General features: G+C 73.8%; 93 protein-coding genes and 2 pseudogenes (1 of these 95 running past the window's edge). 54 read left to right on the forward strand and 41 right to left on the reverse strand.

What is annotated here, in order from left to right; all coding sequences use genetic code 11:
- Positions 1-266: 266 nt before the first annotated feature.
- The 7 genes from ACFXGI_RS06950 (at position 267) to ACFXGI_RS06980 (ending at position 8881) form a co-directional block, all read left to right on the forward strand.
- Positions 267-1700, forward strand: a complete 1434-nt coding sequence (locus tag ACFXGI_RS06950) for a glycoside hydrolase family 16 protein (protein ID WP_384704275.1) — start codon at positions 267-269, stop codon at positions 1698-1700.
- Positions 1701-1728: 28 nt separating this feature from the next.
- Positions 1729-2943 carry a glycoside hydrolase family 64 protein gene (locus ACFXGI_RS06955; protein ID WP_384704277.1) on the forward strand — a complete coding sequence of 405 codons (1215 nt, stop codon included), beginning with the start codon at positions 1729-1731 and terminating at the stop codon, positions 2941-2943.
- Between the two features lie 115 nt (positions 2944-3058).
- A complete protein-coding gene (locus tag ACFXGI_RS06960; protein WP_384704533.1) occupies positions 3059-4102 on the forward strand; it encodes a LacI family DNA-binding transcriptional regulator in 1044 nt (347 codons plus the stop codon).
- A gap of 217 nt (positions 4103-4319) precedes the next feature.
- Positions 4320-5624, forward strand: coding sequence for an extracellular solute-binding protein (locus ACFXGI_RS06965; RefSeq protein ID WP_384704279.1), 1305 nt, complete (start codon positions 4320-4322; stop codon positions 5622-5624).
- Positions 5611-6588: a carbohydrate ABC transporter permease gene (locus ACFXGI_RS06970; protein ID WP_384704281.1), complete on the forward strand. Its 978-nt coding sequence runs from the start codon at positions 5611-5613 to the stop codon at positions 6586-6588. Before ACFXGI_RS06965 ends, ACFXGI_RS06970 begins: the two co-directional genes overlap by 14 nt.
- Complete coding sequence (locus tag ACFXGI_RS06975; protein ID WP_384704283.1) at positions 6585-7418, forward strand: carbohydrate ABC transporter permease; 834 nt, start codon at positions 6585-6587, stop codon at positions 7416-7418. The genes ACFXGI_RS06970 and ACFXGI_RS06975 overlap by 4 nt, the downstream gene beginning before the upstream one ends.
- 44 nt (positions 7419-7462) lie before the next feature.
- A complete protein-coding gene (locus tag ACFXGI_RS06980; RefSeq protein ID WP_384704285.1) occupies positions 7463-8881 on the forward strand; it encodes a GH1 family beta-glucosidase in 1419 nt (472 codons plus the stop codon).
- Here the strand turns inward: ACFXGI_RS06980 and ACFXGI_RS06985 are convergent.
- The 4 genes from ACFXGI_RS06985 to ACFXGI_RS07000 form a co-directional block, all read right to left on the reverse strand.
- Positions 8853-9485 (reverse strand): HutD family protein, encoded by a 633-nt coding sequence (locus ACFXGI_RS06985; protein WP_384704287.1) that lies wholly within the window; start codon positions 9483-9485, stop codon positions 8853-8855. The genes ACFXGI_RS06980 and ACFXGI_RS06985 overlap by 29 nt on opposite strands.
- 88 nt (positions 9486-9573) lie before the next feature.
- The gene (locus tag ACFXGI_RS06990) at positions 9574-11322 is read right to left on the reverse strand and encodes a glycosyl hydrolase family 18 protein (RefSeq protein ID WP_384704289.1); all 1749 of its coding nucleotides are present in this window, start codon (positions 11320-11322) and stop codon (positions 9574-9576) included.
- A 109-nt stretch (positions 11323-11431) separates the two neighbouring features.
- A complete protein-coding gene (locus tag ACFXGI_RS06995) occupies positions 11432-12172 on the reverse strand; it encodes a hypothetical protein (protein ID WP_384704291.1) in 741 nt (246 codons plus the stop codon).
- Between the two features lie 156 nt (positions 12173-12328).
- A complete protein-coding gene (locus ACFXGI_RS07000) occupies positions 12329-13060 on the reverse strand; it encodes an NADPH-dependent F420 reductase (RefSeq protein ID WP_384704292.1) in 732 nt (243 codons plus the stop codon).
- Positions 13061-13440: 380 nt separating this feature from the next.
- Between ACFXGI_RS07000 and ACFXGI_RS07005 the strand changes: the two genes are divergently transcribed.
- The 10 genes from ACFXGI_RS07005 to ACFXGI_RS07050 all read left to right on the forward strand — a co-directional run bounded on the left by ACFXGI_RS07005 (position 13441) and on the right by ACFXGI_RS07050 (position 29988).
- Positions 13441-15384: a BTAD domain-containing putative transcriptional regulator gene (locus tag ACFXGI_RS07005; protein WP_384704294.1), complete on the forward strand. Its 1944-nt coding sequence runs from the start codon at positions 13441-13443 to the stop codon at positions 15382-15384.
- 73 nt (positions 15385-15457) lie between these two features.
- The gene (locus tag ACFXGI_RS07010) at positions 15458-17674 is read left to right on the forward strand and encodes a TOMM precursor leader peptide-binding protein (RefSeq protein ID WP_384704296.1); all 2217 of its coding nucleotides are present in this window, start codon (positions 15458-15460) and stop codon (positions 17672-17674) included.
- Positions 17664-19610 (forward strand): TOMM precursor leader peptide-binding protein, encoded by a 1947-nt coding sequence (locus ACFXGI_RS07015; protein WP_384704298.1) that lies wholly within the window; start codon positions 17664-17666, stop codon positions 19608-19610. Before ACFXGI_RS07010 ends, ACFXGI_RS07015 begins: the two co-directional genes overlap by 11 nt.
- Before the next feature lie 91 nt (positions 19611-19701).
- Positions 19702-21306 carry a SagB family peptide dehydrogenase gene (locus ACFXGI_RS07020; protein WP_384704299.1) on the forward strand — a complete coding sequence of 535 codons (1605 nt, stop codon included), beginning with the start codon at positions 19702-19704 and terminating at the stop codon, positions 21304-21306.
- A gap of 61 nt (positions 21307-21367) precedes the next feature.
- A complete protein-coding gene (locus ACFXGI_RS07025) occupies positions 21368-24106 on the forward strand; it encodes a lantibiotic dehydratase (RefSeq protein WP_384704301.1) in 2739 nt (912 codons plus the stop codon).
- A complete protein-coding gene (locus ACFXGI_RS07030; protein WP_384704303.1) occupies positions 24094-25167 on the forward strand; it encodes a lantibiotic dehydratase C-terminal domain-containing protein in 1074 nt (357 codons plus the stop codon). The genes ACFXGI_RS07025 and ACFXGI_RS07030 overlap by 13 nt, the downstream gene beginning before the upstream one ends.
- Before the next feature lie 14 nt (positions 25168-25181).
- Positions 25182-26291 (forward strand): peptidase M50, encoded by a 1110-nt coding sequence (locus ACFXGI_RS07035; RefSeq protein WP_384704535.1) that lies wholly within the window; start codon positions 25182-25184, stop codon positions 26289-26291.
- A gap of 39 nt (positions 26292-26330) precedes the next feature.
- The gene (locus tag ACFXGI_RS07040) at positions 26331-27296 is read left to right on the forward strand and encodes an ABC transporter ATP-binding protein (protein WP_384704305.1); all 966 of its coding nucleotides are present in this window, start codon (positions 26331-26333) and stop codon (positions 27294-27296) included.
- Positions 27293-28048, forward strand: coding sequence for an ABC transporter permease (locus ACFXGI_RS07045; protein ID WP_384704306.1), 756 nt, complete (start codon positions 27293-27295; stop codon positions 28046-28048). Before ACFXGI_RS07040 ends, ACFXGI_RS07045 begins: the two co-directional genes overlap by 4 nt.
- Positions 28045-29988: a TOMM precursor leader peptide-binding protein gene (locus tag ACFXGI_RS07050; RefSeq protein WP_384704308.1), complete on the forward strand. Its 1944-nt coding sequence runs from the start codon at positions 28045-28047 to the stop codon at positions 29986-29988. The genes ACFXGI_RS07045 and ACFXGI_RS07050 overlap by 4 nt, the downstream gene beginning before the upstream one ends.
- Positions 29989-30076: 88 nt before the next feature.
- Here the strand turns inward: ACFXGI_RS07050 and ACFXGI_RS07055 are convergent, their stop codons facing one another.
- A complete protein-coding gene (locus tag ACFXGI_RS07055; protein ID WP_007268044.1) occupies positions 30077-30250 on the reverse strand; it encodes a thiazolylpeptide-type bacteriocin in 174 nt (57 codons plus the stop codon).
- Between the two features lie 154 nt (positions 30251-30404).
- Here ACFXGI_RS07055 and ACFXGI_RS07060 point away from each other — a divergent pair, with 154 nt between their 5' ends.
- On the forward strand, positions 30405-31637 hold the full coding sequence (locus tag ACFXGI_RS07060; protein WP_384704310.1) for an amidohydrolase: 1233 nt from the start codon (positions 30405-30407) through the stop codon (positions 31635-31637).
- Positions 31638-31759: 122 nt separating this feature from the next.
- The gene (locus ACFXGI_RS07065; RefSeq protein ID WP_384704312.1) at positions 31760-32260 is read left to right on the forward strand and encodes a hypothetical protein; all 501 of its coding nucleotides are present in this window, start codon (positions 31760-31762) and stop codon (positions 32258-32260) included.
- Between the two features lie 67 nt (positions 32261-32327).
- On the opposite strand, the gene ACFXGI_RS07070 is transcribed toward ACFXGI_RS07065, so the two are convergent.
- A complete protein-coding gene (locus ACFXGI_RS07070) occupies positions 32328-33689 on the reverse strand; it encodes an FAD-dependent oxidoreductase (protein ID WP_384704314.1) in 1362 nt (453 codons plus the stop codon).
- 174 nt (positions 33690-33863) lie between these two features.
- Between ACFXGI_RS07070 and ACFXGI_RS07075 the strand changes: the two genes are divergently transcribed.
- Entirely contained in the window at positions 33864-34913 is a 1050-nt protein-coding gene (locus tag ACFXGI_RS07075; RefSeq protein WP_384704316.1) for a PHP domain-containing protein, read from the forward strand.
- 35 nt (positions 34914-34948) lie between these two features.
- Here the strand turns inward: ACFXGI_RS07075 and ACFXGI_RS07080 are convergent, their stop codons facing one another.
- The gene (locus ACFXGI_RS07080) at positions 34949-35863 is read right to left on the reverse strand and encodes a UbiA family prenyltransferase (RefSeq protein ID WP_384704318.1); all 915 of its coding nucleotides are present in this window, start codon (positions 35861-35863) and stop codon (positions 34949-34951) included.
- Between the two features lie 76 nt (positions 35864-35939).
- Here ACFXGI_RS07080 and ACFXGI_RS07085 point away from each other — a divergent pair, with 76 nt between their 5' ends.
- Genes ACFXGI_RS07085 through ACFXGI_RS07095 form a run of 3 tightly spaced genes read left to right on the forward strand, consistent with a single transcriptional unit; the run spans position 35940 to position 38603 of the window.
- Positions 35940-37001: a type III polyketide synthase gene (locus ACFXGI_RS07085; RefSeq protein WP_384704320.1), complete on the forward strand. Its 1062-nt coding sequence runs from the start codon at positions 35940-35942 to the stop codon at positions 36999-37001.
- Between the two features lie 28 nt (positions 37002-37029).
- Positions 37030-37581 (forward strand): isoprenylcysteine carboxyl methyltransferase family protein, encoded by a 552-nt coding sequence (locus ACFXGI_RS07090; protein ID WP_384704322.1) that lies wholly within the window; start codon positions 37030-37032, stop codon positions 37579-37581.
- On the forward strand, positions 37578-38603 hold the full coding sequence (locus ACFXGI_RS07095; RefSeq protein ID WP_384704324.1) for an NAD(P)/FAD-dependent oxidoreductase: 1026 nt from the start codon (positions 37578-37580) through the stop codon (positions 38601-38603). The genes ACFXGI_RS07090 and ACFXGI_RS07095 overlap by 4 nt, the downstream gene beginning before the upstream one ends.
- Positions 38604-38691: 88 nt before the next feature.
- Here the strand turns inward: ACFXGI_RS07095 and ACFXGI_RS07100 are convergent, their stop codons facing one another.
- On the reverse strand, positions 38692-39720 hold the full coding sequence (locus tag ACFXGI_RS07100) for a hypothetical protein (RefSeq protein WP_384704326.1): 1029 nt from the start codon (positions 39718-39720) through the stop codon (positions 38692-38694).
- A gap of 236 nt (positions 39721-39956) precedes the next feature.
- Here ACFXGI_RS07100 and ACFXGI_RS07105 point away from each other — a divergent pair, with 236 nt between their 5' ends.
- The 3 genes from ACFXGI_RS07105 (at position 39957) to ACFXGI_RS07115 (ending at position 42410) form a co-directional block, all read left to right on the forward strand.
- Positions 39957-40145 carry a DUF6381 family protein gene (locus ACFXGI_RS07105; protein ID WP_384704537.1) on the forward strand — a complete coding sequence of 63 codons (189 nt, stop codon included), beginning with the start codon at positions 39957-39959 and terminating at the stop codon, positions 40143-40145.
- Positions 40146-40236: 91 nt separating this feature from the next.
- A complete protein-coding gene (locus ACFXGI_RS07110) occupies positions 40237-40746 on the forward strand; it encodes a DinB family protein (RefSeq protein ID WP_384704328.1) in 510 nt (169 codons plus the stop codon).
- Between the two features lie 65 nt (positions 40747-40811).
- Complete coding sequence (locus ACFXGI_RS07115) at positions 40812-42410, forward strand: carboxylesterase/lipase family protein (protein ID WP_384704330.1); 1599 nt, start codon at positions 40812-40814, stop codon at positions 42408-42410.
- 7 nt (positions 42411-42417) lie between these two features.
- Here the strand turns inward: ACFXGI_RS07115 and ACFXGI_RS07120 are convergent, their stop codons facing one another.
- Positions 42418-43098 carry a hypothetical protein gene (locus ACFXGI_RS07120; RefSeq protein WP_384704332.1) on the reverse strand — a complete coding sequence of 227 codons (681 nt, stop codon included), beginning with the start codon at positions 43096-43098 and terminating at the stop codon, positions 42418-42420.
- Between the two features lie 102 nt (positions 43099-43200).
- Positions 43201-43875: a hypothetical protein gene (locus ACFXGI_RS07125; protein WP_384704334.1), complete on the reverse strand. Its 675-nt coding sequence runs from the start codon at positions 43873-43875 to the stop codon at positions 43201-43203.
- Positions 43876-44028: 153 nt separating this feature from the next.
- Here ACFXGI_RS07125 and ACFXGI_RS07130 point away from each other — a divergent pair, with 153 nt between their 5' ends.
- Both ACFXGI_RS07130 and ACFXGI_RS07135 read left to right on the forward strand, forming a co-directional pair.
- Positions 44029-44559: a hypothetical protein gene (locus tag ACFXGI_RS07130; RefSeq protein ID WP_384704336.1), complete on the forward strand. Its 531-nt coding sequence runs from the start codon at positions 44029-44031 to the stop codon at positions 44557-44559.
- Positions 44556-44945 (forward strand): hypothetical protein, encoded by a 390-nt coding sequence (locus tag ACFXGI_RS07135; RefSeq protein WP_384704338.1) that lies wholly within the window; start codon positions 44556-44558, stop codon positions 44943-44945. The genes ACFXGI_RS07130 and ACFXGI_RS07135 overlap by 4 nt, the downstream gene beginning before the upstream one ends.
- A 52-nt stretch (positions 44946-44997) precedes the next feature.
- Here the strand turns inward: ACFXGI_RS07135 and ACFXGI_RS07140 are convergent, their stop codons facing one another.
- The 5 genes from ACFXGI_RS07140 to ACFXGI_RS07160 form a co-directional block, all read right to left on the reverse strand.
- Positions 44998-46959, reverse strand: a complete 1962-nt coding sequence (locus tag ACFXGI_RS07140) for a hypothetical protein (RefSeq protein ID WP_384704339.1) — start codon at positions 46957-46959, stop codon at positions 44998-45000.
- Between the two features lie 68 nt (positions 46960-47027).
- On the reverse strand, positions 47028-50801 hold the full coding sequence (locus ACFXGI_RS07145; protein ID WP_384704341.1) for a DUF5682 family protein: 3774 nt from the start codon (positions 50799-50801) through the stop codon (positions 47028-47030).
- The gene (locus ACFXGI_RS07150) at positions 50798-51961 is read right to left on the reverse strand and encodes an AAA family ATPase (RefSeq protein ID WP_384704343.1); all 1164 of its coding nucleotides are present in this window, start codon (positions 51959-51961) and stop codon (positions 50798-50800) included. Before ACFXGI_RS07150 ends, ACFXGI_RS07145 begins: the two co-directional genes overlap by 4 nt.
- A 102-nt stretch (positions 51962-52063) precedes the next feature.
- Positions 52064-57022 (reverse strand): DNA-binding protein, encoded by a 4959-nt coding sequence (locus ACFXGI_RS07155; RefSeq protein ID WP_384704345.1) that lies wholly within the window; start codon positions 57020-57022, stop codon positions 52064-52066.
- On the reverse strand, positions 57019-57888 hold the full coding sequence (locus ACFXGI_RS07160; protein WP_384704346.1) for a DUF4132 domain-containing protein: 870 nt from the start codon (positions 57886-57888) through the stop codon (positions 57019-57021). Before ACFXGI_RS07160 ends, ACFXGI_RS07155 begins: the two co-directional genes overlap by 4 nt.
- A gap of 273 nt (positions 57889-58161) precedes the next feature.
- Here ACFXGI_RS07160 and ACFXGI_RS07165 point away from each other — a divergent pair, with 273 nt between their 5' ends.
- Genes ACFXGI_RS07165 through ACFXGI_RS07175 form a run of 3 tightly spaced genes read left to right on the forward strand, consistent with a single transcriptional unit; the run spans position 58162 to position 59889 of the window.
- Positions 58162-58887 carry an HNH endonuclease family protein gene (locus ACFXGI_RS07165; protein ID WP_384704348.1) on the forward strand — a complete coding sequence of 242 codons (726 nt, stop codon included), beginning with the start codon at positions 58162-58164 and terminating at the stop codon, positions 58885-58887.
- Positions 58884-59198, forward strand: coding sequence for a hypothetical protein (locus ACFXGI_RS07170; RefSeq protein WP_384704350.1), 315 nt, complete (start codon positions 58884-58886; stop codon positions 59196-59198). Before ACFXGI_RS07165 ends, ACFXGI_RS07170 begins: the two co-directional genes overlap by 4 nt.
- A gap of 43 nt (positions 59199-59241) precedes the next feature.
- Positions 59242-59889, forward strand: coding sequence for a hypothetical protein (locus ACFXGI_RS07175; RefSeq protein ID WP_384704352.1), 648 nt, complete (start codon positions 59242-59244; stop codon positions 59887-59889).
- Positions 59890-59974: 85 nt separating this feature from the next.
- On the opposite strand, the gene ACFXGI_RS07180 is transcribed toward ACFXGI_RS07175, so the two are convergent.
- The 4 genes from ACFXGI_RS07180 to ACFXGI_RS07195 all read right to left on the reverse strand — a co-directional run bounded on the left by ACFXGI_RS07180 (position 59975) and on the right by ACFXGI_RS07195 (position 63712).
- Positions 59975-60508: a GNAT family N-acetyltransferase gene (locus ACFXGI_RS07180; RefSeq protein WP_030864110.1), complete on the reverse strand. Its 534-nt coding sequence runs from the start codon at positions 60506-60508 to the stop codon at positions 59975-59977.
- Positions 60509-60597: 89 nt separating this feature from the next.
- Complete coding sequence (locus ACFXGI_RS07185; protein WP_384704354.1) at positions 60598-61779, reverse strand: alpha/beta hydrolase family protein; 1182 nt, start codon at positions 61777-61779, stop codon at positions 60598-60600.
- A gap of 98 nt (positions 61780-61877) precedes the next feature.
- On the reverse strand, positions 61878-62870 hold the full coding sequence (locus ACFXGI_RS07190) for an isopenicillin N synthase family dioxygenase (protein ID WP_384704356.1): 993 nt from the start codon (positions 62868-62870) through the stop codon (positions 61878-61880).
- Positions 62819-63712, reverse strand: a complete 894-nt coding sequence (locus tag ACFXGI_RS07195; RefSeq protein ID WP_384704358.1) for a WD40 repeat domain-containing protein — start codon at positions 63710-63712, stop codon at positions 62819-62821. The genes ACFXGI_RS07190 and ACFXGI_RS07195 overlap by 52 nt, the downstream gene beginning before the upstream one ends.
- Before the next feature lie 74 nt (positions 63713-63786).
- Between ACFXGI_RS07195 and ACFXGI_RS07200 the strand changes: the two genes are divergently transcribed.
- Positions 63787-63918 carry a hypothetical protein gene (locus tag ACFXGI_RS07200; RefSeq protein ID WP_384704360.1) on the forward strand — a complete coding sequence of 44 codons (132 nt, stop codon included), beginning with the start codon at positions 63787-63789 and terminating at the stop codon, positions 63916-63918.
- A gap of 8 nt (positions 63919-63926) precedes the next feature.
- Here the strand turns inward: ACFXGI_RS07200 and ACFXGI_RS07205 are convergent, their stop codons facing one another.
- Complete coding sequence (locus tag ACFXGI_RS07205) at positions 63927-65000, reverse strand: GNAT family N-acetyltransferase (RefSeq protein ID WP_384704362.1); 1074 nt, start codon at positions 64998-65000, stop codon at positions 63927-63929.
- A gap of 67 nt (positions 65001-65067) precedes the next feature.
- A complete protein-coding gene (locus ACFXGI_RS07210) occupies positions 65068-65304 on the reverse strand; it encodes a hypothetical protein (protein WP_384704364.1) in 237 nt (78 codons plus the stop codon).
- A 186-nt stretch (positions 65305-65490) separates the two neighbouring features.
- On the opposite strand from ACFXGI_RS07210, the gene ACFXGI_RS07215 reads away from it, so the two are divergent.
- Together ACFXGI_RS07215 and ACFXGI_RS07220 are read left to right on the forward strand one after the other, a co-directional pair.
- On the forward strand, positions 65491-66066 hold the full coding sequence (locus ACFXGI_RS07215; protein ID WP_384704366.1) for an HPP family protein: 576 nt from the start codon (positions 65491-65493) through the stop codon (positions 66064-66066).
- 96 nt (positions 66067-66162) lie between these two features.
- The gene (locus tag ACFXGI_RS07220; RefSeq protein WP_384704368.1) at positions 66163-67314 is read left to right on the forward strand and encodes a serine hydrolase domain-containing protein; all 1152 of its coding nucleotides are present in this window, start codon (positions 66163-66165) and stop codon (positions 67312-67314) included.
- 11 nt (positions 67315-67325) lie between these two features.
- On the opposite strand, the gene ACFXGI_RS07225 is transcribed toward ACFXGI_RS07220, so the two are convergent.
- Positions 67326-68681 carry a M64 family metallopeptidase gene (locus ACFXGI_RS07225; RefSeq protein ID WP_384704370.1) on the reverse strand — a complete coding sequence of 452 codons (1356 nt, stop codon included), beginning with the start codon at positions 68679-68681 and terminating at the stop codon, positions 67326-67328.
- A gap of 153 nt (positions 68682-68834) precedes the next feature.
- On the opposite strand from ACFXGI_RS07225, the gene ACFXGI_RS07230 reads away from it, so the two are divergent.
- Positions 68835-70169: a tetratricopeptide repeat protein gene (locus ACFXGI_RS07230; protein ID WP_384704539.1), complete on the forward strand. Its 1335-nt coding sequence runs from the start codon at positions 68835-68837 to the stop codon at positions 70167-70169.
- A 20-nt stretch (positions 70170-70189) separates the two neighbouring features.
- Here the strand turns inward: ACFXGI_RS07230 and ACFXGI_RS07235 are convergent, their stop codons facing one another.
- A complete protein-coding gene (locus ACFXGI_RS07235; protein ID WP_384704372.1) occupies positions 70190-71725 on the reverse strand; it encodes an MFS transporter in 1536 nt (511 codons plus the stop codon).
- A 119-nt stretch (positions 71726-71844) separates the two neighbouring features.
- Positions 71845-72087: a DUF6158 family protein gene (locus ACFXGI_RS07240; protein WP_384704374.1), complete on the reverse strand. Its 243-nt coding sequence runs from the start codon at positions 72085-72087 to the stop codon at positions 71845-71847.
- Between the two features lie 119 nt (positions 72088-72206).
- Between ACFXGI_RS07240 and ACFXGI_RS07245 the strand changes: the two genes are divergently transcribed.
- The 3 genes and pseudogenes from ACFXGI_RS07245 to ACFXGI_RS07255 form a co-directional block, all read left to right on the forward strand.
- Positions 72207-73325, forward strand: coding sequence for a M20 family metallopeptidase (locus tag ACFXGI_RS07245; protein WP_384704376.1), 1119 nt, complete (start codon positions 72207-72209; stop codon positions 73323-73325).
- A 120-nt stretch (positions 73326-73445) separates the two neighbouring features.
- Positions 73446-74069 carry a TetR/AcrR family transcriptional regulator gene (locus ACFXGI_RS07250; protein ID WP_384704378.1) on the forward strand — a complete coding sequence of 208 codons (624 nt, stop codon included), beginning with the start codon at positions 73446-73448 and terminating at the stop codon, positions 74067-74069.
- A pseudogene (locus ACFXGI_RS07255) lies at positions 74066-75433 on the forward strand (MFS transporter); the annotation flags it as partial. The gene ACFXGI_RS07250 and the pseudogene ACFXGI_RS07255, both read left to right, overlap by 4 nt.
- On the opposite strand, the gene ACFXGI_RS07260 reads toward ACFXGI_RS07255, so the two are convergent.
- Positions 75395-76303: a LysR family transcriptional regulator gene (locus tag ACFXGI_RS07260; RefSeq protein WP_384704380.1), complete on the reverse strand. Its 909-nt coding sequence runs from the start codon at positions 76301-76303 to the stop codon at positions 75395-75397. The pseudogene ACFXGI_RS07255 and the gene ACFXGI_RS07260 overlap by 39 nt on opposite strands.
- A 209-nt stretch (positions 76304-76512) precedes the next feature.
- Between ACFXGI_RS07260 and ACFXGI_RS07265 the strand changes: the two genes are divergently transcribed.
- Entirely contained in the window at positions 76513-77130 is a 618-nt protein-coding gene (locus ACFXGI_RS07265; protein ID WP_384704382.1) for a DUF6817 domain-containing protein, read from the forward strand.
- Positions 77131-77142: 12 nt separating this feature from the next.
- On the opposite strand, the gene ACFXGI_RS07270 is transcribed toward ACFXGI_RS07265, so the two are convergent.
- A complete protein-coding gene (locus tag ACFXGI_RS07270; protein WP_384704384.1) occupies positions 77143-80385 on the reverse strand; it encodes a TIM-barrel domain-containing protein in 3243 nt (1080 codons plus the stop codon).
- Positions 80386-80645: 260 nt separating this feature from the next.
- Between ACFXGI_RS07270 and ACFXGI_RS07275 the strand changes: the two genes are divergently transcribed.
- The 3 genes from ACFXGI_RS07275 to ACFXGI_RS07285 all read left to right on the forward strand — a co-directional run bounded on the left by ACFXGI_RS07275 (position 80646) and on the right by ACFXGI_RS07285 (position 82077).
- Entirely contained in the window at positions 80646-81188 is a 543-nt protein-coding gene (locus ACFXGI_RS07275) for an RICIN domain-containing protein (RefSeq protein WP_384704541.1), read from the forward strand.
- Between the two features lie 304 nt (positions 81189-81492).
- Positions 81493-81657, forward strand: a complete 165-nt coding sequence (locus ACFXGI_RS07280; protein ID WP_384704386.1) for a hypothetical protein — start codon at positions 81493-81495, stop codon at positions 81655-81657.
- 57 nt (positions 81658-81714) lie between these two features.
- Complete coding sequence (locus ACFXGI_RS07285; protein ID WP_384704388.1) at positions 81715-82077, forward strand: hypothetical protein; 363 nt, start codon at positions 81715-81717, stop codon at positions 82075-82077.
- A 14-nt stretch (positions 82078-82091) separates the two neighbouring features.
- Here the strand turns inward: ACFXGI_RS07285 and ACFXGI_RS07290 are convergent, their stop codons facing one another.
- The 8 genes and pseudogenes from ACFXGI_RS07290 to ACFXGI_RS07325 form a co-directional block, all read right to left on the reverse strand.
- Positions 82092-82403, reverse strand: a complete 312-nt coding sequence (locus tag ACFXGI_RS07290) for a hypothetical protein (RefSeq protein ID WP_384704389.1) — start codon at positions 82401-82403, stop codon at positions 82092-82094.
- 193 nt (positions 82404-82596) lie between these two features.
- The gene (locus tag ACFXGI_RS07295) at positions 82597-82773 is read right to left on the reverse strand and encodes a hypothetical protein (protein WP_384704391.1); all 177 of its coding nucleotides are present in this window, start codon (positions 82771-82773) and stop codon (positions 82597-82599) included.
- 1429 nt (positions 82774-84202) lie between these two features.
- Positions 84203-86062, reverse strand: a pseudogene (locus ACFXGI_RS07300) (N-6 DNA methylase); the annotation flags it as partial.
- Positions 86063-86327: 265 nt separating this feature from the next.
- Positions 86328-86561 (reverse strand): hypothetical protein, encoded by a 234-nt coding sequence (locus ACFXGI_RS07305; protein ID WP_384704393.1) that lies wholly within the window; start codon positions 86559-86561, stop codon positions 86328-86330.
- A 58-nt stretch (positions 86562-86619) separates the two neighbouring features.
- The gene (locus tag ACFXGI_RS07310; RefSeq protein ID WP_384704395.1) at positions 86620-86877 is read right to left on the reverse strand and encodes a hypothetical protein; all 258 of its coding nucleotides are present in this window, start codon (positions 86875-86877) and stop codon (positions 86620-86622) included.
- 236 nt (positions 86878-87113) lie between these two features.
- Complete coding sequence (locus ACFXGI_RS07315; RefSeq protein ID WP_384704397.1) at positions 87114-88904, reverse strand: ABC transporter permease/substrate binding protein; 1791 nt, start codon at positions 88902-88904, stop codon at positions 87114-87116.
- A complete protein-coding gene (locus ACFXGI_RS07320; RefSeq protein WP_384704399.1) occupies positions 88904-89965 on the reverse strand; it encodes a glycine betaine/L-proline ABC transporter ATP-binding protein in 1062 nt (353 codons plus the stop codon). The genes ACFXGI_RS07315 and ACFXGI_RS07320 overlap by 1 nt, the downstream gene beginning before the upstream one ends.
- A gap of 198 nt (positions 89966-90163) precedes the next feature.
- A complete protein-coding gene (locus ACFXGI_RS07325; protein WP_384704401.1) occupies positions 90164-91099 on the reverse strand; it encodes a SigB/SigF/SigG family RNA polymerase sigma factor in 936 nt (311 codons plus the stop codon).
- Positions 91100-91442: 343 nt separating this feature from the next.
- On the opposite strand from ACFXGI_RS07325, the gene ACFXGI_RS07330 reads away from it, so the two are divergent.
- Positions 91443-92984, forward strand: a complete 1542-nt coding sequence (locus ACFXGI_RS07330; protein ID WP_384704543.1) for a S8 family serine peptidase — start codon at positions 91443-91445, stop codon at positions 92982-92984.
- 77 nt (positions 92985-93061) lie between these two features.
- On the opposite strand, the gene ACFXGI_RS07335 is transcribed toward ACFXGI_RS07330, so the two are convergent.
- Positions 93062-94627 (reverse strand): IucA/IucC family protein, encoded by a 1566-nt coding sequence (locus ACFXGI_RS07335; protein ID WP_384704403.1) that lies wholly within the window; start codon positions 94625-94627, stop codon positions 93062-93064.
- A gap of 132 nt (positions 94628-94759) precedes the next feature.
- Here ACFXGI_RS07335 and ACFXGI_RS07340 point away from each other — a divergent pair, with 132 nt between their 5' ends.
- Positions 94760-96316: an IucA/IucC family protein gene (locus ACFXGI_RS07340; RefSeq protein ID WP_384704405.1), complete on the forward strand. Its 1557-nt coding sequence runs from the start codon at positions 94760-94762 to the stop codon at positions 96314-96316.
- A gap of 11 nt (positions 96317-96327) precedes the next feature.
- Positions 96328-96984, forward strand: coding sequence for a class I SAM-dependent DNA methyltransferase (locus ACFXGI_RS07345; RefSeq protein WP_384704407.1), 657 nt, complete (start codon positions 96328-96330; stop codon positions 96982-96984).
- A 7-nt stretch (positions 96985-96991) separates the two neighbouring features.
- Here ACFXGI_RS07345 and ACFXGI_RS07350 read toward each other — a convergent pair whose 3' ends face one another.
- The gene (locus ACFXGI_RS07350) at positions 96992-98146 is read right to left on the reverse strand and encodes a hypothetical protein (protein WP_384704409.1); all 1155 of its coding nucleotides are present in this window, start codon (positions 98144-98146) and stop codon (positions 96992-96994) included.
- A 119-nt stretch (positions 98147-98265) separates the two neighbouring features.
- Positions 98266-98583: a hypothetical protein gene (locus tag ACFXGI_RS07355; protein ID WP_384704410.1), complete on the reverse strand. Its 318-nt coding sequence runs from the start codon at positions 98581-98583 to the stop codon at positions 98266-98268.
- 193 nt (positions 98584-98776) lie between these two features.
- Here ACFXGI_RS07355 and ACFXGI_RS07360 point away from each other — a divergent pair, with 193 nt between their 5' ends.
- The 3 genes from ACFXGI_RS07360 (at position 98777) to ACFXGI_RS07370 (ending at position 102061) form a co-directional block, all read left to right on the forward strand.
- Positions 98777-99385: a hypothetical protein gene (locus ACFXGI_RS07360; protein ID WP_384704412.1), complete on the forward strand. Its 609-nt coding sequence runs from the start codon at positions 98777-98779 to the stop codon at positions 99383-99385.
- A 226-nt stretch (positions 99386-99611) separates the two neighbouring features.
- On the forward strand, positions 99612-101129 hold the full coding sequence (locus tag ACFXGI_RS07365) for an FAD-binding oxidoreductase (protein WP_384704414.1): 1518 nt from the start codon (positions 99612-99614) through the stop codon (positions 101127-101129).
- Positions 101130-101140: 11 nt separating this feature from the next.
- Positions 101141-102061, forward strand: coding sequence for a serine protease (locus ACFXGI_RS07370; RefSeq protein WP_384704416.1), 921 nt, complete (start codon positions 101141-101143; stop codon positions 102059-102061).
- Here ACFXGI_RS07370 and ACFXGI_RS07375 read toward each other — a convergent pair.
- Both ACFXGI_RS07375 and ACFXGI_RS07380 read right to left on the reverse strand, forming a co-directional pair.
- Complete coding sequence (locus ACFXGI_RS07375) at positions 102015-102410, reverse strand: hypothetical protein (protein WP_384704418.1); 396 nt, start codon at positions 102408-102410, stop codon at positions 102015-102017. The genes ACFXGI_RS07370 and ACFXGI_RS07375 overlap by 47 nt on opposite strands.
- 179 nt (positions 102411-102589) lie before the next feature.
- The gene (locus ACFXGI_RS07380) at positions 102590-103537 is read right to left on the reverse strand and encodes an AEC family transporter (protein WP_384704420.1); all 948 of its coding nucleotides are present in this window, start codon (positions 103535-103537) and stop codon (positions 102590-102592) included.
- 84 nt (positions 103538-103621) lie between these two features.
- Between ACFXGI_RS07380 and ACFXGI_RS07385 the strand changes: the two genes are divergently transcribed.
- From ACFXGI_RS07385 to ACFXGI_RS07400, 4 genes are all read left to right on the forward strand, one after another.
- Entirely contained in the window at positions 103622-104968 is a 1347-nt protein-coding gene (locus tag ACFXGI_RS07385) for a sensor histidine kinase (protein WP_384704422.1), read from the forward strand.
- Positions 104965-105663 carry a response regulator gene (locus ACFXGI_RS07390; protein WP_384704424.1) on the forward strand — a complete coding sequence of 233 codons (699 nt, stop codon included), beginning with the start codon at positions 104965-104967 and terminating at the stop codon, positions 105661-105663. Before ACFXGI_RS07385 ends, ACFXGI_RS07390 begins: the two co-directional genes overlap by 4 nt.
- A gap of 134 nt (positions 105664-105797) precedes the next feature.
- Positions 105798-106841, forward strand: a complete 1044-nt coding sequence (locus ACFXGI_RS07395; protein WP_384704426.1) for an alpha/beta hydrolase — start codon at positions 105798-105800, stop codon at positions 106839-106841.
- The gene (locus ACFXGI_RS07400; protein ID WP_384704428.1) at positions 106838-108049 is read left to right on the forward strand and encodes an acyltransferase; all 1212 of its coding nucleotides are present in this window, start codon (positions 106838-106840) and stop codon (positions 108047-108049) included. Before ACFXGI_RS07395 ends, ACFXGI_RS07400 begins: the two co-directional genes overlap by 4 nt.
- A gap of 91 nt (positions 108050-108140) precedes the next feature.
- Here ACFXGI_RS07400 and ACFXGI_RS07405 read toward each other — a convergent pair whose 3' ends face one another.
- Positions 108141-108563: a DUF350 domain-containing protein gene (locus tag ACFXGI_RS07405; protein WP_384704430.1), complete on the reverse strand. Its 423-nt coding sequence runs from the start codon at positions 108561-108563 to the stop codon at positions 108141-108143.
- Positions 108564-108691: 128 nt separating this feature from the next.
- Between ACFXGI_RS07405 and ACFXGI_RS07410 the strand changes: the two genes are divergently transcribed.
- A complete protein-coding gene (locus ACFXGI_RS07410) occupies positions 108692-110548 on the forward strand; it encodes a GNAT family N-acetyltransferase (protein ID WP_384704432.1) in 1857 nt (618 codons plus the stop codon).
- On the opposite strand, the gene ACFXGI_RS07415 is transcribed toward ACFXGI_RS07410, so the two are convergent.
- Entirely contained in the window at positions 110485-112566 is a 2082-nt protein-coding gene (locus ACFXGI_RS07415) for an AMP-binding protein (RefSeq protein WP_384704434.1), read from the reverse strand. The two genes, ACFXGI_RS07410 and ACFXGI_RS07415, sit on opposite strands and share 64 nt — an antisense overlap.
- A gap of 128 nt (positions 112567-112694) precedes the next feature.
- Between ACFXGI_RS07415 and ACFXGI_RS07420 the strand changes: the two genes are divergently transcribed.
- Positions 112695-112855 carry the start of an ABC transporter ATP-binding protein gene (locus ACFXGI_RS07420; RefSeq protein WP_384704436.1) on the forward strand. Its footprint extends 1762 nt past the window's final position, so 161 of the gene's 1923 nt are visible here — the first part of the coding sequence; its start codon is at positions 112695-112697; its stop codon lies beyond the right edge, outside the window.

The raw sequence follows: 112855 nt of genomic DNA on the forward strand, positions 1-112855 counted from the left end.
CGGCTTAATGCAAATTGCTATAGGCGGGCCCCCGGGGGGGGCGGGGGGGGGCCCCCCCCCCGTCCGGGGGGCTACCCCCCCCCCCGGGGGGGGGGCCGCGCGCCGGCGCCCCCCGCCCGTTCAGACGATGAACTCTCTCCGCCCGTATACCCGTTGACGGCTCCAAGTCTTGACGCCGGTGAGTGCCGGGAGCACAGTGGCCAGCGGCGCCGCTTGAGAGCGCTCTCAATCAGTGCGCCGCCTCCCCCCGAAGAGAGGGCACACCCATGCGTCTTCCCACCGGCAGAAAACGGCCGCCCTTCCGGCGCGCCGTCATCGCAGCGTTCGGCACGATGGCCGTGGCCGCCGCGGCCGCCGCCGTGGTCACCCTGCCCGCCAACGCCGTCGCTCCCCCGCCCCCGGCGGGCTGGTCCCAGGTGTTCCTGGACGATTTCAACGGGGCCGCCGGCTCCGGCGTGAACACCGCCGACTGGCAGTACACCACCGGCACCGGCTACCCGGGCGGCCCCGCCAACTTCGGTACGGGCGAGGTCGAGACGATGACCGCGAGCACCGCGAACGTCGCACTCGACGGCGCCGGGAACCTGCGGATCACCCCGCGCCGGGACGCCGCCGGCAACTGGACCTCCGGCCGCGTCGAGACCCGCCGCTCCGACTTCCGGCCCCCGGCGGGCGGCAAGCTGCGCACCGAGGCGCGGATCCAGATGCCGAACGTCACCGGCGCGGCGGCGAAGGGCTACTGGCCGGCGTTTTGGATGCTCGGCGCCCCCTACCGCGGGAACTGGTGGAACTGGCCCGGCATCGGCGAGATCGACATCATGGAGAACGTCCAGGGCATCAACAACGAGTGGGCCACGGTGCACTGCGGTACGAGCCCGGGCGGCCCCTGCAACGAGACCTCCGGCATCGGCGGCCAGCGCGTCTGCACCGGCACCACCTGCCAGGCCGGCTTCCACACGTACGCGGTGGAGTGGGACCGGTCCACGGCCGTCGAAGAGATGCGCTTCTACCTCGACGGGGTCGGCTTCCACACCGTCCGCGCGAACCAGGTGGACGCCGCCACCTGGACCAACGCCACCAACCACGGCTACTTCATCATCCTGAACGTCGCCATGGGCGGCGGCTTCCCGGACGCCTTCGGCGGCGGACCCGACGCGGGCACCCAGCCCGGCTACCCGATGGTCGTCGACTACGTGTCCGTGCTCAGCTCGACGGGCGGCACGACCCCGCCGACCACGCCCCCGACCACACCGCCGACGACCCCGCCCACCACCCCGCCGTCCGGCAACCGCGACGCGTACCGCGCCATCGAGGCCGAGTCGTACGACGGCCAGGCCGGGCTGGGGACGGAGACCACCACGGACAGCGGCGGCGGCCGGAACCTGAGCGCGATCGCGGGCGGCGACTGGGCCCTGTACAAGGGGGTGAACTTCGGCTCGGCCCCGGCGACGCAGTTCTACGGGCGGGTCGCGAGCGGGGCGGCCGGCGGGATCAGCGGACTGGTCGAGGTACGGCTGGACAGCCGTACGAACCCGCCGATCGGCAGTTTCTCCGTCGCCGACACCGGCGGCTGGCAGAGCTGGCGGACCGTCCCGGCGAACATCGGCGCCGTCACCGGCACGCACGACGTCTACCTGACCTTCACCAGCGGACAGGGCGCCGACTACGTCAACGTCAACTGGTTCGACTTCGGCCATTGACCGGATCGAGCGGACCGAGGAGACGCTCATGAACACACGCCGACCGCTCCCCCTGCCGGTGCTGGCCGCACTCATCGCCCTGCTGGGGTTCGTCCTGCCGGCCCCGGCCCGCGCCGCGGCGCACCACGCGCAGGCCGGGACCGGGAGCTTCCCGATCACCTTCCAGAACAACACCCGCGGCGCGTACGCCGATGCGCGGATCTTCGTCACCGTGCTGGGCCAGGTGACTCCGGGCCAGTGGTCGTACATGAGGCCCGACGGCTCCATGGCCCACATCAACCACCTCGACGCCACCGCGCCCGGGCACCTCACCAAGAAGGGCGTCGACTACCCCAACATGTCCTTCACGCTGGCCCAGGCCGGTGGGACGGTGCCCTCGCCGGCATCGATCCGCGGGGGCCGGATCTACGTCTCCCTCGGCTCGCCCCTCTTCCTCCCGGTCTCCCCCGACGACCAGGGCTGGGGCAGCCCGGACCTGCGCAATCCCGATGACCCGAACCGCGACGTGTACTACGACTGGTACGAGTACACGTACGTGCAGGGCCAGGTCGCGTTCGGCGGGAACACCACCCAGGTCGACCAGTTCGGCTTCCCGATGACCTCGCGGCTGCGCCAGACCTCCAGCGGCTACGACACCACCCGGGGGATCACCCGGACCCGCGCCGAGGTCATGCAGCAGTACGCGTCCTCCGTCGGGGCGGCCTTCAAGCCGCTGCAGAACGGCTACCGCATCGTCGCCCCGCGCTCCTCGAACCTGTTCCTCGCGGGCGGGCCGCAGCAGAACCACCTCACCGCCGCCATCGATCAGGCCTGGTCCCACTACGCCGCCCGTCCGTTCACCCTGACCCGGCTCGGCGAGACCTTCTCGGGACGGGTCTCGGGCTCCACGCTGACCTTCACCAAGAACGGCGTGGGCCCCTTCACCCTCCACAAGCCCACCTCGCCCGACGTCATGGCCTGCGCGGGAGCGCTGGCCTCCGGCAACGACACCGAGAAGCAGCTCGGAGCGGAGTTCTGCGCCGCGTTCAACAGGGGCGTCGCCCTCGACACCACCGCCTGGTACACCCCGACCGCGTACTACGGCGGGGCGGCGAAGAACGACTACGCGGGCTTCTTCCACACCGTCGGCCTGGACAAGCGGGCCTACGGCTTCCCCTACGACGACGTGGGCGACCAGTCCTCGGTCCAGATCCTCGGCAACGCCGAGCCGCCGACCGGGCTGACCCTCGGCATCGGCTGGTGACCGCCGCCCGTTCGCCGGGAGCGCTCTCAGGCTCCCGGCGGTACGGGTTACCCTGCTGTCCGCCGCGCCGACGGCCCCCGGACCCGCAGGAGGAGCGCCCGTGCCCGAACAGCCCGTGCCCGAACAGCTTCCAGGTCACCGCCCCACGCTGGAGGCCGTGGCGGAGCGCGCCGGGGTGTCCCGGGCGACCGCGTCCCGTGTGGTCAACGGCGGCGACGGCGTCCGCGCGCATCTGGTGGAAAAGGTCCGCGAGGCCGTGCAGGAGCTCGGGTACGTGCCGAATCCGGCGGCCCGCACGCTGGTCACGCGGCGCACCGGGGCCGTCGCCGTGATCATCGCGGAGCCGGAGATCCGGATCTTCTCGGACCCCTTCTTCTCCCGCCAGCTCCGCGGCATCAGCAAGGAACTCACCGCGCACGACACGCAGTTGGTGCTGCTGCTGGTGGAGGACCGGGGGGACTACGACCGTATCGAGCGCTACCTGGCCGGCGGCCACGTCGACGGGGCGCTCGCCTTCTCGCTGCACACCGACGACCCGCTGCCCGCGATCACCCGCCGCGTCGGCATGCCCACGGTGTACGGCGGCCGGCCGGGCTGGGCCCCGGTGTCCGGGGGGCACGGCGGGGTCGCGTACGTGGACGCGGACAACCGCGGAGGAGCCCGCGAGGCCGTACGGCACCTGCTGGACCGGGGCCGGCGGCGGATCGCGCACATCGCCGGTCCGCTGGACCAGACCTCGGCGGTGGACCGGCTCGACGGGTACCGGGACGTCCTGCTCGACGCCGATCCCGCGCTGATCGCGGAAGGGGACTTCACGGCGGCGGGCGGGGCCGAGGCGATGGCCGGGCTGCTGGAGCGCTGCCCGGACCTCGACGCGGTGTTCGCCGCGAACGACCTGATGGCGACGGGCGCCCTGCGGGTGCTGCGGGAGCGCGGGCTGGCCGTCCCCGGGGACGTGGCACTGGTCGGCTTCGACGATGCCGAGCTGGTGGCGGAGACGGCCGATCCGCCGCTGACGACCGTTCGCCAGGACATCGAGGGCATGGGGCGCCTGATGGCGCAGCTGCTGCTGCGCACCCTCGACAAGGCCCAGGGCGACCGGGCCGTGCCCGCCTCCGTGGTCACCCCGACGGCGCTGGTCCGGCGCGAATCCACCTGATGCGGCCGGGAGGCCGGAGGGAAGCGCCCGACCGGCAGGAGCGGCCTGAACTCGTCGCACCGCACGGGTGATTGTGGACGAATGGCTCCGTTGTGGCTACGACTCTTGACGGGGCCCGGGCTGTGGGTGCACGCTCCAGTCGCGTTCTGAGAGCGCTCTCAGAGCTGGCGCACTCCCACCCCCGCACCCTGCCCGTCCAGGCCAAGGAGGCCGCCCCATGTCGATCCCCCGAACCGTCGGAAGAACCGCGGTCCGCCTCGGCGCCGTCGCGCTCACCGGAGTGCTCCTGGCCGCCTGCGGATCCGGTTCGGGCGGCGGCTCCTCCGACGCCGCAGGCGGCGACATCACACTCACCGTCGACCTGTTCGGCGCCTTCGGCTACCAGGAGTCCGGGCTCTACGCCGAGTACGAGCGGCTCCACCCCGGCATCAAGATCAAGCAGACCGACACCGAGGACGAGCAGGACTACTGGAAGTCCCTCCAGACCCGCCTCGCGGGCGGCGGCGGCCTGGCCGACGTCCAGGGCATCGAGGTCGGCCGCATCGCCTCGGTGACCCAGCAGCAGGCCGGCAAGTTCGTGGACCTGAACCAGTACGGGGCCGGCGCCCTCAAGGAGGAGTTCGCCCCCGCCAAGTGGTCCGCCGCGACGACCAAGGACGGAAAGGTGATGGGCCTCGGCACCGATGTCGGACCCGAGGCCATGTGCTACCGCAGCGACCTGTTCCAGGCCGCCGGACTGCCCACCGACCGCACCGAACTGGCCAACCGGTGGGCGACGTGGGACGGTTACCTCGAACTCGGCCGCCAGTACAAGGCGAAGGCGCCCGCGGGCAGCGCCTGGCTCGACAGCGTGGGCAGCCTGAACGCGATCATGGTCGGGCAGGCGAAGGAGCGCTACTACGACTCCTCGGGCGCCCTGGTCTACGAGAACAGCCCCGCCGTGAAGGCCGCCTGGGACGCCTCGGTCAAGGCCGCGGGCGAGGGGCTCAGCGCCAAACTGGACCAATGGTCGCCGCCGTGGAACCAGGCGTTCTCCTCGGGATCCTTCGCCACCCTGCCCTGCCCCGCCTGGATGCGCGGATACATCAAGGGCCAGGCCGGGGACGCCGCCAAGGGCATGTGGGACGTCGCGAAGCTGCCCGGCGGCGCGGGCAACTGGGGCGGATCGTACCTGGCGGTCCCGACCGCGGCCGCCCACAAGAAGGAGGCGTACGAGCTGATCAAGTGGCTCACCGCGCCCGAGCAGCAGACCAAGGTCTTCCGCGGGCAGGGCAACTTCCCGTCCGCCACGAAGTCGATCGGCCGGATAGCCGATGCCAAGGACCCGTACTTCTCGGACGCGCCGATCGGGCAGATCTTCGGTGACGCGGCCGGGCAGGCCCCCGTCCAGGTGCTCGGCCTGCACGACAAGGACATCGCCGACCAGATCAACAACGCGCTCAGCGAGGTCGAGCGCAAGGGCACCGCGCCCGAGACGGCCTGGTCGAACGCGAAGAAGGCCGTCAAGAATGCCCTCGGCTGAGCCGCTGTCCCCGCAGGCGCCGCCGGTGCCCGCGACCGCCCCGAAGTCGCCGGAGCCACCGCCCCGGCGGCGCGGGCGGCCCGCCTCCCTGTCCCCGTACGCCTTCCTCGTCCCCTTCTTCACCCTGTTCGCCGCGTTCGGGATCTTCCCGCTGCTCTACACGGCGTACGTCTCCCTCTACCGCGCCGAACTCCAGACCCCGGGCGAGCTGGAGTGGCGCGGGCTCGGCAACTACACGGCGCTGTTCACCGATCCGTTCTTCTGGACGGCGCTGCGCAACACCTTCACCATCGGCGTGCTGTCCACCGTGCCCCAGCTGCTGATGGCCCTGGGCCTCGCCCACGTCCTCAACTACCGGCTGCGCGCCCGTACGTTCTTCCGCACCGCGCTGCTGCTGCCGTACGCCACCTCGGTCGCCGCCGCCTCGCTGATCTTCGCGCAGCTCTTCGGGCACGATTTCGGGCTGATCAACCGACTGTTGGACCTGGCGGGCATCCACCCGGTCGACTGGCAGAACGGTACGGCGGCCTCCCAGATCGCCGTCTCCACCATCGTCGTCTGGCGCTGGACCGGCTACAACGCGCTGATCTACCTGGCCGGCATGCAGACGATCCCGGCCGAGCTGTACGAGGCGGCCGAGGTCGACGGCGCCTCGCGCCTGCGGCAGTTCCTCCACGTGACCCTGCCCGGGCTGCGCCCCACGATCGTCTTCACCTCGATCGTCTCGACGATCGGCGCGACCCAGCTGTTCGGCGAACCGCTCCTGTTCGAGGGATCGGTGTCCGGCGGCATCTCGCACCAGTACCAGACCCTCGGGCTCTACATGTACGAGCAGGGCTGGGGCTTCTTCCACCTGGGCCGGGCGGCGGCCATCGCCTGGGTGATGTTCCTGCTGATCGTGGTGCTGGTCGGGGCCAACGCCTGGGCCGCGCGCCGCCGTTCCCGTAAGGAGGCCGGCCGATGAGCGCACACGTCTCCGCCCGGCGTGGCGGCAGACTCACGTACGCCGTCCTGATCTGCGCGGTGCTGGTCTCGGCCTTCCCGCTGTACTGGACCCTCGTCGCCGCGAGCCGCTCCAATGCCGAACTGGCCCGCCCCCTGCCGGCCTTGCTGCCCGGTCCGCGCCTCCTGGACAACCTCCGCTCGGTCCTGGACGAGGCGGCAATCGGCAAGGCGCTGCTCAACTCGCTCATCGTCTCGGGGGCGATCACCGTCGGCACGGTGCTGTGCTCCACGCTCGCCGGCTTCGCCTTCGCCAAACTCCGTTTCCGCGGCCGCGGGGCGCTGCTCGGCGCCGTCGTCGCCTCGATGATGATCCCGCCGCAGCTCGGGGTGATCCCGCTCTTCATGCTGATCGTCGAACTGCACTGGGTGAACCAGTTGCAGGCCGTCATCCTGCCCGGACTCGTCTCGGCCTTCGGGGTGTTCTTCATGCGGCAGTTCCTGGTGCAGTCGCTGCCCGACGAGCTGATCGAGGCGGCCCGGGTGGACGGAGCCTCGCACGCCCGGATCTTCTGGTCGATCGTGGTGCCGATCGCCCGCCCGGCCATGGCCGTCCTGGGCCTGCTGACCTTCATGACCGCCTGGAACGACTTCTTCTGGCCGGTCGTCGCGCTGTCCTCGCAGGAGCCGACTGTCCAGGTCGCGCTGCGCCAGCTGGGCGGCGGCTACGTCCACGACCAATCCGTGATCATGGCGGGCACCCTGCTCGGCACCCTGCCCGTGCTGCTGGTCTTCGGACTGCTCGGCCGCCAGATCGTCGGCGGCATCATGCAGGGCGCGGTGAAGGGCTGACGCAGCAGCCCCCGGCCCTCCCCTCATCTCTTTGGAGCCTTTCCATGACCACGCTCGACGCGTCCGCCTTCACGAGGACGGGGCTCGCCTTCCCGGCCGGTTTCCGCTGGGGCACGGCCACCGCCGCCTACCAGATCGAGGGCGCGGCCGCCCTGCACGGCCGGGCGCCCTCCATCTGGGACACCTTCAGCCACACCCCCGGCAAGGTCCTCAACGGCGACACCGGGGACACCGCAGCCGACCACTACCACCGCATGGCCGAGGACGTGGCCCTGCTCCGAGGCCTCGGCGTGAGCGACTACCGCTTCTCGGTGGCCTGGCCGCGGGTGCAGCCCACCGGCCGGGGGCCCGCCGACCGGCGCGGCCTGGACTTCTACGGCAGGCTCGTCGACGCACTGCTGGAGGCGGGGATCCGGCCGGTGGCCACGCTCTACCACTGGGACCTGCCGCAGGAGCTCGAGGACCTCGGCGGCTGGCCCGTACGGGAGACCGCCGAGCGGTTCGCCGAGTACGCGGGGCTCGTGGCCGCGGAGCTCGGCGACCGGGTCGCCAGCTGGACCACCTTCAACGAGCCCTGGTGCTCGGCCTTCCTCGGCTACTCCTCCGGCGTGCACGCCCCGGGGCGCACCGAGCCGGAGGCCGCGCTGCGGGCCGCGCACCACTTCAACCTGGCCCACGGCCTGGGCACGGCGGCCCTGCGCGCGGTCCTCCCCGCGCCGGCCGAGGTCTCCCTGACCCTGAACCTGCACGCGCTGCGGCCGCTGACGCGCTCGGACGCCGATCTGGACGCGGTGCGCCGGATCGACGCGGTGGGCAACAGGATCTTCCTCGATCCGGTGTTCCACGGGCGCCTGCCGGAGGACCTGGTCCGGGACACCGCCGGTGTGACGGACTGGTCCTTCGTCCGGGACGGCGATCTGGAGGCGGCCGCCCGGCCGATCGACTGGCTGGGCGTCAACTACTACTCCCCGACGGTGGTCGCGGCCGCCGAGCCCGGACCGGGCGTCGCGCCCGCCGGGCCCTCGCCGTGGGTGGGCGCCGAGGAGCACGTACGCTTCCTGCCGGCTCCGGGGCCGCGGACGGCCATGGACTGGCCCGTGGACGCGGGCGGTCTGCACGAGCTGCTGGTCCGGCTGCGCGACGAACTCCCGGGCGTGCCGCTGCTGATCACGGAGAACGGCGCGGCGTACGGGGACTACGCCGACCCGGAGGGCGATGTGCACGATCCGGACCGGATCGGCTATCTGCGCGGTCATCTGGCCTCGGTGCACCGGGCGATCGAGGACGGGGCGGACGTGCGCGGGTACTTCGTGTGGTCGCTGCTGGACAACTTCGAGTGGGCGTACGGCTACAGCAAGCGGTTCGGCCTCGTCCACGTGGACTTCGCGACCCAGCGGCGCACCCCGAAGGACAGCGCCCGCTGGTACGCCGACGTCATCGCGCGGGGCGGACTGCCAGCCTGACCACCGCAGCGTGACCCCGGGTGCGCAGGCCGAAGGTGTTGCCGCCGGTGATCCGGACCGCGTCGTACGGGCCGAGGGCGACGGGCCCGCCCCCGGGTCCGGCTCCGGCTCCGGGTCCGGCTCCGGGTCCGGCTCCGGGTCCGAGTTCCGCCGGCCCCTGCAGGGCCACGACCAGCAGGGTCTCCCCCGGCTCGGCGCGGAGCGCGAGGGCGCCCCGTACGACCGCGGTCCGCGCCCGCACCCGGTCCCGGCGGTACATCACGTTGAAGTTCACGACGGGCCCGTCGAGGAGCCTGCAGTCGGTGGGGACGTCGCCGGGGAAGTCCTGCGGTGCGCAGCGCTCGTCGACGAGGCGGCGGGCGCCGGCCACCGTGAGGTCCATGCCCGCACCCTCGGCCATGGTCAGCGTGCGGTCGACCCCGGGAAAGGCCGAGAACGGTCCGTCGGCGGCCACCTCCGCGAGGCTGATCCGCCACCCGAAATCGGCCATCGCGGCGCCCTCGGGCCAGGCGGCGATCTCGCGGGTCACCCCGCCGCCGTTCTTCCAGGCGACCGCTTCGCGGTCTCCCGCGCGCAGGATCCGGACCTCGTTGCCGCCGGCCATGGCGCTGTTCCTTCCGTCGGGTACGCACCGCCCGGCGCGGGGCGGTGCGTACCCGGGCGGCCTTGGCCGAGCCTATCGGCCCCGGGACCTACGCGAGCGAGAGGTCGTCCCCGTAGACCGCGCCCTGTCCGTACCAGCCGTGCAGGTAGACGGTGACCGTGCCGGAGGCGCCGGTCGTGAAGGGAACCGTCAGCTTCGACCAGCCGGTCGAGCTGGTCCACGCGCTGGCGCTCGCGCCGCCGCGGACGCCCAGGTAGGCGTAGCCGCCCTGGACCCACCCGGCGAGCGTGTACTTCGTGTTCGGGGCGAGGGCCAGGGTCTGGGCACACTCCCCGGTCCGGGAGGAGCTGGGTGCGGCCTTCAGGGCGTAGGAGCCCCCGTGCGCGGGGGTGCCCACGACCGCGCCGCCGCTCTCGCAGGTCCACGGGGCGAGCGCACCGCTTTCGAAACCGCCGTTGACCAGGGCACCGCTCCCGCCGCCCGGGCCGGAGACCGTGAGGGTGAAGGCGGCGGTGTGCGTGAGGCCACCCGAGGTGCCGGTGACGGTGATCGGGTACGTGCCCGGCGCGGCCGAGGAGGAGGCGGCGACCGTGAGCCGGGCCGAGCCCCCCGCCGTGACCGAGGCCGGGTCGAGGGATGCCGTCACTCCGGCGGGTGCCCCGGAGGCCGTCAGCGCGACGGTGTGCGCGGCGCCCGAGACGACCGCCGTGTTCACCGTGGCGGAGGTGGAGCCGCCGGGCGCCACGGAGGCCGAACCGGGCGCGACGGCGAGCGAGAAGTCGTCGGCGACGGGACCGCCGCCGCCCGTGAACGGCGCGAAGGTGTGGCTGAAGTACCAGGGGTCCTGGACGATGCCCGAGCAGGAGTCGGAGCCGCCGGTGCCGGGGCAGCCGCCGTTGTCGCGCTGGAGCGCCCAGAAGGACAGGGTGTTGATGCCCTTCTCCACCGCCCAGTCGCGGACGGCGGTGGCATCGGCGGTGGTGAAGGTCTCGGCGGGGCCGTAGTCGTCGATGCCCGGCATCTCGGTGACGCCGATCATGCCCCAGAGCTGGGCGGGGGTCTTGGCCGGGTACAGGGCGGCGAGCTGGTCGTGCAGACCGTCGGCGGCGGTCCGGGTGTCGGCCGCCATGTGGTGGGTGGCACCGTCGTAGTAGTCGAAGGTCATCAGGTTCACGACGTCCACCTGCGCGCCCGCCGTCCTGGCGCTCCTGAGGACGGCGAGTCCGCTGTTCGCGAGGCCGCTCGTGGTGGTGGGCAGGGTGTACGAGACCTGCAGCGGGCGGCCGTTCGCCGCGGCCCAGTCCTGGACCTTCTTGATCGCCTGGTTGCGCCGGTCGATACCCGCCTTGTCGGTCAGCGAGTTGTCCTCGATGTCCATGTCGAGCCGGGAGACCTCGTAGGTGGTGATCACCTTCTCGTACGCGGCGGCGATCGCGTCCACGCTGGTGCAGCTGTCGGCGATCTCGGTGCCGCCGTTGTCGGCCGCGTAGCCGCCGAAGGAGGGGATCACGTCGCCGCCGCGCGAGCGGATGGCGGCGAAGTCGGGGCCGAAGACGGAGGCGGAGACGGGCTGTCCCGTGTCGCCGTTCCAGTACGGGGTGCAGGAGCCCCTGGCCTCGGTCTGTACGAAGGCCATGGTCAGGTACTTGGCACCGGACTTCTGGGCGAGGTCGGCGGGGCTGTCGCCGTTGTACGCCTCGAAGTACGGGGCGAAGACGTGCGCGGGCAGCGGGGTCGCGGCGTGGGCGGCGCCGCCGGCCCCGAGGACGAGGCCGGCGGAGGCGAGGACCGTGGTCAGGGCCGCGGACAGGGCATGGAGGGGCCTTGGACGTCTCATCGATGCTCCCGGTGGGGCGCGAGCGAACGGGCGGACGCCTCATGATTGGTCTGGACCAGGCGTGGGTCAAGGGTCCGGACCTCTTCGGCTGCCGCGGCGGGAACGGGAGTTACACGAGGCGCCGGGTGGTGAGGGGCACCGAGACGTGTCCGGGGTGTTCGAAGTCGGCGGAGGTGCCCTCGGCGGCGTCCGCGTCGATGGCGTACACCACGAGCGGGCTGCTGCCGGTGGGACCCGTGGCGGTGGCGCGCAGCCGGTAGCGCTCGGTGCGGACGGCGTCGGGGGCGAGGGCGGCGCCGCCCGCGTAGAGGTGGGACGGCTTGGCGTCGGTGGCGATGCGCAGGTCCACGGCGCGCCAGGCGCCGGTGGCGGGGTCGCGGTGTTCCAGGACGAAGGGGGCGGCGGGTCCGGGGAGGTCGCCGGGCTCGCCGGTCAGCGGTTCCATCTGGAAGGCGACGAGCAGGTGCCGGTAGGCCTGGGCGTTGCCGTTGCGGACGGTGACCGTGAACTCCTGGGCGGGGCCGCCGCGGACCAGGTGCAGTGCGCCGCCGGGGGCGGCCGCGGTGAGCGACAGCCGGGTCGCGGGGGCCGGGGGCACCGCCGGCGCCTTCGCGGGCGCGGCCGGGGACGCGGCGACGGGGGTGGCGGTCGGGGTCGGCGTGGGCGCCGGCGCCGGCGTGGCCGGGCTGGCCGACGCGGTCGCCCCCGGGGATTCGGAGCCGGAGGGCGAGGGGCTCGACGACCGGGCGGGGGCGGCCGGGTGGTCCGGGTGGCCGGAGCAGGCCGTCAGGACGGCCGGGAGCGCCGCCAGTACCGCCGAGGCGATCAGGAGACGGGGTCTGACGTGCATGGTGGGCCCTCCAACGGCTCCGCGAGGGCAGGACCGTAGCAAGCCCGGCCCGCCGGGACGCAGGGGCGGCGGATGACACTTCGGTATCGGTTGGCCGCAGGGGGGCCCGGGGCGGGCGCGGGAGCCCCGTTATTCTCCCGCGCCCGCGCGGGACCGTCAGCCCTTGAAGGCCGCCTGGCGGACCGGAGACGCCTCGGCGAGGGCCTTCACGACCGCGTCGGTGCCCGCCCGGAGCCCGTACACAGGGGTGCCCGGCTGCTGGCGCCAGGAGTCGTCGATGCCGCCCGCGTCGACGGTGTCGAAGCCGAGCTCGTCGATGAGCTCCCGTACGGTCCGCTTCGCCTCGGCGTCGTCGCCGGCCACCGGGAGGGCGACCCGGTCCGGCGCCCCGGCCGGACGGTGCAGGGCCAGGATGTCCTCGGCGTACGTCCCGTTGAAGGCCTTGACCACCGGGTGCCCGAGGCGGCGCTGGCTCCAGCCGCTTTCGGTCAGCCCCTCGTCCTCGATCCCGGCGATGCGGCCGTCGCGCTGCTGCGGGTAGTAGTTCCCGGTCTCGATGAGGACGAAGTCCTTCGCCGCTGCGTCGAAGAGGCCTGCGGGCAGGTTCGCCACGTTCTTCAGGGGGACGGTGACCACGACGACCTCGGCGCCCCGCGCCGCCTCCGCGACGGTGACGGGCGTGGCACCGGTCTCCTTCGCGAGGTCGGCCAGGGTCTCGGGGCCGCGGGAGTTCGCCACGGACACCTCGTGTCCGAGGGCGGTGAGGCGGCGGGTGAGGTTGCCGCCGATGTTGCCTGCGCCGATGATGCCGATCTTCATGAGCTCTCCAGTGCGTGCAGGGTGGTCGGGTGCTGCGTGGAGTCCGAACCACCAGGCGCCGCCGCGCATTCCGCCTCCGGCCCTCCGGTCCCGCGGTTCCCCCGTACGAGTGGCCGGTTCCCGTCCGTACGAAATCGGCCAGGGAACTCCGGCGGCGCATGACTGGAAATCGACTTCGATAGCCGCGTGACGAGATCTGCACGGGGAATTCGTTTACACCTGAACATCCTCGCCAACCGGTGGTAACTTCACGGGACTCCAGAGTGACGGGAAGAAAGAGAATCGCGGTGCGGTCGAAAACAAGCCGTACACCACTCGACTTTCACAAGATCCCTTATGTAGTGTTTCATTCATTCGCCGCCCCACCGGGGGGCGGAGAGCAGGCACGGCCGACCACCGCCCCTGTCCTGCTCGTTCGCGAAATGTGTGACCCGACACGAGGGACCAGTATGCGGTTCCAGCTTTTGGGGCCGCTGAGTATTGCCCACGGCCCGGAAACCGTAGTTCTCAAGCCATCCAAGCCGACCAGCCTTCTCGCCGCTCTTCTTCTGCATCCCGGGGTCGTCGTTTCGACCACCTATCTCGTGAGCGCGGTGTGGGACGAGGAACCGCCGGCCACCGCGCGAGCCGCGTTGCAGACGTGCGTCCTGAGGCTTCGGAGGTTATTCACGAAGTACGGCATATCCACGACCACCATCGAGGCCGTGCCCGGCGGATACCGGATGCACAACGACACCGAGACCCTCGACCTCGTCCTCTTCCGCTCCCTGACCTCGCAGGCACCGGCCGCCGGCGGGCCGGGCGAGGAGCTGTACCGCCTGCGCGAGGCACTCTCGCTGTGGCACGGGCCGCCGCTCGCCAACGTGGCCTCGCGGATGCTCCGGCGCGACGCGGTGCCCTCGCTCGAACAGGAGCGGCTGCGCGTGCTGGAGCGGGTCTGCGATCTCGAACTCGCCGCCGGGAACTGCCATCAGGTGCTGGTCGACCTGTACGAGAGCGCCCGCCGGCATCCGGTGCGCGAACGCTTCACCGAGCAGCTCATCGAAGCCCTCTACCGCACGGGGCGACAGGCGGAGGCCCTCGCCGAGTACCGCACGGTACGGGACCGGCTGCGCGACGAGCTCGGCGTCGACCCGGGGGCCGGGCTGCGCCGTCTGGAACTGGCGATCCTGCGCGCCGAGGAGATCGGCGGGCCGGAAGCGGCGGCATCGGGTACGGCGCCGCGGTCCGCGGCCGGGCACGGAACCGGTCCTGGAACCCGGCCTGGGAGCGGGGCCGCGGCAGGCCCTGTCACGGCACCGGCCCCGGGGCCCGCGGTGCAGCCTCCCACCCGGCCCGAGCTGCCGCGCGCGGCCGCCGTCCCCGGGGCGCCGCCCGTCCCGTCGGCGCGGGAGGCCGGGCCCGCGGCGGACAGCGGCTGGCGCGGGGTGCCCGTGAAGGGCCGCCCCGGGAGACCGGGCCTGGCTCCCGTACCCGGGTTCGCCGGGCGGGAGGCCGACCGCCGGGCCATCGCCGCCCGGCTGACCTCCGCCGACGGGCCCCGGCTGGTCGTCGTCTCGGGGGCGCCCGGCATCGGCAAGTCGGCGCTGGCCCACCAGTGCGCGTACGAGGTCCGCGGCGAGTTCCCCGGCGGGGTCTTCACCCTCGCGCTGACCCGGCCCGACGGCAGCCCCCTCGCCCTGGACGAGGCCAGGGAACTGCTGCCCGGGCCCGGCGACGCCGAGGACGGCCGCCGGCTCCTGGTCCTCGACGACGCGGCCGGCGCCGGGCAGGTGCTGCCGCTGCTGCCCGCGCCCGAGGACGCCGCCGTACTGGTCACCAGCAGACGGGGGCTCGCCGCGGTCGTCGCCACGCACGGAGGCGCCGTCCACCGGCTGGACGTCCTCGGGCCGGACGAGGCGTACGCACTGCTCGCCGGGCTCGTCGGCGCCGACCGGATCGCGGACGAGGCGCAGGCGGCCGCGGAACTCGCCGACGTCTGCGGGCACTTCCCGCTCGCCCTGCGCATCGCGGCCGGCCGGCTGCTGACCCGGCCCGGCCTGTCCGTGGCCGACTGCACCGCCTGGCTCGCGGAGGAGCCATCCGCCCGGCTCGCCCTCGCCGAGGATCCGCGGCTCTCCGTACCGGAGGTGTTCGGGCAGGCCGTCGGGGCCCTCTCGCCCGAACTGCGCGAGGTCTTCCTCCGGCTGGGCACGCTCGGTCCGCGGGCCCCCCTCGCGGACGCCGGGTCCGAGACCGAGCTCGAACAGCTCGTGGAGGCCGGGATGCTGGAGGACGGGCCACCGGGCAAGCCGCCGTACCGCCTCCATTCCTTCCTCCTCGTCTACGCGCGTTGGCTGGCCCGCGGGCCCCTCCCGGCGCCCACGGCCCCCACCGCCCCCGCCACTCGCTGACCTCGCCACCCTCCTCCTCCCCGCGCCTCCCTCCGTCGTCCCCCTCCACCCACACCGCACCCAGGGGTGTCCCATGTCCCAAGCCAGCTATGAGACCGTCGCCGCCTCCCGGCCCCGGATACGCCGGGACGTGCTCTTCACCGAGACGCCCGACGGTGTGCTGTTCCACAACTCCGACGGCGGGTTCCGCCTCACCGCCCGCACGGCGTACCGGTTCGCCGCGCTGATCGTCCCGCACCTCACCGGGGAGCACTCCGTCGCGGAGATCTGCCAGGGCCTCGGCGACGCCCGGCGCGCGATGGTCGGCGAACTCGTCAAGACGCTGTACGAACGGGACTTCGCCCGCTCCGTCCCCGCCCCGCGGACCCCGGCCGGTCCGACGCCCGCCCCGGACGTGGCGCGGAGGTTCGCGCCGCAGATCGCGTACGTGGACCACTACGCCGACGAGGCCGAGGACCGGTTCCTGCGCTTCCGCGGCACCCGGGTCGCCGTCCTCGGCGAGGACCCCGTGGCCCGCTGGTGCGCCCTGAGCCTGGTCCGCAACGGCTGCGCGGTCGTCGGCGTCCTGCCCGGCGCGGAGCTCGGCCTCGTCGAGGCGGACGCGCAGGAGGCGCGGGCGGACGGCTGCCCGGTGGAGATACGGACCCTGGACGCGGGCGGGGAGCCCTTCGGGTGGGCGGAGCTGGACGGATTCGACTTCGTCGTGGTCACCGGGGGCCACGAGGCTCCCGCGCGGCTGCTCCCGCTGCTGCGCGCCGGGATACCGGAGGGCCGCAGCCTGCTTCCGGTCTGGTCGTACGGCTCCGACGCCGTCGTCGGCCCCCTGATGACCGCCGACTCCGAGGGCTGCTGGGCCTGCGCGGCGCTGCGGCTGGGCTCCGCCCGCCCCGGCTCCGGAGCCGCCGACCTGTGGAGTGCGCTGGCCCTGCCGGGAAGCGGGCCCGTGTCCTGCGATCCCGTGCCGGGCCGTCCGCTGGCCGCGATGCTCGGCAATCTGCTCGGGTACGAAGTCTTCCGCGCGGCCACCGGAGCGCTGCCCGCGGAGACCTCCGGGCGGCTGGTCGTCCAGGACACGGAGTCGCTGGACGTCACCGCCGAACCGCTGTTCCCGCACCCGCGCTGCCCGTTCTGCGCCGGGGGCGGCACGGTGGACGAGCGGGGGGCCGCGCAGCCGGTGGAACTGACCGCGGCGGGCGCCTCGGGCGCACCCGAGCTCCCCACCCTCGACACCGCCCGCGAAGCGGACGCACTGGTCGAGGAGTTGAACCGGCGCTCCGCCATCGTCCGCCCGTACGCCGGGGTGTTCACCCGCTTCGCGGACGAGGCGCTCACCCAGATCCCGCTCAAGCTGGGCGTGGTCGAGCTGGGCATCGGCCACACCGGTCCGCGCACCGTCGCCGCCTTCGACATCCACCACGTCGCGGGCGCCCGGATGCGTGCGCTGGACGCGGCGGCACTCGTGTACGCCGAGCACGTCGTCCCGGCGCGCGGGCTCCTGACCGGCTCCCGCGCGAAGGCCCCGGCTCTCGCCGTCGCCTCGGGGCTGCCGGGCGGGGCCACCGTCCACCAGCGGGCCGTCTCCCTGCTGACGAAAGAGCCCGTCCTCGTCCCGGCCGGAGCCGTCCGCCCCTTCGGACCCCACAACGCCGAGCGGCTCTTCGAGCGGACCCGGGCGGGGGCCGGTGCGGGTCCCGCGCCTGCCGACGCCGCCGCCGCGGGGCTGCTCTCGGCCCTCGCGTACGACGCGCTGCAGCGCACCGTACGGGGCACCCCGGCGACCCGCGTGCCGCTGCCGGACCCGGACGGGCCGGACGCCGAACTCGGCTTCCTCGTACGGTCGGCGGACCGGCTGGAACTGCCGCTGGAGCTGCTCGACCTCGGTGAGGGCGCCCGCAGCGGCGTGACCGTACTGCTCGCCCGGTCCGCGGAGCGCTGGGCGGTCGGCAGCGGGCCGGACCGGCGTACGGCGGCGGTGGCCGCGCTGAGCGAACTCCTGGGCGCGGCCCAGTACGAGGGCGACGGGGCGGGCGGCGGCCGGCCGGCCGACACCGGCGATCCGCTGCTGCGTGACCTGGATCCCCGGGCCCTGGCCGTCTCCGGCCAGGGCGAGGGCGGCGGGGCATACGGGGCGGAAGGCGCGGTCGGCTGGCCGGAGGTGCTGGAGCGGCTCGGCTCCGCCGGGCGCGATGCGTACCTGGTCCCGACGGGCGCGCCCGAGCTGGCGTCCGCGGGCGTCCACACCGTACGGGTGCTGCTCACCGCGGTCCGGGAGCCCGGCGATGACGCGTAGCGGCCCCGCCGCGGTCCGCGCCGATCCCGCGGTGCGGGACGTGCTCGGGGCCGGAGCGGCCCAGCGGTTCACGGCGCTGCTGGAGCGGGCCCTGGACGCGCTCGGCGGGCCGCCGGTGGACCTGTCGGTGCTCGGGGCGGGCAACGCCTTCGCCGCGTCCGCGCGCTCCGGTGCCGCGGGCGCCGCCTTGCCCGTACGGCTGTACGGCCGGCAGGCCGTGGTCGGCCCGGTGCCGGGCGGCGGGCCGGGGTGTGCCCGGTGCCTGGAACGGCGCTGGCAGGCCGTACGGTCCGTCACGCTGCGCGATGCCCTGGAGCTGGGCGGGGGCACCCGGCCCGCGGGCGAGTGGCCGCACGCCCACTCCTTCGCCGCCGACGCCCTCGCGGCGCTGGTCGCGGGGGTCGCGGACGCCGCGGCCCCGCGGGGGCCGTTCCCCGAGGTGCGCTCCCTGGACCTCGCCACCGGCTCCGTCCGGCGGTACCCGCTCGTGCCCGACCCCGAGTGCCCGGTGTGCGCGGCGCCCGCCGCCGACGAGCCGCGCACGCCGGAGCCGCTGCCGCCCGCGCCGAAGTACCGTCCCGGGGCCTTCCGCACCCGCCCCGTGGAGTCGTACGCCCTCGACGTGGCGGCCTTCGCCAATCCGCTGTGCGGGGCGCTGGGGCCCTCCCTCGTGCAGGACATCTCCTCCACCTCCACCTCGGCGACCATCGGCTGCTTCTCGCTGCGCTCGGGCCCCTATCTGCGCGAGACCTTCTGGGGCGGCCATACCGACTCCTTCGACCGCAGCGCCCGCGTCGGGGTCCTGGAGGGGCTGGAGCGGTACGCGGGGATGCGCGCCCGGGCCCGGACGACGGGCGTCCGGGGCTCGCTCCGGCAGTTCGGGGCCGAAGCCGTGGACCCGCGCGACGTCGGTCTGTACAGCGACCGGTTCTACGCGGACAACCCGCGCGTGCGGCCCTTCGACCCGGACCGGGAGATCCCGTGGGTCTGGGGCTGGTCGATGCGCGACCGGGCGCCGCGCCTGGTCCCCGAGGTGCTGACGTACTACCACTCGCCGGGTCTGGAGAACCGTTTCGTACAGGAGAGCTCCAACGGCTGTGCCACCGGCGGCAGTCTGGCCGAGGCGGTCTATTTCGGGCTGATGGAGGTCATCGAGCGGGACGCGTTCCTGCTCGCCTGGTACGGGCGCGAGCCCCTGCCCGAGATCGACCCGGCGACCAGCGGCCGCACCTCGACCCGCGTGATGGTGGACCGGCTGGCCCTGTACGGGTACCGCGCACGGTTCTTCGACACCCGGATCACCTTCCCCGTCCCGGTGGTGACCGCCGTCGCCGAGCGGTTCGACGGCGGGACCGGCCGGATGTGCTTCGGAGCCGGCGCCGGGCTGGACCCGGAGTCGGCCCTGGACTCGGCGCTGTGCGAGATCGCGACGGACGCCGTGAACCTGCCGGGGCGCACCGAGCGGGACGAGGCCCGGCTGCGCGCGATGGCCGCCGACTTCGACCTGGTCACCGCGCTCCACGACCACCCGCTGGTGTACGGGGTCCCGGAGATGGGCCGGCACGCGGACTTCCTGCTGCGCGGTCCGGCCACGGAGCCGTTGCGGCCGGTCTCGGCGCTGCGCCCGCCCGAGGAACGGTGGAACGGCGCCGGCGCCTCGGACGACGTGCGCGAGGACCTGGCGCGGTGTGTCGAGGCGGTGACCGCCGAGGGCTTCGACGTGGTGGTGGTCGACCAGACCCTGCCCGAGCAGCGGGTCCTGGGGCTGCACACGGTGAGCGTGATGGTGCCCGGGCTGCTGCCAATCGACTTCGGCTGGTCGCGGCAGAGGGCGCTCGGCATGCCCCGGCTGCGGACCGCCCTGCGCGCGGCGGGGCGGCGCGAACGCGATCTGGAGCCCGCCGAGTTCAATCCGGCGCCGCATCCCTTCCCCTGACCGGCCGCCACCGCATCCGGACGACCGTCCGCCAGGCCGTTCGCCCGTCAGTCAGCCAGCCAGTCCGTCCGTCCCGACCGTAGGAGGACCCGTGGGCTACGCCCATGACTACGCCACCGCCATCATGCACCGCGGCCGGGTGCCGATGGAGCCCGTCGACTTCGTGCCCGACTGGGCCGACCGCCCGCGCAAGGCGAAGTTCCATCCGGGCGCGGAGACCCTGCCGCTGCCCGAGCCGGTGCACGAGCCCTCGACCGGACCCGCCGACGGGTTCGGCCTGGCGCTGCTCTCCGGGATGCTGCAGGACTCGTACGGGCTGACCGGCCGGCGGCTCGGCATCCAGGCCAATACGGATCTGGCGGCGCTGCCGCACTACACCCAGGCCAACTGGTCCCGCGGGACCGCCTCCGGGGGCGGGCTCTACCCGGTCGCCGTCCACTGGGTGGCCGGTCCGGGCGGACCTCTCACACCGGGTGTCTACCACTACGCGCCGCACCGGCACGGGATGCGGCGGCTGCTGACCGGTGATGTCACGGGTGACATCCGGGAGGCACTGGGGCCCGACGCCCCGGCGCAGGCCTCGGGCACCGGCCAGTACCTGATCCTCAGCGTCAAGTACTGGCAGAACTCCTTCAAGTACAACAGCTTCTCCTTCCACGCCGTGAGCATGGACGTGGGCACCGTGCTCCAGACCTGGCGGCTGTGGGCCAGGGAGCACGGGCTGCGGATCGCGCCCGTGCTCTGGTTCGACGAGGAGCGGATCGCCCGCCTGCTCGGCGTGGACCACCGGGAGGAGGGGGTCTTCGCCGTGGTGCCGCTGGAGTGGGCGGGCGGCCGTACGGCCGAGGACGGGGGCCCCGCGGTCGGCCGTCCCGGATCCTCCGGCTCCGCAAGCTCCCCCGCCCCCGTCCCCGCCGCCGTTCGCCACCGCGACCGCGAACGATCCCGCCGCGTCCTCGCCTTCGAGGCCCTGCACCGCATCCACGAGGCCACCCTCGGCCGCGCCGCCGAACGCCCGGCACCCGGTGCGCTCGACCGCGCCGCCGCGCCGCCGCCGCGCGGTACGGACCCGCTGCCGCTGCCCGCGCCCGCCACCGCCCCGATCGGCGTCCACGCGGCGCTGCGGGCCCGGCGCAGCAGCTTCGGCCGCTTCGACGCGAGTCACGCGCTCGCGCCGGAGCGGCTGGCCGCCGTACTGGCAGACTGCGCCGCGACGGCCGTCGGCAGCGAGGCCGAACGGCCCGAGGGCCCGGGGCTGACCTCGCTGTACGTCTTCGTCAACCACGTCGAGGGCCTCGCCCCCGGCGCGTACGCCCACGATCCGGCGGCCCGCAGCCTGCGCCTGGTGGTCCCGGGCCCGCCCGGCCCCTTCCTCCAGCGCAGCTACTTCCTCTCCAACTACAACCTGGAGCAGGCGGCTGCCGTGATCGTGCCGACCGTGCGGACCACCGCGGTGCTCGACGCGGTGGGCGAGCGCGGCTACCGGCTCGTGGGCGCCGCCGCCGGGGCCGTCGCCCAGACTTTCTACACCAGCGCCGCGGCCCACGGGCTCGGCGCGGGCGTGGCCCTCGGCTTCGACACCGTCAGCCACATGGAGGAGCTGGGGCTGACCGGCACCGACGAGGCACCGCTGCTGATCATGCTGCTCGGCCACGAGCGGCCGCGGCCCGCCGACTTCCGCCATGAGATCGCCTGAAGCCCGCCCCCGCACCGGACCCGACCGCGACCCCACCGACGACAGAACCAGGACGATCAGGATGAACAGCACCACCGAATGGCAGGCGGGCGACCGCTTCATGCTGCGCGTGGCCGGCCTGCCCCTGACCGCGGTCGACGCGCTGCGCTGCCCGGACACCAGCCGCTGGGCAGCCGAGGTGCTGTCGGCCGAGGAATCGCTGCGCGCCGACGCGGAGCAGCTGAGCGAGGCGCTGCACAAGGCGGTCGGCGCGACCGACCCCGGCCCCGCCGGCGAGGGCGCGGCCCGGCGCCGCGCCCTGCTGCGGCTGCGCCGCCAGATCCACAACGGCAGGCTGCCCGCCGACCCCGACGCGGCCGTCCGGGAGGTCTCCGACGTCGACGGCGTCGCGGCCGGCCACCTCTCCGCGTGGGTGCTGCGGCGGCGCCGGCTGGACGCCCTGCTGACCGAGGGGGCCGGGCTGCTCGGCGGCGACCTCGGGCGGGGCCGTGCCGCGCTGCGCGAACTGCTCGGGGACGACCGGCTGCGCAGGGGCCTGCTGCTGGCCTCGCCGGTGCTCGAAGCGCAGCTCGACGCGTACGCGCAGGCCACCGGCGCGCCCGGCGGCCGGGCCCGCAAGGTGGAACGCTCGGCGCTCTCGTACGTCTACCGCACGGCCTGCAAGACGAGCCCGTTCAGCACCTTCACCGCGGTGGCCACGGGCCGGTTCACCCCCGGCGCGGCGCCCGGCGACGGCATCCGCACCGCGGACACCTGGACCAGCCATGTCCGTCTGAACGTCGTGGTGCTGGCCCGGATCGCCGAGCTGATCCTCGCCGACCCGGTCCGGCGGCGGGACCTGCCGCTGCGCCCGGCCCCCGGCTGGGGGCGGGAGGACGACCGGATCCGCTACGTACGGCGCTCGGTCACGGCGGGCGACGACGCGGCGGCCGTCACCTTCGACGCCGTCAAGGACCGGCTGTTCTTCCTGCGCCGCAGCGGCACCCTCGACCGGCTGCTCGCCCTGTTCGCGGAGCGCCCGGAGCTGCGCCACCGGGAGCTGGCCGACTGGCTGGCCGCCGAACACGGCGCCACGCCGGCCGACTGCGAGGCCTACATCGGCGCGCTGCTCCAGCTGGGCATGGTGCGGGCGCCCTGCCTGGACACCGGGGTCCACGACGGGGATCCGCTGCGCGCGTTCCAGCGCTCGCTGTCCGCCCTGGAGCGGCCGTGGGCGGACGCCCTCGCCGGACTGCTCGACGCGCCCGCCGCCGTGCTGGAGAGGTATCCGGCGGCGGGGGCCGGTGAGCGGGCGGAGCTGCTGCACGGGCTGCGCTCGGGCCTGCGGCGGGTGCAGCGCGAACTCGGCTGCCCGGACGCCGCGTTGCCGCAGACCCTGCTGTACGAGGACGTGAGCGCGGGCCGGGAGCTGGCCTGCCCGGAGCCTGCCTGGGCGGTGGCGGACGCCGGCGGCGGGGCGCTGCGCGCCGTCGAGCGGATCCTGCCGGCCTTCGACCTCACACTGGCCCAGCGGATCACCTTCGAGGGGTTCTTCACCGCCCGCTACGGCTCCGGGGGCCGCTGCGAGGACCTGCTGGGCCTGGTCCACGACTTCCACGAGGACTTCTTCGACCAGTACCTGTCGTTCACGGCCCGCCGTACGCCCTTCGACGCGCGCGGGGAGTACGTGCCCGAGGAGAACTGGCTCTCCCTGCCGGGCATCCGGGCCCTGGACGCGGCGCGGCGCGCCTTCGTCGGCCGGATGCGGGCGGCCTGGTCCGCGTACGGGGAGCATGGGGCGGGCGAACTGCGGCTCGACGAGGCGGACATCGAGGAGGTCGCGGGCGAACTGGAGGCGGCACTGCCCGGGTTCGCACCGCGCTGCCACCACCTCCAGCAGGCCCGCGATCAGGCCACCGGGGAGCGGCTGACCGTGCTGAACCGCTCGTACGGCGGGCTGTCCTTCCCCTTCAGCCGCTTCACCCACGTGTACGGGGAGGCCGGGCGCGGCCCGGAGCTGGCCGAGGGGTTGCGGGCGACCGCCGCCGAAGTCACCCCGGAGGGTGCGGTGTTCGCGGAGGTCACAGGCGGCCCGGTGACCACCAACCTCAACCTGCACGGCCGGCTGACCGACTACGAGATCGTCTGCCCGGGTGAGAGCGGCACCCTGCCGGAGGACCGCCGGCTGCACCTCGACGACCTGTACGCCGAGCACGTGCCGGACACCGGCCGGGTGGTGCTGCGCTCGCACCGGCTCGGCCTCGAGGTGATCCCGGTCTACCTCGGCTATCTCGTACCGCTGGCCCTGCCCGCGATCCCGCGGACGCTCCTGCTGCTCTCCCCCTCCTCGATGTCCCCGCTGGACGTGTGGGCCGGGGTGCCGGAGGGGGACGCGCAGGGCGGGGTGCGCACCCGGCCGCGCGTCGTGCTCGGGGACCTCGTGCTGAGCCGGCGCAGCTGGACCACCACGGCCGGTGAACTTCCGGTGCAGGGTGCCCAGGAGGCCGGGCACTTCCTGGACTGGCAGCGCTGGCGGCGGGCGCACGGGCTGCCGGAGCGGGTGTTCGCGACCGTTTCCGCCGGGCCTTCCGCGCTGGGGGCCAAACCGCAGTACGTGGACTTCTCCAGCCTGCTCTCGCTCGCGGCGTTCGAGCCGCTGCTGCGCGATCCGGGCCACAGGGTGGTCTTCCGCGAGATGCTCCCGGACCCCGGCGGCCTGCACACGTACTCCGGGCACGGCGCCCACGTCGCCGAACTCGCCGTCGAGACCTTCACCACCCTCATCCGACGCCCGGAAGGCGGACCCCGATGTCAGAACTGACCGAGGCGCGCGGCGCCGGCGAGCGCGGTGCGTGGCAGGCCGTGCACATCTTCTACGCCGCCAACCCGACGCCCCTGCTGGTGCAGTGCGTGCGCCCGCTGGTCGCCGGCCTGTCGCGCGACGGGCTGCTCGCCGGGCACTTCTTCATCAACTACTGGCTGGAGGGCCCGCACGTACGGCTGCGCCTGCGCCCCGCGACGCCCGGGGCCGAGCCCGAGGTGCGCCGCCGCACGGAGGAGGCCGTCGCGGCCTTCCTCAAGGCCCGGCCCGCTCTCTACGAGGTCGACTCCGGCTTCCTCAACGAGTTCTACAACACCCTCTTCGACATCGAGTCCCCCGAGGGCGACCGGGCCGCGTTCATGGGCCCCGACGGCCGGATGAACCTTCGGCCCAACAACAGCCACGCGTACGAGCCGTACGAGCCCGAGTACGGAAAGTACGGCGGCCCGGCCGGAGTCGAGCTCGCCGAATGGCATTTCGCGCACTCCAGCGACCTCGTCATGGACGCGCTGAGCGGGATGAACCTGCACCTGCGGACCGTGCTGCTGGGCACGTCGGCGCAGCTGATGATGGTGATGGCGGGGGTGTTCCTGCCCGACCGGGAGGAGCTCGGCGGCTACCTCGACCGCTACTACGAGTTCTGGCACCGGGCGTTCCCCGGCACCGGGTTCATCGGCTCGGCCGAGTACGACCGTACGTACGGGCAGACCGGGCCCGGGATCGCGCGCCGCTTCGCCGCCGTCCGCGAGGCGCTCGCCGAAGGGGAGACGGGCCGGCTCCCCGGCTTCCTGGCCGGGTGGGCGGAGCACTGCCGCGAGCTGCGCGGGCGGGCCGAGGAGCTCGCGAAGGCCGGGGAGCTGGTCTTCCGCTCCTGGGACGGCACCCGCGACGAGCGGGTGAGCGACCCGGCGGCGGCCCTGCCGCTGCTGCTCTCCCCGTACATGCACATGACCAACAACCGGCTGCACGTCACCATCCGGGACGAGGCCTATCTCGCACACCTGCTGGGCCGGGTGCTGCGCGAGGGCGCCGACGGCCCGGCCGGGGCGGTCAGGGCGTGAGCACCGCCGCCGGAATGCCGGAGCACCGGCCGGCGCTGCGCCCGGGCATCCTGCTGTCCCCGCCGCTGCTGAACGGGCCGGCCGTGGTCCACCTGGTCAAGGACCCGGTGTCCGGGGCCTCGTTCGAGATCGGCCCGAAGGAGTTCTTCCTCGTCTCCCGCCTCGACGGGACCCGTACGCTCGCGGAGATCGGCGTGGCGTACGGGGAGGCCTTCGGGCGCCGGCTCGGCGAACGGAACTGGCAGCAGCTGCTGGCCCTGCTCGGAACCCGGCGGCTGCTCGCGGGCGGTCCGCCGCCCGCCGCGCCGGAGGCCGCCGGCCCACCGCGGACCGGGAACCTGCTGCGGGGCACCCTGCGGCTGGTCGCGGACGCCGACGCGACCACGGCCCGGCTGCACCGGTTCCTGCGGCCCGCCCTGCACCCGGCGGTACTGGGCCTGCTGCTCCTCGGCTGCCTGGCGATGGAGGGGGTGCTCGCCGCCTCGGCCGGTGGGCTCCTGCGCGATCTGTGGTGGCTGGCCTCGCACCCGGTGCCGCTGCTGGCCGTGGCCACCCTGCTGTGGCTCAGTACGGTGCTGCACGAGTTCGCGCACGGGATCGCCGCCCGCCACGTCGGCGGGACCGTGGGCGAGATCGGGCTGCGCTGGCGGCTGCCCGTCGCCATCATGTACTGCACCGTCGACAACTACCGCTATCTGCGCCGCCGCCGGGACCAGCTGGCCGTCGCCGCGGCCGGGGCCTTCGCCAACCTGCTCTTCCTGCTGCCGTTCTTCGGCTGGTGGACGGCGCTGGCCCCCGGTGACGCCACCGGCAGGGTGCTCGGCGCGCTGCTGCTGCTCGGCAGCGCCCAGGCCCTCGTCAACCTCGTCCCGCTGCCGCCGCTGGACGGCTACACGATGCTCGGCCACGCGCTGCGCGTGACCCGGCTGGCGCCCGCCGGATCCGCGTACGTGCGGCTGCGGCTGCGCGACCGGGCCGCGGCGGCCGGCTATCCGGCGCGGGCCCGCCGGATCTACCTCGGCTACGCCATCGGCTCGACCGTCCTCGTCCTGCTGGCGGCCTGCGCCCTGACGGCCGCCGCCTGGTACGCGATCGCCGCCGCCTCCTCCGTTTCTCCTTCCTGATCCCCGCATCCGCGACAACACCGAGGGAATGCACCGCCCATGACGACCGACAGCACCCAGCCCTCCGACTCCTCGGCCATCGCCGTCCGCGACGTACGCAAACGCTACGGCGACCGCCAGGCCGTGGACGGGGTCTCCCTCGACGTCCGGCGCGGCGAGTTCTTCGGACTGCTCGGCCCCAACGGCGCGGGCAAGACCACCCTCATCGAGATCATGGAAGGACTGCGGCAGGCCGATTCCGGCACGGTCCGGGTCCTGGACCACAGCCCCTGGCCGCGCAACACCGCGCTGCTGCCCCGGATGGGCGTGCAGACCCAGGCCTCGGCCTTCTTCGTACGGCAGAGCGCGCGCGAGCACCTGGCCACCGTCGCCGGGCTGTACAGCGCCGGACCGCAGGCCGTGGACCACACCCTGGAGACCGTGGGGCTGACCGGGCAGCGCGACGTACTGGTCGAGAACCTCTCGGGCGGGCAGCGCCAGCGCCTGGCCATCGCCTCGGCGCTGGTCCACGGCCCGGAGCTGATCTTCCTGGACGAGCCGACGGCCGCCCTCGATCCGCAGGCCCGCCGCGATCTGTGGGAGGTGCTGCGCGTCCTCAAGAGCGAGGGCCGCACGATCGTCTACACCACCCACCACCTCGACGAGGCCGAGGCCCTCTGCGACCGGGTGGCCATACTCGTCGACGGCAAGGTGGCCGCCCTGGACTCCCCGCACCGGCTGGTCACCGCCGCCGGAGCCCCCTCCCGGCTCCTGCTGCCCGTCGGCAGGATCGAGCTGGAGCGGGCCCGGGCCCTGCCCGGGGTGGACCGGGCGAGCCTGCAGGGCGGCTCGCTGGTCCTGGAGACCGCCGCGCCCGGCAAGGTGCTCCAGGCCGTCGACGCGCTGACCGGACTCGACGGGGTGCTGACCCGTACGGCCACGCTGGAGGACGTCTACCTCGAACTCACCGGCCACGCCCACCCCGAACACCCCGCGCACCCCCACACCACGGAGTCCCAGGCATGAGCGCGTACACGGCCCTGACCGCCGCCGGCTACCGGGCACAGGTCCGGGACAAGGCCACCCTCTTCTTCACCTTCGCCTTCCCCCTGCTCTTCCTCGTCGTGTTCGGCCTGATCTTCAGCGGGCAGGACGTGGAACAGAGCGGCCGCCCGTACATCTCGTACATCGCGCCGGGCGTGATGTCGTGGGGCGTCGCCAACGCCGCTGTGTTCGGGATCGCGTTCACGCTGATGCAGTGGCGGCGCGACGACCTGCTCCGGCTGATCCGGCTCACCCCGACCCCGCTGACGACCGTCCTGGCCTCGCGGTACGTGCTGGCGCTCGTCGTCGGCGTCGTCCAGGCCGCGGTGTTCGTCGCGGTCGCGATGCTGCCCGGCTTCGGGCTGGAGCTGGACGGGCGCTGGCCGCTGGTGCTGCCCGCGCTGGTCCTCGGCATCACCGCGTTCATGGCGATCGGCGTGATCGTCGGGACGTACGCCAACACCCCCGAGGCGGTCGCCGCGATCGCCAACTGCATGATGGTGCCGATGGCGTTCCTGTCCGGCTCCTTCCTGCCGCTGGACATGATGCCTTCCTGGCTCCGGTCGGTCTCCCGGGTGCTGCCGCTGCGCTACCTCAACGACGCGGCGACGGGCGCGCTCACCGGCTCAGGCTCGCTCGGGGCGATCGGCGTCGGCTGTGCGGCCCTGGCCGGCTTCGCCCTGCTGTTCGGCGCGATCGGACTCAAGACCTTCCGCTGGAGCAACCGGACATGACCGACACGACGGCGACCCTCCCGGCCTCCCCGCTGGAGGCCACCCGGCGCGCACTCGCCGCGGCACTGGCCGGGCTCGGCGCCGGCGTGGTCACCCTGGGCGTCCACGACGCCCTCGGGCCGCGCACCGCCGACCCGTTCGCGCAGGTGCGCCCGGCGGCCACCGTCCACCTCAGCGGCCGGGCCGTGCTGATCGGCCCCTGGGGCGGGGACGGCTCCGCCCCGGCCTGCGGCCAGTGCCTGGCGATGCGCTGGCAGCGGCTGCGCAGCCGCAGCGAGCGCGACGCCCTGGAGACCGGCAGCGGGCCGCCCACCCCGGTGGCCGCGCGGTGGCCACTGCTCACCCCCGCCCTGCGGGACGCCGCCTACGCGCTCCACCAGGCGGTGTTCGGCGGGTACGTGCGCGCCCCCGGACCGGCGGCGGCCGACCGGGCCCTGCCCCAGGTCACCCGGCTGGACCTGGAGACCCTCCAGGTCCGCACGTACCCCCTGGCCGCCGACCCGCTCTGCCCCGACTGCGGGCCGCGCGGAGCCGACGGCCCGGCTCCCTTCACCCCCGTCCGCCGGCCCAAGCCCGCCCCGGGAGCGCGGCGGCTGTGCGCGGCCGACTCGTACCCGATGCCGTACGCGGCGCTGGCCAACCCGGTGAGCGGGGTCCTCGGCGGGGGCACCTGGACCGACATCACCTCGCCCACGACCGCGCCCGTCGCCGGCAGTGTCTTCATGCGCGGCTACGCGGGCCTGACCGACGTCACCTGGAGCGGTCAGGCCAACCGCTACACCGCCAGCCGCGACCTGGCGTTCCTCGAAGGGCTGGAGCGGTACGCCGGCACCCACCGCCGCACCGGGAGCCGGCTGCTCACCGCCTCCTACACCGAGTTGGGCGACCGGGCGCTGAACCCGGCGGAGTGCGGGTTCTACGCTCCGCGGACCTACCGCGAGGATCCGCTGGTCTCGCCCTTCGACCCGGAGCGGCCGATCCCGTGGGTGTACGGGCATTCGCTGCGCAACGACCGGCCGGTGCTGGTCCCGGCACGGCTGGTGCACTACAGCGCGGGGCTGGCCGCCGACAACTTCGTCTTCGAGTGCTCCAACGGCTGCGCGATCGGCAGCTGTACGGAGGAGGCGCTGCTGGGCGCGCTGCTGGAACTGATCGAGCGGGACGCCTTCCTGCTGGCCTGGTACGCCGGACTGCCGCTGACCGAGATCGACCTGGCCTCGGTACCCGGGCGGGCGGTCCGGACGATGGCCGACCGGGCCGCTCTCCAGGGGTACGAGGTGCACGCGTTCGACAACCGGATCGACCTGGCGGTGCCCGTGGTCACCGGGCTCGCGATACGCCGGGACGGCGGCCCGGGCCTGTTCGCCTTCGGCGCGGGCGCGGCGCTCGATCCGGCGGCCGCCGTGGAGGCCGCGCTCTCCGAAGTCCTCACCTACATCCCGCACCTGCCCCGGCAGGTCGCGGAGCGCCGGGGTGAACTGGAGGCGATGGTAGGCGACTTCGGCCTGGTGCGGCACCTCAAGGACCACGCCCAGCTGTACGGGCTGCCCGCGATGGCCCCGTACGTACGGCCGTACACGGAGCCGGCGGGCATCCGGCCGCTGGACGCGCTGTACCGGTCGTGGCTGCACCCGCCGGACGGCTCGGGCGGGCGGCCGGCCACCGGGGATCTCCGCGATGATCTGCTGTGCTGTGTGTGTGAGTTGACGGACGCCGGGCACGATGTGATCGTCGTCGACCAGACCACTCCCGAGCAGCTGCGGATCGGGCTGCGCACGGTGTGCGCGGTGGTGCCCGGGCTGCTGCCGATCGACTTCGGCTGGTCGCGGCAGCGGGCTCCGTACCTGCCGCGGCTGCGGACGGCGCCGCGCCGGGCGGGGCTGCGGGAGACGGATCTGACGGAGGCGGAGATCCGGATGGTCCCGCACCCGTTCCCCTGACCCCGCCTCCTCCTCGTACGACGGTGCCCCGGTCCCCGCGCAGTGCGCGGGGACCGGGGCACCGGTGTGCCTGCGGTCCGACCCGGGGTCAGGCGCTACAGGAGGTCGTGCTGGTGGTGGAGGAGCAGGTCGAGGTAGAGCTGCAGCTCGTGGAACCGGCGAGCACGACCTCGCTGGCGTCCGAGTAGTCGGAGATCTCGAACGTCTCGGATTCGAGTTCGAGGATCTCGTCGGCGAGCGAGGCGAGGGGCGACTTCTCCATGATGGCTCCTTCGGTCGGTGGGCGGGGGTGTGCCGCCCCTCCATCAGAGCGGGTCGCGCCGTCAGCTCACCCCCCGGACCGCTGGCACCTCTCTGACAGGAAGTGTCAGCGCCCTGACGCATCCGCCCCGCGGGCCCTGTCCGACCATGGGTCCATGCTCTCCGCTCTGATCAGGCCGCTGACCACGCTCTACCTGGAACTGCACCGGGATCCCGAGCTGTCGGGCGAGGAGCGGCGCACGGCGGCCCGGTTCGCCGACGCGCTCGAAGCCGAGGGGTACGCGGTGACGCGCGGGATCGGCGGGCACGGCGTCGCCGGAGTGCTGCGGAGCGGCGACGGGCCGACGGTGCTGCTGCGCGCCGAGCTCGACGCCCTGCCCGTACGGGAGACGACGGGGCTGCCGTACGCGAGCGAGGGCGACGCGGCGCACGCCTGCGGGCACGATCTGCACCTGGCCGCGGCGGCCGGGGCCGCCGCCCTGCTGGCCCGGGAGCGGAGCGGCTGGCGGGGCACGCTCGTCGTGGTCGGCCAGCCCGCCGAGGAGACCCTGGAGGGGGCCCGGGCCATGCTGGCGGACGGGCTCTACGAGCGGGTCGGACGGCCCGATGCCGTGCTGGCCCAGCATGCCGCTCCGCTGCCGGCGGGGATGGTGGCGCACGGGTACGGCCCGATGACCGCCGGGAGCGTCACCTTCCAGATCGTGGTGCACGGCCGCGGCGGCCACGCCGGAGCCCCGCACCTGACCGTGGACCCGGTGGTGACGGCCGCCCACGTGGTGGCCCGGCTGCAGACGGTGGTGGCGCGCGAGGCGGCCCCATCGGAGCAGGTGGCCGTCACCGTCGGCTCGTTCCGGGCGGGCGAGCGTGCGAACGTCGTGCCCGACCGGGCCGAGCTGGGCGTCACCGTACGGGCGGCCGGGGAGGCCGCGCTGACCCGGGCGGCGGCCGCCGTGGAGCGGATCGTCCGCGCCGAGTGCGCCGCCTCGGACTGCCCGCGGGAGCCGGAGATCGTCCGCGTCGGCTCCTCCCCCGTCACCCATCCCGATCCGGCGACGACCGCGGCCGTACGGGAGGCGCACGCGGCGGAGTTCGGCGCGGAGCGGGTGGCCATGTGGCCGCCGTCGCTGGCCACGGAGGACTTCGGGCTGTTCGGCGACGCGGGCCGGACGCTGCACGGGGCGCAGGGGGTGCGCCTCGCCTACTGGATGCTGGGCGTGATCGGCCCGGCGGCCTGGTCGGCGGCGCCCGGTACGACGGCGGCGGAGAAACTGGCCGTCCTGCCGGCCAACCACGCGCCGGATTTCGCACCGGACGTGCGCACGGCGCTCCCGGCGGGCGTACGGGCGCTGCGGGCGGCGGCGCTGAACTGCCTCGGTTCGCCCCGATAGACGGCCGTACGCCATCCGCGTCGCATTCAGGCCATTTCGCACGATCCGAGAACCGTGCGCCGGGGTGGCGGCGTCGGTGGGTTGAGCTGCTCGGCAACCGAACACGGCGAAAGGTCCGAACGATGTTCAAGTCTCCGGCCAAGGCCAAGCGCACCGCCTCCCTCGCCCTCGCGGCCACCGCCGCGACGGCCGCACTCACCCTCGCCCTCGTCACCAGCGCCTCCGCGACCGCCGGCGCGGGCACGCCCCGGGACGGCCGGGCGGCCGCCGCGGCCCCGTCCGTGTCCGGCAGCCCGGAGGGCGCGTTCTCCCGGATCGCCACCTTCTACGGGGCGTACATCGACGCGGTCTACGACAACGACGGCACGCGCGCGAAGCAGCTGCGGGCCGCCTACCTCTCCGCGCCGCTCCAGCGCGAGCTGGCGCGGTGGGAGGAGACCAACCACGCGGACGGCGTGCTGCGCGCCCAGAACGTGCCGCTGGAGTGGAAGGTCACCTACGTCGACAGCGGCATGGGCAAGACCAACGCCACCGTCACCCTGACCTGGAGCGGCACGGACACCACCCGGCTCCACGTCCAGGCCGATCTGAAGACCCGGAAGATCCTCTCCATCACGGACTGACGACGCTCCGGACATGCGGGTGGGGGCCACCGCCGGCGGCCCCCACCCGGTCGAGTACGCGCTGCGGCTACGCGCCGCTCGCCTCGAGCATGTCCTCGCGCTCGACGATCTTCACGCGCTCACGGCCCTCGGGCTCGCCGAGCGCCTTCTCGGCCGCGTCGAGCTTGTGCCAGCCCTCCCACGTCGTGAAGCGGACGTTCCGCTCGGCCAGGAAGGCCTCGACGGCCTCCGGCGCGGGCGCCGCGGGGTTCTGCAGGCGGCCGTCGGCGTGGTCCGCGAGGAGGTTCGCGACCGTCTCGTTCGCGTCGCCCTTGGTGTGGCCGATGAGGCCGATCGGACCGCGCCGGATCCAGCCGGTGACGTACGTGGACTGCAGGTGCGCGCCGGCTTCGATCACGCGGCCGCCCTCGTCCGGGACCGTACCGCTCGCGACGTCCCACGGGAGCTTGGGCAGTTCGTCGGAGAGGTAGCCCACGGCGCGGTAGACGGACCGGACGTCCCAGTCGGTGAACCGGCCGGTGCCCTTGACGTTGCCCGTGCCGTCGAGCTCGGTGCGCTCGGTGCGCAGGCCGACGACCTTGCCGTCCTCGCCGAGGATCTCGGCGGGCGACTCGAAGAAGTGCAGGAAGAGCTTGTGGGGGCGCTCGCCGATGTCGCGGATCGCCCAGTTCTCCAGGGTCTTGGCGACCATGTCCGCCTGCTTGTTGGAGCGGCGGGTGGCGATCGAGCCCTCGTCGTAGTCGATGTCCTCGGGGTTGACGATGACCTCGATGTTGGGCGAGTGGTCGAGCTCGCGCAGCTCCATCGGGCTGAACTTGGCCTGCGCCGGGCCGCGGCGGCCGAAGACGTGGACCTCGAGCGCCTTGTTGGCCTTGAGTCCGTCGTGGACGTTCGCGGGGATCTCGGTCGGCAGCAGCTCGTCGGCGGTCTTCGCGAGGATGCGCGCGACGTCGAGGGCGACGTTGCCGACGCCGAGCACGGCGACCTTCTCGGCCTCCAGCGGCCAGGTGCGCGGGACGTCGGGGTGGCCGTCGTACCAGGAGACGAAGTCGGCAGCGCCGTAGGAGCCGTCGAGTTCGACGCCCGGTATGGCGAGCGCGCGGTCGGCGGTCGCACCGGTGGAGAAGATCACGGCGTCGTAGAACGAGTGGAGTTCGTCGAGGCTGATGTCGTTCGGGTAGTCCACGTTGCCGAACAGGCGGACCTGCGGCTTGTCGAGCACCTGATGGAGGGCGGTGATGATGCCCTTGATCCGCGGGTGGTCGGGGGCGACGCCGTAGCGGATCAGGCCGAAGGGGGCGGGCATCCGCTCGAACAGGTCGATGGAGACACCCGGCTCGGCGGCCGCCTCGGACTTCAGCAGCGCGTCAGCGGCGTAGATTCCGGCGGGGCCGGCACCGACGATTGCTACCCGGAGGGGGCGAGGCATGACTGGTTCCCTTCGACCGAAAAACACTGGATCACGGGAAACCATAAACTAAGGGAACCCTAACCCAGCACCCGCCCCCCGTTTATGACCCTATAACCAGAACTTATGACCTTCCCAAGACATCCTTGGGGGTGGCGGTCACACTGGACCCAGGAGGCACTCAGGAGGTACCGCATGGATCCGGTCGCGGCACTGGAGCGGATCGCCTACCTGCTGGAGCGCGGGCAGGCGCCGACCTACCGGGTGCAGGCCTTCCGGAAGGCCGCGGCCGCCCTCGTACGGATGGGCGAGCCCGAGGTACGGGAACGGGCCGGGGCCGGGACCCTCGAAGCGGTCAGGGGCATCGGGCCGAAGACCGCCCAGGTGGTGCGGGAGGCGGTCGGCGGAAACATCCCCGCCTACCTGCAGACCCTGGAGGACGAGGTCGCCGCGCACCCCGAGGGCCCGCCGGCCGGCCCCGCCGCCCTCGCGCTGCACGCGGCCCTGCGCGGGGACTGCCATCTGCACTCCGAGTGGTCCGACGGCGGCAGCCCGATCGAGGCCATGGGCCGGGCGGCGGCCGCACTGGGCCACGAGTGGGCCGTACTCACCGACCACTCGCCGAGCCTGACCGTCGCCCGCGGACTCTCGCCGGAGCGGCTGCGCGAGCAGCTGGACGTGGTGGCGGAGTTGAACGGGGCATGGGCGCCCTTCCGGCTGCTGACCGGCATCGAGTGCGACATCCTGCTCGACGGCTCGCTGGACCAGGAGCCGGAACTGCTGGACCGGCTGGACCTCGTGGTCGGGTCCGTCCATTCGAAGCTGCGGATGGAGTCGCCCGCGATGACGCGCCGGCTGCTGGCCGCCGTGCGCAATCCCCTGATGGACGTCCTGGGCCACTGCACGGGACGGCTGGTGACGGGGCGCACCCGCCCCGAGTCTCAGTTCGACGCCGAGGCGGTGTTCGCCGCCTGCGCGGAGTCCGGGACCGCCGTGGAGATCAACAGCCGGCCCGAGCGGCTGGACCCGCCGCGCCGGCTGCTGCGGTCGGCCGTGGAGTCCGGGGCCCTGTTCGCGATCGACACGGACGCGCACGCTCCGGGCCAGCTGGACTGGCAGCTCACCGGGTGCGAGCGGGCCGTGGAGTGCGGAGTGCCGGCCGAGCGGGTCGTGAACACCTGGCCCCGGGAGCAGCTGCTGGAGTGGACCCGGACCCGGCGACCACCGGCGACCGCGGCCGCCTGAGCCCGGCGGCTTCAGCCCGGCGGAGCCCGGCGGCTTCAGCCCGGCCCCGCCAGGCCGGCCCCGCGGACCACCAGCAGCACGACGTCGGCGCCGGCGACCGCCATCGTCGCCAGGAACGGGATCCGGCTCCGGCCGGTCGACCGCCCGGCCCCGAGGAGTACCGCCGCGGCCGTCGCCGCGAGCAGCGCCCAGCCGTACGGCGGCACCCGCCCCGGCGGTCCGGCGACCAGGGCCGCGGCCGAGCCGAGCACCAGCAGGCCCCCGACGGCCGCCGAGCCCCGTGCGCCGATCCGGTGCGGCAGCCCCGACACCCCCGTGGCCAGGTCGTCCTCGATGTCGGGCAGCACGTTGGCGAAGTGCGCGCCCGCGCCCAACAGGGCCGCCGCCACCGTCAGCCACCAGGGCGGCCACGGCGCCCCCGGCAGACCGAGGGTGACGAAAGCGGGGAGCAGCCCGAAGGCGAGGGCGTACGGGAGCCACGAGAGGGCGGTGCTCTTCAACCACAGGTTGTACGCCCAGGCGGCGGCCACCCCGCACAGGTGCGCGCAGCCGGCGAGCCGTCCGCCGGCCAGCGACAGCGGAACGCAGAGCAGCAGGGCCGTGAACGCCGCCGCCGTCACCGCGGCGGGCCGGACGGCGCCGGAGACCAGCGGTTTGTCGCGGCGGCCGGTCGCCAGGTCCCGGCGCAGGTCCACCCGGTCGTTGCACCAGCCCACCGACAGCTGGCCCGCGGCCACCGCGGCCACGGTGACCCCGGCCCCGGGGAGGCCGCGGCCCACGGCCGCGGCCAGGGCGGCGGCCAGGAGCGTCACGGCGGCCGCGGGCACCGGGTGACAGGCTCTGAGCAGGCCGAACAGGTGGGACACGGCGGGCCGCGGCGGGCCGGTCCCGGCCGTCACTGCGGGCGCGGGAAGAGTTTCGTCTGCGGCTTCGGCTCTGGCACGGGGCACGCGGTCACGCTATGCCGCGCCGCGCCCGGTATGCGGCATTCCTCATGAAGTGTCAGTTATTCCCTATGTTGGGCCAATGACGCGTGTCCTGGCTGTGAGCAGTGTGTTCCCGCCCCACCGCTATCGGCAGTCCGAGATCGCGACGGCGCTCGCCCGCTTCCTTCCGCAGGGAGCCGACACCGCCCTCCTCCACCGGCTGCACGCCGCGGTGGGCGTCGACTCCCGCCACCTCGCGCTCCCCCTGGAACGCTACGGTCCGTCGAACGACTTCGGCGGGACGAACGCCCTCTTCCTGGAGAGCGCCGAGGAGCTCGGCACCCGCGCCGTCGAAGCCGCCCTCGCCACGGCCGGGCTGACGGCCCGCGAGGTCGACCTGGTCATGTCGACCACGGTCACCGGGCTCGCCACGCCCTCGCTGGAGGCCCGCATCGCCGGGCGGGCCGGTCTGCGCCCCGACGTGAAACGGCTCCCGCTCTTCGGCCTCGGCTGCGCGGCGGGCGCCGCCGGGCTCGGCCACCTCCACGACCATCTGACGGGCCGCCCCGATCACGCGGCCCTGCTGCTGTCCACCGAGCTCTGCTCGCTCACCCTCCAGCCCTCGGACACCTCCGTGGCGAACCTGGTGGCCGGGGCCCTCTTCGGCGACGGGGCAGGGGCCCTGCTCGCGGTGGGCCGCGGCCATCCGCTGCACGGCACGCGACCGGGGCCCTCGGTCGTGGCCGCGCGCAGCCGCCTCTACCCCGGCACCGAGGGGCTCCTCGGCTGGGACATCGGCCACTGGGGCTTCCGGATGGTGCTGGGCCGGGAACTGCCCGCCCTGGTCCGGCTGCACGTGGCCGAGGAGGTCGAGACCTTTCTCGCCCGGCACGACCTCAAGCCGCCGGACGTCGACGCGTGGATCGTCCACCCCGGCGGGCCGAAGGTCCTCGACGTGCTGGCGGACGCGCTGGGACTGCCCGACTCCGCCTTCGCGGCGAGCCGGCGCTCCCTCGCGGACGCGGGCAACCTCTCCTCGGCGTCGGTCCTGCACATCCTGAACGCGATCGAGGCCTCCGGACCGCCCGCACCGGGCTCCGTCGGGCTGATGATCGCCTTCGGACCGGGCTTCGCCTCCGAACTCGTCCTCCTGCGCTGGTGACCCCATGTCCGTGACATCGACCCCCTCAATGGAACCGTACCTGCTCCTCATCGGCCTGGTCGCGCTCGAGCGGCTCGCCGAACTCGCGACGGCCCGGCGCAACACCCGCCGGAGCCTGTCGCGCGGCGCCATCGAGTATGGCCGCGGCCATTACCCCGCCATGGTCGCCCTGCACACCGCGCTGCTCCTGGGCTGTGTGGTGGAACCGCTCGTCGCCGACCGCCCGTTCCTGCCCGCACTGGGCTGGCCCGCCCTCGCCCTCGTGATCGCCGCCCAGGGACTGCGCTGGTGGTGCATCGCCACCCTCGGCCCGCAGTGGAACACCCGGGTCCTGGTCGTCCCGGGACGGCCGCTGGTGGCGGCCGGTCCGTACCGGCTGCTGCGCCACCCGAACTACGTCGCCGTCGTCGTGGAGGGCGCGGCGCTGCCGCTCGTCCACACCGCCTGGGTGACGGCGGCCGCCTTCACCCTGCTGAACCTCCTGCTGCTCGGCGTACGCATCCGCTGCGAAGAGGACGCCCTCGCACATGCCGCGCCCGTCTACCGCAGCCCGGTACCGGCGGACGGCCGGGCCCGGTGATCGACCTGCTCGTCGCGGGCGGCGGCCCGGCCGGGCTGGCCACGGCCATCCACGGGGCGCTGGCCGGGATGGAGGTCGTGGTCCTGGAGCCGCGTCCCACCCCGATCGACAAAGCCTGCGGCGAGGGCCTGATGCCGGGGGCCGTACGCGGCCTGCAGGGGCTGGGCGTGTCCGTGCCGGGCCGGCCCTTCCACGGGATCCGCTACCTGGACGGGGTGAGCGGCCTGCACGCGGAAGGACGCTTCCGCACCGGGCCGGGTCTCGGCACCCGCCGTCCCGTCCTCCAGGCCGCGCTGGCGCAGCGGGCCGAGGAGCTGGGCGTACGGGTGCTCGCGGGGCGCGTCGGCGAGGTCCGCCAGGACGCGGACCGGGTCGGTGCGGCAGGCCTGACCGCCCGCCACCTCGTGGCGGCGGACGGCCTGCACTCCCCCGTCCGGCGCGCTCTGAACCTGGCCGCGCCGCCCGCCCCCGGTCTGCCGCCCCGCTACGGGCTGCGCCGCCATTACGCGGTGGAGCCCTGGAGCGACCTGGTGGAGGTCCACTGGTCGGCGCACTGCGAGGCGTACGTGACCCCGCTGGGGCCCGACCGGGTCGGCGTCGCGGTGCTCACCACCGAGCGCGCCCCCTTCGACGTACAGCTGGCCCGGTTCCCCCTGCTGTGCGCGCGGCTGGCCGGGTCCGCCGGCTCGGCGGTGCGCGGCGCCGGACCGCTGCGCCAGCGGGCCCGGGTACGGGTCGCGGGGCGGGTGCTGTTCGTCGGCGACGCCGCGGGGTACGTGGACGCGCTGACCGGCGAGGGGCTGACCCTGGCAGTGACGGCGGCGGGTGAACTCGTGCGCTGCGTACGGGAGGGCCGGCCGCAGGCGTACGAGCGGGCCTGGCGGGAGCTGTCGCGCAGCTACCGCGCCCTGACCGCGTCCTTGCTCTGGGCGCGCCGGCAGCCCCGGCTGGCGGGGCGGATCGTTCCGTTGGCGGCGCGGCTGCCCCGGGTGTTCACGCACGGGGTCAATCTGCTCGCGTAGCGCGTCCGGCGGCGTGGCCACCCGTGCGCACGCATGCCGCGGGGGCGGAACCGGAGCACGTGGCGCCGGTCCCGCCCCCGTCGCGCGGTCAGCCGCCGGCGCCCGCCCGGGCCCGGGGCGTCCGGTTCCCGAGCGCCAGACCGGCCAGGACTGCGGCGGCCGCGGCGCAGAACACCGCCGCGACGCCCGCCCAGGTCTGGGAGGCGCTCACCGCACCCTCCAGCGGGTCGAAGGCCGCGAGGCCGCCGACGACGTGCAGGACGACGACGGCGAGGGCTCCCACGGCACCGGCCCGCCACGCTCCGGCCGTGTCGCGCGCCGCGATCAGCGCGCCGAGCCCGAGGCACAGCACGGTGGCGAGGAGCGGCAGGAAGGCGGTCGGGGTCTCGGACGACAGCGCCGTCACGTCACCCGGCAGGTGCAGGACGCCGCAGACCAGCAGGGCCGCCGCCACGGGCCGGCGCAGCCGGTGGCGCAGCGGGCCGGAGGGGGCGGGGGCCGCCGCGGTCCGGTTGCCGTCGGGGCCGCGCCCGTACTTTCGGCGGTACTCCGTGAGGGACTCGTACCGCTCGTCGTCGTAGGGGTCGTCGAACGGCTCTTCGGCCGGAGGCTCGGGCCGTTGCGCGTACCGCCGCCCGTCCTGCGGCCGTGGTCCGACCGGGACGGCGGGGACCGCCGGCGGCCGGGCCGGGTGCACGGACGGGACGACCGGTACGGCCTGGTCGGCCCCCGGGGACCGGTCGGCCGAGCCGGGGGGCGCGGGCGGGACGGGGTGCGCGGGCTCGGGGCCCTGCGCCGTCGGCGCGGGGCCCGGGGGCGGCACGCGGTCCTCGTCCGTCCCGAGGATGCCGACCGGCAGGGCCACGTCCTGGACCGGGCGTCCGACGGCGGCCGCCCGCAGCGTCTGGTGGCCGTGGCCCGGGCCCGGGCCGGTCTCCTCGAGGAGGTTCACCGGTTGGGCCACTTCCTCGAGGGGCCGGCAGGTGCCGGCCGTCTCCGGCAAGGTGCGTACGGGCGCGGTCCCCGTCGGGGTCGGTGCGCTGGTGGGACCGGGGGCGTGGGGCTCGCGGGGGTCGTCGTCCTGCGCCGTCGCCGCGAGCGTGATGGGGTCGTTCATGGAAAGCTCCGTTCGCCGACGCGCGGGTCTGCACATCGCACGCCGGTCAACGTGCGTCATGGAATGCGCACGCCCGGTCACCATTCAGCGGCACCGCGCGCCGCTGCGCCATACGGGGCGGGCAAACGGGGGAGCCGTCCACCCGGCCGGCCAGCGGGGGCGACGGTTCGAGATGCGCCCGCGCGGCGCTGCTGGTTCGCTGAATCGGGCCTCCTTACCCCCACACCCGAGGAGTGATCATGAGCGCAGGCGAATCCCGCGGCCGGGTCCGGCAGTTGCGCGAGAAGGCGCAAGAGCTGAACACGGCGGCCGAACGCTCCACCGATCCGGAAGAGCGCCGAAGGCTCCAGGAGAAGGCCCGCCGGCTCCAGGAGCAGAGCGAGAAGGAAGACAGGATCGACGACCGGGGCATGGATCCCATGTAGCCCCGCGCCGGTTCCCCCATCGGCCGGTCGCCACACGGCACCGGCCGATGTCGCACGTCAGGTGACATGACGCCACGCCAGGAGGCGGTGCATGAAGGCTACGGAGGTACTGGCCGATGCGTACGGGCGCATCCGCGAGGTGGTGCACGAGGTGGTCGAGGGCCTCTCTGCCGAGGAGTTGAACGCGCGGATCGACCCGAAGGCGAACTCGATCGCGTGGCTGGTCTGGCACCTGACCCGGGTGCAGGACGACCACATGGCCGACGCGTCGGGTCTGGAGCAGGTCTGGACGGCGCAGGAGTGGTTCACCCGGTTCGCGCTGCCGCTGCCCGCCGAGGCCACCGGCTTCGGGCACACGGCCAAGCAGGTCGCAGCGGTCCTGGTCGAGTCGGACGAGCTGCTGCTCGGCTACTTCGACGCCGTCCACGAACGGACCACCGACTTCGTGCGGGGGCTCTCCGCCGCCGATCTGGACCGCGTGGTCGACACAGGCTGGGACCCGCCGGTCACCTTGGGGGCACGGCTGGTCAGCATCGTCTCCGACGACCTCCAGCACGCCGGCCAGGCGGCGTACGTACGGGGCGTTCTGCAGCGCGGATAGCGTCGTCCGGGGTACGCGGCCCGGGTACGCGGAGGACGGATGTTGACGACGAAAGGCGGTCGGTGGTGTCCCGTGCCCGCTTCGTACGACGCTGGAGCGCCGCGTACTGCGCCCTGCTGGTGCTTGCCGCCGGGGCCGCGGCGGCGCCCGCCGCAGCGGGTGCGGACGGGCCGGTCGTGGAGACCGACCGGGGCCCCGTACGGGGCACCGCGCACGGCGCGTACCGGACCTTCGAGGGGATCCCGTACGCGGCGCCGCCGACCGGCCCGCTGCGCTGGCGGCTTCCGCGGCCCGCCGCGCCTTGGACGGCCGTACGCGACGCCGGGGCGCCGGGGGCGCGCTGCGTGCAGCTGCCGACGGTGGGGCAGGGCGGGCCGAGCGGCTCCGAGGACTGCCTGTACCTGAACGTCACCGCACCGTCGCCGGGCGGGAGCGGACGCCCCGTCATGGTCTGGCTCCACGGCGGCGGCTTCGTCAACGGCGCCGGTGACGCGTACCGTGCGGAGCGGCCGACCGTCCGGGGCGGCGCCGTGGTCGTCACCGTCAACTACCGGCTCGGGATCTTCGGCCTCTTCGGGCATCCCTCGCTCGGCGGGGCCCCCGACTTCGCCATCGCCGACCAGCAGGCGGCGCTGCGCTGGGTGCGCTCCAACGCCGCCCGCTTCGGCGGCGACCCGGCCGATGTGACCCTGTTCGGGGAGTCGGCGGGCGGCTTCAGCGTCTGTGCGCACCTGACCTCACCGGCATCGGCCGGCCTGTTCCAGCGGGCGGTCCTGCAGAGCGGCTCCTGCTCGACCACCATGCTGCCCCGCTCGCTGCTGCCCACGCAGGCCCGGTACGAACCCTTCGTACCCGAGCCGCGCACCGTCGCGGAGGGGGTCGCGACGGCGTCCGGGCTGGGCTGCGACCGGCCGGAGCCGGCCGCCGTACTGGAGTGCCTGCGCGGTAAGGAAGCGGCGGCGCTCGCGACCCCGGAGCTGATGATGCGGTTCTCGCTCGTCTCCTACGGCAACGGCAACCGCGTACTGCCCGAGGAGCCCCGGCGGGCCCTGGAGGGCGGCCGCTTCCACCGGGTGCCCGTGATCGAGGGCATCAACCGGGACGAGATGCGGATCTTCCTGGCGCAGGGCCTGGGTGCGTTCCCCATCCCCGACGCGGCCGCCTACCGGGCCCGGGTGGAGCAGTCCTTCGGCGCCGCTGCCGTACCGGCCGTCGAGGCGCAGTACCCGGTGTCCGCGTATCCGACCCCGGCGATGGCCTGGGCCGCCGTGCTGTCCGACGCCTCGTTCATCTGCCCGGCGCTGCGGGACGCCCGGGCGATGGCGCGCCACGTGCCGGTGTACGCGTACCGGTTCAGCGACCGCGACGCGCCGAACTTCACCGGCCTGCCGGAGGTGCCGGGGTTCCCGTACGGTGCCTCGCACGGGCTCGAACTGCCCTACCTGTTCACGATGGATGCCGCCCTGACCGCTCCGCAGCGCGCGCTGTCGCAGCGGATGACGGCCGACTGGACGGCGTTCGCCCGCACGGGCAGGCCCCCGGCGTGGCCGCGGTTCGACTCGGCGGATTCGGTACTGTCCCTGGCACCGGGCCCGGGCGGGATCCACCCGGTGAACGGCCCGGCCGAGCACCACTGCACGTTCTGGAACGCCCGGTGGCCGTGAGCGCGCGTCACCACGCCGAGGTGGCGATGACCTCCCCTTCGCCCGTACGCACGGACACGGTGCCGTGGTCCTGGTACACCTGCCGCCGCCAGGACACGAACACGTCCGCCACCCGACGGCCGTCCTCGGCCAGGCCCTTGCCCACGGCCCGGGTCGTGAAGGTCACGAGCGCCTCCCCCGCGTCCCGCCCCTTGCGCACCCGGGCCTGCGCGACGGCCCGCTCGGGAAGGAACTGATCGGCTTTGGTGCGCCGCTGGGCGTAGTAGGCGTTGAAGTCCCGGGTCATGTCGAACCACCCGGCCCCACCACAGGGCCCGGCACCGTTGGTGATGTCCCCGTCGGTGGGCGGACCGGCGTACCCGCCCGTCTCCTGGTCGGTCGGCGGACCCGCGTACCCGCCCGTCTCCTCATCGGTGGGCGGACCGGCGTAACTCCCCGTCTCCTCATCGGTCGGCGGACCGGCGTATCCGCCGCCCGGTTCCTCTTCCGTCGGCGGATCAGGCGTGCCCGTACCGCTGCCGCCCGTGGTCCGGTCGAGACCGCAGGTCTCGTTCACCGGCGCGGCCGGTGCGGCCGGCGCGGCGACTTCGCCACCGGCATGCCGCGTGCCGCACGCCGCCAGCACGGCGCACATGAGCCCCACCGCCGCCGCTCTCCCGGCCGCCCTGGACACAGCTGCCCTCGTCATGGCCATCCCCCCTTGCCCATGAAGAGGGGATCGCACCGCCCCCGGTTCCACCCCACGGGCTACGGCGCCGCCATGACCGGACCGGTCGAGATCGCCGCGAAATCAGTCCGTCTCCCTCCGGTAGCAATCCGGAGAATCTCCGGATGAACGGAATTTCGGCAGGTCATCGCGGAAAAAGAAGATCTGCCGTTTCTCTGCACCGCGGATTTCATCAGCGGCTCGCCTTGAAACAATCAGACAGAATTCCTTGACCAAAGGACCGTTGTTCCCCGAGCGGCTCAATCGAAGCGACCCCTCGTACCGACCGGGCCGGAAGGTCCAATCATCAGCCCAGAAGACGAGCGTCGGCTGTTGAGGCCTGTCCTGGCTGACGATGAACGGGGCGGGGTCGCTGGTCCAGTTGTAGTTGACCAGATCCGAAGCGAAATCGTATACATATGTTCCGGTTTCATGCCAGTAGAAGACCGGCTTCGCCGAAGATGCAATCGAGCCGACAGGAGTCAGCCTCAGATGCGCGTCACGAATCACCTCGACGTCCTGGGACTTGAAACGGGAGGACACCGTCGGCTGAATCTGAAAGGCGGTCCCGTTGTCCACCGGTCCGGCGCGCAAGAGGTGAGGAAGTGTCACATCGATTCTGGGCTTCTTCTGAAGTTCGGCGAAGTTGTAGATCGAGAGCGCGAGCGCGACGACAGCGGCCAGCGTGGCGGCCCACTTGTGCGCACTGTCGAATCGGACTCTTCGCGACTCCGTCGCCCTCTCATCCGCGCCGTTCACACTCGCACTCTCCGCCGAAAGCAGGTCCTCGGCCTGCCCTGTTGCTCCACTTGGCCAGCGCAATCACCACCTGGCCGCCGGCGGACCGCTCTCTCGCACGCAGACAGCGGATCTCGTTCGCGTCCGGTCGGACGAGGTCGCTACGGTGCCACCATGACCGGACCAGTCCCGCGTCCCCTCCTCTTCCTCGACGTCGACGGACCGCTCATCCCGTTCGGGGCCGGCGCCCACGAGCTGCCGGGCGGCTACCCGGCGTACGGGACGGGCCACGACGCGAACCCCCTCCTCGCCAGGCTCGATCCCACCCTCGGCTCCCGCCTCCTGGCGCTGCCGTGCGAGCTGGTCTGGGCCACGACCTGGATGGCCGACGCGAACGCGTGGGTGGCACCGCGGATCGGTCTGCCGGACCTGCCGGTGGTGTCCTGGCCGGACCCGTCCGAGGAAGAGGACCGCGGTCGCACCCACTGGAAGACGCCCGCCCTGGCCGCCTACGCCGCCGGACGGCCGTTCGCCTGGGTCGACGACGAGATCACCTCCGCCGACCGGACCTGGGTCCGCGCGCACCACCCGGCCCCGGCCCTGCTCCACCGCGTGGACCCCCGCTTCGGCCTCGGCCCGGCAGACTTCACCACGCTCGCCGCATGGCTGCGCCGCCACACGCTCCCGCAGGAGGTCACCGCATGACGCCCGTCCCTCCCCTGCCCGCGCACGCCGGATGGCACGACACGGGCACGAGCGTCTTCAGCCGGGCGGTCCGCGCCGACGGACGCTGGTGGGTCCTGCGGCTCAACCACTTTCCCGAACATCCCCTCTACACCTTGTTCATCGACGCGCAGGTCATCGGCGACATCGATGACGTCCCCGACGGCCGGCGGCTGCGGCCCGGCGCCGCGCTTCCCGTGCTCACCGCGTCGGAACGGGCCGAGGTGCTCGCCCTCATGGCCGGCCTCGGCCCCTACGGAGCCGAGGCCGGCACCCCGTGCGCGGGCGACTGGTGCACCTGCGACATCCTCACCGACGAGTACGCCGCCCGGCTCAACGCCCCTCCCGCGGACCCCTTCTCGCCGTGACGGCCGGCCCCGCCGCGCCGCGGCGGGCGCCACGCGGCGGGATCGGGCACGGTCACAGGGGCACGCTCCGCCCCCAGGACCAGGACGCGGCCACAAGGGAGCGCTCCGCCGCCGCCAGGTGGGTGGAAGCCGCCAGCCAGGCTTGGGCATAGGCGTCGGGTGAGGGCTCCGTCAGGCGGCCGAAGGGGTCGCGGGGGCGGCGGTCCGCCTCGGCGGCGAGAGCCGTGGCGAGTTCCGCCGCCGCGGTGAAGCCGGCCCGGCGCAGGGGACCGTACGCGGCCGCCGGCCCGGTGGTGCGGGCCGCCTCGGCGACGGCGCGGCGGCCGCCCGCGACCCCGCTCTCGAGCAGTCGGCGTACCCGCCACAGCGGTGAGTCCGCCAGGACGTCCGGCCCCTCGTCGGCGGCCGGCGCGCCGGCGTCGGCCGCACCGGGCGGGAAGTGGCTGCCCTGGAGCACGTCGTAACCGAGGTCGGCGCGGCCCAGCCATTCCTCGGGCAGGCGCAGCGTGTACTGCGCACCCGGGACCGGCCCGACGGCCAGCGGACGCAGGGTCGCCGCGCGGTCCAGATCGGGGCGGCCCAGGACGCGGAGCAGCAGCCCCGGATGGGCGGCGATACGGCGCAGGTTGGCCGTGTGCGGCAGCTCCGGGTGGGGGTGGGCGGCACGCAGCCGCAGCAGGGGCGCGTCCGCGCGTACCTCGCGGACCAGGAGGCCCTCGCCCGCCGCGCCGACGACCGCGACCTCGCAGCCGAGCAGGGCGGGCTCCGCCGCGTCCGGGTCGCCGTCCCGCTCGGCGAGCCGGGCGGCCACCGCCTCGGCCGCCGGTCGGGCGAAGAGCGCGGCGACCGGCTCCTCGGTCCACGGGACTCCGCGCAGCGGGGTCGCCCGGACCCCGCGCCCGGCGCCGAGGCGGCCGTCGGCGGAGACCGTGGCGCCGGCGATACGAAGTCCCCCGCGCGCGAGCCCGGCGTGGTCGAGCGCGGCTCCGCCGAGCGCCACGGAGGCGGATCCGGCGCCGCGGGCGCGGGCCAGGCCGCCGGGACGGACGTCGGAGACGGAGTAGCGGGAGCCGTCCGCGGCGAGCAGGTGGGTGACCACTCCCCCGTACCCGGTGGCCGACAGGACCGGCTCCCGGCACAGGCCGTACACCCGCAGGCCGCCGCCGGGCCGGTAGGCGCGGCGGGCAGTGCCGGTGAGCACGGGGCCGGCCGCACCGGAGGCCAGCAGTCCGGCGGTGTGGAGGAGTTCGCGGAAGGCTCCGGTGAGGTCGGCGAGCCGGTGGCCGCCGCTGCGCTCCCGGGCGGCGCGCAGGCCCCGTACGACCCGCAGGGTGGCGGCCTCGGCGCGGGGCAGTCCGGCGAGGCGTGCGGTGTGGGCCGCCCGCAGCAGCTCGGCCTGGACCACCGCGCCGCCGGCCGTGACCCCGGCGGCGAGCGCCTCGGCGGCGGCCCGCCAGAGCGCGCCGGCAGCGGCGCGCTGGGCGGCGGTGAGCACCTCGGGGGCGGGCTCGGGCCCGCGATCGGGCTCGGACCCGGGTGCGGCCCCCGTATCGGGCGCGGAACCGACCCCGGACCCGGGCGCGGCCGTGGGCGCGAGCACGGCCTCGGCCCCGCCCGCCGCCCCGCCCGCCGCCGCATCGGGCTCGGGGCTGGACTCGACCCCGGCATCGGGCCCGGACCCGGGTTCCGGATGCGGATCGGGCTGCGCCGACTGGTCCGGGTCGGCCAGCGGGGCTGCGCCCAGGGCTGCCGCGCGGTGCAGACACCGTGGCGCCAACAGGCAGGTGCAGGTGGCCTGGTCGGCTGACGTGACGGCACCGTCCGGGCCCGGCCGCAGGGTGACCATCGCGTCCTCGCCGAAGCGGACGGTCACACCCCCGTCGTCCCCCCGGACCGCGCCCGCGGCGCAGCCCTCGATCGCGGCGTCGAGCTTCTTGCGCAGCCGGGCCGTGAGGTTCTCGACGGCCTCGGCGAGGACCTCGGGGGCCACGGGCGGCAGCAGACCTGTGTTCAACTCGGTACTCGACTCACTACGTGACTCACTGCTCGGCTCACTGCTCGGCTCACTGCTCGGCTCACTGCTCAACGGGATTCTCCACGGAGGCGGTCGCCCACCCAGCGGGCGAGGGCGAGCGGACTGAGGGCGGCCACCGGCATGCCGGCCGCGACGAGCTGCCGGGCGACCGGGACCGAGTACCGGGGCGCGCCCGCGTCGTCGAGCGCGGCGCAGCCCAGCAGATGGGCGCCGGACGCGGCCAGCGCGCGAACCTCCCCGAGGAGTCCGCCGATCGGCGCGCCCTCCTCGAAGTCGCTGACCACGACGACGAGCGTGCGGCTCGGCACGGTCATCAGCGAGCGTGCGTGAGCAAGGCCCGCCGCGATGTGCGTACCGCCGCCGACACGGACCTCCAGCAGCAGCGACAGCGGGTCCTCGACCCGGTCGGTCAGGTCCACGACCTGGGTGGAGAAGGCCAGGAAGTGGGTGGACAGGGTCGGCACACCGCCGAGGACGGCGGCGGTCAGGGCCGACCAGATGACCGAGGCCTCCATCGATCCGGAGACGTCGACGACGAGGATCAGCCGCCAGTCCGCCTCACGGCTGACCCGGGTGCTGAACACGGGCCGTTCCGGGACGACGACCACACGGCCGTCCCCGAGGCGGCGGGTGTGCGCGAGGTTGGCGCGCAGGGTCCGCGCCAGGTCGAGCCTGCCGCCGGGGCGGCGGGTGGGACGCGGGGTGGCGAGCCCGGAGAGCGCCGGGCGCATCCGGGTGGCGAGCTCCTTGGCGAGCTCGTCGACCAGCCGCCTGACCAGGGGCCGCAGCCGGGCGAGTTGGGCCTCCGGCATACCACCGGCCAGCGACAGCACGGAGCTGAGGAGTTCCACCGAGGGGCGGACCGCCGCCGGGTCGAGCTGGCTCAGCACGTCGGCGCGGCCGGCGTCGGCCGCGCCGGCGAGCACCTCCTCGCGCACGTCGGCGCCGAAGAGCGCTTCGAGCTCCTGAGACCATTCGCGGGCCGTGGGGAACGAGGCTTCCCGACCGCCACCGCCGCCGCTGCCCCGGCCGCCCTCCAGGTCGGCGGAGCCTTCGCCCCGGCCGTTGCCGTACAGCTCGTCGAGGGCGTGCGCGTAGCGCCGGGCGCCGGCGGGGAGCCGGTCGCGCTGGCGACCGAGCAGCAGGCGCCAGCGGTCGGCGGGGGCCAGCCGCTGGTCACCCTGGCGCAGGGGCGCGGGTACGGACGGTTCGGACGGTACGGGCGCCGCGGACGGTACGGGTGCCTGCGGCTCCGCGCCGGGCCCGGGAGCCGGAGTGCCGCCGACCGGCAGCCCCTTGAGGGCCTTGAGCGCGGCGGCGCCGGCGGCGTCCGCGGCGGCCCACAGGGCGAGCAGCGCGGGCGGCGCGTCGAGGGACAGGTCGAGGCGGTCGCCGAGCCGCTCGGTGACGGTGTCCAGCAGCCGGTCGCGGGCGGCCGGGGCGAGTACGTCGAAGCCGCCGCGCAGGGCCGGGAGCCGGTCCAGGAACTCCTGGTCGGCGAGGCCGTCGACACGGTCCAGGACCGGGGTGAGGGCGGCGGCGGAGGACTGGAGCAGCGGTCCGGCGGCGGCCAGGACGCCGCCGAGGCGGCGGGCGAGGGAGCGCCGGGCGTCGGGGGTGGCGGCGCCGTCGATCCACCCGGCGGCCCGGTCGCCGAGACCGGCGGCCGGGTCGAGGTCGAGCAGCACCCGTACCGCCAGTGCCGCGCCCTGCATCAACGGTGAGGCGGTGGCGGCCAGTTCCGCGAGCGCGGCGTCCATCCGCAGGCCCAGGTGCAGGGTGGCGGCCCGGTCGGCGAGGGCCACGAGGGCACGCGCGTCGGCGGGCTCCTCGCTGCCGCCGAGGCCGGGCAGGGACCGTACGGCGGCTTCGAGCAGCGGGGCGGTGAGCGCGGCAGCGGCGGTGCGGGAGCCGTCGGAGGTCCCGGGGAAGTGCCCGCGCGAGAGCCCCTCCAAGAGGTCCAGCGACTCCAGGAGTTCGGGCAGGGTCGCGGTCTGCGGGAGGATCTCGGCGGCCTCGTCCAGCCGTACGTCGACCAGCTCGGGCAGATCGCACCGCGCGGCAGCGGCCAGGCCGGTCAGGACCTGGCCCGTGGTCGGACCGCCATCCGCGGCGGCCCGCCGGGCGCTCTCGCGCAGTGTCCCGGCGGCGGCCTGGGCGGCGGTGACCCCGCGAACGCCGGCCAGGTCGAGGCGGGCCGGGACGGAAGGCGTCCAGGTCAGCCGCCATTTGGTGCCGAGGGCCGTGCCGTCGCCGGTGCCGGCCACGTCGAGGGGCTCCCCGTACGCGGCCCCGCAGACGGCCAGCCTCTGGAGCAGGACCTCGCGGCTGCGGTCGAGCTTGGAGCGGAGCGGATCGAGGCGGACCTCGCGGGAGGCGGGGTCCTCGGGGCCGGGCAGCCGCAGCTCCGCCAGCTCGGCCTCGACGGAGGGGCCGAGGCCCGAGCGCGGGGCGTGCGGGGTGATCCGGCCGCGGCCGGTGCCGACGAGCACGGCTTCCAGGGCGCGGGCCAACGCCCGGCCCTGGCCGAGCAGTTCACCCTGACCGAGCACGGTGGTGACGGCTTCAAGGAGCTCGCCCCGGCCGGGCGCGGGCAGCCCGCGCAGGACGGCCAGATCGCAGGCGAGCCTCAGCGTCTCGGCGGCCTCACCGGTCCCGGCGGTGTGCCCGGCGCGGCGCAGCTCCCGGCAGATGCCGGTGACGGCGACGGAGGCGGCTTCACGCACCCCGTCCGCATCGCCACCGGCCTGGAGCACGGCCTGCTGCCACAGCGGATCCCGGATCCCGGCGGGGTACCCGGAGCGGGAGTCCAGCAGATCGAAGGAGTAGGGGACGAGGGAGGTCACGGCCCCGCCGCCGTCGCCCGCTCCCCCTGTGCCGGCGGCGGAAGCGAGGACCTGCACGGCGACTGCCGGCGCCCCTGCGCCTGCCGGATCAGGACCGGAGGCCGCGCCGGCGGCCACGGCGCCCGGGGCCGAGGCGGACGCGTCCGCGCCGAGCAGGGCCGGGGCGTGGAAGGCGCCGATGAGCGCGGCGACCCTTCGGCCGCCGGCCGCGGCGGCTTCGATGACACCGCGCATGTGGGCCTCGCGGGCCAGGTCGGCCGCGGGGACCGGGCCGTCCTGGCGCAGGGCCCAGCCCACGCCGAGGGCGGCCCGCCGCACGGCTTCCGGGGCGCAGCCGGGGGCCAGAACCTCCACGGCCCGGTCCCACAGGTCGTCGCCGTCGCGCCCGGTGCCGGAGGCGGCCAGCGCCTGCGCGTACGAACTGCCGCTCGGCGGAGCCGGGACCTCGGACCGGGCGGCGGTCCAGCCGGGGTCGGTCAGCGGGAGGTCGCAGCAGCGGACCTCCACCCCGCGCGCCCGCGCCCAGCGGATCGCGGCCAGCTCCGGGGAGAAGTCCGCGAACGGGTAGAACGCGAGCCCGCCCTCCCGGCCGGTGCCCGCCAGGGCGACGGGGGCGACGGTCTCGGGGTCCGCCAGGTGCTCCAGCCACGGCTGGAAGTCGGTCGGCAGCTCGACGCACACGACCTCCGCCTGCGCGGCGTCCAGCAGCGCGGGCACCGCCGCCGCCAGCGCGGGGCTGTGGTGCCGTACGCCCAGCAGGTACGGCGCCGTCGACGCGGCGAGGCTGTCCACGACCGTCCGCGGATCGGCTCCCGGCGCCTGCGGGGCTCGCGGCGCCTGCGCCGCGCCCGGGCCGCCGAGCGGGCCGGCCGCACGGTCGGCACCCGGCGACGGGGCGGCGAGCGCGGCCGGAACGCCGGCGGCCGGCGGGGCGGCGAGGGCGGTGGGCTCGGTGCGGTCGCCAGGGGCCGTCATCGGAGGTTCCCGCGGAGGTCCCACAGACGGCGCCACATCGCCGAGCCGTCTTCGGCGCGGCGGCGGACCGGGCCGTCCCAGTAGCCCAGCAGGCGGCCGTGGTCGGCCGGGTCGTCCTTGCGGACCACGCCCAGCAGGTGCCCGGGCAGCAGGTCCAGTACGTCGCCGCCCGGCAGGTACGCCGCGGCCACGCCCAGCGAGGCCGCCACCTGGACCGCCTCGGCCGTGGACATGACCGTACCGGGGCGTTCCACGTCCCAGCCCTCGGCCGAGCGCCCCGACCGCAGGTCCCGGAAGACCGTGACCAGCGCGTCGAGCACGGAGTCGTCCACGGCGAACGCCGCGCCCGCCCGCTGCACCGCCGCCACCGCCTGGCGGCGGATCAGCGTGGCTTCGGCGTCCGCGTCCGCGATCGGGGCCACCGTCTCGAAGTTGAAGCGCCGCTTGAGGGCGGCGGACATCTCGGAGACCCCGCGGTCCCGCAGGTTGGCGGTGGCGATGACCGTGAACCCGGGGGTGGCGCAGACCACCGCGTCCTCGGTGGCGGTCAGTTCGGGCACGCTCACCCGCCGGTCGGACAGGATCGACACCAGCGCGTCCTGCACCTCGGGCAGGCAGCGGGTGATCTCCTCCACCCGGACCACCCGCCCCGTCCGCATGGCGGAGAGCACCGGGGAGTCGACGAGCGCCTGGGAGGTCGGGCCCTGGGCGAGCAGCAGGGCGTAGTTCCAGCCGTACCGGAAGGCGTCCTCGGTCGTACCGGCCGTGCCCTGCACGGTGAGTGCGCTGGTGCCGGAGACGGCGGCGGCCAGCAGCTCGGACAGCATCGACTTCGCGGTGCCGGGCTCGCCGGTGAGCAGCAGGCCGCGCTCCCCGGCGAGGGTGACGACGCAGCGCTCGACCAGGGCGCGTTCGCCGACGAACTTCGGGGCGATCACCAGCTTGGCCGGGAGCCCGGCGGGGCGGCGGCCCGCGAGGGCCAGCTCCGCGCCCTCGCTGCCGCACACGAAGGTGACCACGGCGCGCGGGGTGAGCGCCCAGCCGGGCGGGCGGGGACCGGTGTCCTGGGCGGCGAGGAAGGCGAGTTCGGCGGCGTACCGCTCCTCGGCGGGCAGCGATTGCCGGGCGGGGCTCTGAACGGGTGTGTCGGTCAGGGTCATGACGTGGTGTTTCCTTCGCGAGATACGGGCGTACGGGTACCGGGCGGCGGCGCGACGCCCCTTCGTGAGGGAGGGGGCGCCGCGCCGCGTCCGGCTCGGGCGTCAGCGGCGGCGTGCGCAGGTGCGCTTGACCTTCAGGGCCTCGAAGCGCGGTACGTCTCCTTCGCGGACCCGCTGCCAGGCCCGCCGGTAGAGGTCCGCGGCCGGCTCGTCCGGCACGAGCACCCCCAGCACCGGCCGCCCGCCCGGGGCCAGCCCGTACATCGGCAGCTTCCACCGCTCCACCGGCAGCACCGGCGAGGACATCTCCGCCCAGCCGCCCGGCAGGAACAGCGTGCGCCCGGCCCGGGTCCGGGAAGCCGTCACCACCAGTTCGGTGGCGGCCAGTTCGGTGCGGGCGGCCTTCAGCCGGGCCGGCTTCCAGCCCGTCCAGCGCGCCAGATTGCGATCGGTGGGGTCGGGCATGGCGAGCAGCGCCAGGTACACGGCGGCCGCGTCCGCGCCCAGGCCGTGCGCCCCGGACACCTCCGCCACCAGCTCGGGCACCGAGCGGCTCGGGTCCTGCGGCCACCACGTGCCGTCCTTGTCGGCGGCGCCGCCGGCCGGTGCGCCCGGATCCGCCAGGAGCTGCGCGAACCGCGGGTCGTGGACGGCCCGCAGCGCCGTCTCCACGGACGAGGGCAGCTGGTCCTCGCCGCGCAGCGCGGGCAGGTACGGGTCGGAGCCGGTCGAGTCGAGCAGGGCCGTCCGCAGCGCGGGCTTGGGCCGGTCGTCCGCGGTGGCCATGACGACCGCGCCGTACCGCTCGTAGCCCTCGCCCGTCTCGGTCGGCGTGCCCGCCGCCTTCCGGAAGTCGGGCAGGTTGGTGAAGTGCCCGATGCTGAGCATCAGTCCGGGTGCGGCGAGCCGCTGCCGTACGGCGCTCAGGGCGGGCGGCAGCGCGGACCGCAGCGGGTCCCCCGCGGGCAGCCGGTGGGCGGCCCAGGCCGTCAGGGTCAGCGCGCCGGTCAGGACGGTCGAGGTGAACGGCTCGGTGGCCGGTTCGCGGGGCTCTACGTGGTCCCCCTTGACCTCCCAGGCGACGTCGACGCCGAGCGAGGGCGACTGGGCCGGGCCGAGGATCGCGGCCAGCGCCCGGTGCGTGGACCAGCCGGTGCTCGCGGCGCGCGTGGCCTCGGCGAGGAGCCACTCGGGCACGGGCGTACGACGGCCCACGCGAAGGTTCCACTCCTGCGCGGCGGCGGCCACGTCCGGGCCGTCGGTCCACAGCCGCGCCGGGTCGGCCGGCAGCAGTGCGCCGACGACCGCGCGCCGCACCTCGGGGTCGAGGCTCTTGAGCTCGGTCCGGGCGTGCTTGGCGTCGGCCGCCTTGACGCCCAGGGCGGTGCGCAGTTCGGCCGGCAGGAAGTGGTGCTCGTAGCTGTCGATGTTCGGCAGGCCGGCCAGCAGCAGCCGCGCCACCGTGCCGGACACCCCGGTGAGGCGGGCGAACTCCTCGGCGGCTTCGGGCAGGAACGGCGCGGCCCCGCGCTCGGCGGCCTCGGCCAGGAAGGCCGCGAGCCAGCCGGGTCCGCGCTCGCGGTCGCCGAGCGGGGCGTCGCCGCGCACGGTGTAGGGGCCGGGCACGGCGAAGCGGCCGGCCGGGTCGTGCAGCAGCGCCCCGAACTCGTGCCCGTCGGACACCGACGTGCAGTGCTCGGTGAGGCCGAGGACGGCTCCGCCGCCCAGCGGCAGCAGGCTGCGGTGCGAGGTGTTGCGCTCGATGCCGTCGGGGGTGCGCAGGTGGCGCTGGTCGAGGTGGACCAGGACCCGGCGCCAGCGGTCGGCGGAGCCTTCGGCGGAGGCCAGCCCGAGGGCGTCCACCTGGCCGAGCACCGCGCACAGGGCGGCCCGCTGCTCGTCGGTGGTCCCGATGACGGCGGCCCGGTAGGCGACGGCCGCGGGCCGGTCCAGCAGCGGCGTGAACGGGAGGGCGGAGTACGGCAGGGCGGGCAGGTCGAAGTGGAGCCGGCCGGGCACCCCGGCGGCTTCGGTGTCGGCGGCCGCCCGGGCCAGCCCGCCCAGGTAGCGGTACACGGCGTCGGTCTGGGCGCCCCAGCGGTGGTAGCCGGTGCCGACGAGTCCGTGCAGCGCGCCGGCGATCAGTTCGTCGGTGGGGCCTTCGGGCCGCCCGTCGGCCGCCGCTCCCGAGTCGGGGTCGAGCCGGGCGGCGACCCCGTCCAGCGCCTCCTGCTGGGTGAGGGCGAAGCGCAGCACCTCGACGATGCCCCCGATCAGCTGCGGGGCGGTGACCTGCGGCAGCGCCGCGCGCACCAGGTCGGGCAGGTCGGTGGCCGTCTCGGCGGCGGCGGCCGCCTTGAGCAGGGCGCCGACCGCCGCGCCGTCGGCCGCGCGCAGGGCGGCCGAGGCCTGCGGATCGCGCGGGCGCAGCGCGTACCAGAAGGGCAGCGGCGGGAGTTCGACGCTCCCGGTGGCGAAGGCGGCGGTGCGGTAGTCGCTGCGCGACTGGGCGGTGACCACGCCGTCCGGGTCGCTGATGCTGAGCTCGCGCCAGCGGTGGGTCAGTGCGCGCGGCCGCTCGTCGCCGGGGAAGGTGAGCGCGGCGACGGGCATCTCGGCGCCCTCGGGCACGCCGATCCTGCGGCCGCCGGTGTCGGAGGCCTCCCAGCCTCCGCCGGGGACGTGTACGACCCGCCAGCCGAGCAGGCCGTTCGCGGGCGTGCCGAGGACCGAGCCCTCGACGGCGGGCGCGGGCCGCAGCCAGCAGGACTGTGCGGGCACGGTGTTGCCGTTCCCGGGGTGCTCGCGCAGGGTGTCGGCGAGGAAGCCGGGCACGGAGAACCGGCCGAGGGCTCCGCCCGCGGGGTCGTACTCGCGCCAGCCGCCCTCGTGTTCCTGGTCGCGGTGCTGCCACACCCAGTGCGAGGTCCCGTCGGACAGCAGCCGCCGCTCGCCCGGCAGTTTGGTGTCCCCGGCGTGCAGGACGCCGCCGCCGGTGGTGCGGCCGCCGCCGGGCAGGGGCAGGCTGATGTCCTCGGAGCGCAGGTTCCAGTAACCGCCGTCGATGTCGACGGTGAAGACGTTGCCGGGGGCGGTGTGCCAGTAGCCCTCGACTCCCCCGGAGCCGTAGTGGGCCCAGAAGACGAGCAGTTCGCCGTCGACGTAGTGGAATCCGAACCGGCGCGCGTTGCTGCTCGCCGCCCGCAGGTCGTGGGTGAGCACGGTGGAGTCGGCGTCGATGACGCGGACCTGGGTGGAGTTGGCGACGATCAGGTGCGGCCAGGCCTCGACGACGGTCAGCCCTCCGCCGCCCTGGCCGCCGGGCGTCATCTCGGCGATCGCGCTCTCCCAGGCGGGCCAGGAGAGTTCCTCGAAGAGGCCGGTGCGCAGGGTGCGGGCCAGGGTCTCCCCGAGGTCGGCGGCGGCAGCGAGAGCCACTTCCTCGCGGGCGAGTTCGAGCGCCTCGGCGGGCAGCCAGGTCAGCCGGCGGATGGCGTCGGGCAGGCCGGGCAGGCCCGCGGCCGTGGAGGCGCCGGCCACCTCGTGCATCCACTCGGTGAGCATCGGGCGGCCGCCGGGCGAGGCGGCGAGCAGCCGTGTGACCTCCACCGCGTGGGCGTCGCCGCCCAGGCCGTACGCGGCCCGCCGGAAGGAAGGCCGGAAGCGCTGGTCGGCGGCGACGGCGAGCAGGTCCCGCCGCTGGTCGGAGCGCGCCCAGTCGGCCAGGTTCAGCTGGTCGTGGCGCCGGCGCGAGCCGGAGTCCGGCTCGGGGTCGGTGACCGGGACGTCCAGGGAGAGCAGCAGGTCCAGCAGGTCGGCGTCCTCGACGCCCACCTTCAGGCCCGCTTCGCGGCCGGGCTCGGCGAGTTCGGCGCGCAGCCGGTCGGCGGCGCGGGCGACGAGGTCGAGCAGGGCGGGCAGGGTGGGGCGCGAGCCCCAGCCGCTGTGCCGGGCGGCGTGGAAGCGCTCCAGCCAGCCGGCGGCGCCGTCGGAGCAGCGCTGCTCGGCGGGCAGGTCGGCGCGGACCAGCCCGTCGGTGGCGCCGGATTCCTCCAGCAGGCCCAGCCACAGCGCGGGGAGCGCGCCGTCGCCGCCGCCGGGCGGCATCAGACCGAGCAGGGTGCCCCGTACGGACGGGACCCGGCGGGCCAGCGCGACGAGCGCGCTGCGGTGCGCCTTCCACCAGCCGTACGCGGCGCGCAGCGTGGCCGGCAGCGGGAGCAGCTCGGCGAGGTAGTCCTGCTCGGCCTCGGTGCCGGTCAGGCCGGCGGCGCGGGCGAGGCGGCGCAGTTCGGTCGCGGCCTGCGCGGAGGGCGGCAGTCCGCCCGCGGTGCGGCGCACGCACAGCCTGCGGAAGCGCTCGTGGGCCTCGGCGGGGCTGACGCGGGCGGACAGCTCCTTGGCGTAGCCGGTGAGCACCTTCACCGGGAGTGCGCCGACCAGGGCGAATTCGAGGAAGACGCCGTCGAGGCGGTCCTCGTCGACGGGGAGGCCGTGCTGGGCCTCGCTGGTCCGGGCGCGGCCGAACAGCTGGGCGGCGTACGTGGTGTTCTCGACGGCGAGGAAGATGCGGGCGGCCTGCTCGTAGAAGACGGGCAGGAAGTGCGGGACGGCGGCGCCGAGCCGGCCGGCCAGTTCGTGGCAGGCGTCGAGGGCGGCCTTGGGCTTGGTCTTGGCCGTACGGGCGAGCCGGTCGAGTTCGGGGACCACGGCGAGGGCGTGGTGTCCGTCCTGCGGGTGGTGGACGAGGACCCATTCGGGGAAGCCGAGGGCCTGGCGCTGGCCGAGGCCGACCACGGGCGGCGCGCCCTCGTCCTCGTCGAGCACGAGTCCCAGGAAGCCGGCGGCGAGGTCCTCGGCCGGGCCCAGTTCGGCGGCGGCGAGCCGGACGACGACGCGGTCGTCGGGGAGGGCGGCGTGGCGGTAGGTGCGTGCGGTCAGGTCGACGGCCGAGGGGCCCGCGCCCCCGGTGCCGCTCGGCAGCACGGCGCCGGCCTTGAGGAGCAGTTCGGCGTCGGCCTCGGTGCCGGTCGCGCCGGTGGTGCCGGTGGTGGTGCTCATCGTGCGTCCCCGCCCTCTTCGATCTTGCGCCCGGCGTACAGCGCCGCGGCCATCCGCATGCCCTCGGACCAGGCGACCGGTCCGACCTCCGTCAGGCGCACCGCCCGGCCGTTCTCGTCGTGCCAGCTCAGTGCGCCGGTGCTCGTCTCGTCCTCGTAGTACGGCTCGCCGATCCAGACCGCCGCCTCCGTGCCCCGGCCGGTGTCGCGGACCTTGCAGATCGCGTAGCCGCCGGAGACCCGGTAGCCGAGGCCCGTCGCCCGCGCGGCCAGGCCGAACCGGCTCGCGAAGACCCCGCCCGCGTAGTCCCGCGCCTCGGTGGCGGTGGCCGCCAGGCCCTCGGGCTTCTCCCAGGTCGGCCGGTGGATCTGCTCGACGCGCTGCACGATGCCGAGTTCGGCCGCGAAGTCCCGTACGTCGTCCAGGTCGGGCAGCAGCACCGGGTGCGGCAGGGTCACCGTGCGCGGGGAGAGCCGTACGGTCTCACCGTCGAGGTTGACCACCTTCAGCTCGCCGGCCGCGGTCGCGTCCCGCAGGAAGCCCACCTCGTCCGGGTCGTCCCCGACGACGGCCATGTCGCGCAGCGCGCTCTGCCAGGCCTCGTCGGGCCAGACCCGGGCGAGCAGCGCCGTCGGCACGGGCAGCGAGGACACCATCCAGGTGTCCACCTGGGCGATGCAGGCGGCCTCGTGCCGGTCCAGCCATTCGGCGAGCCGGCGCAGCCGGTCCACCTCGGGATGGTCGCGCAGGGCCTTCGGCAGCGTCTTCAACTGCCTCCCCGCCGTGCGGCCGGTGGCTGAGCGCGCCACCACCTTCCCTTCCACCAGGGCGATCTCGTACCCCTCGCCCGCTGCCAGCCATGCCATCAGTACGTGCCCCTCCGACTGCCCGAAATCCCGGATGCGCGCAGCGTCGACCAGGGGGAACGAATCCCCCTGAGCTGCGGTATGTCGGGAGACTAGCGAGAGCCACTGACAACGCCCGCCGAGGGGCCCCGCTCGGTGCCCGCCCCGGCGGCGCGGACGGCACCGGGCTCGACGGCGGGGTGTCCCGGGCGGGTTGGCCGTCCGGTTGAATGTCCGGTTCTGGGTAGTCTTTCCGGGACAGCGTGCGGTGCGGGACCGGCTCGGGGTGGGTTCATGGGACGTCAGATACGTGTACGGGGTGCGGCCCTGGCGGCGACGGTGCTGCTGGCCGTGGCCGGGTGCTCGGGTACCGGCGCCGCGCCGGGCAAGGACGCGAAGCCCTCGGCGGCCGGCACCTCGCCCTCCGCTCCCGGCGGCGGGGACGCCAAACCGGCCCCGGGGGACGTGCTGCCCGGCATGGTCGGCGTCCAGGCGGCCCGTACCCGGCTGGCCGCGCTGAAGGTCGCGCAGCCCGGGACCATGGCCGGCTACAGCCGGGCCAAGTTCACGCACTGGGCCGAGCAGGGCAACAAGTGCGACACCCGCGAGGTCGTCCTCAAGCGGGACGGCACGGACGTGAAGCAGGACTCCGAGTGCAAGGCGGTCTCCGGCACCTGGAAGAGCCTGTACGACGGGGTCGTGGTCACCGAGGCGTCCAAGATGGACATCGACCACATCGTGCCGCTCGCCGAGGGCTGGCGCTCGGGCGCGGCCGGCTGGGACGCCGCGCGGCGCAAGGCCTTCGCGAACGACCTGACCCACCCTCAGCTGCTGTCGGTGACGGCGGCCACGAACCGCTCGAAGGGGGACCAGAGCCCCGACCTGTGGCAGCCGCCGGACAAGGCGAGCTGGTGCCAGTACGGGCGGGCCTGGACCACCGTGAAATCCACCTACGGCCTGACCGTGACGGAAGCGGAGAAGAAGATGCTCGAGGCGATGCTGGACAGCTGCGCGGCATGACCGGCCGACAGCACGGCGGCGGACGGCAGCAGTGGTGCGACGAGGTCCTGGCCGGGCCCGGCGGGGCGATGACGGACGAGGTCGGCGTCATCACGGGCCCCCTGACCCTGCGTACGACGGCGCTCCCGGACGGCCGCCTGGTCCGGATCGAGGTGCAGTACAAGGACGCGGAGGAGTGGTACGCGCTGACGGGCAGCCCGGTCCTGCACCACGGGGACCCGGCGGCCGTCCACGCCGCCGCCCTCGCCGCGGTCCGTACGGGCCACGCCGCCGAAGCCCCGGTCCCGCCGGCGGGACCGGCCCCGGCCTGACCCGCTGTGCCGGGTCCGGCCGGTGATCAGCATCATGATCCCCATGACACCGATATCCACACCGACACCGATCACGGCCATGGACCTCACCGGCTTCACCGAGCGTGAGCAAGGGGTCTGGACCGACGAGAAGGGCCTCGTCCTCTCGGTCCACTTCTTCCCCCTGGTCCCGGACCTGCCGGCGCCGCTGGACGAGACCGACCGGCTCCGGCACGGCCTCGCCCGGTCCGTGGCCCGGGCGGGCGGAGGGCTGATCGAGGCTGTGCCCGGCGAGGTGGACTCCGTCCCGGCCGTACGGCAGCTGGTCAAGATCCGACGGCCGGGCACCGAGCACGGGCTGGTGTTCCTCGCCTCCTGGACCGTGCCGAAGGCGGGCTGCAGCACGGTGATCAAGGTGCAGGCGGGCGAGCAGGGCACGACCGGGATGCGGGAGGCCGTCGTCGGTGCCCGTGTAGGCCACGAGAACTACTTCCTCCCGCATCCGTACGGGCCGGACGTATCGGGCGGCCTGCCGTACCACGTCGCCGACCTCGAGGAGTGGGACGCGGAGTTCCCCGGGCACCCGCTGACGCTGGTCCGCGGCGCGCTGCGGCGGATCGCCCCGACGGTGGCCTTCGACGAGCGCTTCAAGGCCCTCCCGCCGTTCGGCCCGCCGGCCGCACCGCGGCGCCGCTGGTTCCGCCGGCCCTGACCCGCGGGACCTGGCCCGCGGGCCCGACCGGCCGACCCTGACCAGCCGACGCCGGCCCGCCGCCCGCCGCGGAAGGGGCCGCGGGTCAGGCCTCGTATTCCGTGAGGTCGATGCTGTGGACCTGGAGCAGATGGCCGTGCTCCGGGTCCGTCGTGTCGAGGTCCAGCACCATGCCGAGCTTGCGGATCACGTTCTCGGACTCCTCGTGGCCCGACCGGTTCACCGCGATCACCCGGTCGAGGCCGCGGTCCTGGAGAGCGAACTCCAAGGTGGCCTGGGCCGCCTCGGAGGCGTAGCCCTGGCCCCAGTACGGCCTGCCGAGCCGCCAGCTGACCGCGACGAAGTCCCGTGCCTCCGGCGGGGACTGCGCCACGGTCAGGCCGACCGCCCCGATCAGCTCGCCCGAAGCCAGCAGCTCGACGGCGAAGAGGCCGAAGCCCTCCTCGTCCCACTCCTCCTCCCACCGCTCGATCTCCTCGGCGGTCTCCTCCAGGTCGAGGGTGGAGCCGTCGCCGATCCAGCGCATGACGTCCGGGTCGGCGTTGATCTCCGACAGGGGGACGAGGTCGTCGTCGGTCCAGCGGCGCAGGAGCAGGCGGGGGGTGCGGATCTCGGTCATGCCCCCATCCTGCCGAACACCGCCGACCAGCGGTAATCGGGTCCGCGCGGGCGGCCGCCGCGGACCCGCTCAGCGTCGCCGGCCGCGGGTCACGGGGTGTGGAAGCGGACCTCCGGCGCCTCGGGGCTCGGGCCGTCGAGCAGCGGCTGCGGGATGCCCTTCAGGTGCTGGTCGAAGAAGGCGCCGACGTAGCGCCGGGTCAGGTCGACCGACCGGGCTCCGGCCAGCGTCGACAGCGGGGGCAGCCCCAGCTGGTCGCTCATGGTCGGCCAGTCGGTGAAGGTGAAGTGGTGGGAGGCGTCGAGGGTGATCCAGCGCTTCCAGCCGTCGAGCCGCTTCCAGTTGGGGTCCCAGCTCGCCTCCCCGGTCCCGGTGTTGCCGGGGCGGGACTCCTCCGAGCCGAGCAGCATGAAGGGCCGGCCGCCGAGTCCGCCCGCCGGGACCGGCGAGAACACCCCGCCGTCCATGTCGATCCCGGCGCGGATCCGCGGGTCGCTCGCCATGGCGGCGACCGCGGCGGAGCCGCCGATGGAGTGCCCGGCCATCGCGATCCGGCCCGGGTCGATGAGGCCGGCGTTGCGCCAGGCAGGGTGGCGGCCGGTGAGCCGGTCCAGCAGGAAGGACACGTCGCGGGCCCGGTTGTCGGCGACCTGCTTGGCTCCCTCCTCGCTGCCGATCTTCGCGCAGGCCAGGCAGGTCAGGACGCGCCCGCCGGGGAAGGCCGTCCCGGAGGTCTCGTACGCGTGGTCCACGGCGGCGACCACGTAGCCGCGGGAGGCGAGCTCCTCGGCCAGCGAGGTGAGGGTGGCGCGCGGGACGGTGAATCCGGGCGACAGGACGATCAGCGGGTACCGGCCGGCCACGGGACGGGCGTCGGAGCGGGCGTAGGCCTTGGTCCCGACCAGGCTCTCGACCGCGACGGCTTCCTCCAGCTGCCGGTCGGCCAGCAGCAGCCGGGCCTCCTCGTACGTGAGCCAGGGCCGGACCGGGCCGCCGGTGCCGCGCTGGGCCGGGTAGCGCATGGTCACCATCAGCTCGCGCGGCCCGGACCCCGCCCAGGGGTCGGTCCGGCTGCGGTCCACCAGGTGCAGGGTCTCCTGGCCGACCGAGAACTTGCCGGTGGGGCGCGGCAGTTGCGGCAGCACCACGCGGGAGTCCGCGGAGGCGGCCGGCGGCGCCGGGGCGGCCGCGGCAGCGCCGGCGGCCACCATCGGCAGCGGCAGCAGGAGGGCGAGTAACGCGAGGGATGCGGCGGTTCGGCGTCGATTCATGACGCCGAACCTACGCAGGAAGCCGTACATGATCGTCACCTCACAGGAGGAGCGGGGCCTCCCCCTGCGGGACACCCGGCTCACCCTTGTGGAGGAGGTCAGGACACGGTGATCGCGTCGAGCTTCGCCCGCAGGTAGGCGTGGGAGTCCACGGGATCGTGGACCACCCGTCCGATCGGCGCCGGGAGCGACTCGACCCGGGTGTGCGGGTCGCATTCGTAGAAGTAGACGAGCGAGACGAGCTCTTCGGCCGGCGCGTCGGCCGGCGGCGGCAGCACCCTGTGGCGCCCGGCCCGCCACCGGTCCCCCGTCCAACGGGCCATCAGGTCGCCGATGTTCACGGTGAGCGCGGACGGGTCGTACGGGGCGTCCTGCCAGCCGTCGGCGTCGGTGTGGATCTGCAGTCCGCCCGAGCCCGGCTCGCGGTCGAGGACGGTGACCGTCCCGAAGTCCGTGTGCGCCCCGATCCGGAACTGGCCGGGCAGCGGCTCCCCGAGCACCTCGGTGCCCGGGTACCAGTTGAGGTTGAACCCCCAGGTGGGGTGCCCGGTGTGGCGGGTGAAGTGGTCGTCGGCGAGGCCGAGTGCGGTGGCGAGGAGCTCCAGCAGCTCGTCGGACAGGGCCCGCATCCGGGCGATGTACTCGACGACCAGCGACTGCAGCGCCGGGACCTCCGCCGGCCAGGCGTTCGGGCGGAACCACTCGGCGTCCACGGACGGGTTCCCGGTGGGCTCGTCGGCCGCGCAGGACCAGGACTCCTTGAGGTCGGGCGGCGAGGCGGCCCCCTCCGCGTAGCTGTTGGCCTCGGCGCCCGGGCCGAGCCAGCCGCGGCCGCCGACCGCGACGGCGTACGGCTCCTTCGCCTCGGCCGGCTGGCGGAAGAACTCCTTGGCGGCCGCCCTGATCCGCGCGGCCAGCCCCGGATCCACCCCGTGCCCGGTGATCAGCAGGAACCCGGCGGCCTGGAGGGCCTCATCGACGCGGGCGGCGATCCGCTCCCGCGCCCCGGCCTCGCCGGACCGCCACGGCCCGAGGTCGATCACGGGAACCCGGGAACGGGCGGAAGCGGAGGAAATCGGGGAACTCGCCATCGGGGCCTGCCTTCCGAGCCGGTGAAGGGCGTCCGCCCCGAGGCTATCGCCCGGCGCCCCCACCCGGCCTGATCGACAGGACACCTCCAAGGACGCTGCTCCGAGCCGCCGCACGGTGGCGAGTACACGACGTACGGGAGGTGCGCGGTCCACTGGGCGCGGGTGATCCGCGGCCCGGTGTGCGCGCACGCCCCGGCGATGACCCGCGCCTCCTCGGTCCCTGCCGGCCGGACGGTGGTGTCGAAGCCGCCGGAGGCCGGCACCGCGCCGTCCGGGCGGTAGGCGACCGAGCTGACGGCGGTGAGGTGCCCGGTGAGCGTGCTCAGCAGGCCGGGGTGGGCGGGCCGGAGCACGTTCCACACGCGCACCGTGCGGTCGTCGCTCGCGCCGGCGAGCGTCCGCCCGTCGGGGCTGACCGCCACCGGGCCGACGACGTCGGTATGGCCCGCGAGGACGGCGAGCGGGGCGGGATGCCGCAGGTCGGTGACGTCCCACAGGCGGATCGACGTACGGCCGCGGCCGGCGGCGGCGAGCGGGTGCCCGGCGGGGGCGAAGGCCACCGAGAACACGGCGCTGTCGTGGCCCTCCAGGACGGCCGGCGGCTCCGGGCGCCGCAGGTCCGCCACGCCGGTGAGCCGTACGGTCCGTTCCTCGCCGGCGCCGGCGAGTGTACGGCCGTCCGGGCTGTAGGCGACGGAGCGTACGGCGTCCCGGTGTCCGGCGAGCCCGTCGACGGACCCGCTGGCGAGCGTGCGGCCGTCCGGACGGTGGGACACGGTCCGGACGTCGTCGCCGTGGCCGCTCGGCGTGGCCTCGGCGACGGGGGTTTGGGTGCCGTGCATCCGCCACAGGCGGGCGGTATGACGACCGGGCCCCGTCCTGGTGGAAAAACGGGTACGGCGGTTTTCGCGGGGACGTGCGCGTCTACGAGGACATCGGCCACGGCGGCGCCTCCACCTGCGCCCCGAACGGCGGGGCCGGCAACGTCCCGTGGGAGTGCAACGACCGCATCTCCTCGCACAAGCGGGTCACCGACTGCGGCTACTGAGCAGGCCGCTACAGGGCAGCCGCCCTCAGGGTGTATCGGGCTCCGCCGTCCTCGGTGGGGCCCGTCCGCTCGAAGCCCGCCCGGACGAGGACGCCGTGGGAGGGGGCGTTGTCCGCGTCCACCCTGGCGTGCAGCGCGCTCACGCCCGGCTGGTCGAAGGCCCAGGCGGCCAGGCCCTTCAGCGCCTCGGTGACGTACCCGTTGCCGCGGGCCGACGGTACGAGGTCGTAGCCGACCTCCGCGTTTCCCTCGGCGTCGGGGACGCCGTGGAAGCCGATCCCGCCGATCGCGCGCCGGTCCTGCGTACGGACGATGGCGTACGCGCCCCACCCGGGGCGGAACGTACCCTCCTCCCGCGCCTTGGCCACCATCCCGGAGGCGACCCGGGTGCCTTCGCCCGGGCCGTCCTCGGCCCAGGCGAAGCCGCCGGTGCCTCCGTCGCGGAGGTCGCCCGCGACCAGCGGGGAGATCTCGCAGAGCACGACGCGTTCCGTGGCGACGGGTTCGGCGTACCAGCGCCAGGCCGTGCGGCGGGGCAGGCCCGGGAGTTCGCCCCGGCCGGTGACCCAGAGCAGGGTCGGCCACGGTCCGGCGATGTCGCGCGGCGCCTGCGGGAAGAGCCGGTCGAGGACCTGCTCGCAGAGGTCGGCGTCGGGCTCCCAGTCGTGGACGCCGACACCGTTCAGGATGTCGTGGGTGTGCAGCAGCGTCTCGACGACGCCCATCGCGGCGAATCCGTCCGGGCCCGCCATTCCGTACGGATGCCAGGCCCGGACCCCCGGGTCGGTCACGGCCGCGGCGGCGGCCAGCAGCCCTCCGGTGGCCTCGATGACCTGGATCAGGCCTTCGGGGGTGGTGCCGGGGTCGGCGCTGATGTCGAAGGGGGCGTACCCGCTGGTCGAGCGCCCGGTGAGCTGGGTGGCGTACCCGGTGAAATCGCTCGCCACGTGGACGGCGGTGTCGTAACAGCTCCACTCCAGGCCGGCGGCGGGGACGGACCAGTCGAGGTGCGCCACCTTCCGCAGTGCCTGTGCGGTGAGGGACACGGATCGGTCTACGGCTTCGGAGCCCATGATCGTCATGGCCCGCACCTTAGGACCGCCGCACGGGCCCGGGCCACCGGATATACCGCGCGCCGTCGTGGTGGCGTCAGGGGCCGGGGGCCGGGAGCGGGCCGCCGCAGCGGGAGCAGGTCCGGGCGCCCCGTTCGTCGGCGAGCCGTCCGCAGTCGGGGCAGACCAGGTGGAGCAGGCAGGCAGGCTCACCTCCCTCGGCGCGCTCGGGAGCCGGGACGGGAGCCGGGGCCGCGGCCGGGGTGGAGGCCGGGGCCCCGGGGACGGCGGCGGCGGCCGGGGGCACCTTCGGATCCTGGGCGTGCGTGGTCATGATTCCTCCTTCCCGTGTCCGTATCCCTCCCCCGGGACGGGCCCCGCACACCTGACGGATAAAGTCGTAGCCGGTCAGCGCCGGCCGTACCAGGTACAGGCGCGAGGCCGAGGCCGCGGTTGATCACCCTGCCTCCGTGCCGCCTCGACCGCATTCACCCCGTCGTCCTGCCCCGGAAATCCGTACATGAGCACCGTCCTGCCCTCCCCGTCCCCTTCCGCCACCACCCCCGCCCCCGCCCCCGAGTCCGCCGACGGGCCGGTCCGCGCCCGGATCACCGCCGCCCGGGCTCCCGCCCGCCCCACCACCGCGGCCGCGTTCCACAGCATCAGCGCCGTGACGGCGGTGCTGCTGGGGCTCGTCGGGATCGGCGCGCTGCTCCACGAGCCGGTGCTCATACCGCCGCTGGCCGCCAGCGCCGCCCTCGTGCACAGCGCCCCCACCCTGCCCCTGGCCCAGCCCCGCGGTGTGGTCGTCGGCCATCTGCTCGGCACCGCGGTCGGTTACGGCGTCCTGGCCGCCGCGGGCGGCAGCGCCTGGGCCGCGGCCGTCGCGGCCGGGGTGACGCTCGCGCTGCTGATGGCCGCCCGCACCCCGCACTCGCCCGCCTGCGCGACCTCCGTGGTGATCGTGCTCCAGGGCCCGGACCCCGCCCGCTTCGTCCCCCTGCTGTTCGGCGCGACGGTGCTGCTCGTCCTGACCGGGTACGCCGCTTCACGCATCCGGCGCAAGGCGCCCAGGTACCCCGCCTACTGGTGGTGACCCGTCCGGTCGTCCGCCGCGCGTCCGGCCGATGAATGCGCGGCGCTGCGGGAGTCTGTAGGAGGCATCCGGAGCGGGATCGGGAGAGGTGGAGTGATGAGTGACCTGCGCGACATCCTGGAACGGCACGTGAGCAGCGGATCGCTGCCCGGGGCGGTGGGCCTGGTGGCCCGCGGCGACCGGGTGGAGGTGGCGGCCGTCGGCTCGGCCGACCTCGAGGGCACGGCTCCGATGGTCCGGGACTCGATCTTCCGGATCGCCTCGATGACCAAGCCCGTGACGGCCGCCGCCACGATGGCGCTCGTCGAGGAGCGTCTGCTGGCCCTGGAGGACGAGATCGCTCCCTGGCTGCCGGAGCTGGCCTCGCCGCTGGTCGCCCGGACACCCGCGAGCCCGCTCGACGACCTGGTGCCCGCCGAGCGCCCGATCACCGTGTTCGACCTCCTCACCTCCCGCGCCGGGTACGGGTTCCCCTCCGACTTCTCGCTGCCCGCGGTCGCGCCGCTGGTCGGCGAACTGAAGCAGGGCCCGCCGCGGCCGGGGGACATCGCGGAGCCGGACGCGTGGCTGAAGACGCTGTCGGGCATCCCGCTGCTGTACCAGCCGGGTGAGGCCTTCCTGTACAACACCTGCTCCGACATCCTGGGCGTGCTGATCGCCCGGGTCTCGGGTCAGCCCCTGCCCGAGTTCATGGCCGAGCGGATCTTCGAGCCGCTGGGCATGGCCGACACCGGGTTCTGCGTACCGGCCGCCGACCTGGGCCGGTTCACGAGCCTCTACCGCGGGGGCGAGGACGGCCTCGCCCTGGCCGACGCCCCCGACGGTCGGTGGAGCGGCCTCCCCGCCTTCCCCTCCGGCGCCGGCGGCCTGGTCTCGACCGCCGACGACTGGTGCGCGTTCGGCCGGATGCTGCTCGCGGAGGGGGCGCTGGACGGGGACCGGGGACGGCTCCTGTCGGCCGCCTCGGTGCGCAGGATGACCACCGACTGGCTGACCCCGTCCCAGCGGACCGCCGGCGAGCTGTTCCTGGAGGGCCAGGGCTGGGGGTTCGGCGGCTCGGTGGACGTCACGACCCGCGACCCGTGGAACGCGCCGGGGCGGTACGGCTGGATCGGCGGCACGGGAACCGCCGGCCACATCACCCCGGCCACCGCCGCCGTCTCCGTCGTGCTCACCCAGCGCGAGATGGACAGTCCGGCCCCGCCCGCCGTGATGCGCGACTTCTGGACGTACGCGGCCGGCGCCTGACCGACACCGTTCTAGAGGCGGACGCTCCAGTCGACCGTGGACTTCAGGGTGCGGGCGATCTTCGGGTCCCGGACCGAGGGGGTGCGGTCCTCGGCCGTGACCGACAGCTTGTGCGTGCGCAGGTCGAAGAGCCACAGCTCGGCGACCGCGACCTCGGTGCGGCCCGCGAAGCGCTTCAGCTCACGGCCGTCCAGGTACCAGCGGACGTCGGGCTGCCGGCCGTCCGCACCGGCCAGCCGGGGTACGGAGACCTTCGCCGTGTTGCGCAGCCGCAGGGTGCGGCCGGTCGGGGTGAGCGGTGTGGCGATCTTCGCGTGCTGGTAGAAGCCGGCGATCATCGCCTCGGCGCCCGGCAGGTTGAAGGGCTTGCCGAGCACCCGCATGATCGAAGCGTCGGTGGGCCGGTTCAGGCCGGTGACGTAGTAGCCGCCGCCCTCGTACGCACCGACCGTGCCGCCGTCGGGCGACTGCGCGCCGAGCCAGCGGTACCACTTGGCCCGCTCGGCGGCCATCCGGTCGGCGGGCAGCGTGGAGGTGTTGGAGTCGGCGGGCTCGGGGCCCTCGTACTTCTCGTAGCCCGGGGTGCCCGGGTAGAAGTACTCGTCGGCCAGCTTGCCCAGGGAGTGGCCGGTCTCGTGGATGGCGACCTGGCCGGACTTGGCGTTGCCCGCGGAGGCGGTCGATATCCCCTCGTAGCCGAGGGTGGCGCTGGGCTCGTTGTAGCCGGCCCCGCCGTACTTGGTGCTGTTGGAGAGGACCAGGACCAGGTCGGCCGCCGGCGCCTTCGCCACGTACGCGTCCACCTTCGGCTGGTCGATGCAGAGCAGCCTCTCGATGTCCTCGCACCAGAAGTACGAGCCGAGGGCGGTGTCGCGGACGGTGGCCGGGGTGGGGTCGCCGGAGACGCCGGAATCGTGGGAGACGGCGTCGACCGTCCAGACGTTGAAGAGGTTGCGGTACGTGGAGTACGGCTCGACCGCGGTGATCTCGGCCCACTTGGCCCGGGCGTCGGCGTGGAAGCGGTCCTGCTCGGCGGCGGTGTAGCCGTCGCCGATGACCACGATGTCGAGGCGGTCGGCGGTCGAACCGTTGTCGACCGGCTTGGCGACCTCGCCGTCGGCCGCCCGATCGGCCTCGGAGAGCTGCGGGGCCTTCTTCGCCTGCCCGGCGGCGGGGACGCGGACGTGGCCGGATCCGGCGGCTGTGCCGTCCTCGGGCCCGGGTATCTCCACCTCGGTCCCGGCCTTCACCGGTAGCGGCGGCGGCGCCGCGGCGGCCGTGCCGAGCGGGCCCGCGGCCAGCAGCAGGGCCGTCGTACAGGCCGCGGCGAAGGCGGCGCGCAGCGTCAGACGGAGGGTCGCGTCCATGGAGTTCTCCCCGGGAAGAAGCCGGAAGTCACCGGAAGTTAAACGGCTCGATAAGTGCGCTGAACCAGTTGCTTAAACTAGGGGGCGCGCGAGAGGTGCGCAATGGCCGACCACCCCTGCACCATGGGGAGTTGGAGCGATCAGGGGGTCTACATGGACGAACCGGCCGAGATCGGCCGCAGGGTTCAGCGCATGCGCGCCGAACGCGGTCTGACACAAAGGGCGTTGGCGGAGCCCTCGTACACATCCGCCTACATCTCGACCCTGGAGTCGGGCAAGGTCCGGCCCTCCGAGACGGCCCTGCGCTTCCTCGCCGAGCGGCTCGGCACCTCGTACGAGGAGCTGGCCACCGGGCGCCCCGCCCATCTGGCCACCGAGCTGCGCCTGGCCCTCACCGACGCCCAGCAGACGCTGGCCACGGGGGCCGCCGCCGAGGCGGCCGCACGGTACCGGCAGCTGCTGGCGGACGCGGAACGGCTCGGCCTCGACGCCGAGCGGGCGGAGGCGCTGCTGGGCCTCGGTGACTGCGCGCTGGAGGCGGGCGAACTGCCGGACGCCATCGGCCACTTCGAGTCGGCGGAGCGGCTGCTGGCCGACGAGCCGCTGCCCCGCCGGGCCCGCCCGATCCGAGGCCGGGCCGTCGCGCACCTGCTCGCGGGGGAGCTCCGCTACGCCTGCTACCTGCTCGAATCCGCCATCGACGAGCTGAACGCGAGCGGGCTGGGCGATCCGGAGGCGCTGGTGCTGCTGTACGCGGCCGTGATCGGCCCGTACATCGACATGGGCGCCCACGCCCGGGCCGCGCACGCCGCCGAGCTGGCCCTGGCGCTGGCTCCGGAGGTGGCCGATCCGGCGCTGGTGGCGGGGATGCACCGGCAGGTCGCGCGTACGTTCCTCACCGCGGGCCGGCCGGCGGACGCGGACGCCTCTCTCGCCAAGGCGCAGGCGATCTACCGGCAGCTGCGGCTGCGCACCGATCTGGCGCACTGCCACTGGATGCGCGGGTACGTACAGGCGCAGAACGGCGATCTGGTCGCCGCGGAGGCGGAGTTGCGCACGGCCCGGGACATCCTCGCGGCGCGTCGGGCCGCCCTGTACACGGCGCAGGTCGAGGTGGAACTCGCCGATGTGCTGCGCCGGCTGGGCCGCTGCGAGGAGGCCGCCGAGCTGCTCTCCGGACTGCTGGAACTGGGCGACAGCCACGGCGCCGTGCACGCGGGCGGCGCCCACCGGCTGCTCGGGCTGATGGCCGAGGAGCGCGGGGAGGCCGAGGCCGCGGAGGAGCACTACGTCCAGGCGCTGACCCTGCTGGAACGCAGCGGGGCCAGCGGGGATCTGGCGGACCTGTGCCGGCTGCTGGGCGATCTGCTGCGGCGCACGGGCCGGATCGAGGCCGCGCTGGACGCGTACCGTACGGGGCTGGGCCACCGCGCGGCGCCGGGTACGACCACGCTGGGCCCGGCGCCGGCGTCACCGCTGCGGCGGTGACACCGGCGGCCCGGGCCGTGTCAGTGGTTCTCGGTGGGCCGGAGGTCGCGCGGGATCATCGTCCACGTCGTGGCCGCCGCGGCCACCGCGAGGAGGCCCGCGATGAGGAAGGCCGGGGTGATGGCGAGGGTGTAGGCCCGGGAGGCCGCCTCGATCAGGCCCTCGCCCACCGCGCCGCCCAGCCGTTCGGCGATGTGGGCGGCCGCGCCCACGGACTCGTGGACGGCCGCGGAGGTGTCGCCGTCCAGGCCGAGGGCCGGCAGGTTGCCGCGGTACAGGGCGGCCGCGGTGCTGCCGAGGACGGCGACGCCCATGGCCGAGCCGAGTTCGTAGCAGGTCTCCTCGATGGCGGCCGCGCTGGAGACCTCCTCCGCGGGTGCGGTCGAGATCAGAGTGACGGAGGCGACGGTGGTGGCGATGCCCGCGCCCAGGCCCATGACGGTGAGGGCCACGGCGAACGCCGGGTAGCCGAGCTCGGCGAACTGCTGGAAGGTCCAGGGCAGGGCCATGCCGGCGGCCAGCAGCACCAGTCCGGCGCCCAGCACGTGCCGGATCGCGAAGCGCTGCATCAGCGTCGGGGCGGCCATCGAGGCGCAGATCAGGGCGAGCGGGGCGGGCAGCAGGCGCAGGCCGGCTTCGAGCGGGGTGTAGCCCTGGCCGTACTGGAACCACTGGGTGACGAGGAAGAGGATCGCGCCCATGCCCACCATGGGCAGGAAGATCGCGGTGGCGGCGACGCCGAAGGCGGGCCGGGCGAAGAGCCGGACCTGGAGCAGCGGGTTGTCCAGGCTCAGCTGGCGGCGCACGAAGACGGTCAGCGCGACGGCCGCGAGGGCGAGCAGGGCCCACGGGAGCGGATCGGCGACCCCGCTCTTGCCGAGCTGCTTGATTCCGCCCGCGAGGGCGAGCATGCCGACGATCGACTGGCCGACGCCCCACCAGTCCCAGCGGCCGCCGCTGCGCGGGGAGCGGGATTCGGGGAGGTAGCGCAGGCCGGCCGCGACGATCACGGCGGCGACGGGGAGGTTGAGGAGGAAGGCGGAGTGCCAGCCGTAGTCCTGGACGAGGAGCCCGCCGACGACCGGGCCGAAGGCCATGCCGCCGCCGAAGACGGCCGCCCAGACGGCGAGCGCGAAGGCCCGCTCCTTGGCGTCGGTGAACACGCTGCGCAGGATCGACAGGGTGGACGGCATGATCGCCGCGCCGCCGATGCCGAGGAGGGCGCGGGCGGCGATGACGTGCCAGGCCTCGGTGGAGAAGACGGCGATCAGGGAGGCGACGGAGAAGATCGCGAAGCCCGCCATGAGCAGCCGCTTGCGTCCCCAGCGGTCGCCGAGGGCGCCGGCGGTGACGAGCAGGCCGGAGAGGGCGAGCGCGTAGACGTCGATGATCCACAGCTGCTGCACGGCGCCGGGCTGGAGGTCGCCGACGAGGGAGGGGAAGGCCACGTTGAGGATCGTGGTGTCCATCGAGATCAGCAGCAGGCTGCCGGAGAGGATCGCGAGGACGATCCACCGGCGCGGATCGAGTGGAGCGGTGGGGCGGCGGGCGTGCATGGGGTTCCGTTCGGGTGAGCGGGCGGGGAGGCCCACCGCTGCGCACAGCAGTGAGCCTCCTTCGCCCCGAATGATACATCAACGTCTCATTCGGGGCGAAGGAGGCTCACAATCGGAGCTCAGCCCTCGCCGGTCCGGGCACGGGCACCCGATCGGGTCCGCCCCGGCGTCTGGGCCCGCTGCGGGTGCCGGCGCACGTACTCGTGCTCCAGCTCGTTCATCCGCTGCGTGTGGGTGACCAACGCCTCGTCCGACCCGTAGAGCAGGGTCTCGTGGCGGGTCCGGTGGATGGCCTCCAGCTCCTTGAGCAGCTTGCCTTCCTCCAGGTTCGCCGCCGAGGGACCGCCGTCGTGCTCCAGCATGGCCCGTACACCTCCTCCCCTCCATCATCCCCTCCGATGCCCCTTTCGTCCCGGCCGCACCTGATTCAGCCGCCCTTCCCCCGGACTGCGCGCCGTGGCGCTGCGGCTACCCTGTCGCCATGACGATGCGTGCGGTTGTCCATGTGAATGTGGACGCGATGATCGAGGACCTCAGGACACTCGTCGAGATCGAGTCCCCCTCCCGGGACCTCGGCGCCCTGCGGGTATCGGCCAAAACCGTCGCCGCCGTCATCGAGAACCGCCTCGGCGGCGAGGCCGTCCTCATCGAGAGCGAGACCGGCCCGCACGTCCACTGGTCGGGCGGCGGCGAGCCGCAGGTCCTGATCCTCGGCCACCACGACACGGTGTTCCCGCTCGGCACCCTCGAACGCCGCCCGTTCGCGGTCGAGAACGGGCGCGTGACCGGCCCCGGGGTCTTCGACATGCTCGGCGGACTGGTGCAGGCCGTCCACGGGCTCGCACTGCTCGACGACCTGTCGGGCGTCGAGATCCTGGTGACCGCCGACGAGGAGATCGGCTCCCCCTCCTCGCGCACCCTCATCGAAGAGCGCGCCCTGGCCTGCGGGGCGGTGCTGGTGTTCGAAGGCGCCGCCGACGGCGGGGCCCTGAAGACCGGGCGCAAGGGCTGCGGCTCGTTCCACGTCTCCGTCGCGGGCCGGGCCTCGCACGCGGGCCTCGAACCCGAGGCCGGGGTCAACGCCCTGATCGAGGCGGCCCATCTCGTACTGGACATCGCCGCGCTCGGCCGCCCCGAGATCGGCACGACCGTCACCCCGACCGTCGCGTCCGCGGGAGGCGTGGACAACGTCGTGCCCGCCGAGGCGACCGTCACCGCCGACGTACGGGTCGAATCGGCCCGCGAACAAGCACGCATCGAGTCCGCGTTCGCGGCGCTCGCCCCGCACCTCGAAGACGCCGAGATCTCCGTCCACGGGTCCATCGGCCGGCCCCCGATGCCGGAGTCGGCGTCGGCCGATCTCTTCGCCGTGGCCCAGCGGCTGCTCCCCGGCCTCGAAGGGCGCTCGGTCGGCGGCGGCAGCGACGGCAACTTCACGGCGGCGCTGGGGGTGCCGACCCTGGACGGCCTCGGCGCGGTGGGTGGTGGCGCGCACGCCGACCACGAGTACGTGATGGTCGAAGCCATGGCCGAGCGGGCGAACCTCATGGCCGGACTGGTCCGGGCGATCCGGAACACCCAGGGGAGCACGAGCGCGTAGCCCCCGCGCCTCGCGGCCCGTCACCGGAGGGCCGTTGCCGGCGAACGGCTGCCACCGAGCGGAACGGGTGCGCGGACAGTGCGAGTAGACAGTGTCTACCCGCACTGGTAGACACTGTCCATGGACCCGCACAACCCGCTCCGGGAACGCCTGATCGACGTCGGCGTCGACCTCGTGCTGACCGAGGGCACAGCCGCCCTCGGTCTGCGTGAGATCGCCCGCCGCGCCGGGGTGTCGCACGGCGCACCCCGGCGCTACTTCCCCACCCACCACTCCCTGCTCTCGGCGATCGCCCGGCGCGGATTCACCGACCTCGGCGGCCGGTTCGACGCGGCGACCGCGCGCGCGTCCTCGCCGCGCGAGCAGCTGCGGGCGCTCGGGTGCGCGTACGTGGGCTACGCCCTGGAGCACCGCGGGATGTTCGAGCTGATGTTCCGCCACGACCTGCTCGACAGCGAGGGAACGGAGAAGGACACCGGGGAGGAAGCCGCCGGGCCGCAGCAGCCGAGGCTGCGCGAGTCCACGATCCCGCTCTTCCGTCTCCTGGTCGGGCTCGTCTCCCGCTGCCGGACCGACGCGGACCCGGAGGTCATCGCCGGCGCCCTGTGGGCCAACCTGCACGGCGTGGCCCAGCTGTGGGCCTGGGGGAGTCTGCCCCTGGTCCTCGAAGCCGGTCACGCCGGCGGCGTCGAACGGCTCGTCGGCGCCGCCCTGGACGCCCACCTCGGTCCGGACCCCGCATGACCCGCGCGAGGCAGCGGATCGCGCTGCTCGTCAGCGTCGGCGGCGCGATGCTCGTCGCCCTCGACGGCACCGTCCTCAGCGTGGCGCAGCCCAGCCTGCGCCACGACCTCGGGGCGAGCGTGGCGCGGGTCCAGTGGACGAGCACCGCCTACCTCCTCGCCGTGGCCGCCTTCCTCGTCATCGCCGGCCGCCTCGGCGACCGGTACGGGCATACGAGGCTGCTCCTCGTCGGCGTGCTCGGCTTCGCCGCGAGCTCCGCCGGGATCGCGCTGGCGCCGGGGGTCGACTGGGTCATCGCCCTGCGCGCCGCCCAGGGGGTGTTCGGGGCCCTGCTGCAACCGGCGACCCTCGCGCTGCTGCGCCTCGCCTACCCGCCCGACCGGCTCGCCACCCCGGTGGCGGTCCGGACCAGTGCCATCGGCGCGGCCGCGGCGGCCGGTCCGCTGCTCGGGGGCGTGCTGGTCGCGCAGGCGGGCTGGCGTTCCGTGTTCGTGCTGAACGTGCCGATCGCCCTCGCGATCGCCGCGCTCGCCCTCACCGTACGGATGCCCGCGCCGGACCGGACGGGAGCCGAGGGGGCCGCATCGGACGGCCCCGGGTCGGACCGGCCCGCGCTGACCGGCGCGGCGCTGCTGGCCGCCACCCTCGCCGTACTCGTCCATGCCCTGGCCGGCGTGCCCGCCCACGGCTGGACCGCGCCGCCGACGCTGCTCGGGCTCGGTGGGGCCGCCGCCCTCGCGGCCGTGCTCGTACGCTGCGAACGGCGGGCCGCGCGGCCCCTCGTACCGGCGGCCGTGGCGCGGTCCCGGCCGGTCGCGGCCTCGATGGCGCTGCTGCTGGCCGTCTCCGCCGGCATGTTCGGGGCGCTGTTCACGGCGGCCTTCCTGCTCCAGGACGTACGGGGTCTCGATCCGCTCGCCACCGGCCTGCTGGTGCTCCCGCTGACCGCCTGCATGGTCGTGGGCGCGCCGCTGGCGGGCCTGGCGCTGCGCCGGTACGGGCCGCGCCGGACCGCGCTGGCCGGTACGGGTCTGGTCGTCCTCGGTGTCGCCGGCCTGGGCGCGGGAGCGGGCCCGGCGGTCATGGCCGCCTTCGCGGTGCTCGGCGCCGGGTTCGCCGCGGTCATGGTGACCGCCACCGGCACGGTGGTCGGGGACGCCCCGGCCGGGTACGCGGGGGTCGTCGGCGGGCTCAAGCAGACGGCGATGAGCGTCGGTCCGGCCCTGGGCATCGCCGTCGCGGCGGGCGGGGGCGCGGGCTCCGCGACCGCGCCGGCCGCGCTGTTCGCCCTGGCGGCGCTGGCCGCCGTGGGACTGCTGCCCGCCTCACTGCTGCCGCGCGGCACGCGCCGTACAGCTGCGGGCGACGTCGTCGGCGAAGACACGGGCCAGCGGGGACAGCGACGCCCAGCGGCGGACGGCCCAGCCGACCGGGAGCGGGGGCAGGGCCGGGACCGGGACGAGGCGCAGCGGGCCGTCTGATCCGGGGACCCGCCAGCCGGGCAGGGCCGGCACGACGGCGTGGCCTAGGCCCAGTTCGGCCAGCAGCAGGGCGGTGTCCCAGTCGGCCACGCTGGTGTCGGACCGTATCCGGATGCCGGATTCCGCGAAGGCGGCGTCGAGGTGGGCGCGGGACGCGGAGTTCTCCGGCAGCCGGATGTGGCGGATGCCGGTGAGGTCGGCCGGCTCGATGCGGGGTCTGGCGGCGAGGGGATCGCCGGCGCGGGCCGCGAGCACCCAGGGCAGCTCCATCACCGGGCGCTGCTCGATGCCGCGCACGGGCCGGCCGATGGTGATCCAGGCGAGGTCCAGGTCGTCGGCGGCGAGCGCGTCGAAGCAGCTGCGGCTGGAGTTCTCGGTCTGGAACTCCAGACTGACCTGCGGATGGCGGCGCCGGAAGTCGACGACGGCCTCGGACATGAAGTGCCGTACGGTCGTCGCGCCCGTGGTGATGCGCACCGATCCGCCGTCCCCGTGGACGAGTTCGTCGAGGCGGCGCAGGGCCCCGTCGAGTCCGGAGATGCCGTCGGCGGCGGCAGCCTGGAGGATGCGCCCGGCCTCGGTGGGGACGACTCCGCGGGCGTGCCGCTCCAGCAGCTCGGTTCCCGTCTGCTTTTCGAGACGGCGGACGTGCTGGCTGACGGCCGACTGTGTGCGGCCGAGGTCGCGGGCGACGGCGCTGAGACTGCCGGCCCGGCAGACGGCCACGAAGACGCGGAGATCGTCGAGAGTCACGGATCCCAGGCTACTCCAAGCTACAGCTTGGGTCTTGATAGGGAATCAGAGGATTGACTTGGGTCTGAGGGTGGACAACGATCAGTTCAGGGCCCAGGGCGGCAACCCGTTCGCGCCCGCGCCACGGTCCGGACCCGGCGCGGACGCGAACGGGTGTCGACCCGCCCGCTCACCCACCTCGCTCACGCGCTCGGGAAAGGACCACGCCCATGCCGGCACCGACCCGGGCCGAACACCGGGAGGCGCGCGCCCTCGCGCTGCTGCGCGAACTGGGCGCCGGGCATCTGGACCACCCCGGTGGCACACTCCTCGCGCATCTGGAGCGCGTCCACGCGCGGCTCGGGGCATGGGGAGCCCGGCCGGCGCTCCGGCTCGCGGGCCTGTGCCACGCGGTCTACGGGACGGACGGCTTCGCCACCGCCCTGCTGCCGGTCGGCCGGCGGGCCGAACTGGCCGTGGTGATCGGGGCCGAGGCCGAGGAGATCGTCTGCTTCTACGCCGCTTGTGACCGCGCGGCCTCCTATCCGACGCTCGCCGCCGACGCCCCGGCCGGGGCCGCCGGCGCCGCCGACAACGAGGCGGTGTCGTCGGTGGCGCCGGCGTTCCGCGACCGGTTCACCGGCCACGTCCACTCCCCCGACCGGCAGTCCCTGCGGGACTTCGCCGAGCTGTCCGCGGCGAACGAGCTGGACCTCGCCGGGATCGACCCGGCGTTCCGCGCGGCCCACGGGCCGGGCCTCCTCTCCCTGTTCACCCGGATGCGGGGGCTGCTGACCGAGCCGGCCTGGCGGGACTGCCAGGCCGTGCTCGGCGGCCCGGCGCCCTGACGGCCGGCTTCGTCAGGGCGTGAAGGTCCAGCGCTGCGCGGGGCTGCCGTCGCAGGCCGCGCGGGTCAGCCCGGTGCCGTTCGCGGTGCCCGCGCCGACCGGGGCCAGGCACTGGCCGAGCGTACGGAGACTGCCGTCCGGCCCGGGCTGCCAGCTCTGCCCGGCGGCCGCGCCGCACGTCTGGACGGTGACCGAGGAGGCACTCGTACCGTCGAGGCAGACCCCGCCCAGGCCGGTGACCCGGCCGTCGGCCGTCAGGCTCCAGCGCTGGTTGGGGCCTCCGTGGCAGGTGTACAGGGTGGGTTCGGTGCCGGGCGTGGTGGCGCTGTACGGCAGGTCCGCGCAGCGGGCGGATGCCGCGCTCACGAGGGTGGCGTCGGCCGGGAGCGGGGCGGCCCGCCCGGTCAGGCTGATCTCGGCGGGGCTGGTCCAGGGGCCGCGGCCGCCGGCTTCGGTCAGGGCCCTGAGGCGGAGGTAGCGGCCCGTCTTCGCCGCCAGGCGGACCGGTGTGGCGGCGGCGGTGTCGGCGAAGGTGCCGGTCGCCACCGGTTGGCCCCAGTCGGTGGTGCTGTCGGAGACGTACACCTCGTAGCCGCCGATCCGGCCGTTGACCCCGCCGTCCTGGCGGGGCAGGTGGCCGAGGCCGTCGACCGCGTAGCGGGCGCCGAGGTCGATGCGGATCTCGTGCGGCAGCCCGGCCGGGGTGCCCGAGGACCAGGCGGTGTGCCAGAGCGTGGCCGGGTTGCCGTCGAAGGCGTTCTCGGCCGCGCCGTTCTCCGCGGCGGTCTCCTGACTGTCGGCGGAGACCAGGGTCCACGCCGACTGCGGGACGGGGGCGGAGGTCACGGGGATCGGGTCGGCCGCCGGGACGGAGGTGCCGGTGACCGTGATGCCGAACGCGCCCGACTTCGTACCGGACTTGACCCACAGGATGCCGCCGCGGTCGGCGGGGTCGAAGAACCACCCGGACGCGGCCGCGTCGTAGGCGGCCTTGGAGGTCTGGCGGGCCAGATCGGTGCCGTCGGTCGCGACCGCGCCCGGGGCGGAGGCCACGTGGAGGCTGAACTCGTAGCCGCGGGCGGCCGGTTTGCCGGTGTAGCTGCCGGTGGGGGCGCCGACGGAGACGGTGACCGTGCCGGAGCCGGCGGCCGGGGCCGTGACGTCCACCTGCTGGCGGGCGTACGCGCCGGACTGGTAGGCGCGGGTGAGCCCGTCGTCCTCGTACAGGCTGAAGGAGGAGTTCCCGCGCGGGTGGATGTCGTAGGTAAGGGTGGAGACGGGCTTCTCGCCCGTGTGGTTCATCCGCGGCCACATCGGCACGATCGCGCCGCCCTTGACGAACAGGGGCAGGGTGTCGAGCGGCGCCCGGTAGCCGTTCAGCCAGCCCGGTCCCGCGTACGTCTTCCCGCTCCAGTAGTCCGTCCAGGTCCCGGCGGGCAGGTAGATACCGTCGCGAACGGAGCTATCGGAGACGACCGGCGCGACGAGGAAGGAATCACCGGCCATGAACTGTCCGCTGGTGAGGTTGCCACGGGCCACCGGGTCGTCCGGGTACTCCAGGACCAGGGCGCGGGTGCTCGGCACACCGCTCTCGTGCGCGGTGCGGCCCATGGTGTAGAGGTAGGGCATCAGCCGCATCTTGAGCTGCAGGTACTTGCGGTTGACGGAGAGGTACGGCTCGGCGAAGCGCCAGGGCTGCTTGTCCTGGTAGCCGGCGGCCGGGTTGGTCGCGCCCCAGCCCGACATGGTCATGAAGGCGGGGGTGAAGGCCTTCCACTGGAGGTCGCGGGTGTAGGTCTTGGGGCTGCCGCCGAAGATGCCGTCGACGTCGCCGGAGGCGTAGTTGAGGGCGGACAGGCCCGCGCCGGCGATGGCGGGGACGTGCCAGCGCATGTCGTCCCAGGTGCCGTTGGTGTCACCGGTCCAGACGACGGCGTTGCGCTGGGTGCCGGCCCAGCCGTCGACCGTCCAGACGTAGCGGCGGGCGTCGGAGTTCTTCTCGATGCCGTCGACGGCCTGCTGGACGCCGGTGAAGGCGCTCTTGTAGCCGCCGCCGATCCAGGCGACGTCCGTCTTCACGCCGCGGGTGCCGGCCGTGCCCACCTCGTCGGCGATGGAGCCGAGGCCCGTGGAGGTCCACAGTCCGGTCTGGAAGCCCTTGGCCTTCAGGGCGTCGACGGTCGATTTGAGCGGCGCGGTGTAGCCGCAGCCGTAGCCGTCGTTGGGCAGGAACCAGCCCGAGGGCATGTCGGCGGCGCGGGCGTCGGTGGCGTATCCGACCACGTCGGGGGTGGTCTGGTGGCGCAGCCGGTTGTGGTCGCCCTGGTATGCGGGGTTGGAGGCGTTGAAACAGTCGGCGTTGCCCAGTTCCAGACCCCACATCGGCGCCATGAACGGTTTGCCGCTCACATCGGTGTAGGCATCGAGTACGGACTTCAGTGAATCGCCGGTGAAGTACCAGGCGTCGAAGCGCTTCTCGTCGTGGGTGAGGGTGGTGGGGGCGTTGAATCCGTACGAGCCGGGGGCCCAGGTGTTGCGCATGACGCCGTAGCCGTTGGTGGACATGTAGAAGGGGGCCGGGCTGGCGTTGTTGTTCTCCCGCCACTTGTTGTCGACGGCCACCGGGACGGTCTTGCCGCGCAGCGCCCACTCGCCGAGGCGCAGGCCGGTTCCGTAGAACTGCTCCTCGGCGCCGCGGGCCAGGTACTGGGTGGTCTGGGCGGCCGTCCACGAGGTGGGACGGGTCTCCTGCCAGACCAGGGTGGCGTTGTCGGCGCGGTAGACGGAGAACTGCAGAGGTGTCTTGTTGACGCGGATGTTCAGGGCGCCGGTGGTGATGCGGTAGTACGCGCCCGCGTCGGTGAAGGAGGCGTCGACGGGTCCGAAGTCGGTGGTCGGGGCGAGGTCGGTGCCGGCCGGGTCGTCGGTGAAGGCGCCGTCGGGCGAGAGCCAGAGCCGGAAGATGTCGGCGCGGGCGATGACGACGCGGGCCTTGGCGCCGGCGGAGGTGCTGACGGTGAAGGTGTTCCCGGACCGGGTGAGGCCGGTGGCGTTGCCCGCCGTGGCGGGGGCCGGAGCAGCGGGGGCCGGAGCGGCGGCGGCCGGTGAGGTCATCGGGCCGGCGGCGGCCAGTCCGGCGACGGCGAGGGCCCCGGCGAGCAGGGCGGCGAGGGGCGCCCGTTGCCGCTCGGCCTTCTTGCGTGTGCCGGTGGGGATACGGCTGTGCGTGCGCCTGGGGATGCGGATGAGTCTCATGGGGCAGCTCCTCGTGCGGTCCGGATTGCGGACACACCGCTTTGGCATGCGCCTGGCAAGATAGCGGCCCACGGAGATCACTTGAAGGATGATGCTCGAAATCGTCTCCGATCAAGCATCTTTGAGCATCCGTCAGCTGCATCCCGCGCCAGGGGCGGCGTGCCGTTTCTGCGGTGAACCGGGCCGTCCGATCGGGTGACCGCAGGGCCGGTGCCCTTCCGGCGGGATGCGCTGGACCGCTACAAATCCGTGCCGTGACCATGAACCTGAAGAACTACGCCGTGACCGCACTCGCCGCGGCCGTCCTGCCCCTGCTCATGACCTCCGTACCGGCCCACGGGGCGCAGGCGGCGGCCCTGCCGCCGGTCGGGCCGACCAAGCTCGTGAACAGGAACTCGTCGAAGTGCGCCGACGTCGAGGGGTGGTCCAAGGACGACGGCGGCAACGTCCACCAGTGGAGCTGCCGGCTGGACAACGACCTCAACCAGAAGTGGACGTTCCGCCGCACGCCCGACGGCTACTGGAACGTCGTCAACGAGAACAGCGGCAAGTGCCTCGACATCCAGGGCCCTTCCTACGCCGACGGAGCCCACCTGCACCAGTGGACCTGTCTGGGCTACGGCAGCCAGAAGTGGGAACTCCAGTCCACGACCACCGAATTCTTCAAGCTGGTCAGCGCCTACAGCGCGAAGTGTGCGGACGTGGAGGGCCCCTCGGTGAACGACGGGGCGCAGATCCACCAGTGGAGCTGCCGCAACCAGGACAACGACAGCCAGCAGTGGCGGTTCTTCACCGCCACCTAGACCGCTCGTTTCAGATCACCGGATTGTTGGTTGATGTGTGTTGTTGGCTGACGCCCAGTGGGCACGAAGCGAGCCGGCTTCCACTGCTCTCCTCGCCCAGGCCGACGCCGAAGGCGATCTCGGCTAGGTCGTGACGGTCGACTCCACCATCGCCCATGCTCACCAGCACGCCGCCGGGGCCCGTCCGAAGGGGCCCCGGCCGGCGAGCTCGAGCGGGCCAATGACATCCGCGCCGCGCACGGCGCCGGGCCGTTCGCGAACGCGCGGGGCGGCGCGGCTGCCCGACGCCTCCCGCGCGGAGGTGATGGCCTTCGTCACGGCCGCGGGAGTCCGTACGGTGGCCACCGCCGCCGAGGTGTGGGAGCGGGTCGACCGGATCGCAGCCCTGCGGCCCGGCTGCAGCTCGGTACAGATTCACGATGCCCAGTTCGTCTGTCATTTTCATGTGCGCGTCGTTGATATTTTCTAGAGTCGGGCCATGACGAGCACTCCCTTCAGGGACACAGCGAAGGCACTCACTGAGCGCATGGACTACATCGCCATGCAGGTTGGCTGCGACAGGGCGCGTTCCCACAGTTGGTGGCGCAACGTCGTGGAACACGGCCCATGGAAGGGTCAGCAGGGGCGAACAGCGCCGCCGACACCCGACGAGTGGGCCGGGATCGCGAAACTGTTCGGCACGACCGAAGACCAGGTGTGTGCCATGATCGCCTCCGACTGGTTCGGCGTCCAGCCCGGCACCGAGGTCTCGGCCCGCGTCATGCAGCTCGCACCTTTGTTGGACGAACTGAACGAGAAGGAAGCCGAGGCGCTTGGTGTCATCGTCCACAGCATGAGATCACCTCTGACTCCCCCCTCGCCGCGTGGTCAGAGCGCCGAGGAAGCATGATTGGTCGGAGTCCCTCACGGCTCCGCCCCCTGGGCACAGGACGCTCGGTACCGGCTTCGCATCGAGATTGCGAAGTTCCTTCTCGGGGAGGGCTGTTCACCGAGGATTGAGGACTCGGAACTGACGGCTGTTCGGGCGAGTTCGGCGTAATCGGCGCCCGACATGGACGTCGGGACCGTCGACGGTTGGTGGGCCGCCTGGAGTTCCTCGATCCACCCGGCGAGCGGTTTCCGCTGTTCCAGACCCGTCATCAGCGAGTTGGCGGGGCTCGGGACGGTCAGCGCGGCCGCCTCAGCCCCCGGAACGACGACGGTCTGCTCGTCCAAGGCCGTGAAGGCCTCCTTGGCCAGCCGCTCTGATCTGCAAGGCCCTTCGACGTGACCATGCGCCGCTGGCCAGCCTTGCAGACCTGGGCAGAAGACCCGCACCACTCCAGCAGCATGAGGACGGCCAGGCGCTGCAATCGCGGCCCAGCACCCGCTCCAACGAGGGATGGACACGGGCCAGGAGGCCGCGGAGTCAGCTGGCGACGCAGCTCGCTTCACCGGTCAGGTTGCCTTCGAACCAGTCGATCATCTCCAGTTCGGCATCGTCTCGTCCTCGCGGTCGACCGCCGCGGCACGTGAGCATCGCTGGGGCCGCGTCGGCAATGATGAACGCGATGCCCGAATCATGACGATAGAGGTTCTCAGACATCCGGGTATTCGATCTCTTTTGGATGCTCTTTCAGGCTCCGTAGAGTAATGACGCCACCCGGCTGTGCTTTATCGATCAGAAATAGTTCCCGACTGTTACATACAGAACACACGTCGACAGACACAAGCGGCCAGAGGTCCAATGGAGATCGGGAGAATCCGTTACCGACGTACACACGTCTCGGCTTCAACGGGTACTGACTGGATTCTTCAATTGGCTCCCAGGCCGGGTGACTTCCCCGTAGGCGCTGCTTAACAAGCGTGTATGAGGCCGTGTCCAAAAACTCGCACCTCTCAACCCAATCCCAATGCGTGGCGGCGAGCCAAGAAACCGCTGTCAAGGTCGACAGAACAAGCTGCTCGAGCTCGTCGGCCGATTTCCCGATTTCATGCATTTCGCGAACACCATGAGCATGAGCTGGACCATTATTCCGGAAATCCTTGATCCTTTTCAGGAATGCGAGAGCATCCCCATTCCCATTCCCATCGGGATCAACAATCGACCCACCCTTAATTCCGGCGTAGCAGTTCAGGATGGTTGTCCACGTTCCAAAGGTGGCGCCGGTACGAAATTTTTGGCGGAGAGTCTTTGTAAATTCCTCCCTGTTCGTCGCCGCCAACTCCGCCAACGCGAGAATCCCAAGAGAACGAGCAATGCCTTCCCCCAGCTTCAGTAGAGAATCCATCCGTTCGGCCGGGTGGGTACTGGTGGTGATGCTACTGATCCGATATCGCCTGGCGAGCGCCGCCACATGAAACGGGTAACTCCACTCCGCACGCGATACGGGGTCCTCCAGCGTTTGCGTAAGGCCGCCGATCAACCGCGCTTCGGCATCAGCAGCCTGTATAGTTTTGCGTAGCTCTTGGACATTCGTGCCTGATCCAGAAAATACGTTCGGCAGCAGGCTCGATACTGACACCCTGAGTCTGTGCCGGGCAGACTGCACGCTCTCCAGGAGATCGTCAAAATCTTGTTCCTGAATTATTTCGGCAGGAACTGGAAGGTTCATCAAATTACGCCCTGCCGGAAAGTGTTCCATAGCAGTGGGTGAATTCAACCATTCACAAAGAGCTCTTCCGGTGCGCTGCTCCAAGGGATGGAGGACTGTCAGGTGCGTGACGGCTTCCCCGAAAGTTGCAGGCAACAGGCGCCAGCTTCCCGGTCGCCCGACTATATCTCCACCGCCGCAAGGCGTCAGGGCGGGTACGTCTTCGGGTGGAGAGGGGAGAGTCAGCGCAGAGTCCACCAGATGCAAGTCCTGCGTCCGCAGATGGAATAGATTTTCCCTCAGATATGATTCCCCACCCTCGTCGACTTCTTCTTCGTCGGCCTCGCGCTGAGTCTGGATTCGTGCGGCCTCAAGAAGACAGAACTCTTCGAGCGGACGAAAAGCAGACGTGAACCGGGTCGAGAAGAAAAGCTCCGGCCGGATCTCGAATCCGACTCTGGTCTTGGTGGGATCGATCCAAGCGTCCGATTCCTGCGGTCGAATCTCGCGGTGGAGGTACTCATCAGCACTCTCGCCCAGCGAGATCCGCCTGAACTCCCGTCTTCCCGTATCTGGTTCCGGTAGGCCTTTGACTTTCTGAACCTCGCCATTCGAGCTCCGCACGCCGATCGCATCGCGCACTGCTCTGCCGAAAGGAGCCCCCGTCGGCCAATAGAGGCCAGCCGTTGTCACAGCAGCCTTGAGCGCCGCCAGTGCTTGAGCCTTCGTGTTCCATGAGGAGCCCAGCAGGGTCCCCGCCGCAGCCAGAAACTCCTCGCTCTTCTCCCACTTCTGCACCTGCCTCGCTGATGCCAGCGCAGTCAATGTTTCTGCTGTGACCGCGAAGTTCAGCCGCAACGGCCGCTCGACTGTGATGCGCTGGTATCCGAAATCCTCGTTGCGAAATACCTTGACTTTGGCACTCAGTGGATGTTCGGAGTCCTGCGAAATTTCCAGTGCTCGCCTGTACAGCTCGGTGACCTCGCGGATGTGCTCAATCCCGAGTTCCTTGCGCTTATCTCCCTGGGATTTGCGCATTTTCTGCCAATGGTCGCGCGCGTCCAAGAGAACGACTCTGCCATGACGTTGCGGGCTCTTGCGGTTCGTGAGAATCCAGAAGTATGCAGAAATGCTAGTGTTGTAGAATAGCTGGTCCGGAAGTGCGATGACACCTTCCAGCCAGTCGTTCTCCAGGATCCAGCGACGAATCTCCGACTCGCCCGAGCCCGCCGCACCTGCGAACAAGGGCGAAGCATTGAAGATGATCGCGAGACGCGAGCCGCCTCGGCCGTCGGCCTCGACCGGTTTCATCTTGGAGATCATGTGCTGCAGGAACAGGAGCGAGCCGTCGTTGATACGCGGCAGACCGGCTCCGAAACGCCCTGCGTCACCCAGCATCCGGTGTTCGCGCTCTACCTCGTCCCTCACCCTTTTCCATTCCACACCGAACGGCGGATTCGAAAGGAGGTAGTCGAACTTCTGCTGCGGTTGGCCGTCGTCGGAGAGGGAGTTGCCGAAGGCGATGTTCTGCGGATCGTGTCCCTTGAGGATCAAATCCGAGCCAACCAGCGCCCATGTCTCCGCGTTGAGCTCCTGGCCGTACACCTCGATCTTCGCATCCGGGTTCAGCGCCTTCATGTGGTCCTCGGCAACACTGAGCATGCCGCCCGTGCCACAGGCCGGGTCCATGACCGTACGGGTCACTCCCGGAACGGAGAGGCTGTCGGCGTCCGGGTCCGTCAGAAGGTTGACCATCAGCTGGATCACTTCACGCGGGGTGAAGTGCTCACCGACGACCATGTTGGAGTTGATCGCGAACCGGCGGATGAGCTCCTCGAAGAGGTAGCCCATGCTGTTGTCCGGCACGACGTCGGGGCGCAGGTCTAGAGCCGCGAACTTGTCCACGACTCGGTGAAGCAGACAGGCCTTCTCCAACCTGAGGATCTGCTGCGCGAACTCAAAGCGATGGAAGATCCCCCGAACGTTGCTCGAGAAGCCCTCCACGTAGGTCTGAAGGTTGTGGGCCGCGGTCAGCGGATCCGCCGCGATCTTCTCCAGCGTCAGCTTGGTCGCATTGTGGAAGCCTTGTCCCGATCCCCGCCGCAGAAGAACCTCGGGCACCTCTTCGCCGTCTTCGTACGCGGCTGTTGGGTCCGCCCCCCTCTCGCGCGTCGGCTCCAGACCGCATTCCAGCCGGCGCAGCACGGTGAACGGCAAGATGACCTTCCCGTACTCCGATGACTTGTAGTCACCACGTAGCAGGTCAGAGACAGACCACACCAATCCGGTGAGGTGTTGCATGCCATCGTTCACTGGAGTCCCCCCGAAAACGTGCTGACGAGCAGAGGCAATCGTGCCATGCGTGGGTTACGCCCCGTGTGGAAACGGTTGCTCTCCACTGCCGTTGTCCACCGGCCCGACTGAGCAGTTGCCATCGAAACAGACCGTCACTACTCCGGTCGGTGAGCGGTGGCGTAGCCGCGGGAGTGATCCCCCGACTCTCGGGGGAGAAGATTGTGCGACTTCATCGGCCGGGCGCCTGAGTATCGGAGTACGCCTGAACGCATCATGATGGGAGTTCCTCGCCCCGCGCGCGCAGCCGGTACGCACGGGCGCTGGTCGCGGCCGGCCGGGTCCGGGACCTGGCGGACCTGTTCGGGCCGGACCACTCGGCGCTGGCGAAGGCCGCCGGGAGCGGGCGCCGGGCCGTGAAGCTGCTGGAGCAGATCGAGGCGGCGAAGGGCAGGCCGCCGGCTCGGGTGTTCTGCGCGCTTGGGGTCATCGGCACCGTGGTGGTCACGGGGAAGATGACGGGCGCGCCGGCGAGAAAGCGTTCGCCGAGCGGATCGCCGCGTTCCTCAGCTGCTGAGCGGTACGGGGAGCCGAGCCGGTACCGGCGGCCCGACCGGTGGGGTGACGGCCATGATCGGCGCGGCCTGCGAGGTGTACCGGTCGCCGCAGGGGTCGAAGACCAGCGCCACCGGCCGGCCCGGGCACTGACGCCAGGAGATCCGCTCCGGTGCGCTCCCGCACACGGGGCAGCGCGGCAGCGGGCCCGGCTCCGCCGGAGCCTCGGGGGCGGCCACGAGCCGTGGCACGGCGTGCGGATCACGCATGGAGGCTCCCTGGTCCGGCGGTGCTGTTCCAGGCACTGTGCCACGGCCGGCCCCTCCGGGGCACGGGACGGATCGTCCAGTATTCCGGCAGGTCAGAGGTACGTTCCCGAAGCGGACCCGCCGATCGCCGGTGCGGCTCCCGGCGCCCGCGGCGCAGACACGGACGAAGGCGCCGGCGGGTCGGTGGGAGCGTGCTCCTCCACCGGCCCGCCGGCGCCTTCACCTCCGCACGCGGGTCAGGCCGCCTTCGCGACCTCAGGGTGTTCCTGCAGCCAGGTGCGGACGGCCTGCTGCTCCTTGCCCTTGCCCGCCTCCTGGATCTTCGCCTCCAGGCCGGTCAGCTGGGCCTCGGTCAGCTTGAACGAGCGCAGCCAGGAGGCCACCTCCGGCTCGTCCTGCGCGAAGCCCTTGCGGGCCAGGGTGTGGATGCCGTCGCCCTTGCCCCAGGCCCCCTTGGGGTCCTCGAGCTTCTTCAGGTCGTACGAGGCGTACGCCCAGTGCGGCGACCAGAGCACGACCGCCACCGGCTCCTGCTTCTCGTAGGCCCGCTTCAGCTCGGCGAGCATGCCGGGGGTCGATCCGTCGACGACCTGGTACTCGCCGTCGAGGCCGTATTCCTTGAGCAGTTTGCCCTTCAGGATCCCCATCGCGCCCGCGCTGGGCTCGATGCCGATGATCCGGCCCTTGAACCGGCCGCCCTTGCCCTTGAGGTCGGCGAGGGAGGTGACGTCCTTCATGTAGGAGGGGACGGTCAGCTCGATGGAGGTGGGCCCGTACCAGGAGCCCAGGTCGTCCAGCTTGTTGCCGTACTTCTCCCAGTACTGGGCCTGCGTGAGCGGCAGCCAGGCGTCGGTCTGGAAGTCGACCTGGCCGCCCGCGAGCCCGGTGAACAGGGCGCCGAGCTCCAGCTGCTTCGCCTCCACCTGGAAGCCGCGGCGCTCCAGGAGCTCCTTCCACAGGTAGGTCGAGGCGATGCCCTCGTCCCAGGGGATGTAACCGATGCTGATCTTGCGGCCCTTGCCGACGGCGTCGGCCCCGGCGGCGGTCGGCTGTCCGGAGCCGCCGAAGGTGTTCAGGCCGCCCGCGACGAGGGCGAGGACCACGGCGCCGGTGACGGCGTAGGCGGGCTGAGGACGGTGGTTCCACAGCTTGGCGGCGCCGCTCGCCGCGGCCTGCGCCTTGGCGAGGGCGCGCCGGCCGAGCGGGGAGACCTGGCGGCCGAGCGCCCCGGTCATCCGGTCCAGGTACATGGCGAGGATGACGATGGAGATGCCCGCCTCGAAGCCGAGGCCGATGTCGACGTTGCCGATGGCCCGGTAGACGGCCCCGCCGAGCCCGCCGCCGCCGACCATGCCGGCGATGACGACCATGGACAGGCCCAGCATGATGACCTGGTTGATGCCCGCCATGATGGTGGGGAGGGCCAGCGGCAGCTGGACGCGTACGAGGGTGTCGCGCGGGGTGGTCCCGAAGGCGTCGGCGGCCTCGACGAGTTCCGCGTCGACCTGGCGGATGCCGAGCTCGGTCATCCGCACGCCGGGCGGCAGCGCGAAGATGATGGTCGCGATGATGCCGGGCACCACGCCCACGCCGAAGAAGATGATGCCGGGGATCAGGTAGACCATGGCCGGCATGGTCTGCATGAAGTCCAGGACGGGCCGCAGCACGGCGCTGACCCGGTCTGACCGGGAGGCCACGATGCCGAGCGGGACCGCGATCACCAGGGTGACGAGCGTCGCGACGAGGACCAGGGAGAGCGTGGACATCGCGTCGGCCCACAGGTCGACGGAGTCGACGAGTGCGAAGCCCGCGAAGGCGAGGAGCGCGGCGAGCAGGCCGCGCAGCCACCAGGCGGCGACGGCGAGAATGCCGGCGAAGAGCAGCGGGGCGGGCGCGTCGAGCACGGCGTGGATGCCGTCGTAGAGGCCGGTGACCAGCGCGCTGATGGCGTCGAAGAGCCAGGACAGGTTGCGCTGGAGGAAGTCGACTCCGCTGTCGACCCAGGCGCCGAGGTGCAGGCGGGGCATCAGGCGGCCACCTCCGCGCAGCGCACCGGGGCGCGCTCTTCGTCGCCGATGAAGGCGACGAGCCGGTCCTGCGGTACGGAGCCCACGACGACCCCGGCGCCGTCGGTGACGGCGACGGCGTGCGGGACGCGCGCGCTGACCGAGCACAGGTCGGCGATCGGGGTGTCGGTGGTGACGCTGGGGCAGCCGCAGGCGCAGCTTCCGGCGACGGGGTCCGTCATCACGGCGTCGGCCGTGAGCACGCGCGAGCGGTCGACGTCCTGGATGAAGGAGGCGACGTAGTCGTCGGCGGGGCGGGTGAGGATGTCCTCGGCGGTGCCCTGCTGGACGATGCGGCCGTCGCGCATGACGGCGATGCCGTCGCCGAGGCGCATGGCCTCGTTCAGGTCGTGCGTGATGAACACGATGGTCTTCTTGAGCCGCTGCTGCAGCTCCAGCAGCTGGTCCTGCATGTCGCGGCGGATCAGCGGGTCCAGCGCGCTGAAGGACTCGTCCATCAGGAGCAGGTCGGCATCGGTGGCCAGGGCGCGGGCGAGGCCCACGCGCTGCTGCATGCCTCCGGACAGCTCGTCGGGCCAGGAAGTCTCCCAGCCGGCGAGCCCGCACAGCTCCAGCGCCTCGGCGGCGCGGCGCAGGCGCTCGTCGCGGGCGACGCCCTGCACCTCCAGCCCGTAGGCGGCGTTCTCGAGCACGCTGCGGTGCGGGAAGAGCGCGAAGTGCTGGAAGACCATGCTGATCTTGGTGGAGCGGACGTGGCGCAGCTCACGCCGGGAGAGGGCCGTGAGGTCCTGGCCGTCGAAGCGGATGCGCCCCTCGGTGGGCTCGAGCAGTCCGTTCAGCATGCGCAGCAGCGTGGACTTGCCGGACCCCGACAGACCCATGACGACGAAGATCTCGCCGGGCTCGACGCGGAACGAGGCGTCGATCACAGCAGCCGTCGTACCGTCGGCGCGCAGCTCGTCGCGGCCTGCGCCGGATCGGAGCGCGCGGACCGCGGCTGCGGCGTCGCCGGGTCGTCTTCCGAACACCTTGTAGACGTGCTCGGCCTGGAGCGTGGACACATACACCTCGCGGGTCGTACCGGAAACGGCCTGCGCCCGGCCACCGGGGCCGGGCGCGGGCCGTGGAGCGGCACGGGATCCGCCCGCACCCGGGCCGGCCGCGTGACGGCCGGCGGAAGGGTCCGCTCCGGATCCGCGGGTGCCCACGCTCCTGCGGGGTAAACGCCGAGGTGATCCACCTCACGCCGGGTGGTCCGGTCAGGCGTGGTGCCGGGCGGCCTGCGCCTCGGGGTCCGGGTCCTCCAGCATGGAGGCGCGCAGGTGGGCGAGGATGCGGGTCAGCAGGCGCGAGACCTGCATCTGCGAGATGCCGAGCGCGGCGCCTATCTGCGCCTGGGTGAGCTCCTCGCCGAAGCGCATCCGCAGCATCCGGCGTTCGCGCTCCGAGAGCTGTTCGAGCAGCGGCGCGAGGGTCTGGATGTCCTCGACGCGCTCCAGGGCCGGCTCCTCCTCGCCCATGACGTCGGCGAGGGTGTGGCCGTCGGCCGAGCCGTCGGTGTGCTCCGCGTGCGGGGCGTCCAGGGAGCCGGTGGTGTGGCCGTTGGCGGCCACGAGACCCTCTATGACGTCCTCCTCCGCGAGGCCGAGGTGGCCGGCGAGGTCCGCGACGGTGGGCGAGCGGTCGAGCGTGGCGGTCAGCTGCTCCTTCGCCTTGGCGATGTCGAGGCGAAGCTCCTGGAGGCGGCGCGGGACGCGCACGGCCCAGGAGGTGTCGCGGAAGTGCCGTTTGATCTCGCCTGTGATGTACGGCATGGCGAGGGTGGCGAATTCGTTCTCGCGGGCCGGCTCGAACCGGTCGATCGCCTTGATCAGGCCGATGGTGCCGACCTGGACGATGTCCTCGATGTCGCCTCCGTCACCCCGGCCGCGGAAACGGCGGACGGCGTACTGGACGAGTGAGGCGTTCATCTCTATGAGCGCGTTGCGGACGTACTGGTGTTCCGGCGTGCCCTGGGGCAGTTCACGCAGCCGCCGGAAGAACACCCGTGACAGCTCCCTCGCATCTGCGGGGGCCACCTCCCTGGGTTCCTCGATCCGCGGCAGGTCCGCGATCCGGGCGGCGTGGCTGTCGCGGCGCGGACGGGGGACGACTGCGGCGGTTTCGGAAGTGGAGGACGGGGCAAAGGCGGGCATGGGGTTCGCTCCTTGGGCTTGTCGGCTTGCGGCGCGGGACCTTGACTGCCGTAGATGGTGGTCTGTTTCAGCTTGAACGTCAAGAATTGCCGGAAATGCGGCCGTCCGCTTACACGCGCGCACGCGTGGGACCGGCGGGTCGGGTTCCTCCTCTGTGCACAGCCTTGCGCGGGGCCTCGCGGCGCCCCCAGTCTGAGCGCACGACTCACAGGGGGGTTCGACCCGGATGCTCAAGACATGGCATGCATCACACCAATTGCGCAGATCGCACGAGTTACACAGGTCACACGGATCACGGGGATCGCAGCGATTTCAGGGACGGCACGGATCACGGCAGTTCGGACTGCGGCGGTGCGGGGCCGTCCTCGCGCTCGCCGCGGCGCTCGCCCTCGGCGCCGACACCGGGGCCTCGGCCGCGAGCCCGCCCGAGGGGGCCGTCCGGTACGCCGGAGCTCCCGGAGCCGTCGCCGACAGCTACCTCGTGCTGTTGAACCCGGCCCGCGCGAGCGCCCGTACGGCACAGGGCCGGTCCGTGGTCACACGCTTCGGCGGCACGATCCGCCGGACCTACGACGCCGCCCTGAACGGCTACTCCGTCCGGCTGCCGGAGCGCCAGGCCCGCCGGCTCGCCGCGGACCCCGCCGTCGCCGAGGTCGCGCAGAACCGGAAGCTGCGGCTCGACGCCACCCAGCCCGACCCGCCCTCCTGGGGGGTCGACCGCATCGACCGGCGCAGGCTCCCACTCGACGCGAGCTACACGTATCCGGACTCGGCCGGGCAGGGTGTGACCGCGTACGTCATCGACACCGGCGTCAACATCAGCCACCAGGACTTCGGCGGGCGCGCCTCGTACGGGTACGACGCCATCGACGACGACTACGAGGCCGACGACTTGCACGGGCACGGTACGCACGTCGCCGGGACCCTCGCGGGCACGACGTTCGGCGTCGCGAAGAAGGCGAAAGTCGTGTCCGTGCGGGTCCTCGACTGGGCGGGCGAGGGCACCACGGAGCAGGTGGTCGCCGGGATCGACTGGGTCACCCGCAACGCCGTGAAGCCCGCGGTGGCCAACATGAGCCTGGGCGGCGACCCCGACGACGTGCTGGACGCCGCCGTCCGGGGTTCCATCGCCTCCGGCATCACCTACGCGGTGGCCGCGGGCAACCAGAGCGCGGACGCCTCCACCCACTCCCCCGCCCGGGTGTCCGCGGCGCTCACCGTCGGGGCGACCAACGACGGCGACGCGCGCGCCTCGTACTCCAACTACGGCCCGTTGGTGGACCTGTTCGCCCCGGGCGACTCGATCACCTCGGCGGTCTTCTGGGGAGACGACTGGAGCACCACCATGTCCGGCACCTCGATGGCCTCCCCGCACGTGGCGGGTGCGGCCGCGCTCTACCTCGCCGACCACCGTACGGCCACGCCCTCCCAGGTCGCGGGCGCCCTGACCTCCGCGGCCACGACCGGCTCGGTGGTCGACGCCGGGCCGGGCTCGCCCGACCGGCTGCTCTACGTGGGGACCCAGCCGAACCGGGTGCCCGGGCCGCGCTTCGCGAACACCGCGGACTATCCGGTCGAGGACCTGGAGCCGGTCGAATCCCCGGTGACGGTCAGCGGGATCACCGGGCACGCACCCGCGCAGCTGGACGTGGAACTCGACATCAGGCACCCGGATTCCGGCACCCTCCAGGTCGACGTGATCGCGCCCGACGGCACGGTGTACCCGATCAAGGACAGCTACACCGGCTGGGGCAACGCCGACCTCCGCGGGGTGTTCGGGATCGACGCCTCGTCGGAGACCGCCAACGGCGTCTGGAAACTGCGGGTGTTCGACGCCTTCGCGGGCTACACCGGCCACATCGACGCATGGGCCCTGCGCTTCTGAGGGTCCGGCATGCGGGGAAGGCCCCGGGGCGTGTCTTGCGGATCACGGCGCTCCCGCCGTGATCTGCAAGACGCGGCCTACCCGTTCAGGGGGTTGGGGAGGGGGATGTAGCGGGCGGCCGCGCCGTCGGCGCGGGTCCAGCGGAGCAGCAGATTCGTCTTGGCCGGCAGGGACGGGGCCGAGAGGAGCTCCGCGATCTCGGGCAGGCCGTGCTCCGCGTCGTAGCGCAGGAACTCCTCGCGCACCGCCGGCCAGAGCGCGGCGGCCGTGTCGGGGTGCGCCTCGGCGAGGGCCCCCGCCACCTCCGTGAGGTGGTTGACCACCAGGCAGTAGACCAGCCGCTGCCAGGCGGCCGCACGCTCCGTCTCCGGCAGCAGCTTCACCCCCTCCGCGTCCCGGAACAGGGCCTGTACCGGGACGCCCCGCGCGTCGACCGCGACGAGGCTGTTCTGCAGGTGCGCCTCCAGTACGACTCCGTGCCGGGCGAACAAGTCCAGTACGGGCGGCACGACATGGCGCAGGTACGCCCGCCACCAGCCGGCCGGGTCGGCCGTCGCGGTGAGCGGGCTGCCGGTGAACCCCTCGGCGAGCGCGGCGGACGCGAGCGGCGTGGCCCCGGGCTCCAACTGCGCGTTCAGTCCGTCGCGGACCAGGACGGCGAGTTCCTCGAAGGCGAAGGACGCGGTCCGGTATCCGCGGTCGCGGAGCCAGACCGCGTTCGACCCGGAGCGCCGCAGCTCGGCGAATCCGGCCTCGACCGCGGCGTCCGTACGGCGAAGTTTCAGCAGGTCGTGCCGCCACAGCCGGCGCACGTCGTTGGTGATCCGGACGTCCAGGCTGAATTTGACGAACAGGTCCGCCTCACCCGGCACGTACAGCGTGCGCACCGATGCCGTCGGCCGGACCGGACGGCGGCCCGGGCCCAGGCGCAGCAGCCGCCCGTCGGCGAAGGCCGTGCGTACGGCCGCCGAGCCGCCGACGAGGTCCAGCTGCCAGGGATGCGCGGGCAGCAGCCGGTATCCGGCCGGCGGGCGCGGCCCGTCGAGCAGCCCTGCCAGCGCGTCGATCGCGTCGGCGGCGCCCGGCCCGCCCTCCTCGGCCACCTGGTCCTCGCGCAGCCCGAGGAAGACCAGCGGGTGGCGGGCGTACGCCTCCGGCGCGTAGGGCAGCCAGCTCGCGGCGGGCGCGCCGCCCCGCGCCTTGGGGGCGGGGTGGTACGGATGTCCCATGACCAGGGACTGCTCGGAGCGGACGTACGGGTCCCGCGGGGGCTCGGCGGCCGCGCGGGCGGCCAGCAGCGCGGCGACGGCCTCGCGGCTGTCGGCGATCTCGACCGGGAGCTCGCCGTTCGGGACGCCCGTGTACCGGTGCAGTTCGTCGGCGGTCAGCTTGACCAGCTCGGTGTGGCTGAGCGGACGCCAGCCGTCCGCCGTGCGCAGCTCGGGGTGCAGCGGCCGGCGCCCGCCCGTCACGCGCAGGAGCCGGCCGCTGCCGCGCAGCCGGTGGACCGGCCGGCCGTCGTCCGGCGTGGCGGCGGACCCCTCGGCGGGATCGGCCGCTTCCCGCAGCAGACAGTTCAGCAGGGGGGTGGCGGCGTACGCGTCGGCTGCGGCGTTGAGGTCCACGGATTCCATTCGGTCCATCCCAAGTGCCGGGGTTCGCGGGGCGTACCTCCGGCCGTGATCTTCAGTATCCGCGATGATGACGTGATCATCACGTCATCCGTGAGAGACCCGTGAGAGTCCCGTGAGAGGAACAGGGCCCTGCACCCCAGCATGAACCTCCCCGCCTCCCCGGCCGAAGAGGCCGTCTCCGCCGAGCTGGCCGAGGTGCGCCCCGCCCTCGGTTCCGCCTACGGCTCCGCGCTCGGCGGCGCCCGGGCCGCCGTGCTGACCCGGCTGTGGCGGGCGCTGGCCTTCGAGCCGCTCCCGTGGGTGGAGCGCCGCGAGCACGGGCCCGGCGGCCTGACGGTCCGGCTGCACGGGGGCGGCCGGCTGGAGGGCCCGCCGCCGGACCCGTACGCGACCGACCCGTACGTCGGCGAGGTGCTGCTCGACGGCGTCCCGTACCGGCAGGCCTGGCGGCTCATGGCGGCGCTGGGTGTGCCGCACGGGGATGCCTTCGCCGCCGAGCTGGACGACAGCACGGCCTCGCTCGCGCTGTCCCGGGCCGGGCGGCCGGCGGCGCCCGAGCCGGCTCCGCAGGCCGCCTGGGAGTGGGAGCAGCGGGTGGTCGACGGCCATCCGTACCACCCCAACTGCCGCTCCCGGCCGGGATTCTCGGTGGCCGAGCAGCTGGCGTACGCGCCGGAGCACCGCCCGCTGGTCGAGCTCGGGCTGGTCGCCGTACGGGCCGAGGAGTGCCTGGTCACCGGCGCCTGGCCGGCCGGGCTGCGCGACGGTGGCCGGCTCCTGCTGCCGGTCCACCCCTGGCAGGCGGAACACGTCCTGAAACAGACGGGCCGGGGGTCGGCCGGGGTGTTGCGCACCGGATTCGCGGCGCATCCCCTGATGGCGCTGCGCACCCTCGCCCCCGCGGCGGGCGGCGCGCACGTCAAGACGGCGCTGAGCACCCGGCTGACCTCCTCCGTACGGGACATCTCGGAGTACTCCATCGAGACGGCCGCCGCGGTCTCCGCCTTCGCGCAGACCCTGTCGCAGCGGCTCGACGGGCAGCTCCACATCACCCGCACCCTGGGCGCCGCGACCGCGCACAGCCCGGACCTCGCGGCGGTGCTGCGCGAGCCGCCCGAGGTGTACGCGGACACGGCGGCGGGCGAGCGGGTCGTGCCGGTGGCGGCGCTGGGCGGGACGGCGTTCGCGCGTTCGGCGTCGTGGCGGGCCGGGTTCGCCCGCCTCGCGCTCTCGGTGTGCCTGCGGGTTCTGGACCTCGGGGTGGCGCTGGAGGCCCACGGCCAGAACCTGCTCGTCGTGCTGTCCGCGACGGGGGCCCCGGTGCGGCTGGTCTACCGCGACCTCGCCGACATCCGGATCAGCCCGCAGCGGCTCGTACGGCACGGCCTGCCGGTGCCGCCGCTCTCGGGGCGGCTGGTCACCGACGACGTGACCGTGCTGCGGCGCAAGCTGTTCGGTTCCCTGCTGACCGGGACCCTGGGTGCCACGGCCGGCTCCGCGGCGGCCTTCGGCGAGATGCTGGCGGAAGCCGCCGCTCTGCCGGTCACCGCGGACACCGAGGCCCTGCTGACCGCTCCGCTGCCGACCAAAGCCCTGACGCTCATGCGGCTGAGCCCCGGAATCCCGGGCGACCAGTGGACGGAGCTGGACAATCCGCTGGCCGGGGCCGACGGTCGGGGGCGGGGGTGGGCGGGATAGTGTCACAGGGCATGAACGGGACCTCGGACCTGAACTCCGTACGGGCGTCGTACGACGCCGTCGCCGTCGACTACGCCCGGCTCCTCGGCGCCGAGTTGGCGGACAAGCCGCTGGACCGGGCCATGCTGGCCGCCTTCGCCGAGTGCGTGCGCGGCGAGGCGGGCGGCGCGGCCCGGGCGGTCGCGGACCTGGGCTGCGGTCCGGGTCGCGTGACGGCCCATCTGGACGGGCTCGGCGTACGGGCCTTCGGCATCGACCTGTCCCCGGCGATGGTCGCGGTGGCCCGGCGGACGTATCCGGGGCTGCGTTTCGAGGTGGGCTCGATGGCGGCGCTGGACGTGGCCGACGGGGTACTCGGCGGGGTCCTGGCCTGGTATTCGACGGTGCACACCCCGCCGGGTGAACTGCCTCCGCTGTTCGAGGAGTTCGCTCGTGTGCTCGCGCCCGGCGGACACCTGCTGATCGCGTTCAAGGCGGGCGACGAGAAGCTCCGGCTGGAGCACGCGTACGGGCACCCCGTCGAGCTGGACGTGTACCGGACCCCGCCGGAGCTGATCGCCGGCCTGCTCGCCGGGGCGGGCCTGGAGGAGGTGGCCCGCCTGGTGCGACAGCCGGCGGGCCGGGAGAAGTCCCCGCAGGCCTTCCTCCTGGCCCGCAAGCAGGTCTAGGCCGTGTCTAGCCGACCCTGTCGACGGCGCCCTCCAGCACCTCCAGCCGCTGCTGCGTCAGGCGCAGCAGGCGGGGTTCGAGGCTCGGCAGGGCCCGCAGCAGGCGGACCAGTTCGGGACCGGAATCCCGGGCCGCGGCCTGGTCCTTGAGCTGGGTCCAGCAGTACAGGGCGCCCGCCGCGGCCGCCAGGACCTCGGGGGCGTCCGGCGGCTGGTGCTCCAGGCGGGTGTGCCCCGCGTTGATCCAGAGCTGGGTCGCCGAGCGGTAGTTCCCGGCCATCCGGGCGAGGTCGGCCCGGATCTCGGCCCAGTGGGTGGCCTCGGGCGAGGTGTACCCGTGGGTCTGGAGGACGTGCTGCTCCCAGGCCTGGGCGAGGGTGGCGGCCTCCTGGTGCCGGCCGCCGGAGGCGAGGGCGTGGATGTGCGGCCGCGGGTCGGGCGTCTGTCCCTGCGGCGCCTGTGGCGCCTGTTGTGCGGCGGTGGCGCCGAGTTCGCGTGTGGCGGGCAGGACGAGGGTGCCGGGCGGCAGGGCCGCCGCTCCCACGGCGAAGGCGTGCAGTTGGAGGTCGGCGGGGCGGGTGGGGCTGCGGCGCAGCTGGTCGATCCAGTGCCGGGTGTACGCGCTGACCTGGTGCGGCCCGCCGGCGAAGGCGGGCGGGACGACCACCCCGTACACCTTGGCGGAGGGTGAGGCGGGCAGGCTCCCGTACTCCTGGAGCACCGGCCAGGCGGACTTGTCGGCGACGAGATCGAGCACCACGGTGGTCGGGCCGGTGGGACGGGCCGCGAGCTCGGTCCCCAGCCAGTCCCACGGCAGGGCGGTGTAGCGGACGGTGGAGGCCGTGGTCCCGGCCAGCGCGAGGTGCAGGCCCTGCCCGCGGCGGTCGAGCGTGAGCCGGCCGGAGAGGTAGACGAGCAGCGGCCCCGGGGTCGCCGCGGCCGCACGCAGCCGCATCAGCACGGTATTGGGGTCCCGGGCGCCGTCGAGGTACGTGGTGTCGCTGGGGACGTGGCTGTTCAGCAGCGCGGACGCGGGCAGCACTCCGAGCGCGGCCAGATTCGCACTGGGCGCGACCTGAACGGCCCGCCTCCGTACGGCGGCGTCACCCGCTATGAGAAGAACATGCCCCCGCTGCTGCCTGCCGGCTCCGTCGATCTGCATGGGCAGACCGTACTCACCTCACGCCCCCGTCGCAGCCCAGGGGTTCGAAACCTACCCGTAGGCACGCTCCCCGCAGGCCCTGCCGGGCGCCCCGCCAAGTGCTCCCGCGCCCCCGCCCGTCAGCAGCCGAACCACACGGCGAGCCGCACCCCCTCGTCCCCATCGGCCGCCTTGAGCTCGGCCCAGGCGGTCCAGCCGGTCCAGGACGCACTGTGGGTGACGCTCCACTCTTCGTAGGCCGCAGGGGCATCTTGCGTCACGTCCGGCGGCAGCCCGCGATCGGGCGCGTGAGGCCGGAACGACGCGGAGTTGCGGCCACCGAACAGGGCCCCGAACGCCGCCGAGGACCGGCCGTTGCAGAAGTGGTCCGGATCGATGCCCTCGCGCCAACCGCGGTCGTCCTCGTCCGGCCGGCGGTCCCGGCGGCACTCGATCAACCCGTGCGGCCGGCGGCCACGCTGCGGTCAGGACGACGGCCGCGGCCGGGCTCGCGGAGCTCGGGCCGGATCCGGTCCTCTACCGCCGGCTCGGGCAGGCGCACGCGGCCGAGGACGAAGACGACCACGACGCGGAAGCCAAGACGCGTACCGCAAGGGCCTGGCGCTCGCGCCGGACGACCTCGGCCTCCTCGTGTCGTACGCCGAGCTGTGCCTGCGGTCCGACTCCTTCACCCACCCGGGACGTTCCCACCGGGCGGTGGTCGTGCGGGCGCGGATCGAGGAGCTCGCACCACCCGGATCGGCCGAGCGCGACGGGTCGACGACGCGACGGGCCGGGCCGGGCGCGCTACTGGGACGACCTGGTGGTCGGCGCCGTCCAGGGGGGTACGGCAGGCGGCCGTCGCGGAGCAGAGCGTGCAGGTCACCGAGGCGCTGCGGCGAGCCGCCCGCGGCGAGGCCGCCGCCTACCACGGGGGGGGACCTCCGGGCGGCGGAGCCGGCGGCCGCGGTCGAGCTCCTGCAGGGCCGCAGCAACGCGCTGCTTCGGCTGCTGCTCGCCCACCGGGTCGCGGCGTACGTCCTGACCTTCGCCTTCTCCTTCGGCCTGGACAAGGCGCTCGTGTTGAGCGGCACGCTCGACTTCAGCCTGTGGGGCCGGCTGTTCCGGATCCCGGTGTTCGTCGCGGAGGGCAGACTCCGCGAGGCGCGGCGGCTGGGCCGCGAGCGCGTCGTCGCCCGTATCCGGGAACGGCATGAGCGGACGGCGCAGGGCGGGAGCGCCGGAGCCTCGACGGCCTGACCGCCGCCGCCCGGGCGCCACCGCCCTGGGCACCGTGCGGACGAGCGCCGCCGCGGGCCAGGCGGTGCGGGCCAGGCGCCGCGGTCCGGGCGGTGCGGTCCGGGCGTCCTGCGGCGCGGGGGCGTTCGTCGCTCCCGGCGGGGGGCCGTGGGCCGTTCGGGGGGCAGCGCAGGCCCCCTGGGCCCGCCTTCGCCGCGATCAGGCCGGACGATGGCAGGAAGGAGGGATGAGCCTCCACCGCCGCCAGTTGCTGGGCACCGTGTCCGCAGCCGTGCTGGCCGCCTTCTCCGTCGCGGCGGCGCCGGCCCGCGCCCCCGACTGGGCGGCGCTCGGCCGCGGCATCGACGGGCGGCTGGTGCTGCCGGGCGACCCCGACTACCCCGAGGCCCGGCGGCTGTTCCAGCCCCGGTACGACACCATCGCCCCGGGCGCGGTGGCCTACCCCGCGCACGCCGCCGACGTGGCCGTCTGCCTGGACTTCGCGCGTCGCTCCGCCGTCCCCGTCGTACCGCGCGGCGGCGGCCACAGCTACGCCGGCTGGTCCACCCGCGCCGGCGGGCTCGTCGTCGACGCCGGTGCCATGGCCGGGCTGGCGGTCGAGGGGTCCGGCGTACGCATCGGTGCCGGAGCCCGGCTCGGCGACGTCAACCGGAGCCTCGCCACGCGGCGCCTCGCCGTCCCGACCGGCCTGTGCCCCACCGTCGGCATCGCCGGACTCACGCTGGGCGGCGGGCTCGGCCTGGCCTCCCGCGCCCACGGGACCACCTCCGACGCCCTCACCGGTGCCACCGTCGTCACCCCCGACGGCGTCGTGCGCGAGGTCGACGCCGCGCGCGACACGGGCCTGTTCTGGGCCCTGCGCGGTGGCGGGGGCGGCAACTTCGGCGTGGTCACCGAGTTCCGTTTCCGCACCCACCCGGCCGCCGACTGCGCCTACGCCGAACTCCACTGGCCCGAAGCCGACTCCGCCGTCCTGCTGCGCGGCTGGCAGCGCTGGCTGGCCGCCCTCCCCGACCCCTTCTGGAGCCAGGTCGAGTTCCTGATCGAAGGCGGCCCGGCCCCGGCCCCCGCCGTCCGCGTCCTGTGCCTCGACGGGCGCGCCGAGCTCGAACGGCAGCTGACCCGCCTGTCGGACCTCGTCGGCCGGCCGCTCCGGGACAGCTGGATCGTCGTACGCACCTACGAGGAGACCGTGCGGGCCATGTCGGGCTGCCCGGAGCAGAGCGCCACGCAGTGCCATCTGCCCGGCACCCTGCCCGGCCGGACCCCCGAGGGCCGGATCGGCCGGGACTCGTACGGCGGGCGCTCCGACTTCTGGGGCGCCGCCGGGCTGCCGGACGCGGGCGTCGCCGCGGTGCTGGCCGCCGTACGCCGCTACGGGCGGACCGTCCCGGCCGGCGGCATCGGCGTCGTCCAGTTCACCGGCGAGTGCGGCGGGGCCGTGAACCGCCCGGCGGCGGCCGACACCGCGTTCGTGCACCGCGACAGCGCCTTCCTCACCCAGTACCTCGCCTACTGGCCCGTCTCCGCGACGCCCGCGCAGGTGGCCTCGCACCAGGGCTGGCTCGACGGCCTGTGGCAGGACCTGCGCCCCTGGGCGAGCGGCCGCGCGTACCAGAACTACATCGATCCGAAACTGCCCGCCTGGCGCGAGGCGTACTACGGGCCGAACCTCGGCCGCCTCGAAGAGGTCCGGCGCGCCTACGACCCGGACCGGCTGTTCCGCTTCCCGCAGGCCATCTAGAGGAGCTCGACATGCGACGTACGTTGACCGTGGCGGCGGCGACGGCCGCCCTGCTGCTGCCCGCCGGGCCGCTGCCGGTGGCCGAGGCCGGGAGCGCCATCCCGCCGCCCGGCCGGTGGTCCGCCCGCGAGGCGGAGACCTTCTGGACGGCCGACCGGATGGCGTCCGCGGCCCCCATGACCCCCGCGTCGGCGGTCGCGGCCACGGATCCCGGCACCGGGCAGGACTTCGACGGGATCCCGGTCGTCGGCCGGATGTTCGTGATGAAGGGCGGCGGCGCGTACTTCTGCACCGCGAGCGTGGTCTCCTCCCCCGGCCGCGACCTGGTGCTCAGCGCGGCGCACTGCCTGCTCGGCACCGACGCCCGGCAGGTGGCCTTCGTACCGCTGTACACGGCGGACAACCCTCAGCCGTACGGGATGTTCCCGGTGCTTCGGGCCGCGGACGGAAAGTCCAAGGTGTGGATCGACCCGCGCTACAAGAGCCTGGGCGCCGACAAGGGCGCCACGCTCGACGTGGCCTTCGCGCAGGTCGGGCCGGACGCCGACGGGTTCCCCGTCGAGGACGTGGTCGGCGGGAACCGCCTGGTCACCGGCGCCGGTTACGAGCACGCGAAGGTGTCGCTCATCGGCTATCCGGCATCGGCCGCGCGCCCGAGGCTGTGCGTGAACCGTACGACCAAGTTCACCAGCAAGGACGCGGGGATCCCCGGTTCGTTCCTGCGGATCGACTGCACGGGATACCCGGGCGGGACCAGCGGCGGCCCGTTCCTGAAGAACTACGACAAGGTGACCGAGACCGGGGACGTCGTCGGGGTCATCGGCGGGTGGAAGACGGGCGGGGACACCGCCGACACCTCGTACAGCTCGTACTTCGGCCCGGAGATCAAGAAGTTGTACGAGCAGGCGGTTGCCGGGGCGAAGGGGGCGTGAGCACCCGGACCCAGCGGGTCCGTCGCGGGTTGCCCACGGTGCGCGGGGTCGCGGGAAGCCCGTCGGCGGTCAGCCGGTCGGCGGGCGGCAGCCCGAGCTGGCGGCGCAGGTCGGCGAGGGCGGCGTGGACCGGGGCCAGGAGGACCTCGGCGCGCGGATGGGCGTACGCGAGCGCGTGCGCGGTGGTCTCGATGGTCTCGGCGGCGTCCTCGGCGGCCGTACGGCTCCACCCGCCGGGCTCGGCACAACTCCAGGGGGCGACGGCGTCGTAGAGGTGGCAGGCGGCATCGGCCGCGGCGTCGGCCCGTTCACCGACGCCCGGCGCCGCGATGGTCGGCAGCAGCTCCATGCCGGGTCAACGACCGAGGCCGCCACGGGGAACGACCGTCTCGCCGCCGGTTCACCGGGCGCGGGTCACCCGAGCCGCCGGGCACCCGTGGCGGCCGCCGCGGCCACGACGACGCCCATCACCCCGACGGCGCGGGCGAACTGCCGGCCGTGCGTGCCGCCCGGGATTTCCCAGTGTGCTCATGAGGCCACGGTCTGCAGCCAGAGGGGGAGCAACAGCAGCGACACGACCGAGCTCTTGATCACCAGCGAGGCGGAGAGGTCCACGCCCACGTCGTAGCGCTGGGCGAAGACGAACAGGTTCTGCGGGGTGGGCATCGCGGCGATCAGGACGAGATACGTCAGCCACTCCCCCCGTACGCCGAACAGCAGTCCGCACACCGCCCAGGCCAGGAGGGGGAAGGCGAGGCACTTGAAGGCGATGAGGGCCATCTCCTCGCGGGAGGTGCCCCGGACGTCCAGCCCCACGCCGCCGAGGTGCAGTCCGAGGGCGAACAGGGCGATCGGGGAGGCGCTGTCGCCGACGAAGGCGGCCCCGTCCAGGACCACCTTCGGGAGGTGCACCGAGAGGAGGTTGAGGACGATCCCGGCGTTGCAGGCCAGGACCACCGGGGTGGCGAGCGAGGCGCCGACGGCCCGCGAGAGCCGCTGCCCGGGGCCGCCCGCGGCCGGGCCGGCGCGGCCCAGCTCCATGATGGAGATGACGACGAGGGAGAGCACGCAGACCTGGAAGAGCAGGACGGGGAAGATCGGCGCGGCCGTCCCGAAGAAGGTGATGAACACGGGGACGGCGAAGTAGGCGGTGTTCACCTGGACTCCGGCCATCACGCGCAGCGCCACGTCGCGGGGGTCCCGTAGGCCCCGGGCACCCGAGGCGAAGGCTAGGAGGAGCACGGCGAGGGCGGCGGCCGCGGCGTAGGCGCCGATCGCGTGCCAGTTGAACAGGGCGCCGAGGTCGCTGCCGTAGATGTTGCCGAAAAGGTAGCAGGGGACGGCGAAGAGGAAGGCGTAGTCGGCGAAGGCCTTGGAGGCCTCGGCCGGGACGGTCTTGCGGCGGGCGAGCAGTACACCTCCGCCGAAGGCCAGCAGCACCGGTACGATTTTTTCGAGTGCTGCCGCCGTGCCCATGTGTACCGGCTCCCCCTGTGATCGACCGCGAGCAGCGTACTCCTGCCTTCCTGGAGGACCTCCGGAGCATAGGCTGGACCGATCATGAGCGATCGCGACGAAGCACGCCCCCGTACGCCGGCCCCCGCGAAGGGGGACCGGGCGCCGATGCGGTTCGCGGTGGTGCTGCGCACGCCCGCGCGGGCGGCGGAGCCGCTCTTCGCGCGGGCGCCGAAGGCCTGGCAGCGGATGCTGCCGTACGTCGTCGCCGGCATCTTCGTGGTGTCGCTGCTGCCGGCGACCATCGCCGTGCTGGCCGGCGACTACAAGGCGGGCGGCGGCTGGGCGGGGGCGCTGGGCGTGGCCCAGACCGTGCCGCTGCTGCTGGCGGTGACGCGGCCGCTGGCCGCCTGGGTCCTGATCCTGGTCGCGGACACGGTCGGGGCGGTGGTGCTGACGCACGCCGACAAGGTGGCCGGGCACGCCTGGCCGTGGACCCCGATGTGCATCGTCGGGTACCTGGCGCTGATGATCTGCCTGGGGCTGCGCGAGTCGATCCGCACGCTGATCGGGGTGTGGCTGGTGACGGGCGCCGTCGGGGTGGTGCTCGGCTTCTTCGAGCCCGACGGGGTGACCACCACGGCCGCGCTGCTCTTCGTACTGAGCGGCAGCGTCCTCGCCGTGACGGGGGCCCTGCGCGGGGTCGGCGACGCGCAGCAGCGCGTCGCCGAGCAGGAGAGCATCAGCGAGGCGGAGCGGGCCCGGCGGACGCTCCTGGAGGAGCGGGCGCGGATCGCCCGGGAGCTGCACGACGTGGTGGCCCACCACATGTCGGTGATCACCGTGCAGGCGGATTCCGCGCCGTACCGGCTGCCGGGCATGCCGGAGCCGGTGCAGGAGGAGTTCGCGGCGATCGCGGCCAGTGCGCGCGAGTCGCTGGGCGAGATGCGGCGGCTGCTGACGGTGCTGCGCAGCGACCAGGCGAACGGCGGGGACGGAACGCGGACGTCCGACGGCACCGGCGCACCGGCCCCGCAGCCGGGGATCGGCCGGATCCAGCAGCTGGTGGAGGCGACCGTACGGGCGGGACAGCCGGTGGAGTTGTCGCTCGCGGCCGGGGCGGAGCGGGCGGCGCCGCCGGCCGTGGACCTGTCGGCGTACCGGATCGTGCAGGAGGCCCTGGCGAACGTGGTGCGGCACGCGCCGGGAGCCCAGACCCGCGTCTCGGTGACGCACGAGGCCGGGGAGGTCCTCGTGCTCGTGGTGAACGGCCCGGCGGCCCGGGACGCGGCGGTGGAGCCGGGCCGTTCGGGCACCGGGCACGGCCTGGTCGGCATGCGGGAACGCGTACGGTTGACGGGCGGGACGCTGGACACCGGTCCGCTGCCCGACGGCGGCTTCCGGGTCGCGGCCCGCCTGCCCCTGAACGACGCCACCGAGGAAGCCAGTTGACCATCCGTGTGATCATCGTCGACGACCAGGCCATGGTGCGGGCGGGGTTCGCCGCCCTGCTGTCGGCACAGGCCGACATCGACGTGGTGGGCGAGGCCCCCGACGGGCGGCAGGGCGTGCAGGTCTCGCGCACCGCGCACCCCGACGTGGTGCTGATGGACGTGCGGATGCCGGAGATGGACGGTCTGACGGCGGCCCGGGAGCTGCTCAGCCCGCCGCCGGGGGTGGTCCACCGGCCGAAGGTGCTGATGCTGACCACCTTCGACATCGACGACTACGTGTACGAGGCGCTGCGCGCGGGCGCCTCGGGGTTCCTGCTGAAGGACGCACCGCCGGCCGACCTGATCGCGGCGGTCCGGGTGGTCGCGTCGGGCGAGGCGCTGCTCGCGCCCTCGGTGACCCGGCGGCTGATCGCGGACTTCGTCCAGCAGCGGCCGGCCCCGCGCAAGGACCCGGCGCTGCGGCTGAAGGGGCTGACCCCGCGGGAGACCGAGGTACTGGAGCTGATCGCGCGCGGGCTGTCGAACCAGGAGATCGCCGGGCACCTGGTGCTGGCCGGGCACCTGGTGCTGGCCGAGCAGACGGTGAAGACGCACATCGGCCGGGTGCTGGCCAAGCTGGACCTGCGGGACCGGGCCCAGGCGGTGATCTTCGCGTACGAGGCGGGGCTGGTGCGGCCGGGCGACTCGGACTGACTTCCCCCCGCCACGGACCGGCTTCTCCTCCACCCCCTACCGGGGTATGACATCCGACTTGGCTCCACGGTCCGATGTCCGCTTCGACACCTTCTCCTTACCTTCCTCCTCGTCACGAGGAGAGGAGAAGGGGCATGCGCCGCTTCGGAAGGACCCTGGCCACCGCCGCACTGGCCGTGGCCGTGGTCGGGGGGACCGCGGGCTGGGCCTCCGGCGACAGCCAGCAGGCGGTCACCGGACCGCCGCCCGGCACCGCCGCCTGGCGCGGCGACACCGTGTCAGGCCGGTCGCTGCCCGATCCGGCGAGCGCCTCGCCGCATGACGTGGCCCGGTTCTTCGCCGGGCTGGACGACGCGGAGCGCCGGGAGCTCGTACGCAGGCACCCGCTGGTGGTGGGCAACCTCGACGGCGCACCCGTCACCCTCAGGTACGAGGCCAACCGGCTGGCCGTCCTCGCGACCGGCGAGGCGCGCTTCGCCTCGCTCGCCTCCCCGGGGCGCCGGATCCTCGCTTTCGACCCGCGCGGGCGCGGCCAGGTCGTCGAGGTGTTCGGGGATCTGCGGCGGGCCGCGCACGTCTCGGTGATCGTGCCCGGTTCGGACAGCGACGCCACCACGTACGACGCGAAGCGCGCGCCGGACACCGGGCCGGCCGGGATGGCCCGCGCGCTGCGCGCCGCGGCCGGCGAGGACACCGCGGTGGTGGCCTGGGCCGGCTACACCACCCCCGTCGGGGTCGGACTGGACGCGGCCTCCGGGCGGCTCGCCGAAGCGGGCGCGGACCGGCTGGCCCGGTTCACGGCGGGGCTCGACGCGGTCGGCGCACCCGACCCGGTGCTGTTCTGCCACAGCTACGGCTCGGTGGTCGGGGGGCTCGCGGCCGGGCGTACGGACGCCAGCGACATCGTCGTGTTCGGCTCCCCCGGCATGCGCGCCGACACCGTCGCCGATCTGCACACCCGCTCGCGCGTCTGGGCGGCCCGGGGGCCCTCCGACTGGATCGGCGACGTGCCGAACGTGGAGTTCGCCGGGATCGGCCACGGCGCCGATCCGGCCTCCGCCGCCTTCGGCGCCCGCAAGGTGCCGGCCGGCGACGTGCACGGCCACACCGGGTACCTCGCGCCCGGCACCCGGTCTCTGGCGGCCTTCGCCGCGATCGCGAAGGGAGAGGTCCGGTGAACACGCTCACCACACTCCGGAGGGCGGCCGACCGGATCGAGCGGCAGACCCCCGCCCACCGCGACCGGGCCGTCGACGGGCTGCGCGCCCTCGCCCTGCTGGCCGTGCCGACCGGGCACTGGCTGCTCGGCGGGTTCACGCGCGACGCGGAGGGCGGCCTGCACAACGCCAGCCCGCTCTCCGCATTCGGCGCTCTGGCCCCGGCGAGCTGGGTGCTCCAGATGCTCGGCATCTTCTTCCTGGTCGGCGGCTACGCCTCGGTGCTCTCCTACCACCGCCGCAAGGGATCCGCCGGGGACTGGCTGAAGGGCCGGATCGCCCGGCTGGGGCGGCCGGTGCTCGGGGTCACGGCGGTGTGGGCGCTGGCCGCGCCGGTGCTGTACGCGGCGGGGGTGCCGGAGGCCACCCTGCGGACCGGGGCCACGCTGGTGGTCCAGCCGCTGTGGTTCGTCGGGGTGTACGTGGTGGTCACCGCGCTGACCCCGTACTGCGTGCGGGCGTCGCGCCGGCTCGGCGGCTGGGCGGCGGCCCCGCTGCTCGCCTCGGTCGCGCTGGTGGACTTCCTGCGGTACGGGCCGTTCGCCGAGTCCGTGCCCTCCTGGCTGGCGGTCGTGAACATCCTGCCGGGCTGGCTGTTCGCGTACCAGCTCGGCGTGGACTGGGGCGAGGGGCGGATCGGCAGGCGCGGGGGCTGGCTGCTGCTGGCGGGCGGGACACTGCTGTTCGCGGCGCTGCTGGCGGTGTTCCACTACCCGGCGTCGATGGTCGGCGTTCCGGGCGAGGCGCGGACCAACTCGCACCCGCCGTCTCTGCTGGTGCTGGCTCTGGCCTCGGCGCAGTCGGGCGCGGCGATGCTGCTGCGCGACCGGCTGGCGCGGCTGCTGGCCCGGCCGGCGCTGTGGGCCCCGGTGGTCGTGGTCAACCTGTGCGCGATGACGATCCTGTGCTGGCACCAGACGGCCATGCTGGCGGCGGCCGTGCCCGGTTCGTTCGCGGGCGGACTGACGGGTCTGACGACGGCGCCGGACAGCCCGGTCTGGATCGCGGCACGGCTGGCGTGGATGCCGGTGTTCGCGGTGCTGCTGGTGGGCATCGCCCGGTACGCGCGCCGGTTCGAGGAGCCGTGGACCCGGGCGACGGCGGTACGGCGGACGCTCGCGGGGGTGCTGGCGGCCGGGTTCGCGGTGTTCGCGCTGGGGCTCGCGTAGCACCGGTGCACGACGGTTCGACGATGCGCCGAGAGCGCCGCTCCCCGGAAGGAGCGGCGCTCTCGGCGTGTCCGCGCGGCGGGCGCGCGGTTCAGGCGATCGACGCGGCGACGATGGCGGCCACCGCCAGGTTGCAGGAGGCCGTGACCCAGACCGCCGGGTGCGGCTCCGGGTCGACGACGATCGCGCCGAGCTTGCCGGGGGTCACCCAGTCCAGCACCAGGAAGGCGAGGCCCATCAGGACCAGGCCGAGCAGCCCGAACACGGCGGTGGACAGCAGTCCCTTGCCGAAGTCGTCGTACGTGGTCCAGATCGAGGTGAAGACGATCCCGCCGACGCCCAGGAGCGCGGAGCTCAGCATGACGGCCGCGTTCCGGTTGCGCTCCTCCCAGATCTGCTTCGGGAGCTTCCCGGGCGTCAGCACGTCCACCAGGACGATGCCGAGGATCAGCAGGACCAGGCCGAGGGCGCCGTAGGCGCTGGTGCGGCCAAGTCCGTTGATGATGTCGCTCATTGAGAAGCCGTTCTCCGCGGGGGTAGGAAGGACCTGCCGTACATGACGGGACACCGCCCGCCAGGGGGGGGCTCAGGGTGGCCGAATCTATCGCACGGTCTCGCTGCAGACCATGGGGAGGTCAGGGAATGGTAAAGCTCCGAGCGGCGCGGCCCGGTGAGGCGGAGGAGCTCACCGCGCTCGTGCTCCGCTCCAAGGCGTATTGGGGGTACGACGCCGCGTTCCTGGCCTCGTGTACGCCGGAGCTGCGGATTGCGGCCGGGGACGTGGCGGACCGCCGGATCGTGGTGGCCGAGGAAGCGTCCGGCGGCCGGGTGCTGGGGCTCGCCTCCCTGGAGGGCGCGCCGCCGGTGGCCCGGCTGGGTCTGCTGTTCGTGGAGCCGGGGGCCATCGGCCGGGGCGTGGGGCGGCGGCTGTACCGGGACGCGCTGCGCCGGGCCGCCGAACTGGGGTTCCGCGGACTGCTCATCGACGCCGATCCGCATGCGGCCGGGTTCTACCGGGCGATGGGGGCGCGGAGTTCGCCGGGGTCCCCTGCGGCCGGCGGCGAGGAACCGTGCGCCGGGCTGGTGCGGTTCGAGGCGGCGCCGGCGCCGCCGACCGACTGGGCGCAGGCCTGGACGGGCGGCGGGCCGGCCGTGCACGTGGGCAATGTCGCCGAGTTCAACGCCCAGTTCGCCGACGCCTCTTTGGACCGCGAGCAGCGGGCAGCGGGCCACTACGCCTGCCTGGCCGCCTTCTACAGCCCGTGTCCGGGGGCGCTGGTGCTGCCCGCGGCGGTGCCGCCGGGGTGGATCGGGCGGATCGGACGCCTTCTGGAATGGGAGGGGGTGGAGGTGTACGACGGCCTGGCGGACGGGGGTCCCGGGCTGCCGGACGCTGCCGGACTGTCGGATGCCGTACGGGCCCGGCCGGCGCTGGCCGGGCTGCTGGCCTCGGCCGGGCTGCCCCTCGTACCGTGGGGGCGGACGGCGGGTTTCGCGCGGCTGGCCGGGCGGCCGTGGCGCCCCTCCGAGCTGCGGTACGAGTCCAAGTCGGCGTCGCACGGCCTGTTCGGGCGGATCCTGGCGGGCGGCGGGCACCCCCGGATCCTGCTCCCCGGGCAGTGGCCGGCCCCCACCCGGCGGGCGGCGGCCAGGCTGCTGGCCGCCCGGGCCAAGGCGGGCGAGAGCAGCGTTCTGAAATCGGAGCACGGTGTCGGCGGTTCCGGCACCACCGTGGTGACGCCCGACCGGGTCCGGGCCGCGGGCAGCGCCCGCGCGGTGCTGCGCACCCTCCCGCGCGGGCCCCTGCTGGTGGAGGAGTACGTGTCCGGTCCGGCCGGGCCGGAGGAGCCGCGGGACCTGACGTACGACGGGTTCGTCGACGGGGCGGGCCGCGTGCACGAGGTGGGCGGCGCGGTCATGGACGTGGCGGGCTCCGGGTACCGCGGGGCGACGGTGGGCCCCGGGGTGGTGCCCGCGTGGGCGGAGCAACCGCTGCTCGCGTTCGGGGAGGCGGTGGGCCGGGAGCTGTCGGCCGCCGGCTACCGGGGCTGGTTCGACGTGGACTTCGTCGCCGACGGGGCGGGACGGCTGGCGCCGACCGAGACGAACCTGCGGCTCACCGGGCCGTCGATCGCCTTCATGGTGGCGGCCCGGCTCGACGCGCTGCGGGGCGCGGGGCATTTCGTACGGATCGCGGACCGGGTGGAGTTGGGGGCCAGACTGCCCGAGGCCGCGCTCGACGAGCTGTGCGAGACGCTGGAGCGCGGCTGCGCGGAGCTCGGGGCCGTGTTCCTGCCCGCGATCCCGACGGGCGCCTTCGACCCGGCGCCCTGGCTGGGCGTGCTGGTGGCCGCGTACAGCACGGACGCGCTGGACGCGGCCGAGGCCTTGGTGCGGGCGGAGGCGCTCGCCGTGGGGGCGGCGTTCGCCGACGATCAGCGGGCGGGGCCGTCGGCCTCCTCGAAGTCGAAGGGCGAGGGCGGTTTGCGGGTGACGTAGAAGGCGGTGACGACGGCCGCGATCATCAGCGGGATGTTGAAGACGTAGACGAGGGCGGCCTGGACCGGCCAGTCGTGCTTGGCCGCGAGCCGGTAGAAGTTGTCCTGCGGCCACCAGGCCATGAGCAGGTAGACCACCGCCAGGTGCGCGGCCGCGGTGAGGCCGGGGCTCCCGCCCGGGCTGCGGCGCCGCATCATCGCGCGGCCGTCGAAGAGGAACACCAGCCCGGCGGCGAACGAGGCTCCTTCGAACAGGTAGAGCACGAAGAAGAGGAAGGCCCACGGGTTGGGCACACCGCTGAGGTCGGTCGAGCCCGGCCAGAAGATCTTCGAGAGGAGGAAGAAGAGCAGGCCGGTGAAGACCAGGAACGCGATGCCGCAGCCGATGCGCCCGGCCGGGGTGAAGGTGGCGGCGCCGACGGCCGTGTACTTCCCGGAGCCCCCCGCGCCGCTCCGGCCCGGCTTCCCCGTGAGCACGGGCTGGGGCAGGGCCTCCCGGTTCTCCTGGCCGCCGCGGTTGCGGGGCAGGGTGCGCAGCCGGATCACGGCCTGCGGCATCTGCGCCCGGGGCACCTTCCCCGCGAGGTGTTCGCGCAGCCGCCCGCCGTCCGGCAGGTCGACGGCCGGGGGCCCGGACTGGGCCCGGGCGGGCGGTGCCACGTGAGCGATCAGCCTGCGCGCACCGCCGGGACCGTCCGGGACCTCGGCCACCAGCGCGGCGCCGATGGCGGGGTGGCTGCGGATGACCGCTTCGACGGTGTGCGGGTCGAATACGCCCCCGTCCGTGGTGATCCGGTCCCGCATCCGGCCCCGGAACTCCAGCAGCCCGTCCGGGCGGAGCTCCACGAGGTCGCCGGTGGAGATCGCGTCGCCGCCGGCGGGCGGGGTGAGGCGCAGCTCCCCGTCGTGGGCGTCGGCGCGGCAGCCGGGGAAGGGGGCGCCGATCAGGGAGAGCTGCTCGGGGTCGTCCAACGGGCCGGGCAGCTGGGACAGTTCGAACCAGGTGCCGGCGCCCGCCGCCTCGGTGAGCCCGTACACGTTGAGCAGCCGGGCGCCGGCCCGGAGCCTGCTCTGCAAGGCGTCCTGCTCGTCGAGGAAGAGCCGGTCGCCGGTGACCGTGACCAGGCGCAGGGACCGCAGGGCCGGGTCGTCGTCGCGTCGTCCGCGCGCGCTGCCGTCCGCGGCTCCCGCGCCGGGCCGGACGGCGGCTCCGGCATCGCGCAGGAGCAGCCGGGTCGCACCCGCCGGGTCGGTGTGCACCACGGTGACCTGCTCGGTCTCGACCGCCCGGCGGATCCCGTCGGTCGTCCAGGGCGTCCGCTCGGGCACGACGAGGGCGCCGCCCGAGCACAGGGCCCGGGTCCAGCCGGCGGCGAAGGGGACGACGTCCGGGCCGTGCGTGATCAGATGCCGGTCCCCGGGGACCGGCCGCATGACCTTGGCCCACCCCTCGTGGGCGGCGAGCAGCCGGGCGTGCCCGACGGGGACGGCGCGCGGAACCGCCGCTCCGGTGAACAGGACGGCGGCCGTCTCCCCGGGCTCGGGCCGCTCCGGTGCTTCGGCGGGCCGGCCGGACACCTCGGCCGCCTCGGCCCCGAGGCGGATGACCCACCGCCCGCTGCCGTCGTCCAGTCGGGCGTGGTGCGCGGCGTCGGTGAGCAGGACGTGCGGCGTGAGGGCGGCGAGCTGCCGCTGCCCGGTGATCGGGACCTCCACGTCGAGGACGGCGTAGGCCCCGCCGGCCTTGAGGACGGCCAGGAGGGCGACGACGATCTCGGTCCGGCGGGCGGTCCCGATGGCGACGACGGCGCCGGGCGGCAGTCCGCCGGCCATGAGGTGATGGGCCAACCGGTTGGCACGGACGTCCAGTTGCCCGTAGGTGAGACTGTCCGCGCCGGCGATGACGGCGTAGGCCTGCGGGGTGTCCCGCACCTGTTGCCCGAACAGGTGCAGGACGGTGTCGGCGGTCGTGCGACCGGAGCGATCGGAACCTGGTTCCTGCGTCGATCCCTGCGTCATTCCCCGATGATGGCACCCGCCACCGACAGTCCGCAGGGTGTCGAACATCCCCCGTACGAGCGGGGGTTCGGTCCGGATCCGGCCAATACATTGACCTCAAGCTTGGTTGAGGTCTTAGCGTTCCCCGCATGGACATGGAAGTCACCGCCTGGACATCGCTGCACAGCGCGATGAACGCCCGGCAGGAACGGCGCCCGCTCTCCCGGGCGAGTCTGCGCCGGGTCGCCGCATTCGCCCGCCCGCATCGCCGCGGGCTCACCTTCTTCCTGCTGCTCAGCGTGGTGACCGC

The sequence above is a fragment of the Streptomyces sp. NPDC059355 genome, assembly GCF_042752335.1.
GTDB lineage: Bacteria > Actinomycetota > Actinomycetes > Streptomycetales > Streptomycetaceae > Streptomyces.

Coding starts and splice junctions, on each gene's coding strand:
- ACFXGI_RS07395 (WP_384704426.1), top strand. CDS start 105,798: ATGCGCCGCTTCGGAAGGACCCTGGCCACCGCCGCACTGGCCGTGGCC.
- ACFXGI_RS07275 (WP_384704541.1), top strand. CDS start 80,646: ATGAACCTGAAGAACTACGCCGTGACCGCACTCGCCGCGGCCGTCCTG.
- ACFXGI_RS06950 (WP_384704275.1), top strand. CDS start 267: ATGCGTCTTCCCACCGGCAGAAAACGGCCGCCCTTCCGGCGCGCCGTC.
- ACFXGI_RS07240 (WP_384704374.1), bottom strand. CDS start 72,087: ATGCTGGAGCACGACGGCGGTCCCTCGGCGGCGAACCTGGAGGAAGGC.
- ACFXGI_RS07185 (WP_384704354.1), bottom strand. CDS start 61,779: ATGAATCGACGCCGAACCGCCGCATCCCTCGCGTTACTCGCCCTCCTG.
- ACFXGI_RS07265 (WP_384704382.1), top strand. CDS start 76,513: ATGCCGGCACCGACCCGGGCCGAACACCGGGAGGCGCGCGCCCTCGCG.
- ACFXGI_RS07350 (WP_384704409.1), bottom strand. CDS start 98,146: ATGCAGATCGACGGAGCCGGCAGGCAGCAGCGGGGGCATGTTCTTCTC.
- ACFXGI_RS06955 (WP_384704277.1), top strand. CDS start 1,729: ATGAACACACGCCGACCGCTCCCCCTGCCGGTGCTGGCCGCACTCATC.
- ACFXGI_RS07180 (WP_030864110.1), bottom strand. CDS start 60,508: ATGACCGAGATCCGCACCCCCCGCCTGCTCCTGCGCCGCTGGACCGAC.
- ACFXGI_RS07235 (WP_384704372.1), bottom strand. CDS start 71,725: ATGCACGCCCGCCGCCCCACCGCTCCACTCGATCCGCGCCGGTGGATC.
- ACFXGI_RS07070 (WP_384704314.1), bottom strand. CDS start 33,689: ATGCCTCGCCCCCTCCGGGTAGCAATCGTCGGTGCCGGCCCCGCCGGA.
- ACFXGI_RS07145 (WP_384704341.1), bottom strand. CDS start 50,801: ATGACGGCCCCTGGCGACCGCACCGAGCCCACCGCCCTCGCCGCCCCG.
- ACFXGI_RS06980 (WP_384704285.1), top strand. CDS start 7,463: ATGACCACGCTCGACGCGTCCGCCTTCACGAGGACGGGGCTCGCCTTC.
- ACFXGI_RS07335 (WP_384704403.1), bottom strand. CDS start 94,627: ATGGACCGAATGGAATCCGTGGACCTCAACGCCGCAGCCGACGCGTAC.
- ACFXGI_RS07285 (WP_384704388.1), top strand. CDS start 81,715: ATGGACTACATCGCCATGCAGGTTGGCTGCGACAGGGCGCGTTCCCAC.
- ACFXGI_RS07195 (WP_384704358.1), bottom strand. CDS start 63,712: ATGCACGGCACCCAAACCCCCGTCGCCGAGGCCACGCCGAGCGGCCAC.
- ACFXGI_RS07215 (WP_384704366.1), top strand. CDS start 65,491: ATGAGCACCGTCCTGCCCTCCCCGTCCCCTTCCGCCACCACCCCCGCC.
- ACFXGI_RS07385 (WP_384704422.1), top strand. CDS start 103,622: ATGAGCGATCGCGACGAAGCACGCCCCCGTACGCCGGCCCCCGCGAAG.
- ACFXGI_RS07040 (WP_384704305.1), top strand. CDS start 26,331: ATGACGACCGACAGCACCCAGCCCTCCGACTCCTCGGCCATCGCCGTC.
- ACFXGI_RS06970 (WP_384704281.1), top strand. CDS start 5,611: ATGCCCTCGGCTGAGCCGCTGTCCCCGCAGGCGCCGCCGGTGCCCGCG.
- ACFXGI_RS07135 (WP_384704338.1), top strand. CDS start 44,556: ATGACGCCCGTCCCTCCCCTGCCCGCGCACGCCGGATGGCACGACACG.
- ACFXGI_RS06975 (WP_384704283.1), top strand. CDS start 6,585: ATGAGCGCACACGTCTCCGCCCGGCGTGGCGGCAGACTCACGTACGCC.
- ACFXGI_RS07410 (WP_384704432.1), top strand. CDS start 108,692: ATGGTAAAGCTCCGAGCGGCGCGGCCCGGTGAGGCGGAGGAGCTCACC.
- ACFXGI_RS07345 (WP_384704407.1), top strand. CDS start 96,328: ATGAACGGGACCTCGGACCTGAACTCCGTACGGGCGTCGTACGACGCC.
- ACFXGI_RS07365 (WP_384704414.1), top strand. CDS start 99,612: ATGAGCCTCCACCGCCGCCAGTTGCTGGGCACCGTGTCCGCAGCCGTG.
- ACFXGI_RS07155 (WP_384704345.1), bottom strand. CDS start 57,022: ATGAGCACCACCACCGGCACCACCGGCGCGACCGGCACCGAGGCCGAC.
- ACFXGI_RS07030 (WP_384704303.1), top strand. CDS start 24,094: ATGTCAGAACTGACCGAGGCGCGCGGCGCCGGCGAGCGCGGTGCGTGG.
- ACFXGI_RS07170 (WP_384704350.1), top strand. CDS start 58,884: ATGACCGGCCGACAGCACGGCGGCGGACGGCAGCAGTGGTGCGACGAG.
- ACFXGI_RS07085 (WP_384704320.1), top strand. CDS start 35,940: ATGACGCGTGTCCTGGCTGTGAGCAGTGTGTTCCCGCCCCACCGCTAT.
- ACFXGI_RS07000 (WP_384704292.1), bottom strand. CDS start 13,060: ATGCGCGGCGGCGCCTGGTGGTTCGGACTCCACGCAGCACCCGACCAC.
- ACFXGI_RS07130 (WP_384704336.1), top strand. CDS start 44,029: ATGACCGGACCAGTCCCGCGTCCCCTCCTCTTCCTCGACGTCGACGGA.
- ACFXGI_RS07100 (WP_384704326.1), bottom strand. CDS start 39,720: ATGAACGACCCCATCACGCTCGCGGCGACGGCGCAGGACGACGACCCC.
- ACFXGI_RS07090 (WP_384704322.1), top strand. CDS start 37,030: ATGGAACCGTACCTGCTCCTCATCGGCCTGGTCGCGCTCGAGCGGCTC.
- ACFXGI_RS07225 (WP_384704370.1), bottom strand. CDS start 68,681: ATGGACGCGACCCTCCGTCTGACGCTGCGCGCCGCCTTCGCCGCGGCC.
- ACFXGI_RS07075 (WP_384704316.1), top strand. CDS start 33,864: ATGGATCCGGTCGCGGCACTGGAGCGGATCGCCTACCTGCTGGAGCGC.
- ACFXGI_RS07210 (WP_384704364.1), bottom strand. CDS start 65,304: ATGACCACGCACGCCCAGGATCCGAAGGTGCCCCCGGCCGCCGCCGCC.
- ACFXGI_RS07405 (WP_384704430.1), bottom strand. CDS start 108,563: ATGAGCGACATCATCAACGGACTTGGCCGCACCAGCGCCTACGGCGCC.
- ACFXGI_RS07380 (WP_384704420.1), bottom strand. CDS start 103,537: ATGGGCACGGCGGCAGCACTCGAAAAAATCGTACCGGTGCTGCTGGCC.
- ACFXGI_RS06995 (WP_384704291.1), bottom strand. CDS start 12,172: ATGCACGTCAGACCCCGTCTCCTGATCGCCTCGGCGGTACTGGCGGCG.
- ACFXGI_RS07010 (WP_384704296.1), top strand. CDS start 15,458: ATGTCCCAAGCCAGCTATGAGACCGTCGCCGCCTCCCGGCCCCGGATA.
- ACFXGI_RS07055 (WP_007268044.1), bottom strand. CDS start 30,250: ATGGAGAAGTCGCCCCTCGCCTCGCTCGCCGACGAGATCCTCGAACTC.
- ACFXGI_RS07250 (WP_384704378.1), top strand. CDS start 73,446: ATGGACCCGCACAACCCGCTCCGGGAACGCCTGATCGACGTCGGCGTC.
- ACFXGI_RS07065 (WP_384704312.1), top strand. CDS start 31,760: ATGTTCAAGTCTCCGGCCAAGGCCAAGCGCACCGCCTCCCTCGCCCTC.
- ACFXGI_RS07045 (WP_384704306.1), top strand. CDS start 27,293: ATGAGCGCGTACACGGCCCTGACCGCCGCCGGCTACCGGGCACAGGTC.
- ACFXGI_RS06985 (WP_384704287.1), bottom strand. CDS start 9,485: ATGGCCGGCGGCAACGAGGTCCGGATCCTGCGCGCGGGAGACCGCGAA.
- ACFXGI_RS07005 (WP_384704294.1), top strand. CDS start 13,441: ATGCGGTTCCAGCTTTTGGGGCCGCTGAGTATTGCCCACGGCCCGGAA.
- ACFXGI_RS07025 (WP_384704301.1), top strand. CDS start 21,368: ATGAACAGCACCACCGAATGGCAGGCGGGCGACCGCTTCATGCTGCGC.
- ACFXGI_RS07280 (WP_384704386.1), top strand. CDS start 81,493: ATGGCCTTCGTCACGGCCGCGGGAGTCCGTACGGTGGCCACCGCCGCC.
- ACFXGI_RS07165 (WP_384704348.1), top strand. CDS start 58,162: ATGGGACGTCAGATACGTGTACGGGGTGCGGCCCTGGCGGCGACGGTG.
- ACFXGI_RS07175 (WP_384704352.1), top strand. CDS start 59,242: ATGACACCGATATCCACACCGACACCGATCACGGCCATGGACCTCACC.
- ACFXGI_RS06965 (WP_384704279.1), top strand. CDS start 4,320: ATGTCGATCCCCCGAACCGTCGGAAGAACCGCGGTCCGCCTCGGCGCC.
- ACFXGI_RS07230 (WP_384704539.1), top strand. CDS start 68,835: ATGGACGAACCGGCCGAGATCGGCCGCAGGGTTCAGCGCATGCGCGCC.
- ACFXGI_RS07375 (WP_384704418.1), bottom strand. CDS start 102,410: ATGGAGCTGCTGCCGACCATCGCGGCGCCGGGCGTCGGTGAACGGGCC.
- ACFXGI_RS07325 (WP_384704401.1), bottom strand. CDS start 91,099: ATGCCCGCCTTTGCCCCGTCCTCCACTTCCGAAACCGCCGCAGTCGTC.
- ACFXGI_RS07160 (WP_384704346.1), bottom strand. CDS start 57,888: ATGGCATGGCTGGCAGCGGGCGAGGGGTACGAGATCGCCCTGGTGGAA.
- ACFXGI_RS07110 (WP_384704328.1), top strand. CDS start 40,237: ATGAAGGCTACGGAGGTACTGGCCGATGCGTACGGGCGCATCCGCGAG.
- ACFXGI_RS07295 (WP_384704391.1), bottom strand. CDS start 82,773: ATGTCTGAGAACCTCTATCGTCATGATTCGGGCATCGCGTTCATCATT.
- ACFXGI_RS06990 (WP_384704289.1), bottom strand. CDS start 11,322: ATGAGACGTCCAAGGCCCCTCCATGCCCTGTCCGCGGCCCTGACCACG.
- ACFXGI_RS07035 (WP_384704535.1), top strand. CDS start 25,182: ATGCCGGAGCACCGGCCGGCGCTGCGCCCGGGCATCCTGCTGTCCCCG.
- ACFXGI_RS07050 (WP_384704308.1), top strand. CDS start 28,045: ATGACCGACACGACGGCGACCCTCCCGGCCTCCCCGCTGGAGGCCACC.
- ACFXGI_RS07015 (WP_384704298.1), top strand. CDS start 17,664: ATGACGCGTAGCGGCCCCGCCGCGGTCCGCGCCGATCCCGCGGTGCGG.
- ACFXGI_RS07315 (WP_384704397.1), bottom strand. CDS start 88,904: ATGCCCCGCCTGCACCTCGGCGCCTGGGTCGACAGCGGAGTCGACTTC.
- ACFXGI_RS07190 (WP_384704356.1), bottom strand. CDS start 62,870: ATGGCGAGTTCCCCGATTTCCTCCGCTTCCGCCCGTTCCCGGGTTCCC.
- ACFXGI_RS07310 (WP_384704395.1), bottom strand. CDS start 86,877: ATGCGTGATCCGCACGCCGTGCCACGGCTCGTGGCCGCCCCCGAGGCT.
- ACFXGI_RS07205 (WP_384704362.1), bottom strand. CDS start 65,000: ATGACGATCATGGGCTCCGAAGCCGTAGACCGATCCGTGTCCCTCACC.
- ACFXGI_RS07150 (WP_384704343.1), bottom strand. CDS start 51,961: ATGACCCTGACCGACACACCCGTTCAGAGCCCCGCCCGGCAATCGCTG.
- ACFXGI_RS07370 (WP_384704416.1), top strand. CDS start 101,141: ATGCGACGTACGTTGACCGTGGCGGCGGCGACGGCCGCCCTGCTGCTG.
- ACFXGI_RS07120 (WP_384704332.1), bottom strand. CDS start 43,098: ATGACGAGGGCAGCTGTGTCCAGGGCGGCCGGGAGAGCGGCGGCGGTG.
- ACFXGI_RS07060 (WP_384704310.1), top strand. CDS start 30,405: ATGCTCTCCGCTCTGATCAGGCCGCTGACCACGCTCTACCTGGAACTG.
- ACFXGI_RS07270 (WP_384704384.1), bottom strand. CDS start 80,385: ATGAGACTCATCCGCATCCCCAGGCGCACGCACAGCCGTATCCCCACC.
- ACFXGI_RS07220 (WP_384704368.1), top strand. CDS start 66,163: ATGAGTGACCTGCGCGACATCCTGGAACGGCACGTGAGCAGCGGATCG.
- ACFXGI_RS07415 (WP_384704434.1), bottom strand. CDS start 112,566: ATGACGCAGGGATCGACGCAGGAACCAGGTTCCGATCGCTCCGGTCGC.
- ACFXGI_RS07245 (WP_384704376.1), top strand. CDS start 72,207: ATGACGATGCGTGCGGTTGTCCATGTGAATGTGGACGCGATGATCGAG.
- ACFXGI_RS07340 (WP_384704405.1), top strand. CDS start 94,760: ATGAACCTCCCCGCCTCCCCGGCCGAAGAGGCCGTCTCCGCCGAGCTG.